Below are 115343 nucleotides of genomic sequence, written 5' to 3' on the forward strand. Positions count from 1 at the left end.
TCCCGATCGTGACAATCTTCCCCGTCGCCGCCGTAAAAATCGCCTCCCGCACCGCATCCCGGAACGCCCCCTCCGGACTGATCACCTGATCCGCGGCAAAGGAACCCATGATGGTCTGCGGGTCCCGTAAAAACAAAATCGCCGCCGCCAACCCGATCGCCGCCCCGGAATCCTTCGGCTCCGTCTCCAACACCAGGTCACCATCAGCCAGCTCCGGCAACTGCCGGCACACCGCCTCCCGATGCGCCTCCCCGGTCACCAACAAAATCCGGTTCCCACTCAACGGCTGCAACCGGTCATACGTCGCCCGGATCAACGTACTCCCACTCCCCGTCAAGTCATGCAAAAACTTCGGTGCCGCCGCCCGCGACAAAGGCCACAGCCTGGTCCCGACACCCCCGGCCGGAATAACGGCTACGAATTTGTCCACTGGGCTGTATCCGGGCGCAGCTGCGCCCCGGAATGCATTGGTGTTCATTCTGGACACTGTACCCATGGACCGCCCCAATCCCTCTTTGTTGTACCTACACCTGGCTGTGATTCCCGCAATAGCGGCATGTCCGTTGGCAGGCATCCACGCGCCGGCGTCCCTGCCGCAGCCCCGCGGAGGTGCATTAGTGAAGCACCGCCAGGAGTGTCCAGGCGACGGCAACGGCAACAGCGGCCACCAGGCCCGTCATCAGGTACTTCCGGGACGCCGGGCGGGCGCCGACGGCGATGCCCTTGTGTCTGCCGCTCATGTGGATGCCTTCCCTCTGCGTTTGGCGAATTTGCCCTACCTTCCACGGTAGGCTGGCGCGACCGGGGCGGACAGAGTGGTGACCACTGGCTTTTTCGCGGGCCGGCACTTGCTTCTCCGCCGCCGTTACTCGGTCCATGTCTCCTTGGTCTTTGCGGACCGATTGACGGGTGCCCTAGGCGCGCCGGACATACCGTTCCAGCAGTGCATCCACCGTTCGCTGCCCGCACCGGCCCAGCGACGGCAGCGCGGCCGTGGCGCCGCCCAGGCAGCCGTTGCGGAGGTTCTTGATCAGGTCCTGGGTGCACTGTTCCAAGCGCTGGGCGCCCACCATGTGGCTGGACGTGCAAAGGCTCAGTGCCGCATCCATGGCGTCATCCAGGTCTTCTGCCGTCACGGCGGAGGCCAGCCGCTGGAACCGCCCGGACCACATGTTCACATAGTTGTTGACGAATCCCTTGCACAAGGCGGTTTCCCCGCCCAGGGAATCCTCCAGCTCGTGCAACTGGGCCAGGCTCACCAAGGGCGGACATGGACGTGACATTGCGTGTATTCCCTTCCCTTTGGTGCCAACTTTCAGTGTTGCCAGCCTAGTTCCCGGGCCCCGCCAAACCCATGTATTTTCGGCGAATTGAGCAGATCCTGCCCAAATATTGAGCTTGCCTGGAGGTCTTGGGGGCTTGGGTAAACCTTTGGCGGACCTTCCGCTGATCTTCCCTAAATTGGCGGCCTTTTCTTGAGGTGCCTGCCGGATGGTTGTACCCATCGGCAGGAAAACCGGCCGGGAACACTTGAACAAGGGGTCTCACAATGAACAAGATGGTCAAAGGCGCAATCGCAACCGGCGTAGGCGTCATCCTTTTGGTAGGCGGCGGCGGCACGCTGGCCACCTGGAACCAGGCACAGCAGGCCAACATGGGCTCCGTGGTTTCCGGTGACCTGAACCTGGCGGCCACCAACGGCAAGTGGACCAACGCCGCCGGCACCGTCATCCCGGACATCACCGCCTACCACGTGGTTCCGGGCGATGTACTGACGTACACGCAGGACGTCACCGTCACGCTCACCGGCGACCTCATGCAGGCCAAGCTGGCCGTCACTGGCGCCGGCCAGGACGGCACCGGCGCCACCGCCTTCGGCGGCGCCGCAACCCTCAGCCCCACCACGCTGACCAAGGGCACCCAGATCCTCCCGGATACCATCCTCACCCCGGCCGATTCCGGAGTGGTCAAGGCGTCCACCACCTTCACCTTCAACACCTCCACCACGGGCCGCACCGCCACCAACGCCACGTACAACCTGGGCGGCATCGGTTACGCGCTGGTCCAGCAGGCGCCCGCCTCCGCGAACAACTCGTAGCCGGGGCGGCCGTTCCCCTGAAGGGGCTGCGGCCAACCCATCCGTTGATGACCCCGGTGGTGTGCCGGCGGACTGCCGGTACACCACCACCCTGTTCGGAGAAGCCATGCGAAGTACGCCCATGCTGAAGGCGGCCGGCCTGGTCCTGGCCGCAGTCCTCCTGGGACTCATGGCCGTCCAGGGCAGCTACGCACTCTGGAACTCGGCCGCCAGCGCCAGCGCCGGCATCATCCAGGCAGCGGACTTCAGGGTCACATTGACTGACACGCAGACCAGCAACACCACGGACATGACACTTCCCAACGGCACCGCCGCCGCCATTGCACTCACCACCACGCCGGCCGGAGCCCTGGTTCCCGGACAGGCCACCTACGCCGGCGTCCAGGTGGGAAACGTCACGAACGCCGGCGGAGCCTTCACCATCCGCGCCGCCGTTGGCTCCACGCCCGTCAAGACGGACACCGGCAGCGGCCTGGCAGGCTACCTGACCGTCAAGGCCGTGGCTGCAGGGTCCCTGGCCCAATGCGCCAGCGCCTCCCTGTACACCTTGGCACTGCCCACCGACCTGCCCTCCATGGCCATCGCCAAGGGGAACACCGGGGTGTTCTGCTTCCAGGTCAGCCTCAACGCCGCCATGCCCGCCAACCTGGCGGGAAGCACCGCCGGGATCTCCATCCCCCTCACCGTCGCCCAGCAATAGACCAACACCAGAGAAGGATCGCCATGACCGCCACCCACACAGCCACTCCGGTGGCCCAGCCCGCAACGCCGGCAAGTACGGGCACGCCCGTACGGCGCTGGCTGCGCCTGGCCGGGCGCGCCGTGGCGTACCTGCTGTTCCTGGTGGCCGCGCTGGCGGCCCTGGTCCTGGTGGTGGCGCCGCTGGCCACCGGCTCCCAGACGTACACGGTCCTGACCAACTCGATGGCCCCGAAATACGCGCCGGGCACGTTCATGGTGGTCAAGCCCACGCCGTTCGCCGACCTCCGCGTGGGTGACATCATCACGTACCAGATCGCCTCCGGAAAGCCGGCCGTGATCAGCCACCGGATCATTTCCGTGGGCACCACCCAGTCCGGCGAACGCGTGTTCACCACCAAGGGGGACAACAACTCCCTGGCCGACGCCGGCCCCGTCCACGCCCAGCAGGTCCGCGGCAAGCTGCTGTACGCCGTGCCCTACGTGGGCTTTGTGGCCAACTCGCTGGGCCAGACAAACCGCGGGGCCGTCCTGCCCATTGCAGCCGTGGGGCTCATCGGCTTCGGCGCCTTCAGCATGGTCCAGGGCGCCTGGGGGAAGAAGCGCACCAAGAAGGAATCCGGACAGGGCGCATGAACCCCGCCCGGTCCGCAGCCCGCCGGAAGCCCCGCCGGGTCCGCGCAGCGGCCGTGGTGGCTGGCGGCCTCCTGGCAGCCGCCGCGTCCGGCCTGGCGGCAGGTCCCGCCAGCGCCGACGGCGGCCCGGCCATGGAACTGAGCAGCGATGGCATCCACTTCAGCAGCAGCCGGGAGCCTGTGGTGTTCCCCAACCTCTCCGGCATGGTGCCCGGCGATTTCCGCCGCGGCACCGTCTGGGTCCGCAATGCAGGTACCGCACCGGCGGAGATCTCCCTGGCCGTGACCTCGGCCCGGGGAAATGCCGTCCTGACGCAAGCCCTTGAACTCGCCGCGGGATCGCACGGCGGGCCCGCGGCCACCGTGCCCCTGGCCGCCCCCGGAGGCTGCCGCAGCGTATTCCACGGCCTGGCGCTGGCACCCGGCCAGACCGCGCGCCTGGAACTGGCCCTTGGCCTGGACGCCTCCGCCACCAACGCCACCCGCCGCGAAAACGCCGCGTTTGGGCTGCTCTTCCTCATGCAGGAAGCCGGTGCCGGCGCCACCATCCAGGCGTGCCACGCGCCGGACGGGACGGCCGCCCGGACCACCCTGCCCCAGCTGGCCGGCACCAGCGGTACTGCCGTGGAGGCGGGCACCGCACCGGCCGCGCACGAAGCGGCCGGTGCGCCGTCCGGCGTCGGGCATCAGGAGGATCCCGCACCTGCCCCGGCGCCGCACAGTAATGTGGTGGGCAACGACCAGCGCCCCGGGCAGCTGCTGCTGCTTGCCGGCGGCCTGTTCTGTGCCGCCGCCCTGGCGAAAAGAAGGAGAAGGAATCCATGAGAAGCCGCCAGCCCCGGCCGGAGGCGGGCCGTGCCGCAGGTGCATGGTCGCGGCTCCGCGCGCTGCCGGGCTTCAAGGCCTCCGTGGTGGCGTTCCTCGTGACGGTCTTCATTGGCGGCGGGACCATTGCCGCCGTGGCCAACTGGCAGCAAAGCAGCACGGCAACCATCGCCATCACGGCCGGCGCGCCCGCCATCACCGCGCCGCCGCCCGTGGGCGGGGTGGTGGCCTCCCCGACGCTCGCCGTGCGGCCGGGGGCCTTCATAGGCGGTTTCAGCTGTACGTCCGCCAAGCAACAGGGGAGTGTGGCCTTCACCTTCACGTGGCCGGCCGTGACGAATGCAACGTCCTACGCGACCACCCTGTCCCTGACCGGGCCGCCTGCGACGCCGGTTGCCACCGAATCCGTCACCGGCACCACCGCGGTGTTTACCTTCCGCGAAGCCGCGGTCTCCAACGGCACGTCCTACCTGCTGCGGATCGAGCCCTTCGACGGCGCCACGGCCGGCGACCCCGTCTACAAGTCGTTCACGTATTCCTCAAACACGTCCGGCCAGTGCGACCAGGTCACACCCGCCGCGGCACCGCCGCTGGGGACCGTCAGCCCGACGGCGCAGCCCGTGGTGCGCGGCGCCACGACGTCCACCATGGCCATCAACTGGACTGCCTCAACGGGGGCCACCAGCTATGTGGTTACCGTGAAGTCCACGACCTCCGGCTACGGCACCGAATTCACCACCGGCAACCTCTCCGCCACGCTCACGTTCCCGCAGGCCGCCACCGATGCCTCCGGAAACCTGGTCAACCCGGCGGACGCAACCGCGCCGTATTACTGCGACTACAGCTTCCGGATCCAGCCGATGAACGGGACCACCGCCGGCGACCCCGTATACCGGACCATCAAGTACTACTCCGGCAGCGCGTCCATGGGCTAGGACGCGCCCGGCGCCTCCACACAGTCCGGCAGGACCAGGCGCATGGTGGTGCCCACGTTGCGTTCGCTGCACACCGAAATGGTGCCGCCGTGCCGGGCAACGATTGACCTGGTGATCATCAGCCCCAGGCCCAGCCCGGGGATGGAGCGCTGCAGGGCGGAATCGGCCCGGAAGAACTTGGTGAAGGCCTCCGCCTGCTCGGCGCTGCTCATGCCCAGCCCGGTGTCCTGGACCTCGCACAGCAGGTCGCGGCCGCTGGCCCACAGGCGCACGGTGACCGTCCCGCCGTCGGGCGAGTACTTCACGGCGTTGGAGACCAGGTTGTCCAGCACCTGGCCGATCCGGACGGGGTCAACCCAGGCGGCCAGGCTGGCCGGCGCCTGGGCCGTGAGCTCCACGCCGTTGATGGCCGCGGCAGGGCGCGCGGAGGCCAGGCTGTCCGCAACCAGGCCGGCGACGTCGGCCAGGGACTTCTCCACCTCCATCGCGTCGGTGGTGAGCAGGTCCGCGACCAGCCCGCTGAGCCGGTCGGCGTTGCGTTCGGCCACCGTCAGGTACTTCGCCACGTCGCCGGGCAGCAGCTCCGGTTCATCGAGGGCCAGGGCCAGATAGCCCTGGATCGAGGTCAGCGGGGTGCGGAATTCGTGGGAGACGTTGGCAACGAAGTCGTCCTTGGCGGCCATGGCGGCCGTCATGTCGGTGATGTCCTGGAAGGCGATGACGGCGCCGTCGTAATCGCCGTCCTCATTGCGGATGGTCCGGGCGGTGGTGGAAAAGGCCCGGGCCCGGTCCCCGGAGCCGATCCAGATGGGGTAGTTGGTGAAGGACTCGCCCTTGACGGCGCGGCGGACGGGGCGGGCCTCGGCCTCCAGCGGGGTGGTCCTGTCCCCGGCAAAGACCAGCAGGTCCTTCTCGGCAGGGTTCACGGCGCCCTCCGGCACGGCCAAGGCGTGGTTGGCCCGCTGCATGGAATTCATCAGCTGGTCATGGCCCCCGCCGTCCACCACCACCAAGCCCACGGCCACCGTGTCCAGGACGGTGGAGAGGAGCTGTTCGCGCTGGCGGCTGGCCTTCAGGGAGGCGCGCAGCTGGGCGTCCTTGGCCACCACCTGCAGGCGCTGGCTGTCCATGCTGCTGGTCATGGTCACGACGGCCACGGCGAAGCCGGCCATCATGAACGGGAAGAGCAGCGGCTTGCCCAGATCCCGCGCCGCCACCGGGGTGGTGGCCAGAAACACCGGGGTCCAGACCAGCAAAAGGGTGGCCACCGCACTGCTGACCACGGCCGTCTTGCGCGCCAGGCCGGACGCCGCGAGCCAAAACACGGGGAAGAGGATCAGCAGTCCGGCCGAGGTGGCATATTCCAGGCTGCCCTCGCGGGTGAATCCGATCGCCACAAAATCCAGGTAGGGAATGGCCAGGAAGCTGGGGTGGGGGAGCCTGTCCCAGGGAACCAGGACACACAGGGCAAGAATGGCGGCGTGCATCCACAGGCCGGCGGTGAAGATGGGCTTCCCAAAGACCTCCGGGTAGATGAGCACGGCGTGGACCACCAGCAACATCACCGTCAGGCTCAGGGGTGCCTGCGTGAGGAGCACCTTGACGCGCAGGGAGCGCTCGTGGAAATAACGGCGGATCAGCCTGGTGGTTCTGGATTCTGTCAAGGGACGTCCCTCTGCGAAAGCGTTGCCCCCAGCAGCTGGAAGTCACGCGGCGTGTCATTGGCGCCGGATGGTTTTGCGGACAACCCTCCTGCGCCCCGACAATGATGATGTCATACTGTTCAGAGGCGTGCATTGGTGGACGCCCATTGCTGCTGTTTGGGGCAGCAGGTCTCTTATGTACCTTCGGGGGTAGTTGTGGACGGGTCGCGGGTTGCTGTCATCATTGAGGACGACCAGGACATTCGTGAACTGATCAAGGTGGTCCTCGCCCAATCCGGGTTTGAGGTGCACACCGCAGGCACCGGCGCGGCCGGGGTGGAGGCCGTGCGCAGCCACCGCCCGGCCGTGGTCACGCTCGACTTGGGCCTGCCGGACATTGACGGCTTTGAAGCGGCCCGGCGCATCAGGCTCTTCAGCGATTGCTACATCATCATGCTTACCGCCCGCGGCGATGAACTGGACACGCTGCTGGGACTGGAAACCGGCGCCGACGACTACCTGACCAAGCCCTTCCGCCCCCGCGAACTGCGGGCACGCGTGGGCGCCCTGCTGCGCCGCCCGCGCCAGGGGGCTGTTGCCGGGCAGGGGACCGCTGCACCGGTGGCCGGTGTCGGGGCCGCAGTGGGGGCCGGCCCGGCGCCGTCGGGCACACCGTCGCCATCGGGAGCTTCGGCGCCGTCGGGAACCCCGGCCGGGCTGGGGGCCGGCACCCCGGCGCCGTCGGCCGCCGTCGAACATCCCCCGGCGCAGGAGGGCCTGCTGGTGCACAGCGGGCTGTGCCTCAACGGGGCCATGCGCACGGCCGAGGTGGACGGGACGGAACTGGAATTGACCCGCACCGAGTTCGACCTGCTGCTGGCCGTCATGGAAGGCGGGAAGCGGGTGCTCTCCAAGGCCGAGCTGGTGCGCCGGCTGCGCGGGGAGGGGTACGACGTGGGCAGCTACATCAGCGACTCGGACGAACGCACCATCGAGGTGCACATGGCCAACCTGCGCCGGAAGCTGGGCGACGACCCGCGCTCGCCGCGCTGGATCAAGACGGTCCGCGGCATCGGGTACCGGCTGGCCGTGTAGCGGGTCTGGCCGGTGGGCTCCAGGGCCGGCCAGACCCGGTCAGGGTGGCGGCGTGCCGGACGCCGTGGTCCACACATCGGGGCCGAACGCCTCCAGGCCCGGCATCCCGGCGTACCCCAGGTAGGGCAGGCCGAACAGGTTTTCAATGGACCGCAGCAGCGAATAGTTGTTGTACGGGACGGTGCTGGTGGCGCCGGCGGCCACATACGGGGAGAGCACCAGTGCGCCGATGCGGCCCCCGCCCTTGCCCGCGCCCTCGTCCTGGCCCAGCGTTGAGTTGTTGGGCGCACCCGGGTAGGCAACATTGGGGCCGGCGGGTTCCTTGCAGCAGGCCCGGGAATCGTTCTTGGCTTCGTCGGCCATGATGACGATGGCGCTGTCCTTGTATGCGGGCGATGCCTGGATGCGCGGGATCCAGGTGGAGAGCCAGGCGTCCGGGGTCCGGGGGGCGGAGCACTCGTTGTGGCCGTCGTCGCACAGGCTGGGCGAGATGAACGCGAAGTTCGGTGTGGTGGCAGCGCTCTTCAGGTCCTCGGTGAGCTGGCCGAGGGGACGGACGTTGGCGGCACAGGCCGGGGTGTCCCGCACCGAGGAGAAGTAGATGAAGGGGTTGTGGCGGGCTGCGTAGTTGTCGCCTTCCGCCGCGCCCTGCGTGGTATCGGCATTGTCCGTGCCGAGGCTGGGGATGCCGCAGGTGGACTGTTCGCGGCTGGGAATGTTGCCCATGTCCTGCATGTAGCCCTTCCACGTCAGCTTTTTGGCGGTGAGCTGGCCGGCCAGGGTGGGGACAAACTGCGGGAAGACGCAGCCGTGCCCGGACTTGACCTGGCCGTTGGCTGCCGGGGTGGCGTCCGTCATGTCCGTGTAGTGCGTGCAGTCACCCTGGATGTCCTTGGTGGGTGCCGTGCCGCCCAGGATGGCCAAATAGTTGCCCAGGCTCCAGTGCGCTATGCCGTAGAACTCGCTCAGCAGCAGGCCTTGGGGGCGCAGCGTGTTGGCCAGGTAAGGGTAGATCGGCTTGGAACCGTAGACGGAATCATAGGAAACGTTCTCCAACATGATCACGAAGACGTGTTTTACGGGCGGCTGGGCCGGCACGGGTTCGGCGGACGCGCCCGCCGCCCCGGAGGTGCCGGTCCCGGATGACCCGCCCGCACCCGGGGTCCCCGCCGTGCCCGGGGCACAGGCGCCCAGGAACAGGGTGGAGAGCAGCGCCGCCACGGCGGCAGCCGTGGTCCACGCGGACCTGCGCCGCGGCGTCGTGAGCCAGCGGCGTGCCGGGGCGGGGGGTTTAGCTGCCTGCATGGGAGACCGCCTTCGCTGGGTCCGGGCCGTGCTTGAGGCCGTCCTGGCCGTACAGGAATTGTGCCATGGTTATCCTGGGCAGCCGCTGTGCGCCCAGCAGGGCGAGCGTGAGCCCTGCCACCACCCACATGCCGGCGGCAGGGTTCCAGAGGCGGAAGTAGACCATGCCCGTGGCCACCAGCAGCGAGGAACCCAGGCTCAGGGCGATGGCCAAGGCAAGGTAGAACGCCGCCCCGGTGGCGAGCCTAGACCGGTGTCCGGGGGCTGTCCGCCAGAACCACAGTGCCGCCGCCCCTCCCGGGCCAATCAGCACCAGGGTCCCCAACACCGACGCCCGCAACGGCACGGACCCGGCCAGGGCCAGGGGAAACGTAGCGGTAGCCAACAAGGCTAGGGCCAGGTCGGGGAGATATCTCAACTTCCGCATGGGGGACTCCGATGATGTGTAGGAGGATGCCGGAGGGGGTTTTGTCGATGACGGTCCAGCCGGGCAGCTTTTGGCAGCTGTCCAGGAATTTCTGCACGCCGTTGGGCGGGCCGATCCCGAGCATCTGCGCCGATTCAATCTGGCTTTGGGTGACCAGCAGGTACGCCCCTGCCTTGCCGGCCACGGACTGGACGTACCCGCAGTTCAGTTGCGGCGTGAAGGCTGTGGGCTTGCCGGGCATCAGGGTGCGGTATTTGTAGGTGGCGTACTTGATGCTGCGCCACGGGGTGTCATGCACGGCCTCGATCACCACGGCGCCGTCGGGGGCGACGTCGTCGAGCCGCTGGACCAGTGCCAGCTCGCCGGGCGTAAAGGTCTCCAGCGCGTCGTTGCCGTACCGGGTCACCAGGAAGGTGCCGGCCAGCACCAGTCCGACGGCGCCCACCACCAGCGTGCGCCACAGCCCGGGCCGCCGCCCGTGCGCAGGAAGCAGGAGGACGGTGGCCAGGCAGGCGGCGAAGGGCAGGCTGTACAGGTACACCCGCAGCAGCAGCTCGCCGCCATAGGGCTGCAATGGCACCAGCAGCAGCGGGATGCCGGCGGCACCGGCCGCGGCCAGCCACGGCCGGTGCCGCCGGGCCAGCAGCCAGGCCCCCGCCGCGCCGGCCGCCCACATGAGGCCCGATTCGGCCAGGCGCGCCGTGATGACGATCCGGTGGTCCGGGTCCCCGGCCACGCGCTGGGTGACGCCAACGGTCTGGCTGACGTCGCCGATGGAACCAAACAGGACATCCATGTGGCCCACCAGGTACGGGGTGGCCACGAACACCAGCCAGGCAATGGGGAGCAGCACGGCCACCACCGGCAGTATGCGCAGCCTGAACTGGCCGGTGAGCATGAGGCCCAGCAGCACGGCGGCCAGGGCGAACGGCGTGAGCTGGTGCGCGGCCGTGAGGGCCACCATCAGCAGCACCAGGCAGAGGCCCAGGACCACCGATACCGGCCGGGAGAGGCCCGGCCCCCGGTGGTATTTCGGGTCCATCCGGGCCGTCAGCCGCTGCCACCACCGGGTGGTTCCCTTCCAGGCGCGGCCGCCAAAGGCCGTCAGCGCGCCGGCGATGATGGTCAGGCCCACAATGTAGGCATACGCCTGGGGTGCCAGGTAGTCCTGGCCCACCCAGCTGGTCAGGTAAAACATCCACACGGCCGCCCATGTGGCGCGCCAGTGCCCGGTCAGGCGCCGGGCGATGGCCAGCAGCACCGGCAGCAGCAGCAGGTTCACGGCCGGGGGCGCCCAGGTGGCGGCCAGCATGAGCGAGTTCATGCCGGTGGAATCGGAAAACATGCCCAGGAAGGCAAAGAACCCGGGCCAGGAAAAGTACGCATCCAGTTTGGTGTCCAGCTGCCCGCCGGCGCCGATGAAGTTGGTGATGCCCAGGTGCCGGTAGCTGGCCTCCAGGCGGGGCGTGCCGTGGATCATCGGGTCCAGGCCGTGCAGCAGGAAAATCAGCACCACCAGCTGCACCACCAGCACCCAGACGTGCTGGCGCCGCCGCGCGAGGGACAGGACCACCCCGGCCACGGCGGCGGCCAGCGCCAGGAAGTAGGGCGCGGGCAGTGCCGTCACGGCGCCGAGCGAGCCAATCTTGCTGACATCGGCATGCAGCATTCCCCACATGCCCACCGCCAGGGCCGCCACGGCCACCGCGGCCAGGCCCGACGACGTCACGCCCCTCCGGCGCGTCCACCCGGGCCGGGCGTGGGCCAGCCAGGTTTCCAGCCAGCCTTCCAGCCGTGTTCCCTGCCTTGTTGCCAGCCGTGTTGCGGCGACGGCGGGCCGGGCGACCAGCCGTGCGGCGGCGACGGTGGGCCGGGCGACGAGCCGTGCCGCGGCGACGGTGGGCCGGGCGACGGCGTGTACGAGCCGTTTCCGGATGGCCACCCAGTGCGAGTGGTGCATCCGCCAGGCAGCGCGCAGGCCGCGCGCCGTGGGCACCGCCGAGCCTTGGTCCGGGGCGAAGTCGTGGGCCGAGGTGTAGCTGAGGCGGCGGATCCGGCGGCGCAGCAGCCCGGTCCGGGGGAGTGACTTGGGGCGGGCGCCGGCCGGTGTTGTCAGCACCCGGAGCCGCCAGCCCGCCAGCCCCGCGGCCACCACCTGGCCTGCCAGCCACACGAGCGAAACCCCCTGAAGGCCCCGCTGCGTGGCCAGGGACGCCGCGGGCGCCACGGCGATCACGGCCGCCACCACGGCCACGGCCGTGGCCTCGGCCAGGCGGTGCCGCGCCCGGCAGATGCCGTAGTACACCTGGGTCACGCAGCCCACGAGCAGGGCGGGGGCCATGATGAGCAGCAGCGGCCAGCCGTTGGCGTACACGGGACCGAGGAACTTCAACAGCACCGGGCCCACCGCCACAAGCACCACGGCGGCGCCCGCCGTGAGCACGATGCTGAGCCCCAGCGCCGGGCGGACCAGCGCGCGCACGGAAGCCCCGGGGCCGGGCCCCTGCCCCGGTGAACCGTCCCCGGGGGTTCCCTGGCCTGGTGCGCCCTGCCCGGCCAGCTTGGCCTGCAGGGAATAGCCGGCGGACTGCGGCACAAAGAACACTGCGGTGGAGAGCATCCAGACCATGTACCAGGACGCCGTGGCGGTGGCGGAAACGGCGGCCGTGACCACCAGCGGGAGGAGGTATCCGGGGGCCCGGTCGGAGAGCATCAGTGCGTGGTTGGGGAGGCCGTGCCGCACCAGCAGGCGCGCCTCCACCCCGCTGAAGCGCACGGGCCGCCAGCCACGGTGCCATTGCTGGGCGGCGCCCAGCGCCACGCTGGCCAGGGCGCCCGCTGCGACGGAGTAGAGCAGCGTCAGCACGCCGCGGTCCCCGGCCCACAGGCCTATTCCCAGGGCGCCCAGCTGGACCACGCCCTGCACAATGCTGCGGGCCAGCGCCTGGTGGGAGCTGGCCTGGGCCACAGCGATGTGGTCAAGCTGGTAGGCCAGGGTGGCCAGGACGGAGGCGGCGAGGAAGACGGCCACGACGGCGGTGCTGTCCCACGCCGCGCCCGTCGCCCCGCCCAGGGCCCGGGTGATAAGCACCACGGCGGCACCCACCACCAGGGAGCTGCCCGCGACGGCAGCCAGGGAGGCGCTGAGAAGCCGGCGGCCGCCGTCGTGCTGGCCGGGAAGGAGGGAAACCGTGGCCGGGCCCACCCCCAGCAGGGCCAGCTGGACGGACAGCAGGACGGCGGAGACCAGCGCGGAACCGAGGCCGAGCCGGGCCGGGGAGAGGGACAGGGCCGCCAACGCCCAAAAGATGAAGCCCACCACCATGGGAGCCACGCGCGCCGCGGCCAGGGCGAGCGTGTTGGCCCCCATGGACTCGGTTTGCAGCGGGCCGGGGCGCAGACGGACCAAAAGGTCGCGGGCGGTCATGTGCGGGCCCGGGTGCCATGCATCCATTCCGAGACCATCGATTGATAGTTGTAGCCAAGGAATCCCGCCCAGTACGGAAGATAGCGCGGGGCGTGGGCCAGGGAGAGGCCCGCCCCGCGGACGGTGGCGAGCAGTGGCAGGGCCACCACCCAGCCGGCGCGTGAGGGGTGCTTGGCGGCCGTGCGGGCCAGGCCCGCCCCGTCCTGCACCCATTGGTCCCGTGCGTTGTCGAAGCCGCCGCTGAAGCGGTGTGCCACGGTGGTGGTCCGCGAGACGCCCAGCCGGGCACCGGCCTCCTTCAGCCGGACGCGCAGCTCAATGTCCTCGCCGGAGCGCAGGTCCTCGTCGAAGCCGAACTCCAGCAGCAGGTCGCGGCGCATCAGGGTTGCGCATACGCAGAACCACTCCCGGACCCGGCTGTGGTTGTGGTGCCAGGCCAGGGCCCGGCCCCAGTAGTCGTCGGAATCGGAGTGGCTCGCCAGGGCGAACTGCAGGCCGTCATAGTGGCCGGAAGTGAACTCGGAGAGCAGGGTTTCCAGCGCGCCGGCCGGAACCAGCACGTCCGCGTCAATCAGGGCGAGCACCTCGGATCTGGCCGCCTGGGCGCCCAGCATGCGGGCTGCTGCGACGCCGCGCCCGCCGTCGGAGAGCACCCGCGCCCCGGCGGCCTGGGCGATGTCCACGGTGGCGTCCGTGGAGCAGCCGTCCACCACGATGACCTCCGCCGGGTGCTGGGCCTTGATGCTGGCCAGGCAGTCCGTCAGCCAGTGGGCCGCGTTGCGGGCGGGGACCACCACGGAGACGGGGAGCTCGGCGCCGGTCACGGCACGGCCTTGATGACGGTGTCGTCGATGTTGATGGACGCCGGCTGCGGGGTGTGCTCCGAACCCATCATCACCGTGGAGGTGCTGGTGGCGGAGGTGGCGACTGCGGCCGAGCTGTACACCTGCGCGCCGTCCAGCCAGACTTCGATGGTGGTGGCGGCGCCGTGCGCTGCCACATGCATCTGGAGGCGGTGCCAGGCATTTGTCGAGACTGAGCCGGCGGTCAGTTGGGTGTAGGTGTCGGTGCCGGTGGGGTTGAGCACCCGCAGCCACAGCTGGCCGTTGGAGTTGTACCGGTAGATGTCCGCGAACCGGGTGGAGCCGGTGAAGAAGCGGAAGTACGGCACGTCGTTGCCGGTGGGCCCGATGGCCGAGATGTCAAACCAGCCGTCGGCGTACACGTCGGTGGAACCGGCCGGAATGGAGTGGGTCATGTTCGCCAGGGACAGGCTGTTGGTGGTGGTGACCAGGCCGGCCGAGTACAGGCCCGTGCGGACGGGGGACTGCTGGGCCGTTGCCGTGCCGTCGCCGCCGGTGTGGACCGTCCATTTGCCCAGGTTGCCGCACTCAAAGCCGTCCGCCACCACGGTGGTGCCGGGGAAGTTGTTGGTGGGCACGGCCGCCGTGCAGTTGGGGACCACGGGGGCCTGGGCCTTGATGACCACGTTGTCCAGGAGCAGGTCGCCCTGGAAGCCGGCGTATTGGTTGCCCATGGAAACCGCGGTGGTGGCACCGGTGAAGCCGTTCACGCCCGTATTGGTGTAGAGGCTGGAGCCGTCCAGCCACACTTCCACCGTGGACGCGGCACCGTTGGGCAGGTAGTGGAACTGGATGTGGTGCCACTGCCCTGTGGTGATGGCCGTGCTGGTCAGCCTGGTGCGGGTCCAGAGGCCCGCGTCGGAGAGCGCCTCAAACCAGAGCTGCCCGTCGTTGGCGTTGCGGTAGAGGGAGGCGATGCGGGTGGTGCCGCTGTTGAAGCGGAAATAGGAGTTCGCGGCCCCGGCCACCGCAGGCGTCTGGATGTTGAAGAAGCCGTCCGCGTAGACCTCGCCCAGCCCGGTCGGGATGGCCTTGGTCATTGTGGCGAGGGAGCCGGTGTTGGTGGTTTCGTGCAGGTAGGCTGCGCAGGCTCCCGTGACGGAGCCGCCGGAGACCACCGATGCCGTGCCGTCGCCGCCTGCGTTGACCGTCCAGTTGTTCAGGTTTCCGGACTCAAAGTTGTCCGCGACCACGGTGGTGCCGGGGAAGGTGTTCGTCGGTGCGGCGGTGACGGGCTGGCAGGTGGGGGCGGGCTCCGCCTGGGCCTTGATGATCAGGTTGTCGAGGTAGAGCACCCCCTGCTGGCTGACAACCGGGTTGCCGACGGTGACCGAGGTGATGTTGCCGTTGCGGCCGTTGAGGATTCCGGTGTGGTAGATGTCGGTGCCGTCGAGCCAAACCCCGATGTAGGAACTTGTGCCGTTGGGCAGGAGGCGCAGTTGGATGCGGTGCCAGCGGCCGGTGGTGACGGCGGTGCTGGTGATCTTGGTGTGGACCACGGTGCCGGCCGAATTGAGGGTGTCAAGCCAGAGCATGCCGTCGTTGGCGTTGCGGTAGACGGAGGCCACCGGCGTGGTGCCCATGTAGAAGCCGAGGTAGGAATTCGCGGAGCCGGCCTGCGCAGGGGTCTGGACGTCGAAGTAGCCGTCTGCGTAGACCTCGCCGAGTCCTGCCGGGATGGCCTTGGTCAGGGTGGCGATGGAGCCGGAGGAGGTGGTGGATTGGATGCGGGCCGAGCAGGCACCCGTGACCCAGGCGTTGGAGACAACGGCTGCCGTCCCGCCGCCGCCGGTGTTGACGGCCCAGTTGTTCAGGTTGCCGGACTCAAAGTTGTCAGCGACCACGGTGGTGCCGGGGAAGGTGTTGGTGGGCTGTGCCGTGGGGGACTTGCAGGCCGGGGCGGTGGGGGCCTGGGCCTTGATGACCAGGTTGTCCAGGTAGAGGACGCCCTGCTGGCCGGCGCCCTGGTTGCCGACGGAGACCGAGGAGACGGCGCCGGTGCGGCCGTCCAGGATTCCGGTGTGGTAGATGTCCGTGCCGTCCAGCCAGACTCCCACATAGGAACTGGTCGCGTTGGGCAGCAGCCGCATTTGGACGCGGTGCCAGCGGCCCGTGGTGACCGCCGTGCTGGTCAGCCTGGTATGGACCACGGTGCCGGCCGAATTGAGGGTGTCAAGCCAGAGCATGCCGTCGTTGGCGTTGCGGTAGACGGAGGCCACCAGCGTGGAGCCGATGTAGTAGCCAAGGTAGCTGTTCGCCGAGCCGGCCTGTGCCGGGGTCTGGACGTCAAAGTAGCCGTCTGCATAGACCTCGCCCAGCCCGGCCGGGATGGTCTTGCTCAGGGTGGCCATTGAGCCGGAGGAGGTGGTGGACTGGATGCGGGCCGAGCAGGCGCCCGTGACCCAGGCCTCGGAAACCACGGCCGCGATGCCGTTCCCGCTGGTGTTGACCGTCCAGTTGTTCAGGTTGCCGGATTCAAAGTCGTCAGCAACAACGGTGGTGCCGGGGAAGGTGTTCGTCGGTGCCGGGGTGGCCGTCTTGCACACCGGAGCCGTGGGTGCCTTGGCCTTGATGAGGAGGTTGTCGAGGTAGAGCACGCCCTGCTGGCTGACAGCCGGGTTGCCGATGGTGACCGAGGAGATGGCGCCGGTGCGGCCGTCAAGGTTGCTGGTGTGGTAGATGTCGGTGCCGTCCAGCCAGATGCCCAGGACGGAGGTGATTCCGTTGGGCAGCAGGTGCATTTGGACGCGGTGCCAGCGTCCGGTGGTGACGGCGGTGCTGGTGAGCCTGACGTGGACCACAGTGCCGGAGGAGTTGAGGGTGTCAAGCCAGAGCTGGCCGCCGGTGGTGTTGCGGTAGATGGAGGCCACCTGCGTGGAGCCGATGTAGAAACCGAGGTAGCTGTTCGCTGCGCCGGCGAGTGCGGGTGTCTGGACGTCGAAGTAGCCGTCCGCGTAGACCTCGCCTTGGCCGGCCGGGATGGCCTTTGTCAGGGTGGCCCTTGAGCCGGAGGAGGTGGTGGACTGGATGCGTGCCGAGCAGGCGCCCGTGACCCAGGCGTTGGAGACCACCGCTGCCGTCCCGTCGCCGCCAGTGTTGACCGTCCAGTTGTTTAGGTTGCCGGACTCAAAGTTGTCCGCGACCACGGTGGTGCCGGGGAACGAATCCGTGGGAGCCGCGGTGGCGGACTTGCACACCGGGGCCGTTGCAGCAAGCGTGGTTGCCTTCGGGGCTGTCGTTGTGGTGGTTGTGGCCGACGGCTTCGGGGCGGGCGCCGTGGTTGCCGTGGTGGCGGGCGCCGACGTGGCCGGGGCGGTGGTTGCGGGTGCCGTGGTGGCTGGTGCGCTGGTTGCGGGTGCCGTGGTTGCCGTTGTGGCCGGAGCCGTGGTTGCCGGGGCCGTTGTGGCGGGCGCGGTGGTTGTGGTGGTGGCAGGTGCAGTGGTGGCCGGGGCAGCGGTTGCCGTGGCCGCCGGGCTGGTGCCGGGGGAATCGCTGGGGGGTGGCGTGGCGGCCGTGACTGCCAGGCCCGCCGTCATGGCGAGCACGGCGGTCATCATTACTGTGCGAATTCCTGCTCCTGGCCTTTTCACAATGGCACCTCCAGATTGCCGGTCCCGCCCTAGGGGGCGTCCACCGTGGCCAGCGGGCACCTTGCCCGCTCCACCGATTTACCGGCGGCGTTTGCCGCCGGGGCGTAAAGAATTGTTGCGCTGGGCGCTGCGGCGGGGTCGCCGTCGCAGGCCAGCAGGTGCGCGGTGGCGCGGACCCGGACGTCTCCTACGGGGGACGTCCGGCGCGCCATGCCGGCGGCGAGGCTAAGCCCATTCATTGAGCAGTGCCTGCACTGTGGCGGTGACGTGGTCGCTGGTCCGGTCTGCGGACCAGGCGGCCGGAATTTTCAGCACATGGCACGGAATGCTTCCGAGTCCACGGCGGACAATCCTGGCTTTGTCGGCGAAGTATGACTCCAGGGGGACCAGCCCCGTGGCGCCCAACGCCTCGATCAGGCTGCGGGACACGCCGGGCAGCTCAGTGTGGAAATTGCCCACGATCCGGGTGGTCATCCACTCGGCGCTGCGCGGTTCCAGGACAGCATCCGCCCCGGAGTGCCGCTCCAGGAACATGGCCACCCGGGTTGGTGCCTCGGTGGCGATGTTTCCCGCGCCGAAAGCCTGCTCCGGCTGGACCATGCGGTGTTCCGGGGACCAGTGCCTGGTGAATGCGGCAGTGCGGGGATACCGGACGATGACCGGGTGGACAATCGTCGACGCCCGTTCCAGCGGCTTCGTCAGCCCCTTGGGCACCAGGGGCTTGCGCGGCCCCTCGAACAGCTGGGGGTAAATGGGCTGGTGGTGTGCCTTGATGAACATCGGCTTCGCATAGCCCAGCACCGTCCCGTCCGCGCGGAGGAAGGCCCAGTCGTCGGCCATGAACTGGACGCCGTCAATCTTCACCAGCTTGGCCACGGTGCTGGTCTTGCCAACGCCGCCCCAAGCCGGCATCAGTACGCCGGAGCCCCGGTAGTTGACGATTGCGGCGTGGACCATGGCCGCATCGTTAAGGACGCACAGGCGGTCCAACAGGGGTATCACGGCGGTCAGCAGCTCACCGCGCCCGGCCACCGTAAACCCGCTGTCCGTGACTGTCACCGTCACCCGGTCCCGGGGGAGGAAGAGGGTATCGTCCGTGTACCGGTAGGCATCCTCCGCGTGCGAGGGGTTCTCCAGCACCACGGCCTCCCCGGTGACCAGGATCCGGAACGGGTCGATCCCCGGGAATCCGGTGTGGAACGGCCGGAGCATGTCCACGAGCTGCGGCGCCCCGGGGGTGCCGGGCGCCACTTCGACGCTGACCAGGCCGTGGATGTCGAAGTGGGCGCCCGTTTGCACGGGTGAGGTTGGAGTCATGGGGTCCGCCGTCACGGGACAACCGCCTTTACGATTACGTCGTCGATGTTGATGGAAGCAGGCTGCGGGTAGTGCTCGGAACCCAGCATCACCGTGGTGACATTGGTGGCCGAGGTGCTGACCGCGGAGGAGTTGTACAGCAGCGCGCCGTCGAACCAGACCTGGATGGTGGAGGCGGTGCCATTGGGCACAACTTCCATTTGCACGCGGTGCCACGAGTCCAGCGGCACCGAGTAGCTGGTCAGCCGCACGTAGGAGTATGTGCCGGCCGGCGTCAGCACGCGCAGCCACAACTGCCCGGTGGAGTTGTACCGGTAGACGTCGGCGAAGCGGGTTGTGCCGGTGAAGAACCGGAAGTACGGCACGTCATTGCCGTCCGGCCCGATTGCGGTGATGTCAAACCAGCCGTCCACATCGGTTTGCGTGGTGCCCGCCGGCAGTGCGGTGGACATGTTGGCCAGGGAGTTGGTGTTGCTGGTGGTCACCAGGCTGGCGGCCAGTGTGCCGTCGTAAACGGTGGAGGACTGGACGCCGGCCGTGCCGTCGCCGGCCATGTGGACCGTCCAGTTGGCCAGGTTGCCACATTCGAAGCCGTCTGCGACCACTGTTTGTCCCGGCATGGTGTTGGCGGGCGGGGTGGCGCTGCAGGACGTTTGGGCGGCGGTGGCGGCCTTGATGATCACGTTATCCAGGTAAAGGTCGCCCTTCTGGTTTTTGCTTTCACTGCCCAGCATCACGGAAGTTACGGGCACGGTGGGTCCGTTTACGCCGGTGCTTGAGTACACCAGTGAGTTGTTCAGCCACACCTGCACGGTGGTTGCGGCGCCGTTGGGAAGGAACGCGGCTTGGACATGGTTCCAGGCAGAGAGTGGGACGGCCGCGGTGGTCAGCCTGGTGCGCACCCAGCCGGCCGTGGGGGAGAGCGTCTCCAGCCACAGCTGCCCGTTGGTTGCGTAGCGGTAGACGGAGGCGATCCGCGTGGTGCCGTTGAAGAAGCGGAAGTACGGGTTCGTGGCGCCTGTGGTGCCGGCCGTTGCCAGGTTGAACTCGCCGTCCGCATACACTTCGGCGGTGCCTGACGGGATGGCCTTCTGAAGGTTGGCCACCGAGCCCTTGGACGAGCTGGTGTGCAGGTATCCGGCACAGCCGCCCGTATAGGTGGGGGTCCCGACAACACTCGCCGTGCCGTCGCCGCCGGTCTTCACAGCCCAGTTGAGCAGCGTCCCGGACTCAAAGTTGTCCGCCACCACGGTGGTGCCGGGGAAGGTGTTGTCCGGCGGTGCCGTCAGGGGCTGGCAAAGAGGGACCGTCAGGGTTGCCGGGGCCGCGGCAACAGCTGCCGTGCCGGCCGCGGTGACGGACAAGCCGGCCGTCAAGGCCAGCGCCGCCGTCATCATGACGCTCCGAATTCCAAATCTTGACCTGGTCATAGCGCCACCTCCATATCGCCGGAATTGCCCCTCGCGGCGTGCGCGGCGGACAGGGGGTGCCTTGCGCGCCCCACAACATAGCCGGCGGCGGTTGCCGCCAGCACGGAAAAAATTGCCCCGCTGCTGACCAGCCCGTCGAACTGGCCGGAAGCCAGGTTGCGGACGATCGCGCGGGGGAGCACCTCGGCGACGTAGCGGCGCTCCGGGCCCAGCCGCCGTCGTGCGCCCGGCAGGGCGGAGATTTGGGCCTTCGAGATCCCCTCGCCCCACGACCGGGCCAGCATGTAGCCCAAGGTGCCCCGGGATTGGGGGACGTGGTGTGAGGCGAGCGACGCCGGCTCGTACACCACGCGCCCGCCGGGGCGCAGGGCGGCCGCCCGCATGCACAGCTCGGTTTCCTCACACCCGTGCAACGCCGTCGTCCGGCCCATGCGTTCATCGAAGAGGCCGGCGTCCTCGAAGACGGAGCGGCGGAAGGACATGCTGGCCCCGATCACGTTGCGGACCTGGGCGGCGACCCGCGGCAGGCCGCGGTAGGAACAGCCCACAATCCAGTCCAGCTCCTGCGGGAAGTGGGCCGGGCGGCCGGTTTCCCACAGCGGTTCGATCCGGCCGCCGACGGCGTAGACCGCCGGGTCGTCGTAGAGTTCCAGCTGGCGTTCCAGCCACTCCGGACCGGCGACGGCGTCGTCGTCCAGGAAGGCGATGATCTCCCCGGTGGCGGCCAGGACGCCGGTGTTCCTGGCCCCGGACAGCCCCTTGGCGCCATTGTTTTCAAGCACATAGGCACCGGTGAGGTGGTGCAGGAGCCGCTTTTGCAGCGGCTGGTTGTGGTCCACGACGATGATGAGTTCGTGGGCGGCGGCGGTCTGCGCCTGGACCGATTCAATGGCCTGCTGCAGCCACGCCCAACGGTCTTCGGTGTACGCACAGATCACGACGCTGGCGGTGGGGAGCTGGTTGGCCGGCATCTCACACCCCCATCGGCGGGGTGAGCAGGGCTGCCAGGTCCTCCGGGGCACGGGAGACCTCGACCGGCGGCTCGTGGTAGTGGACCCGTTGCATCGACTCGGCCATGGCGCCGGCGGTGGGGGAATCCCACAGGGACCATTCCTTCACCAGCGTGTGCAGCACCCGCCAGCCGTCCTTGAAGGTGCGCAGGTTGGACGTGCCGGAAAGCCGGTTCAGCTCGTGGGTGGGCACTTCGGCGATGCGCAGTCCGGCCAAGGCGGCCCGGATGGCCAGTTCGGTTTCAATTTCAAAGCCGTTCGAGGCGAGCTCCAGGAGGGGCAGGCACTGCCGCCGCAGGCCCACGTACCCGTAGCAAAGGTCGGAAAAATGGCGGTGGCATGCGACGTTGGCCAGGCCGGTCAGTGCCCGGTTGCCCTGCCCCCGGAGCCAGGTGAGGTCGTCGGAGGCGCCCCCGGTGAGGTAGCGCGAGCCCTTGACGAAGTCGAAGCCGCTGCTCAGGAGCTCGGTGTACCAGCCGATCTCGGCCGGGTCCATGCTGCCGTCGGCATCGATCATGACGATCAGGTCGCCGGTGCTGGCGGCGAAGCCGGCCCGGATGGCCGCGCCCTTGCCCTTTTCACTTTCCAGGACGATGTCGACGTCGGGGCGGACCGCCTTGGCCACCTTGACGGTGTCATCCACGGAGCGGCCGTCCACGATGACCACCTGGTCCACGAACGGGGGGATGCGCCGCAGCACCCACGGCAGGTTCCGTGCCTCATTGAGTGTGGGAATCACCAGGCTCACCGTTGGATTCCGGTGTACGACTGGAGGGTGGGGAGTTCTCTGGGGCAGATGCGCCGTAGTGGCGCCTCCTGCTTCTGCCGGGCCCGAATAGGTCATTGCTTCCTCCAGATTTGCGGAAGACACGGTGAAACCTATTTAGGCCCCCGTGCCCTTGCCGCGGCTGCCTCCCTCAAGGACGTCCCCAGCAAAACTATTTATTTCAATCCCACAAATGAGACCTAGACCGGCCGCCCATGTGGTTTTTTCCCTGGCGGCTAAAAAAACACTACGTCCGGGGGATGGCCGCCGATAGCGTAGGAACTACTTGAATTGAAAGGGCCTGTACTCGTTTTTGGGGGCCGCTACTTGCGCACGAAAAGGGCCGCCGGACGTCGGTGTGACGTCCGGCGGCCCTGATGCCGCGGTATGAAGGGGTGGTGGGCTACTTGTAGACGCGCACCCAGTCGATCTGCATTTGCGAGGGCTTGGTGGCCGCTCCGCTCGGGAACCAGTCCAGCTGGATCGTCTGGTGCATGCCGACGCCCGGCTGGTGCGCGGGGTTGGTGTCGGTGAACGTCTTCACGCCGTCGATGTAGCCGGTGATGCCGGCCGGTGTCCACTCCACGGCGTAGTTGTGCCATTGGGTGGTGTCGATCGGCGTCGAGCTGGTGGTCTGGAAGTCGGAGCCGCTGCAGGCGTAGTGGAGGAAGAACTTCATCTGCGTGGTCAACTCCGTGCTTTCGGCGTAGTCGATTTCCGCGCACGTGGAGGAGGCGTTGTTGTTGGGCCACAGGATCAGCACCGGGTGGTACTGCGGGTCCCGGTCGTTGGTGCGCATGCGGGCTTCCCACCGGCCATACTCCTGCTGGGCGAACTTGGCAGACATCCCGCCGGTGTTGCCCGAGGAGTCGCCGCTGACGGTGGCCATGCCGTTGGCAACGTTCCAGGCCGCCGGGGTGCGGGTGCCGTTGCCCGCGTGGCCGGCACTGTCGTAGACACTCCACTTGGCCGAATCCGGGGCTCCGGTGTAGTTGAACTCGTCACCGGCAACCACGGACCCCCAGCCGTACTTGACCGCGGCCTGGGTGCCGTCGCCGGTCGGAGCCGCTGCCAAAGGGGCGCTGGTGGCGGTCGGCGTGGACGTGGCAGTCGTGCTGGAGGTGGGGCTGGGGCTGGTCGCGGGGCTGGGGCTGGTGACAGGCGCCGGGCTCGGGGCGGACGCTGTGGTCGGCGAGGGCGACGCCGTGGGGCTGGGGGAGGGCGACGCCGTCGGCTTGGGCTTGTGGGAGTTCGTTGCCTTGGTCGTTTGGGTGCTCCTCTGCGAAAGGGAATGCGAGGCCAACGGCTTGCTGGCGGCGGCCAATTCTGCGCTGGAGCCGGCGGCTGCATTGCCGTGGCCGCCCGGCGCGGCCAAGCCGCAGCCCGTCAGGGACATGACTCCGATGGCCATGAGCAGCACGGCCTTGTGGGCGGCTGCCTTGCGGGGGGCAGCCTTGTGTGCGGCGGCGGTGCGCGGCCTGGCCGCTGCTCCGGCCGTGGGGGCTGTTTTTGCTGCCAGGTGCTGCGCGTTTTGGGCATGGTTGTGCTTAAAAGGCATATATCTCCCGGGTAGGGACGCCCCTGTGGGACGTTCATGTAAGGTGACGGCGACACACCGCCGGGAGAACCCCCAGGCCCTTGGCGGACGCGGCCGCCGTCGGAAAATGCATGGAAAGGCATCCGGCCATGGGACCGGAACCTTTAGGAGACCGGGCACCACATTACCGAAATGGCGCTCAGATAACAAAACGGTAACGACGCCGGCGTGTCGCCGGGCAGCCCGATGGCCCCGGCGCCGTCCGGTTGACGGAGGCGCCGGGGCCGCGGGCTGCCGGCTTACTTCAGGGGGGGCTGCCGGCCGCGTGCTGACCGGGTTACTGCCCGGCTTACTCCCCTGCGGGCCGGCGGCTGCGCCACACGGCGCCCGCGCCGACCACCAGGAAGATGATTGCCAGCGAGACACTCCAGGCCGGGTCATAGCCGGTTGAGGCCAGGGCGGTGGGCTGGGCTGCCGATTGCGGCAGTACGGAAACGGCCTGCGGAACCACTACGGCTGCGGCTTTCGGGAGCACTGGTGTCGCTGCCTTTGGAAGCACGGGCGGGGCCGGGTCCGATACGGGCTTGGCTGGCGGGTCTGTCACGACCGGGGTTGCCGGAGGGTCTGTGACTACCGGGGTCGACGGCGGGTCAACGGGTGTGGTGACGGCCGAGCAGTCCACTGTCCCAAAGGTGACCGTGTAGCTGGCCGTGCCGTCGTTGTTGGCCGTCCAGCCTGCCGCGGCGGCCAGCTTGTGGCTGGCCTGGGGTGTTGCGGTGACGGTGACGGTGCTGCCGGCCGCTGCCGGTCCGGTTACGGTGTAGTCGATTCCGGGTGTGGTGGCGAGCGTCAGTGTGGGTGCGGTGGCGGTTCCGGATGGTGTGCAGACAGCCTGGGTGGCCGTGGGCGCCGTCGGGGTGGCCGCAACAATCGGTGTCGCCGCGGCGCATTCCGGTGCTGCGTCGAAGGTGACCGTGTAGCTGGCCGTGCCGTCGTTGTTGGCCGTCCAGCCTGCTGCCGCGGCCAGCGTGTAGCCGTCGGCCGGGGTGGCAGTGACGGTGACAGTGTGGCCGGCGGCTGCGGTTCCGTTCACGGTGTAGCCGATTCCGGTTGTCGTGGCGGGGGCCAAGGCGGGTGTGGTGGCCGTTCCGGAAGGCGTGCAAACAGCCTGGGTGGCGGTGGGCGCCGTCGGGCTTGCCGAAACAAGAGGGACCACCACGGCGCAGTCGGGTGCGGGGTCGAAGGTGACCGTGTAGCTGGCCGTGCCGTCATTGTTGGCCGTCCAGCCTGCTGCGGCGGCCAACGTGTAGCCGGCCGCCGGGGTGGCCGTGACGGTGACGGTGCTGCCCGGGGCTGCCGTTCCGGCCACGGTGTAGCCGATGCCGGGTGTGCTGGCGAGGGTCAGCATGGGTGCCGTGGATGTTCCGGGTCCGTTGCAGACTGCCTGGACGGCGGCTGGCGCGGCCGGGACCGCTTCCGTGACGCAGCTGGGGGCCGCGTCAAGGACAACGGTGTAGCTCGCCGTGCCGTCCGCATTGGGCATCCACCCATTGGCGGCTGCCAGCGCGTACGTGCCCTGCGGCGCGGGCGTTGCGACCACAGTGACGGTGCTGCCGGCAGCGACGTTGCCAACCACCGTGTAGAAAATCCCCTGGGTGGACGCCACCTCTACTACGGGGACAGTGGCCGCGCCCTGGTCCGTGCAGGTGGCCTGGCTGACGGTGGGGGCCTGGGGCGTAACCGCTGTGGCGGGCGGCGCCGTTGCACAACCATTGTTGAAGATGGCCTGGCCCGCGGCGTCCCAGTTCTGGCCGTTCGGCCGGAGGCTGTTGGGCGGGTAAATGTCATCGACGTGGGTGCCATGGCCCGTCTTGAAGGCATCAAGGCTGACGGTGACTAATAGGTACTGGTCCACGGGGTTGCCTGTGGCATGGCACAGGCTGACCATTTCATCGGTGGGCGCCGCTGAGGTGGTGGCCGCTGTGGCGGTGGCCGCTGTGGCGGGGCCGGCGGCCAGCGCGGCGAGGCCGGCAAACGCCAGGGCGAGTACTGCGGTCGATGCGGTCAGGCCGGACAGCAACCGCCGCCCCCGCGCGCCCCGGGCCGCATGCAATGACTTGCTGGTTTTTCCTAACATGATTCCCCAACTCCTAAAATGCAGTAGTAACTGCGCCAACGGAATCCGCCGAAATTGTGCAGCTTTCCAGGATTTTTTTCGGCGGTGTGGGATGCCTGGTCGCGGGCATCCGATCCGGCGGTGGGGGTGAAGGAAACGCATGGCTGAGGGCCGGCGAGCCATGCTCCAGCCGGTCCTTTCCATACTCCATGAATAAGTAACACTTGCTTCTCCGCCCCAGCGTCGGACCAATACCGCAAGACTAGATTTGCCGGATGGGCAATCAATAGCGTGATGGCCACTCGTATTTTTATGGAGCACCACTTGGGTGATGCGATTTACTACTTGGAATTTCTTATTTTCTGCCGGTATTTTTCGGTCGGTTGGGCCTGGTGTGGGGCGGTTCAGGCTTGGTGTTGGCCCGTTTTGGCGCCACAGTGCTGGGTTCACGCAGGGTCCACGCTGGGTTCACGGGTGGGGGGCTGCTGGTGCCGCGAGCCGGCGGGCGATTTTTGGGCATGGCAAATTCGGGCTGGAATTGAATTTCAGCCCATTTTGTGGTTGCGGAAAAATTTATTTCACAGGGTGCGTTTTATGCGCGCAACGAGGATTTCTTGGTGGCAGGGTCCGCAGGCAAGGAAATGCCTTTCGAATTGCGTCCATGAAATTGAATTGAGACCACGCATGATTGGCGTACCGTTGCCAGCCCATCCTTTCCACAATCTTCTGACTATGAAAAGCGTATGATGCGGGGATGCGTGGCCGATAGGGTGGTTTCCACTCGTTTTTTCCGGCTGGCTACTCTAAAACCGGCCCAAGTACTGGCGTGCGCGCCGCTGCAGCTTGTGCTGGCTGGGCGGGGGTGGGGGTTCGGCGGTGCAGCAAAAGCGGGTTGGCGGGCTGCCAGGTCGCACAAGCTGCACCATCAATTTGGGACCCGACAGGATCTGCACCGCCGAATTGGCAACCCGCGGTTGTCAGTGGGGGCCGTGCCTTTATGCGCCGGACCGGGGCTGGGTTTGGCGGTGCAGCAAAAGCGGGTTGGTGCCGGGTTCGGGGTTCGGCGGTGAAGCAAAAGCGGGTTGGTGCCGGGTTCGGGGTTCGGCGGTGCAGCAAAAGCGGGTAGGTGCCGGGTTCGGGGTTCGGCGGTGCAGCAAAAGCGGGTTGGTTCCGGGTTCGGGGTTCGGCGGTGCAGCAAAAGCGGGTTGGCGGGCTGCCAGGTCGCACAAGCTGCACCATCAATTTGGGACCCGACAGGATCTGCACCGTCGAATTGGCAACCCGCGGTTGTCAGTGGCGGCCGTGCCTTTATGCGCCGGACCGGGGCTGGGTTTGGCGCAGCTCGTTCACTGGCGCCAAACCCGCGACGGGTCCGGAGCATAAGAAAAGTTTCGGGCCCTTATGCGCCGGATTGTGGGGGCAATCCGGCGCATAAGGTCCGGCGGGGTCTCGTCGCGCTCGCAGGGATCGCTGCCCGGCCGGCGGGGACGGGCTCGCTGCCCGGCCAGCGAAAAGGTTACGGGTGTTCGTTCAGCCATTCCTGGGCGAGCGTGGCCTGCAGGTTCAGGGCCTTGCCGATGACGGGCTCGGCCGCGGAGGCGATCTTCGCGCCCAGGAACGGGACTGCCGACTTCACTTCGCCGCTGAGCTCCACCAGGGTTGAATCGCCGGCAGCGGACAGCGTCTGCACAGCCGTGACGTCCAGCGGGGCGCCGGCCACGGTGAGCTTGATGTTGTTGCTGCGCGAACCGTCGGCCGCCGGGGCGCTCCAGTCCTCGAGCTGCGTGACGGTCAGCGTGGCGCCCACCACCTTCCGGGCGATCTCCGGCATCCGCGTGGTGGGCAGCGTGCGCACCGTCTTGGTGGTGAAGGCGCCGGAGGTGGGGCCGCTGATCTCAAAGGACTTCAGCTCCCCGCCCACCGTGAAGCTCACGTGCTTGACGAACTCCTCATTGGCAAAAACGTCGGTGACGCGCTGGGCGGTGGCGGACAGGGTGGTAGAGGCGGTAAGCGCCATGGTTCCTCCGAAGGCATGGGAAAGGGTGCGGGCACAACCTTACCGCGGGCCGCCCGTGCCGGGACTGCCGGCCGCACCTGCCCGGAGTAACCCGGAGTAAGCTGGAGGCGTCCCCGGCGTTCACTTGTGAATTTCGGGCTTTCGTGTTGCCTGCGAAAGTGCCACCCCTGCACCGTCCCAAGGAGAATTTCCGCCCATGAGTCTCAATGGCCTGCGCACCGCCCTCGCCGGGGATCCGATCTTTGCCCGGGTGCGTGCCAACGCGGCCGCGGACCATGCCAGGCGCAGCCCCGACCTGGCCTTCAGCGCACCCTCCGGCATGCGCCCCGTCCTCCTCGCCGAGGTGGCCGACGGCCTGGCCGCAGCCACGGCACCCGGCGCCGGCCCCGGCGTGGTTCTGGCCGTCACCGCCACCGGCCGCGAGGCCGAGGACACCGTGGCCGCGCTGCGCTCCTTCCTGCCCGAGAACGCCGTGGCCGAATTCCCCAGCTGGGAGACACTCCCGCACGAGCGCCTCTCGCCGCGCTCGGACACCGTGGGCCGCCGCCTGGCGGTGCTCCGCCGCCTGGCCCACCCCGAGTACGACGCCGGGGATCACCTGCGCGTTGTGGTGGCACCCATCCGGGCGGTCGTCCAGCCGATTGTGGCCGGCCTGGGCGAACTCGTGCCCGTGCGCGTCAAGGTGGGGGAGGAAGTGCCGTTCACGGACCTCATCAAGCGCCTGGCCGACGCCGCCTACGCCCGCGTGGACATGGTGACCCACCGCGGCGAATTTGCCGTGCGCGGCGGCATCCTGGACGTGTTCCCACCCACCGAAAGCCACCCGATCCGGATTGAGTTCTTCGGCGACGAGGTGGACCAGATGCGGTGGTTCTCCGTGGCCGACCAGCGCTCGCTGACGTCGCGCGTCTCGACCGGCGGGGCAGGCTCGACCGGCGGGGCAGGCTCGACCGACGGGGCAGGCTCGACCGCCGGGCCGGAGGAGCTGTACGCGCCGCCGTGCCGGGAAATCCTCATCACGCCCGCCGTCATGGGCCGCGCCGCGAAGCTCAAGGACAGCATGCCCGCCGCGGCCGGCATGCTGGAAAAGATTGCCGGCGGCATTGCCGTGGAAGGCATGGAATCCCTCGCCCCGGCACTCGTGGACGGCATGGTGGCCCTGACCTCGCTGTTCCCGGCCGGCTCGGTGGCCGTGGTCCTGGAGCCGGAGAAGGTCCGCGCCCGCGCCCACGACCTTGAATCCACCAACGAGGAATTCCTCGAGGCCGCCTGGTCCACCGCGTCCGACGGCGGCACCGCCCCCCTGGACCTCTCCGCCCAGGGGATCGACCTGGCCGCAGCCTCGTTCAAGTCGCTGACCGAAACGCGCGAGGCCGCCCTGGCCCACGGGGTCAGCTGGTGGTCCATCACCTCCCTGGCCCAGGACGACGAGCTGCTGCCGGACGTGGACGTCATCAACCTCCAGGCCCGGGAACCGCGCGGCTACCGCGGCGACGTGGCGGAAATGATGGAGTTCATCGGCTCCCGCATCAAGGACCAGTGGCGGGTGGTGGTGGCCACCGAGGGGCCCGGCCCCGCCCAGCGCCTGGCCGAGCTGTTCCACGAAGCGAACATCCCGGCGTCGCGCGTGGAATCCCTGGACGCCGAGCCCTCGCCCGGCATCATCGAGGTGACGACGGCGGACACGGGCCGCGGCTTTGTCCTCGACTCGCTCAAGCTGGGTCTGTTGACGGAGGCTGACCTGCTGGGCCGGGCCTCCGCCGTCTCCACCCGGGACATGCTGAAGATGCCCTCCAAGCGCAGGAACGCCGTCGACCCCCTCCAGCTGCGCACCGGGGACTACGTGGTGCACGAACAGCACGGCGTGGGCCGGTTCGTGGAACTGATCCAGCGCAAGGTGGCGGGGGCCGGGGCCTCGAGGGGCCCGACCGGCGGGGGAGGCGTGGGGCTGCGCGAGTACCTGGTGCTTGAATACGCGCCGTCCAAGCGCGGGGCACCCGGCGACAAGCTGTTTGTGCCCACCGACCAGCTGGACCAGGTGACGGCGTACGTGGGCGGGGACGCGCCGGCGCTGTCCAAGATGGGCGGCTCGGACTGGGCTGCCACCAAGTCCAAGGCACGCAAGGCCGTCAAGGAGATCGCCGCGGACTTGATCCGGCTGTACTCGGCGCGCATGGCCAGCCGCGGGCACGCCTTCGGCCCGGACACGCCCTGGCAGGCGGAGCTCGAGGAGGCGTTCCCGTACGTGGAGACGCCGGACCAGCTGGTGGCCATCAACGAGGTCAAGGCGGACATGGAGAAGGAAGTGCCCATGGACCGGCTGATCTCCGGCGACGTGGGCTACGGCAAGACCGAAATTGCCGTGCGTGCCGCGTTCAAGGCGGTGCAGGACGGCAAGCAGGTGGCCGTGCTGGTGCCCACCACCTTGCTGGCGCAGCAGCACTACGAGACCTTCAACGAACGCTTTTCCGGCTTCCCGGTCCGGGTGGCGCCGCTTTCGCGGTTCCAGACGGGCAAGGAATCCAAGGAGATCGTCGAGGGCGTGCGTACCGGCGCCGTGGACGTAGTGATCGGCACGCACCGGCTGCTGTCCCCGGAGTTTGCGTTCAAGGACCTGGGCCTGGTCATTGTGGACGAGGAGCAGCGCTTTGGCGTGGAGCACAAGGAGGCGCTGAAAAAGATGCGCACCAACGTGGACGTGCTGGCTATGAGCGCCACACCCATCCCGCGCACGCTGGAGATGTCCATGACGGGCATCCGCGAAACCTCCACCCTGGCCACCCCGCCGGAAGAACGCCACCCGGTGCTGACATACGTGGGCGGGTACACGGACAAGCAGGTGGCCGCCGCCATCCGCCGCGAGCTCATGCGCGAGGGCCAGGTGTTCTACGTGCACAACCGGGTCAAGTCCATCGACCGGACCGCGGCGCACATCCAGCAGCTGGTGCCGGACGCCCGCGTGGCCGTGGCGCACGGGCAGATGTCCGAGGCCCGGCTGGAACAGATCATCGTGGACTTCTGGGAAAAGCGCTTCGACGTGCTGGTGTGCACCACCATCATCGAGACCGGCCTGGACATCTCCAACGCCAACACGCTGATCGTGGAGCAGGCCAACAACTACGGGCTCTCCCAGCTGCACCAGCTGCGCGGGCGCGTGGGCCGCGGGCGCGAACGCGCCTACGCCTACTTCCTGTACCCGGCGGACAAGCCGCTGGGCGAGGTGGCGCTGGAGCGGCTCAAGGCCGTGGCGGCGCACAACGAGCTCGGCGCCGGCATGGCCCTGGCCATGAAGGACCTGGAAATCCGCGGCGCCGGCAACCTGCTGGGCGGCGAGCAGTCCGGCCACATCCAGGGCGTGGGCTTTGACCTGTACATCCGGCTGGTGGGCGAGGCCGTGGCCGAATTCCGCGGCGACGGTGAGGAGCGCGCGGCGGAGATGAAGATCGAGCTGCCCGTCAACGCGCACCTGCCGCACGACTACGTGCCGGGGGAGCGGCTGCGCCTGGAGGCCTACCGCAAGCTGGCCGCCGCCACGACGCTGGAGGGGATCGAGGAAGTGGTGTCCGAGCTGGTGGACCGCTACGGCGAGCTGCCGCCGGCCGCCGAAAACCTGATTGCCGTGGCCCGGTTCAAGGTCCACGCCCGCGCCGCCGGCCTCTCCGACGTGGCGCTGCAGGGCAACTTCATCAAGTTCGCCCCCGCGGACCTGCCGGAGTCCAGGCAGATGCGCCTGAACCGCATGTACCCGGGCGCCCTGGTGAAGCCGGCCCTGGATGCGGTGTTGATCCCCAAGCCCAAGACGGCGCGCATTGGCGGCCGCGACCTGGCCGACGCCGAGGTCCTCACGTGGGCCGAGGGCGTGCTGGAGGCCATCTTCGAGCCCGTCCCGGCCACGGCCTAGACATTGGAGGCAGCCAACACCACGCGCTGAAGTTACTGGAGGGTAACATTGGTGCATGCACCTGCTTCTGAGGACCCTCTACCACCTGCTGCTTTCGGGCCGCCGCAGCCCGCTGTCCATCTGGGACGCCTCCTCGTGGCGCACCCGCGCATGGCCCACGGACGTCGACATGGCCCGGCACATCAACAACGGCATGTACTTCTCGCTCATGGACCTGGGCCGCTTTGACCTCATGCAGCGCAGCGGCATCTGGGCGCGCATGCGCGAGTTGAAGTGGAACCCCGTGGTGGCCGCGGAGACCATCGCGTTCCGCAAGTCCGTGACGCTGTGGCAGCGCTTCACCGTCGAGACCAGGATCATCGGGCTGGATGCGAAGGCCATCTACTTTGAACAGTGCATGGTGGTGGACGGTGAAATCTACGCGCGGGCCTACATCGCCACGCGCCTGCTGTCCGCCGACGGCCCGGTCAGCAACGAACGGATCATGGAGGAATTCGGGACCCCGCCTGCCACCCTGGTGCTCCCCGATTGGATCCACGAGTGGCGTGAAAACAACGCCCTGCCCGGGGCCCGGCGTCCTGCCCCGCACCTCCGCGAAAGGTGACGGTCCCGCCGTCGGGCCTTAAACACAAACTGGGTGGCAGTTGTTGCAGAAATTGCGGGAAAAAACCCGGCAAAACTGCAACAACTGCCACCCAGTTGTGAGGGGCTGCTACTCTCCGGCGGAGTTGGAGCGGCCGATGAACGTCAGGGGGATCATCAGGGCCAGGAACACGCACAGGAACGCGATGCCGCCGGGGATGAAGGCGTGGGCCGCGCTTCCCAGGCTCCAGAAGGACATGGCGAAGATGCCGCCCAGGAACAGGCCAAAGAAGATGATGAACAGGATGATGGACTGCACCAGGTTGTTCTCGGAGCGGTACTTGGCGTTGCTGGACACGGGTCCTCCTAACCCCAAAGCGGGGATCTGGGTGGCTGCACCGGTGCTCCGGCGCTCTGATCTACCCCCGATCTTAGTACGTTTTTAGTACGAGTCCGTGCCTGCACCGCCGGTGACGATGGCAATGCCGGAACTGGTACCGATGCGGGTGGCGCCGGCGTCGATCATCTCCAGCGCCTTCTCCCGGGTGCGGACGCCGCCGGAGGCCTTGACCCCGATGTCCGGGCCCACGGTCTGGCGCATGAGGGCGACGTCGGCCGCCGTGGCACCGCCGCCGTTGAAGCCCGTGGACGTCTTGACGAAGTCGGCGCCGGCCTCCACGGCCGCCTGGCAGGCCAGGACCTTTTCGGCGTCGCTGAGCAGGGATGTTTCGATGATGACCTTCAGGATGGACTCCTCGCCGTGGACCACCTCGGCCACGGCGGAGATGTCGTTGACCAGGCTGTCCTTGTCCAGGGCGCGGGCAGCGGCAATGTTGATGACCATGTCCACCTCGTCGGCCCCGTCCATCGTGGCGCCGCGGGCCTCGAAGACCTTGACGTCGGTGTTGTGGGCGCCGAGCGGGAAGCCGACGACGGCGCAGGTCAGCACGCCGGTGCCCAAGAGGGCGCGGTTCGCGGTCCGGACCCACACCGGGTTCACACACACGGACTTGAAGTGGTGCTCCGCCGCTTCCTTGCACAGGCGCAGGATGTCCGCCTCCGACGCTTCCGGCTTCAGCAGCGTGTGGTCGATGTACTTGGCGAGTCCGGCGGAGGCATCCTGGGGTGCGGATGTGGCGTGCGGCGTCATGGGAACGGCCTTCCTGTGTGGTTCCAGCGTGTTCACTGCGTTTGCAGATGGTGCGTTACCCCCATGGTGCCACAGGCGTCAGCCAAAGATCAGCACGCCGGCCAGCGCCAGGCAGGCCACCCACACGGTGGCCGCCGCGGCCAGGATGAAGGGCCTCAGGCCCACGCCCAGCAGCGACTTCACGTGGACGCCCGTGCCCAGCGCAAACATGGCGGCCGCCAGCAGGAAGCTTTCGCCCGCCTTGGACCAGTCGAGCGCAACGGCCGGCAGCCAGCCGGTGGCGCGCAGGGCCATCATGGCAATGAAGCAGGCCACGAACAGCGGCATGATGGGGGGCTTGCGGGAGGTGGCCGAGGCGCCCATGGCCCGTCGCCGCTGCACGCTGATGACGGCCATGACGGGTGCCAGCATCAGCACGCGGGCCAGCTTCACGATCACGGCCACGCCCAGGGCGGCCCCGCCGATGGTGCCGCCGGCGGCCACCACCTGGGCCACCTCGTGGATGGAGCCGCCGGCCCACAGCCCGGCCTGGTAGTAGCCCAGGCCCAGCAGCGCGGCGGCGGCCGGCAGGATGGGAATCATCAGCGTGCCGAAAATCACCACCAGGGCGACGGCCGTCATGACTTCCCGGCGTTCCCTGGTTTCAATGACGCCGTCGACGGCGGCCACGGCGGCAGCGCCGCAGATGGAAAAGCCGCAGGCGATGAGCAGCCGCTGCGTGGGGCCGACCCCCAGCCAGCGGCCCATCAGCAGCGTGCCGCCGATGCCCAGGCCCACGATGCACACCACCACGAGGATCATGCCGGGGCCCAGGGAGAGCACGTCCGAGACCAGCAGCTGGTAGCCGAGCAGCACCACGCCGGCCCGCAGCAGGGTCTTGGCCGCATAGCCGAATCCGGGCAGCAGCCGGGCCGGGACGGGGACCAGGTTGCGCAGCAGCACGCCGATGACGATGGCAATGAGCAGCGTGCTGGCCCCCGGCAGCAGCGCGGTGAGGCACACGGCCGCAGCGGCGGCAGCGGCGCACACGGCAACGCCGGGCGCCAGCAGTTTCCAGCGCGCCGGGCCCCAAGAGCGCAGGAAGGCCCCGAGCTGCGGTCCGGTGTGGGTGGTGGATGGGGGTCGCGTGGCGGGGCCCGAGGGGAGTTCCTTGGTGGTCATGGCTCCATGCTTTCGTGGCACGGGGCCGCCGGGTAGCCGTCAATTCCGGATATGGCCATATCATTTCGATATGACATGGACGTGGCCGGACCTGGCTTCCCTGGAGCTTTTCACCGCCGTGGCGGAGGAGGGCAGCCTCAGCGCGGGCGCCCGGCGCGTGGGCATGGCGCAGCCCAATGCCAGCCGCGCCATGGCCCGGCTGGAGCAGCAGCTGGGCGTGGCGCTGCTGGACCGGCGCACCGGCGGCTCCCGGCCCACGGCCGCCGGGGCGGAGCTGCTGCGCGACGGCCAGGCCGTGCTGCTGGCCGCGCGCGCCCTCCTGGACCGGGCCGGAGCGCTGGGCACCGAACGGCGCGGGCACCTGCGCGTGGGCGCCAGCCTGACGGTGGCCGAATACCTCATGCCGGGCTGGCTGACGGCCTTCAAGCGCATCCACCCCGACGTCCAGGTGGAACTGGACGTGGAAAACTCGGGCCACATCTTTGGGCAGGTGGCGCAGGGGCACGCCGACGTCGGCTTCGTCGAGTCCCCGAACATCCCGGCCGGACTGCGCCGCCTGGTGGTGGCTGCCGACCGCCTCGCCGTGGTGGTGGCCCCGGACCACGCCTGGGCCCGGCGCGGCACGCCGCTGGCCGCCGCAGACCTGGCCGCCGCGCCCCTGGTGGTCCGGGAACCCGGCTCCGGCACCCGGCTGGCCCTGGAGCGCGCCCTGGACCGGGCCCTGCCGGGTCGCGGGCAGCTCAGGCCCGCCCTGGAGCTGCGCAGCAACGCCGCCGTGCGCATTGCCGTCGCGGCGGGGGCCGGGGCCGCGGTGCTCAGCGACTTCGCGGTCCGCACCGCCGTTGAACGCGGTGAACTCGTGGAGGTGCCCGTGGCCGGGCTGCGGCTGGAGCGGCGCATCCGGGCCGTGTGGAAGGGCGTCCGGGTCCTGGACGGGATGCCGGGCGAGCTCGTGACGCTGGCCGGGGCAGGTTACACGCGGAGCCGGTAGCCGCGCTTGACCACGGTCTCCACCAGGGCCGGGTCCGGCAGGGCGGCGCGCAGGCGGCTGACCGCCATGTGCAGCGCATGCCCGCCCAGGCCGAGCGTGGCGGCCAGCTCGGCCTGGGAGCACACCGAACCGCCTGCCCCGATGAGGGCCTTCAGGAGCTGCAGCGGCGCGGGCGCCAGCGGCACCGGCACGTGGTTGATGAGCAGCGCCTGCCCGCGCACCTCAAGCAGCCCGGAGCTGCTTTCCACCCGCACCGCGCCGGCGTCCTCGAGGTGTTTGACGACCAGGCGGATCAACGCACCCATGCGGAACCGTTCGGGCACGAGCGGCGTGATCCCCGCGGCCAGCAGCGGCGCGGCGGTGACGGGCCCGACGGCGGCACTCGCCACCGCGGCCGTCCCGCCGGCCGAGTGGGGACCGACTGTGTGGGGACCGCCTGCTGCTGGGCGACTGCGCAGCGCGGCAAGGAAGGCGTCGCCCTTTCCGGAGGCGGCAGCCGCGCTCAGCACGGCGTCGGCGGCGGGGGCGCTGGTGAACGTGAGCACGTCCAGCTCACGGTTGGCCACGGCGTCGATCAGCTGGGAGAGCCGGTCGCCGTCCCCGGCGCTGATCCAGCGGTAGGGTGTCACGGTCAGCACGGTGGCCCCGGCGTCGCGCAGCTGGGCCAGGGCGGCGGCGTCCGTGAAGCCGTGGACCTGGACGGCCACAACCCTGCCGCGCACACCGGCGCCAATGGCCAGCCCGGTGAGGGAGGCGGTGGTCTCGTCGGGGCTGATCCCGGCGTCGTCCAGCCCGGCGGCCCGCACGGCACCGCGCGCCTTGGGGCCGCGCACATAAATGTCCGCCCGGCCCAGCACTGCCAGCAGTTCCTCCCCGCGCCCGGCGGCGTCCGCGGCCTCGCACCAGCGGCGCAGGCCGTAGGCAGTGGTCACCAGGACGATGTCCGGGGCCGCCGCAATGACGGCCGCGATTTCCGCCATCAGGGCCTCGTCGCTTTCGACGGGCGCAATTTTCAGTGCGGGGGCGTGCAGCACCTGCGCGCCGCGCCGCTCCAGCGCCTCGATGAGGTCCCCGGCCCGGCGGTGGGCCGTGACGCCGATCCGGAAGCCCTGCAACGGCCCCGCCTGGCCTGTCACTTTGGCGTTGCCCAAGGTGTCCGTCACGCGCGCCGCCGCACTGGGAGAGCGGCGGCTTCGGAGGCGCCGGTGCCGCGGGCGCCGAAGTCCGGCGTGCCGAAGCCGGGGGCGCCGCCGCCGGGGGTGCCGACGCCGGACGTGCCGCCGTCGGACGTGCCGGCGTCGGACGTGCTGGCGGGCAGGAAGTCCGCGGCCGCCTGGTGCGCCCCGCCCGCCACGGACACCACGTCCCCGATGACGATGACCGCGGGGTTGCGGCAGGCCGTGGCGGCGGTGACGATGCTGCCCAGCGTGGCCGCGGTGGTGCGCTGCGTGTGGCTGAACCCGCGTTCGACGACCGCCACGGGGGTCCCGCCCGACAGCCCTGCCAGGCGCAGCCCCGCGACGAGGGACGGCAGGGTGCCGATGCCCATGAGCACCACGATGGTCCCGCCCAGCCCGGCCAGGTGCCGGTATTCGTGCGGCTCCAGGGGTGCGTGGCCGGAGACCACCGTGAACAGGTGGCTCACATTGCGGTGGGTGACCGGGATGCCGGCGGCCCCGGGAACCGCGACGGCGCTGGAGACCCCCGGCACCACCGAAACGGGGATGCCGGCCGCCACGGCCGCGGCCACCTCCTCGCCGCCGCGGCCGAACACGAACGGGTCCCCGCCCTTGAGCCGGACCACATGCAGCCCGGCCCGGGCGCCGTCCACCATCCGCGCCTGGATCTCCTCCTGCGGGACCTTGTGGTGGCCGGGCGTCTTGCCGACGTCGACGAAAGTCGCGTGGGGTGCCAGCTCCGCCAGGTCCCGGGTGGGGCCGAGCCGGTCAAAGTACACGACGTCCGCCGTGGCCAGGGCCTTGACGGCGCGGACGGTGAGGAGGTCGGCCGGGCCCGGGCCGCCGCCGACCAGGGTGATCCGGCCGGTGCGGTTGCGCTTCATCATGGTGTGCCTGCCTTCTGGGTCAATCCGTCCGTGCCATTCCGTCCGTGCCATTCCGTCCGTGCCATTCCGGGCTCAGTTCCGGCCGGGACCGGCGCCCCGGACGGGGATGTGGGTGGCGATCAGCACCGGGCCTTCCGCCTTTTCCGCCACGGTGGCCGGGCGCACCTGGCCGCGCTCGGGCACAAAGGCGATCTCGTCGTCGGCCGCTTCCGGGGCGTTGATGAAGGAGCGGAAGCGCTTGAGCCGTTCGGGGTCCGCGAGGGTGGCGGCCCATTCGTCCTCGTAGCTGTCCACGTGCCGTGCCATGGCCGCCTCGAGGTCCGCCGCGATGCCGAGCGAATCGTTGACCACCACGTCCACCACGTGGGCCAGGCCGCCGTCGAGCTCCTCCTGCCAGCGGGCGGTGCGCTGCAGGCGGTCGGCCGTGCGGATGTAGTACATCAGGTAGCGGTCGATGTAGCTGATGAGCGTGGCGTCGTCCAGGTCCTTGGCGAGCAGCTGCGCGTGGGCCGGGGTGGCGCCGCCGTTGCCGCCCACGTACAGGTTCCAGCCGTCCGCGGTGGCGATGACGCCCACGTCCTTGCCGCGGGCCTCGGCACATTCGCGGGCGCAGCCGGAGACGCCCAGCTTGAGCTTGTGCGGGCTGCGCAGGCCCCGGTAACGCAGCTCGAGCGCGATGGCCATGGCCACCGAATCCTGCACCCCAAAGCGGCACCAGGTGGAACCGACGCACGACTTCACGGTGCGCAGCGACTTCCCGTAGGCCTGCCCGGACTCCATGCCGGCGTCGGTGAGGACCTTCCAGATCGCCGGCAGCTGCTCCAGCCGGGCGCCGAACAGGTCGATCCGCTGCCCGCCGGTGATCTTCGTGTACAGGCCGTACTCCTGGGCGACGGCGGCGATCACGGCCAGCTTGTCCGGGGTGATTTCGCCGCCGGGGATGCGCGGGACCACCGAGTAGCTGCCGTCCTTTTGCATGTTGGCCAGCGCGCGGTCGTTGGTGTCCTGGAGGGTGCCGCGGCCGGCGTCGAGCACGTATTCGCTGTGCTGGCTGGCCAGGACGGAGGCCACGGTGGGCTTGCAGATGTCGCAGCCGCTGCCGGCCCCGTCCACGCCGAACCGGGCCAGGATCTCCGGGAAGCTGCGCAGCTCCAGGGCGCGGACGGCCTCGAAGAGTTCGGCCCGGGACATGTCGAAGTGCTCGCACAACGCCTTCGACACGGCGATGCCGGACTTGGCCAGCTCGCCCTCCATGAGCTTTTTCAGCAGCGGCACGCAGGAGCCGCACTGGGTGCCGGCCCGCGTGCACGCCTTCAGGCCGGGCACATCGCGGACGGGCTCGGCGCCCTCGCAAGTGCCGCAGCCATTGACGGCGTCGCGGATGGCCCCGGCGGAGACGTTGTTGCAGGAGCACAGGATGGCGTCGTCGGGAAGTTCGACGGCGGGCGCGTCCCCTCCGCCGGCTGCCGATAGGAACGCGCCGGGCCCGGCCGGCAGTTCCCGGCCCAGGAGCGGGCGCAGGCTGGTGTAGGGCGACGCGTCCCCGACAAAGATGCCGCCCAGCAGCGTCTTGGCATCGGCGCTCGTGACGATCTTTTGGTACACGCCGCGGGCAGGGTCGGCGTAGACCACTTCCAGGCTGTCTTCCGTGGTGGCAAAGGCGTCGCCGAAGCTGGCCACGTCCACGCCGGAGAGCTTGAGCTTGGTGGCGGTGTCGAAGCCGGGGAAGGTGGCGGTGCCGCCGTGCAGCCGGTCGGCCACGATCTCCGCCATCGTGTTGGCAGGAGCCACGAGGCCCAGGCACATGCCGCCGAAACTGGCCACCTCGCCGATGGCCCAGACGCCGGGGACCGAGGTGGCGCAGGCATCGTCGATCTCGACGCCGCCGCGCGGGCCCAGGGACAGGCCGTGGGCCGCCGCGCCGTCGGCTCCGCGGGCCAGCTCGTCGCGCGGCCGCACGCCGATCGCCACGACCACCAGGTCGGCGGGGACCACGGCGCCGTCGGCCATGAGCACCCCGGTGACCTGCCCGGCGTCGTCCGTTTCAATGGCGGAGGGGAACACGCCGGCGGTGGCGGACATGCCCTTCGCGGCGACCAGGCGGCCCAGGGCCTGGCCGGCGCCCTCGTCGAGCTGGGTGTTCATGAGCCAGTCGGCGCCGTTGATGACGGTGGCGTCGGCGCCGAGGGTGATGAGGCCGGCGGCTGCCTCGAGGCCGAGGAGACCGCCGCCGATGACGGCGGCCCGGACCGGCCGGCCCAGCTGCTGCTTGAGGCGGGCGGTTTCGCGGTTCAGTGCCCAGACGTCGTCGAGGGTGCGGTATACGTGGCTGGCCTCGGCGCCGGGGATGGGGAGCCGGGCGGCGTTGGAGCCGGTGGCCAGGACCAGCTGGTCGTAGGCGTGGGTGGTTTCGGCGCCGTCCTGTGCCCGGGTGGTGACGGTCTGGGCGGCGGGATCGAAGCTGACGGCGCGGCTGCCCGTGGACAGGGTGATGGCGGGGTGCTCCCAGAGTCCGGCATCGCCCAGGGACAGGTCTGTTTCCGTCTCGGTCAGGGCCCGGCTCAGTGCCACGCGGTCGTAGGGGGCGTGGACTTCCTCGGCCAGGACCGTCACGTGCCAGCCGTCCACTCCGCGGGCGTGCATTGCCTCGGCAAAGCGGTGTGCGGCGGGGCCGCCGCCCACGACGACGACGTGCCGGGGTGCTTCTGCGGCGGAAGTGCCTGCCGCCATTGGTGCTGTTGGTGCGCTCATGTGCCAGCCCTTTCAGTCTTTTCCTACGGCCGGGGGGCCTGGACGTGGTCCACGGTGTGGTGCCACGTTGGATACAAGGCTAGGGAACGGGGATTGCCCCGCCGTTTCGCTTATGTTTCGGCGCGTTAACTTTCACCTCACGGCACGGCCCCGGGTCCCGGTGAGGGAAGGTTTACGTGTTTGTCATGCACCGGGAGGGAGGGTGAAACACGGCGTCCGTAGTGTCTTTCCCATCGACTGGATCCCCGGCACCCGTGCCCCGAGCCGCCCGTGCCCCGAGCAATAAGGAAACGCATATGGAAACGCTGATGGAAACCCGCGTGGAAGCCGGCTCCGCCCTGCACTCGGTGCCGGACGGCGGCGCCCGGCACGCTGCGCCGCATTCCGCGCCGCGGGCTGCGGCCACGTGGCACCGGGTCTGCCCGCTCACCGAGCTGGACGATTCCTGGGGCGAGGCCGCTCTCATCGGCGGCCGCCAGGTGGCATTGTTCCGGGTGGGGGAGCGCAGCGTGTTCGCCGTCTCCCACGCCGATCCGGCCACCCGGGCCAACGTCATGGCACGCGGCATTGTCGGCTCGCGCGGCACCACCCACACCATCGCCTCGCCCCTTCACAAGGAGGTCTACAGCCTGGCCACGGGCGAGTGCCTGGGCAACCCCGAACTGCGCCTGGGCACCTACCCGGTGCGCGTCGTCGACGGTGCCGTTGAGGTCGAGCTGTAGCACCGGCCCGGCCCCGCCCGGCCCACGCCCGGCGTCGCCTGCTCCCGCCGTTGCCCTCCCCGGCGGGAGCAGGCACAATCGCTACCATGGCACATCAATTTTCGGTGGGCGACCACGTGCGGTGGAATTCGGAGGCCGGCTGGGTGGAAGGGACCATCACCAAGGTCCACACCCGCGACGTCGACTACAAGGGGCACATGCGCCGCTGCACGCCCGAGGACCCGCAATATGAAATCAAGAGCAGCAAGACAGACCACATCGCCATGCACAAGGGTGGCGCGCTGCAGAAAATCCGGGAGTGACGATGCCTCCCGGGCCGCCCCACTTCGCCGAGGAAGGGGACAACCCGCGAGGAAGGTGATGGCCAACACCGTTCTCGCGAGTTGTCCCCGATGTCAGTGATGCCGCCCGGCCACGCGCCCCCGCCCGGCTACCCCTCCGGCCCCGGCTCCGGCAGCCCCAGCAGCGCATTCTCCACCAACTCGCTCAGGGCCGGGTGGATCCAGTACTGGCCGCGGGCGACATCGTGCGCGGCCTGCCCGAAGCTCATCGCCTGGATCAGCGGCTGGATCACGGTGGCCGCCTCCGGGCCGATGACGTGTGCGCCCAGCAGCAGCCCGGTCGCCGGATCCGCCAGCACCTTCAGGAAGTGGCCCTTGTCCTCCCGTGCCCAGCCGGCCGCGATGTCCGCATAGTCCTGCCTTTTCACCGCGTACGCCACGCCCTGCGCCCGGGCTTCCTCCTCCGTCAGCCCCACGGACGCGATTTGCGGCTCGCTGAACACCGCGGCCGGCACATAGCGGTGGTCTGCCTCCATCATCGCGTCGGGGTGGAGCAGGTTGTGCCTGACCACGCGCGCCTCATGGTTGGCCACATGCTTGAGCTGGTAGTCGGAGCAGAGGTCGCCCAGCGCAAAAATCCCCTCGGCCGTGGTGCGCTGGAAGGCGTCCACCACCACCCTGCCCTCCGAATCCACGTCAACCCCGGCGTTCCCCACGTCCAGGGTGTCCGAGTTGGGCCGCCGCCCCGTGGCCACGAGGAGCAGCTCCGCCGCCACGGAGGATGTCCCGTTGGGCCCCTTGAGCTGAAGTTCGACGCCGGGACCCCCTTGCGCCGCCTTCTCAAGCACCGTCTCCAGCAGGACGGTGTACCGGCCCGAGACCTCCTTCGTAAAGACCTTGGAGATGTCCGCGTCGTGGTGGCGCAGCAGGGCCGGGCCGCGCACAATTTGCGTGACCTGGGAGCCGTACGAGGCAAAGATGTGGGCAAACTCCGCCGCGATATAGCCACCGCCCAGGATCGCCACACTGGCGGGGAGCCGGTCAATGCGCATGACGGTGTCCGAGGTGTGGAACGGGACCGCGTCCAGTCCCTCGACAGGGGGCACCACGGTGCGGGACCCGGCCGCCAGCACAAACCGGGCGCCCGAGATCACCGTGGTGCCGCCGTCGTGCAGGTGGACGGCCAGGGTCCGGGGGCCCGTGAACCTGCCGTGGCCGGCGAACACCGTGACATTGGGGTTCGCCGGCCCCTCCCGGTAGCTGCGGCCGGCCGCCTCAATGGCGTCGATGCGGGTGAAGATGCGGTCGCGGATGCCGGCCCAGTCCACGCCGTGCAGCTCCGTGGTGACGCCGAGGGGCCGGGCGTGGCGCGGGGCGTCGGCGAGTTCGGCGGGATGGACAAACATTTTGGTGGGGATGCAGCCTACGTTCAGGCACGTGCCGCCGAAGAGGTTGTCCTCGACGATGGCGATGCGCAGTGCGTCGAATTCCGGGCCGGGGATGGTGTTGCCCGAGCCGGTGCCGACGATGACGAGGTCAAAATGTTCAACGTCCATTGTGTGCCCTTTCCCGTGCTGTCCTGGCTGCGCCGTTCCGCCGCCGCACCGCTGCCACCAGCACGACGGCGGCGCCCACCCCCGCGGTCCACCACAGGGCGTGCTTTTCCGGGGTTGCGCTGGGAACGGGGTCGGGGGCTGCCTGCCGGCGCAGGGACCTGCCCTCAGCCACGAGCTGCTCCTCCTTTTCGCGCCTTTTGACGCTGGCTGCGGTGTCCCGGGGCGGCAGCTGAAGCCAGGCCTCGGCCTTGATGCCGGCCATGAGCTGGCGGCCGCGCTCCAGTTCCGCGTCCACCTCGGCACCGAAGAGCAGCATCAGGTTCAGGATCCAGATCCACAGCAGCAGCACGATCATCCCGGCAATGGTGCCGTAGGTTTTGTCGTACCGGGAGAAGTTGCCCACGTAGAAACCGAAACCCACCGACGCCACGACCATGGCCACCAGGGCCACGGCCGCCCCGATGCTGATCCAGCGGAACTTGGGCTGGCGGACGTTGGGGGTGAAGTAGTACAGGACCGCGATCAGCACAATGGCCAGGACGGCGACCACCGGCCACTTTGCCAGGTTCCACACCGAAAGGGTTGCATCGCCCACGCCCATGACGCCGCCAATGGCCTTGGCCACCGGCCCGGAGAGGACCAGCATCAGGGCGATTGCCACCGCCAGCAGCACGGCGGCCAGGGTCACCAGCAGCAGGGCGGGCCGCAGCTTCCAGGCCGGGCGGCCCTCCGGGATTCCGTAGACGCGGTTCATGGCCCGGCTGAAGGCGCCCACATAGCCGGACGCCGACCACAGGGCCGTGACCAGGCCGAGCGCGAACGTCCAGCCGGCGGCGGATGATGACGCCAGCGCCCTGATGGGCCCGCCAACGGTGTCCGCCACCTCCTTGTCGGTCAGCCGCCCCACCAGCTCCAGCATCACCGTGGTGGTTTGTTGCGCCTGGCCCACCAGCCCCAGGATGGAGACCAGGGCCAGGATGGCCGGAAAGAGCGAGAAGACCCCGTAGTAGGTCAGCCCGGCGGCCAGGTCCGTGCAGCCGTCGGAGCTGAACTCCCCAACCGCCCGCTTGGCCACGTATTTCCAGGACCGGGCCGGCAGGCTGTGCGGCTCCTCGGGCTTGCGCTCCTCGGGCTTGGGCGGCTCTTCCGGGGACGGTGACCCGGCACGGGCAAGGGCCGTGCCGGCGTTCGCGGCGTGCTGGTTCATCGGACAGTCCCTTCCATGCGGGCCGTGGGCATGGCTTTACCCTAGCGCGTGCCGCGGCGGGGCCGTTTTCCTTCAGCCTGTGTGTTGCGGCCCGTTGGCACCGAGCTATTGGCGCCGGAACAGCCGTGCCATGCGGCTGCCCCGGGCAGGCTCGGGCGCCGGGGCGGGGGTTGCGGGCCGGCGGGCCGCGGCCCGGTCACGCCATGCGGCGAGTTCCGCCTCGATGTCCCGCAGCCGGGTGGTCACAGGCGGGCCGCCCATCAGTTGTCGGCGGGCCTCGATGATCCGGTGGTTGAAGTCGGCCAGGATGGCACGCACCTGCGCCTCGGAGAATTCGGCGTCCAGGGTTTGCTCAAGTTCGGCGTCTTCCTTGCGGAGCATGAGAGCCGGGGGACCGAGCCCGCTGACATGCTCACGTTGCAGCAGGCCCTTGATCCACCAGTCCGGATCGTCGGTGCCGCCCAGGCCTGGAATGGGCTTGCCGGCGTAGGCCAGGTTGTCAAAGTCACCGCGGGCCATGGCCGCCTCAACGGCGTTGTTGGCAACCTCCCACACCTGGTCTGATTCGTGGAAACGCGGCGGTGCGGTGTCCTGCACGGCACCCTCCGCATCCAGCGTGCGGCCCGCCGCCTGGGAATATTCGTCGACCGGGATCGGCGTGGCCGCGGCGTCCCGGACGTCGCGGTACCTGGCCACTTCGAGGGCATGGTCGCGCGCACTCGGCCGCCTGTTGCGGTTTGCCATCGGGCCGCTCCAATCCCGTGCCGCGAATTGCCTGTAATCAAGCCTAGGCAGCGGCGCGGGCAGCGGTCAACGGCCCCGGAACGCCGGCCCACGCAGGCAGCGGCGCGGGCAGCGGTCAACGGCCCTGGAACGCAGTCCCGTTATTGGCCGAGCGCAGCCCTGACATCGGCCGAGACAGCCGCCAACGCACGGGAGACCTCACGCCGCGCCGCCGCCAGCTCCGCGCGCCCGGCCACGGGCACGATGACCTCCAGGTAGCACTTGAGCTTGGGCTCGGTGCCGCTGGGCCGCACGATCACCCGGCTGCCCTTCCCCGTCAGGTACAGCAGGGCATCGGTGGCGGGCAGTTCCGCCGTCGCCACGGACATGTCGGTGAACCCGGACACGGGGGACCCGTCAAAGAATGCGGGCGGCTCAGCGCGCAGCCGGGCCATCATGGCGGTGATTTCGCCAAGGTCCTCCACGCGGATGCTGATTTGGTCGCTGGCGTGCAGCCCGTGCTCCAGGGCGAGGTCGTCCAGCACGTCAAACAGCGTCCGGCCCTCCGCCTTGAGCGCAGCGGCCATCTCGGCGATGAGCAGCCCGGCGGACATGCCGTCCTTGTCCCGCACCACCTCGGGAGCCACGCAGTAGCCCAGCGCCTCCTCATAGCCGTACGCCAGGCCGGGCACCCGCGAGATCCACTTGAAGCCCGTGAGGGTCTGCACGTGCAGGTAGCCCGCGGCGGACGCAATCCGGGCCAGCAGCCTGCTGGAGACAATTGAGTTGGCGAACACGGGCACCCGGGAGGCATCCGGCGTCGCACCTTTTTCGGCACGGCCGCCGCGGGAGGCCAGGTGGGCGCCGAGCAGCGCACCCACCTCGTCGCCGTGGAACTTGCGCCACTGGCCGGTGGCCGGGTCCAGGGCGCCGACGGCGGCGCGGTCGGCGTCGGGGTCGTTGGCCAGCATGACGTCGGCCCCCACCTCGTGTGCCAGGGCGAACGCCAGGTCCAGTGCCCCGGGCTCCTCCGGGTTGGGGAAGGCGACGGTGGGGAAGTCCGGGTCCGGGGCGGACTGCCGGGGGACGGGGTGGATGTCCGTGAAGCCAGCCCCCGCCAGCACGGCCAGGGCGGTCTCGTGGCCCACGCCGTGCATGGACGTGTGGACAATGCGCAGGTCACGGGCGGGGAACTTTTCCGGGTCGGCGAGGGCCGTGACGGCAGCCTTGTAGCTGTCCACAAGGTCCGCGCCGGGCACTGTCCAGCCCTTGTCCGCCAGCGCGATGGCGGACGTGTCGCCGGCCTCCGCGGTGTGCGACACGGCGGCGATGTGGGCGGCTATTTGGGCGTCGTGCGGGGCCACGATCTGCACGCCGCGGGCCTCCGGCGCCACGGCGCGGCCGCCGAGGTAGACCTTGTAGCCGTTGTCCTTGGCCGGGTTGTGGCTGGCCGTGACCATGACGCCGGCCTCGCAGTCCAGGTGGCGGACGGCAAACGCGAGCACCGGCGTGGGCAGGGGAGCCGGCAGCAGGAATGTCTCGATGCCGGCGGCCGTGAAGATGGCGGCCGTGTCCCGGGCGAAGTCCCGCGAGTTGTGCCGGGCGTCGTAGCCCACCACGGCGCGCGGGGTGTATTCCGGCGCGGCCTGCCGGGCCAGGTCCAGCAGGTGGGCGGCCACCCCCGCGGCGGCGCGGCGCACCACTGTCCGGTTCATCCGGTTCGGGCCCGGCCCCATGACGGCGCGGAGCCCGGCCGTGCCAAACTGCAGGTTGCCGTCAAAGCTGTCCGCGAGCTCGGCGGCCGCCTCCGGGGTGTGGGCCGCGCGGCGCGCGAGTGTTGTTAATTGCGCCGCCGTTCCGGGGTCGGCATCGTGGGCGGCCCACTGGGAGGCCGCGGCAGTCAGGGCGGCAGTTTCGAGTGCGGCCGTGGACTCGGAACGGGTCTGCGAAGAATGGGTCACGCAACCAATCTAGCGGCTGCGTGCCGTTCTGCGCTGCGGCCGGGGTGGCGGGCCCGTGCCGTTATGCGCCGGACCCGTTGCCAGTTTGGCGCCAGTGGACAAGTTGCGCCAAACCCGGGCCGGGTCCGGCGCATAAACAAATAAGAGTGTCGTTATGCGCAAAACCCGCGGATGGATTCGGCGCATAAGGTCGCGACGGCGCCCTGCCGGCCCACCACGGCCCGTTCCCCACGGCCGGCACCCAACGAAACCGGCCCTACAGCCGGGCGATGATGTCCGCGAGGAGCCGGGAGATGCGCGGGCCGGCGGCCTGGCCGGCGTCGAGCACTTCGGCGTGGCTGAGCGGGACGGGGCTGATGCCGGCGGCAAGGTTCGTTACCAGGGAGATGCCGAAGACCTCCATTCCGGCGGCGCGGGCGGCAATGGCCTCCAGCGCGGTGGACATGCCCACCAGGTCGGCCCCGATCCGCTTCGAGTACTGCACCTCGGCGGGGGTTTCATAGTGCGGCCCCGTGAACTGGGCGTAGACGCCTTCGTCCAGCGACGGGTCAACCTCGCGGGCCACGGCGCGCAGGCGGGCGGAATAGAGGTCCGTCAGGTCAACGAAGGTGGCGCCTTCAAGTGGCGAGGTGGCGGTGAGGTTGATGTGGTCGCTGATCAGCACCGGCGTGCCCGGCGCCCAGGCCTCGTTCAGGCCGCCGCAGCCGTTGGTCAGCACCACCGTCTTGGCGCCCGCGGCCGCTGCCGTGCGCACCCCGTGCACCACTGCGCGCACGCCCTTGCCCTCGTAAAAGTGCGTCCGCGCGCCCAGGACCAGTACGTTCCGGCCGTCGGGGGTGCGGATCGAGGTGAGGGTGCCCACATGGCCCACGACGGCGGGGGCGGAAAAGCCGGGCACCTCGGCGGCGTTGAGCGTGGCCGTGGTCTCGCCGATGAGACCTGCCGCCTCGCCCCAGCCGGAGCCCAGCACCAGGGCCAGGTCATGCTGTTCGACGCCGGTGGCCTGGGCAATGTGGGCGGCAGCCTGGCGGGCCAGCTCCGCGGGGTCGGTTTCGGGGAAAGTTTCTTGGGTGTTCACCAGACCAACCTACCGGCAACTGCGCGGGCCACGCCAAGGGACGGCCGGCCGCAAAATTCGCCACCTCGTAGAACTTGGTGCCTGTGCCCGAATAGGCGAGAATGTTCAATTGTGACCAGCGATCAAGATGTAAACCAGCCCTTTGCCGTCCCCAGCCTGGCGATCCTCGGAGGCGGGCCCGGAGGCTACGAAGCAGCCATGGTCGCAGCCTCGATGGGCGCCAAGGTGACCATCGTGGAGCGGGCCGGCCTGGGAGGCTCCGCCGTGCTGACCGACGTGGTCCCCTCCAAGACGCTCATTGCCACGGCCGAGTCCATGAACCGCAGCATTGACTCCGCCGAACTGGGTGTGAGCTTCAATGCCGACGACGTGAAGGATGCCCTGCGCGCCGATCTCCAGCAGGTCAACCAGCGCGTGATGAAGCTGGCCAAGGAGCAGTCCACGGACATCCGCGGCGGCCTCGAAGCGCTGGGCGTGACCATCATCATCGGCACCGGCCGCATGCTCGATCCCCACACCATCGAGGTGGACCGCGGGGAAACGAAGGAAATCCTCAAGGCCGACGCCGTGCTGGTCTCCGTCGGCGCCCACCCCCGCGAGCTCCCCTCGGCCCGGCCGGACGGCAAACGCATCCTCAACTGGACCCAGATCTACGACCTCGACGAACTGCCCGAGGAACTCATCGTGGTGGGCTCGGGCGTCACGGGCGCCGAATTCGCCTCCGCGTTCAACGGCCTCGGCTCCAAGGTCACGTTGATTTCCAGCCGCGACCAGGTGCTCCCGGGCGAAGACTCGGACGCCGCCGCCGTGCTGGAGCAGGTGTTTGAGCGCCGCGGCCTGCGTGTGCTGTCGCGCTCCCGCGCCCAGTCCGTGGAGCGCACGGACGACGGCGTCACGGTCACCCTGGGCGACGGCAGCCAGGTCACCGGCACGCACTGCCTGGTGTGCGTCGGCTCCATCCCCAACACCTCCGGCATGGGCCTGGAAGCGGCCGGCGTGGAGCTGACGCCCAGCGGCCACATCAAGGTCGACGGCGTCTCCCGCACCAGTGCGCCGAACGTCTACGCCGCCGGTGACTGCACCGGCGTGCTGGCGCTTGCCTCCGTGGCCGCCATGCAGGGCCGCATCGCCGTGGCGCACCTGCTGGGCGACGGCGTCAGCCCTCTCAAGCTGACCCAGGTCTCCTCGAACATCTTCACCTCCCCGGAAATCGCCTCCGTGGGCGTCTCCGAGGCCGACCTCGAATCCGGCCGCTACCAGGGCGACGTGGTGAAGCTGCCGCTGCAGACGAACGCGCGGGCCAAGATGCGCAACGTCAACGACGGCTTCGTCAAGATCATTGCCCGCAAGGGCTCCGGCACCGTGATCGGCGGCGTGGTGGTGGGTGCGGGAGCCTGTGAGCTGATCTTCCCGATCTCGCTGGCCGTGGCACAAAAGCTGCACGTGGACGACGTCGCCAACACCTTCACCGTCTACCCCTCGCTGTCCGGCTCCATTGCAGAGGCGGCCCGCCGCCTCCACGTCCACATGTAGCAGGGGCAAGCGGCAACCTCCTGGCCGCCTGGTGGACATCTAGGTCGCAGTTATTGCAGAAAAAGGGGCCTTCCGGGGCCGAATTCTGTAATAACTGCGACCTAGTTGAGGTTGGTGGGGTTAAGCCGGGGCGGCTTGGAAATGCTGCTCGATCAGGGCCCGCACGTCGCCGTGGCAGCCGCCACAGCCCGTGCCCGCCCTGGTCGTGGCGGAAACCTCGGCCACCGTGGCGCAGCCCCCGGCGACGGCGGCCGCTATGGCCTGCTGGTCGACGCCGGCGCAGCGGCACACCGTCCGCGCGGGATCATTGCGCGCCGGCAGCCCTGCACCATCCAGGACCAGCAGGGCCGACCTGTCGGCGGGAAGCTCGGCCCGTCGTTCAAACAGCAGCACCAGCTCGGCCGCAGCCCGGGGCATGCCCACGCTGACGAACCCCTCCAACACGCCGTCCCGGGTGGCCATCTTCACGTACTTGCCGTGTTCCGGGTCCGCCCACACGCTGACGCGCAACGGCGCCCCGGCGCTCCCACCCACGGCAGCGGAACTGTCCGGGGAGCCGGCGGGAAAATTGTCAAACGGCCCGGCTGCCACATTTCCGGCGGCCGCCACGTCCACGCCGCGGGCCTTGAGCAGCATGACCGGCGCGTGCTCGGCGGGCAGCGGCGGTGCCGGCTCCCCAAGTCCGGCCGGCTCCGCGGGTCCGGCCGGCTCCGCGGGTCCGGCCAGGAACCCGGCCAGCCAGTCCGCCTGCCGCCAGCCGGGGCCGATCAGGCCCAACGGCCCGGCGCTGCCAGCGCACTCGCGGCAGCCGGCGTCGGGGCAGCGGACCTCGGCGCAGTCGCCGATCGCAAACACGTGGGGATCGTGGTGTGCCCGCAGCGAATGGTCCACCAGGATGCCGCGGCCCGTCCGGAGCCCGGACCCCGCCGCCACCTCCGTACGCGGCCGGACCCCGCAGGAAAGGACCAGCATGTCCCCGGAAACGGTGCCGCCGCCGTCGAGCTCCAGGGCCGAAAACGACGGCCCCGGGGCAACAGGCCGGCCGCCCGTCCCACCGTCCCCGCCAGTCCCACTATCCCCCGCAGAAGCACCACCGACGGCAGTCCCGGCCAGGACCACCGCCGTCGACCGGGCATTGGCCGCCACCTCGATTCCGCGGGCCCGCAACGCGGCGGCCAGGACCTTTCCGGCGTCGGCGTCGATGCTGCGGCCCAGCGTGTGGGCGCCGTGGTGGACCACCGTGACGCGGGCGCCCTCCTCCGCCGCGGCCAGCGCCGCCTCCAGGCCCAGGATCCCGCCGCCGAGCACCACCACGCGACGCCCGCCCAGCACGGCCCGGTGCAGGGCTGCGGCGTCCTTGAGGTCACGCAGGGCCGTGACCCCGGCCGGCAGCCGCACCGGCAGCTCCGGGTCCGGGTTGAGCCCGCGCAGGTTCGGCACCACGGGCCGGGCGCCGGTGGCGAAGACCAGGCGGTCGTAGTGGACGGCGGGGCCGTCGGAAAGGTGCACGAGCCGGCGGGCGCGGTCGACGCGCCGCACGCAGCGGCCCAGGTGGAGCACGACGCCGGCCGCCTCGAGTTCCGCTGTATCCGCCAGCGTGATGGCATCCACCGTGGTCCGGCCCACGCCAAGGTCCGCCACCAGCACGCGGTTGTAGGCGGCGTGCTGCTCATCGCCCACCACCGTCACGGCCAGCGCGCCGGTCCGGACCGCGGCGAGCAGCCCGTCGACGAGCCGGGCGGCGACCGGGCCAAAACCGATGATGACCACGTGCGGCGTGCCTGTTGCCGCTTCCCGTGCAGCCGGCGCGGCTGAATCGATTCGTGTCATGCCTGGCCCCTTCCGGCCGGCGCCACCACGACCGCGCTGGTCTTGAACTCCGGCATTCCCGAGATTGGGTCGGTGGCCTGGGACGTGAGCAGGTTGGCGCTCTGCCGGCCCGAAAAGTGGAACGGCAGGAACACCGTGTCCAGGCGCTGGGCCGTGCTGTATTCGGCCGTGCAGTGCACCGCGCCGCGGGCGTTGGACACCGTCACGGGCCCGCCGTCGGCGATGCCGCGTGCCGTGGCCGTGGCCGGGTGGATGAGCAGCCGCGCCTCCGGGCGGGCCGCCGCGAGTTCGGGCACGCGGCGGGTCTGCGCGCCGGACTGGTAGTGCTCCAGCAGCCGCCCTGTGGCCAGTGCCAGCGTGCCGGGGCCGGCGTCGGCGCCGAACGGCGCGTCCCGGGTTCCCGCGCCCCGGCCCGCGGCGGCGCCCCGGCCCGCGACGGCGCCCCGGCCCGCGACGGCGGGGGAGACGGGCACCAGGGCGGCCCGGCCGCCATCGTGCGCAAAAGCATCCAGGAACAGCCGCGGCGTCCCCGTGCTGCCGGCGGGGTAGGGCCAGTACGCGGCCTCCCCGGCGTCGAGCATGGCATAGTCGATGCCCGAGTAGTCCGCCGGACCGCCGGCCGACGCCGCCCGCAGCTCGGTGAACACGGCCTCGGGATCATCGCTGAAGGTGGACGGCGCATCGAGCCGGGCGGCCAGCTCCGCCATGATCCACAGCTCGGAGCGTGCCCCGGGCGGCGGCGCGGCGGCGGACCGGCGGCGCAGCACGCGGCCCTCGAGGTTGGTCACCGTGCCGTCCTCCTCGGCCCACTGCAGCACGGGCAGCACCACATCCGCCAGGGCCGCCGTCTCGGACAGGAAAAAGTCGCACACCACGAGGGCGTCCAGGCTGCGCAGGCGCTCAATGACCCGCGCCGCGTCGGGCGCCGACACCGCCGGGTTGGCGCCGTGCACAAGGAACGTCCGGACCCCGCCGGGCCGTCCCAGCGAGGCCAGAAGCTCGACGGCGGGAATACCCGGCCCGGGGATCGCCGCTTCCCCGACGCCCCAGACGCGGGCGACATGGGCGCGGGCGGCCGGGTCGGAGATCTTGCGGCAGCCGGGCAGCTGGTCCGCCTTCTGGCCGTGTTCGCGCCCGCCCTGGCCGTTGCCCTGCCCCGTCAGGGTGCCGTAGCCGCTGTATGCCGAGCCGGGAAGGCCCAGCAGCAGGGCCAGGTTGATGGCGGCCGTGGCGGTGTCGGTGCCGTCCACGTGCTGCTCCACGCCGCGGCCGGTCAGGATGTAGCTGCCGCCGCGGCGGGCGCCCTCGGCCAGCAGCCGGGCGGTTTCGCGCAGCTGCGCCACGGGCACGCCGGTGGCGGCGCTGGTGCGTTCGGGCCACCACGGCGCCACGCTGCGGGCCAGCGCGGCGTAGCCGGTGGTCCTTTGGGCGATGTAGGCCGTGTCCGCCAGGCCCTCGTGGATCACGATGTGGCACAGGCCCAGCAGCAAGGCCAGGTCGGTGGCCGGGACGGGCTGGAGGTGGAGGCCGGCGCCGTCGGCCGTGAAGTCGGCGGTGGCGGTGCGGCGCGGGTCCACCACCACCAGGCCGCCGGAGGCCCGGGCGCCCTGCAGGTGCTGCACGAACGGGGGCATGGTCTCGGCAACGTTGGAGCCCAGCAGCAGGACGGTGTGGGCGCCGTCCAAGTCCTGCACGGGGAACGGCAGCCCCCGGTCCAGGCCGAAGGCGCGGGTGCCGGCCGCCGCAGCCGACGCCATGCAGAACCTGCCGTTGTAGTCGATCCGTGACGTTCCCAGCGCCAGCCGGGCGAACTTGCCCAGCTGGTACGCCTTCTCGTTCGTGAGCCCGCCGCCGCCAAACACGCCGACGGCGTCCGCGCCGTGGGCGGCCCGGGTCGCCGTGACCTGGGCGGCCACCCGCGCCAGTGCCGCGTCCCAGCTGGCGGGGCGGAGCACGCCGTCGTCCGCCCTCAGGAGGGGGGTGGTGAGCCGTTCCGGGTGGCCCAGGAGCGCGGCGGACGACCAGCCCTTGCGGCAGAGCCCGCCGCGGTTGGTGGGGAAGTCGCGGCCGGCAACCTCCGGCCCGCCGGCCGCGGGGGTGAGCGTCATGGCGCACTGCAGCGCACAGTACGGGCAGTGCGTGGGGGTGCCCATCAGATCCCGGCCAGGGACGCGGCGGGCGAGCGGCGCAGGTAGGTAAACCAGGTCACGGCCATGAGCAGCAGGTACGCGGCCACGAAGCCGGTGAACGCACCCGCATAGCTGCCCGTGGCCAGGCGGGAGGCGTTGAGGACCTGCGGGACCAGGAAGCCGCCATACGCGCCCAAGGCGGAAATGAGGCCCAGTGCGGCCGCGGCCCGGCGTGCCGGGCCTCCGCCGGGGCCTCCGCCCGGGCTCCCGTCCGGGCCTCCGCCCGGGCCTCCGCCCCGGCTGCGCGAGCGGAGGGCGAAGACGACCGGGATCATGCGGTAGGTGGAGCCGTTGCCCGCCCCGGCGGCCGCGAACAGCACCAGGAACAGGGCGATGAACAGCGGGAAGCTGCCGAGGGGGAGGGTGAGCAGCTGGGCCAGGGCGGTCAGGGCCAGGATGGCGAAGCAGGCCACCGTGACACGGGCGCCGCCCCAGCGGTCGGCCAGCCTGCCGCCGTACGGGCGGGCCAGCGAACCGACCAGGGCGCCCAGGAACGCCAGCGAGATGGTGGCGGTGCCCAGCGTGAACCCCACGTGCGGGCCGAAGCTGTCCACGATCAGCTTCGGGAATACGGCGGAGAAGCCGATGAACGAGCCGAAGGTGCCCACGTAGAGCAGTGCCAGGATCCACAGGTGCGGTTCCTTCAGGCAGGCCAGCGAGCCGGCGATGTCCGACGTGGCGCCGGAGAGGTTGTCCATGTATTTCCACGCACCCCAGGCCGCCAAGGCGATGAGCGGCACCCACACCAGCCCGGCCAGCGGCAGGCCCAGCGTGCCGGCGGCCAGGGCCGTGACGGCCACGGGGACCATGAGTTGTGCGACGGCGGCCCCCAGGTTTCCGCCGGCCGCGTTCAGTCCCAGCGCCCAGCCTTTTTCCCGGGCCGGGAAAAAGTGGGTGATGTTCGCCATGGAACTGGCGAAGTTGCCGCCGCCCAGCCCGGCCAGCGCGGCCACGGCCAGCATCACGCCGAACGGGGTTCCGGGGTTGGCCGTGCAGGCCGCCAGGCCCAGTGTGGGCACCAGCAGCAGGAGCGCGGAGGTGATGGTCCAGTTGCGCCCGCCAAAGCGGGCCACCATGAAGGTGTAGGGGATGCGCAGCGTGGCGCCCGTCAGGGACGGCATGGAGATCAGCCAAAAGAGTTCGGCGGAGCTGAAGTGGAAGCCGGCCGCGGGCAGGTAGACCACCACGATCGACCACAGCTGCCACACCACAAAGCCCAGGAATTCGCAGGCGATGGACCAGCGCAGGTTCCGCGTCGCGATGGCGCGGCCGCCGCCCTCCCACTGCTGCGTGTCCTCGGCGTCCCAGCCGTGGATCCAGCTGCCCTTGGTGCGCGGCCAGCCCACACCCGCAGCCGGGGCTGTGGCAGCGGGGGCCGGCCCCGTTGTTGCGTCGACGTTCACGTGTGACCTCCAGCGTTGACAACAGTTGCTGCCATTGACGCTATGGGTCCGCCGTTTCCGGGGCGGTCACCCGGTGTGAACTCGCTGTGACATCTCCCTCACCGGGCCGCGGCCGGCGCCGTGAGGGCGTGCGCCCCCGTCCGGCGCCCGCGTCAAGGGCCGTCCATATGATGAGATGGATTGTCCATTGCTTGGACAGGATTGGATAGGATCAAGGAACAAGGGTGTGGGTGGGGTCCTTGTGCGGCCCGCAGCGCCCGCACAGGATCCATCCGAAAGTCACTTTTATGAGCACCCCCTCAACCGCGGAAACCATCGCGGTTCCCACGGCCAACTCGCGCGGCCGCGTGATCGTGGCCAGCCTGATCGGCACCACGATCGAGTTTTACGACTTCTATGTTTACGCCACGGCTGCCGTGCTGGTCTTCCCGGCACTGTTCTTCCCCAACGCCGACGCCACGACGCAGCTGCTGAGCTCCTTCGCCATCTTCGGCGTGGCCTTTGTGGCCCGCCCGCTGGGCTCCATCATCTTCGGCCACTTTGGCGACAAGGTGGGCCGCAAGGGCACCCTCGTGGCGTCGCTGCTGACCATGGGCGTCGCGACGTTCCTGATCGGCTGCCTGCCCACCGCACTCGTGCCCGGCTGGACGTTCTGGGCGCCGGCACTGCTGGTGGTCATGCGCTTCATGCAGGGCCTGGCCCTGGGCGGGGAGTGGAGCGGCGCCGCACTGCTGGCCACCGAAAACGCCCCCGCGGGCAAGCGCGCCATCTGGGGCACCTTCCCGCAGATGGGCGCCCCCATCGGCTTTATCCTGGCCAACGCCCTGTTCCTGGGCATGAGCTTCGGGCTGAGCACCGCCCAGTTCACGGCCTGGGGCTGGCGCATCCCGTTCCTGCTCAGCGCCGTGATGGTCATCATCGGACTGTGGGTCCGCCTGAAGCTCGTGGAAACCCCCGCCTTCCAAAAGGTCATCGACCAGGGCGAGATCACCAAGCTCCCCGTGGGACGCGTGTTCAAGACGAGCTGGCGCCCGCTGGTCCTGGGCACCTTCGTCATGCTGGCCACGTACGTGGTCTTCTACCTCATGACCACCTTCACGCTCTCCTACGGGACCGCACCGGCCACGCTGGAGGCTGCCAAGGCCAAGGCCGCTGCCGCCGGGAAGACCATGACGCCGGACGCCATCAACAACTTCGTGGCCGGGCTCGGGTATGGCCGCAACGAGTTCCTGATCATGCTCATCGTCGGCGTGGTGTTCTTTGGCATCTTCACGCTGGTGGCGGGCCCGCTGGCGGAAAAACACGGCCGCCGCAAGATGCTGCTGTGGGTCACCGTGGCGATCATCGTCTTCGGTTTCACGTTTGTGCCGCTGTTCGGCGCGGGCACCGTGGGCGTCATGGCCCTGCTGATCATCGGCTTCACCCTCATGGGTCTCACCTTTGGGCCGATGGGTGCGCTGCTGCCGGAGCTGTTCCCCACGAACGTGCGCTACACCGGCTCGGCCGTCAGCTACAACCTCTCCAGCATCCTCGGCGCGGCGCTGGCACCGTTCGTGTCGGTGGCCCTGTGGCAGTCGGCCGGCGGCAGCACCGTGCTGGTGGGCCTGTACCTTTCGGCCATGGGCGTGCTGACACTGATCGCCCTCCTGGTCATGAAGGAAACCCGCGACCTGGAGTACGTCTCCAACGTCAGCTGACCCCCGCCCTACGCAACTGGGTCGCAGTTGTTACCGTTTTTGCCCGGTTTTCGGGGCGATTTCGGTAACAACTGCGACCCAGTTGGGGGTTAAGGGGGCTAGTCCTCGATGGTGGCCAGGACGGCGCCGGCGGAGACGGTGTCCCCGGCGGCCGCGCTGAGCCCGGTCACGGTGCCGGCGCGGTGTGCGGTGAGCGGCTGCTCCATCTTCATGGCCTCCAGGACCACGATCAAGTCGCCCTCGGCCACCACGTCGCCGTCCGCCACGGCCACCTTGACGATGGTGCCCTGCATGGGCGAGGTCAGGGCGTTGCCGTTGGCGGCGGCCGGGCCGGCGGTGCGGTTGCGGCCGGCCTTCTTGGCCTTCTTGGCCGCGGCTGCGCCCGAGCCGCCCCCCACGGAGAACGACGCCGGCAGCGTCACCTCAAGCCGTTTGCCGCCCACCTCGACGGTCACGCTCTGGCGCGTGCCGGCGTCGTCCGCGGAACCACCGGCGGAGGCGGGGCCAAAGGCGGGGATGTTGTTGCTGAATTCGGACTCGATCCACCGGGTGTGGATGGTGAACGGGGCGCCGCCGGCGGGGGCGAAGGCGGGGTCCACCACCACGGCGCGGTCGAACGGCAGCACGGTGGGCATGCCGCCGATCTCCATTTCGGCAAGGGCGCGGGCGGACCGCTGCAGGGCCTGTTCGCGCGTGGCGCCGGTGACGATCAGCTTGGCGAGCATGGAGTCGAAGTTGCCGCTGACCACCTCGCCCACGGTGATGCCGGAGTCGACGCGCACGCCGGGGCCCGTGGGCAGCGCCATGCTGGTGACCGTGCCCGGTGCCGGCATGAAGCCGCGGCCCGGGTCCTCGCCGTTGATGCGGAATTCAAAGGAGTGGCCGCGGACTTCGGGGTCGCCGTAGCCGAGGTCCTCGCCGCGGGCAATGCGGAACTGCTCGCGCACCAGGTCGATCCCGGAGACTTCCTCGGAGATGGTGTGTTCCACCTGCAGGCGCGTGTTGACCTCCAGGAAGGAGATGGTGCCGTCCGTGCCCACCAGGAACTCACAGGTCCCGGCGCCAATGTAGCCGGCCTCCTTCAGGATCGCCTTGGACGCTTCGTACAGCCGGCGGTTCTGGTCCCCGGACAGGAACGGGGCCGGGGCCTCCTCCACGAGCTTTTGGTTCCGGCGCTGCAGCGAGCAGTCCCTCGTGGACACCACGACGACGTTGCCCGACGCGTCCGCCAGGCACTGGGTCTCCACGTGGCGGGGTGCATCGAGGAAGCGCTCCACAAAGCACTCGCCGCGGCCAAACGCCGCGACGGCCTCGCGCACGGCGGATTCGTACAGTTCGGGGATTTCCTCGCGGTCCCGGACCACCTTGATGCCGCGCCCGCCGCCGCCGTAGGCGGCCTTGATGGCCAGGGGCAGGCCGAATTCGTCGGCGAAGTCGAGGACTTCCTGGGTGGATTCCACGGGATCCTTGGTGCCCGGGACCAGGGGTGCGCCCACCTTTTCGGCGATGTGGCGGGCCTTGACCTTGTCGCCCAGGGAATCGATGGCCGCCGGCGGCGGGCCGATCCAGACCAGGCCGGCGTCGATGACCCTTTGGGCGAACTCGGCGTTTTCGGCCAGGAAGCCGTAGCCGGGGTGGACGGAGTCGGCGCCGGAACGGCGGGCCACGTCCAGGATCTTGTCCATGACGAGGTAGGACTCCGCAGCCGTGGTGCCGCCGAGGGCGAAGGCCTCGTCGGCCATGCGCACGTGCAGGGCCTCCCGGTCCGGGTCAGCGTACACAGCCACGGAGGCGATGCCCTCGTCGCGGGCCGCCCGGATGATGCGGACGGCAATTTCGCCGCGGTTGGCGATCAGGACTTTGCGGAGCAGGCTTGCGCCCGCCGGCTGTGAGTTGGTCACACGAGACTCCTTCTATTCTTCAGTGAGCCTAGCCTGATTGTGAGGGTTTGGCCCATGCACCATGGCGTTTCGGCGTGTGAAGCGGCCGTGTTTTGTGGGGTTCCTACAAAATGGTCATTCCGGGTAGCCGTTCCTGCCCGGTGCGACGGCGGCGCACACGGGAACACTTGGCCGCCGGCAATCCGTCGCCGCGTGTCCAGGTGCTGTGACCAGGCCACCTGCCCGGCTGGAGTGGGCGTGACGGAGGCGCGGGGGAACTTGCCCACGAACGCCTTATTGATCTTGACAAATCCGGCATGCTCCAGGTGGGGCAACTGCTTGCCCGAGACGGAGCCGACCTGGATGGCGATGCGGAGGTCCCTGAAATCCATGGATTCGGTGTGCGCCAGGGCCGCCGCAATGGACAACCTGACGGGCTGGTGCAGGACCCCACTGATCTCGTGGCGGGCGTGCCCAGGCGGCCCCGGGGCACAACCCGCGGCCAGTTGTGCCCCAGGTGCTCCCGGGGCACAACCTGCGGCGAGTTGTGCCCTGCGCGAAAGTGACGGCCGGGCCGGGCGCAGCAATGGGCGGTTCAGGCCCAGAAGTCGGTGATGGACACCCCGGCCTGCGCCATGAGCCGGCGCAGCGTGGAAATGGACAGGCCCACCACGGTGTGCGGATCACCCTCGACGCCGGAAATGAACGCGCCGGCCAGGCCGTCGATCGTGAACGCGCCGGCCACCTGCAGCGGCTCGCCGGTGGCCACGTAGGCCTCGATCTCCGCGTCCGAGATGTCCTCAAACTTGACCACGGCGCTGGTGACCTCCCCGCGCCCGGCCGGGGCGCCGGCGCGGTCCGTGGCGGGCCGGGCCGAAACGAGCCAGTGGCCGGTGTGGAGGATGCCGGAGCGGCCGCGCATCTGCCGCCAGCGCCCGCGGGCCACCTCCGGCTCCCAGGGCTTTCCGTAGGCCGCGCCGTCCAGCTCAAAGACGGAATCACAGCCCAGCACCAGGCCGCCGGGGGCCGCGGCTGCCACGGCTTCGGCCTTCGCCCGGGCCAGCAGCAGCGCCGTCGCGGCAGGGGAGAGCGGCCCTGCGGCGGCCGTCGCAGCGTCCTCGTCGACGTCGGAGACGAGCACGCGGTGGGCAATGCCGGCGTCGGCCAGAAGCTTGGTGCGGGCGGGGGAAGCGGAGGCCAGGATGAGGGAGGAAGTCATGGCTCCAGCCTAAATGGCGCCGCGGGACGGTTTGACGGCACGTGGTGAACGGTGGTTCACTGGATTGGTGAATGCGCGTTCACCAATCCCCCAACCCGTGAAGGAAGCCTGTGCCGTCCCACCTGGCCGTCAGTGAAGAACCCAGCCCCTCCGGAAGGACCGCCGGAAGGACCTCCCGCAAAACCCCGCGCAAGGCGGCCGCCCCCAAGCGCACCTCGCTCGTCATCACCATCCTGTGCCTGGCCGGAACCGTGGTGGCCCTCCAGCAGACCATGGTGGTGCCGCTGCTGCCGGACTTTCCCCAAATCCTGCATACCTCGGCGGACAACGCCTCCTGGCTCGTCACCGTCACCCTGCTCACCAGCGCCATTGCCACGCCCATCATTTCCCGGCTCGCGGACATGTTCGGCAAGCGGCGCATGATGGTGGTGGCCATGGTGACGATGGTGGTTGGTTCGGTCATCGCGGCGGCCGGCGGATCGTTCGTGATGCTGCTGATCGGCCGCGGCTTCCAGGGCCTGGCCGCCTCCCTCATTCCCGTCGGCATCAGCATCATGCGCGACGAACTGCCGCGTGAAAAGGTCGCCTCCGCCGTCGCCCTCATGAGCGCCACGCTCGGGATCGGCAGCGCACTGGGCCTGCCGCTGGCCGGGGTGATCTACGAATCCCTGGGCTGGCAGGCCATCTTCTGGATCTCCGCCGGCATCGGGGTGCTGCTCATCGTGGCCGTGGTGGCCATCGTGCCTGAATCGGCCGTGCGCACACGCGGAAAGTTCGACGCCGTCGGCGCGGCACTGCTGACGGCCGCCCTGACCGCGCTGCTGCTGGCCATCTCCAAGGGCGGGGAATGGGGCTGGACCAGCGAGCCGGTGATCCTGCTGTTCATCGGCACCGTGGTGTTCCTGGCCCTCTGGTTCCCCTACGAACTGCGCGTCAGCCAGCCGATGGTGGACCTGCGCACCTCCGCCCGCAAGCCCGTGCTGCTGACCAACATCGCCTCGATCCTGGTCGGCTTTTCCATGTACGCGAACATGCTCAGCACCACCCAGCAGCTCCAACTGCCGGGCGTGGGCGGCTACGGCTTCGGCCTCAGCGTGGTGGTGGCCGGGCTCTGCATGATCCCCTCCGGCCTGGCCATGGTGGCCCTGGCCCCGGTCTCGGCGGCGATCACCAAGCGGTACGGCGCCAAGATCACGCTGATCGCCGGCTCTTTGGTGCTGGCCGTCTCCTACGTGGCGCGCGTCTTCTTGACCGGCGAGGTGTGGATGGTGATCCTCGGCGCCACGGTGGTCAGCATGGGCACGGCCATTGCCTACGCCGCCATGCCGACCCTGATCATGCGCTCGGTGCCGATCACGGAAACCGCGTCCGCGAACGGACTGAACTCGCTGCTGCGCGCCGTCGGCACCTCCACCATGTCCGCCGTCGTCGGGGCCGTGCTGACCTCGGCCGTGGTCCATGTGGGCCCCCTCGCGCTGCCCACCGAGAACGCGTTCAAGGAAGTGTTCTGGTACGCGGCCATTGCGGCCCTGCTCTCCATCGGCGTCTCCGTGTTCATCCCGCGCGTCCAGACGGCCCCGGGGCTGGCCGGCGGAACGTCCACCGGGATGTACGACGCCGGTGCCCCGGCGGGTGCCGCCGGTGCGGCCCGCGCCGCAGGGCTCCCGGCCGCCGTCGCCCACCCTGTCGCCGCGGCGGACGGACGGGAAGCGGGGGAGAAAAGCGAGATCGTGGTCAGCGGGACCGTGGTGGGCGCCGGGGGCACCCCCATCCGCCAGGCCGTGGTCAACGCCCTGCACACGAACGGCGAACCCGCGGACTGGAGCCGGGCGGACAACGCCGGCCGCTACTCGCTGGTCCTGCCGGCGTCCGGGCGCTACCTGATTGTCTCCAGCGCCGACAGCTGGGCCCCCAGCTCCCGCGTCCTGGACTTTGCCGACTCCTCCAGCACGGAGGACATCGAGCTCACGCTCCGGCTGACGCTGTCCGGCACGGTGGTGGACGGCGGCCTCCCGCTGGACCACGCCCTGGTCACGCTGACCAAGGCGAGCGGGGAATTCGTCATGTCCACGTTCAGCGACGCCCAGGGACGGTACGAGGTCCCGCTGCCCGCCGCCGGCAGGTACATCCTCACGGGCCTGGAGCCTGAAGGCCTGCGCAGCCTGTCCATGCAGCTGTCCCTGTCGTCGCGGTCGGCCGTGGTGGACCTGGACCTGGGCGGCAGCCCGGAACCGGCCATGGCAGCCGGTGCCCGGGCGGGCGCCTGATGGCCCGGCCCAGCACGCGGGAGGCGGTCATCCACGCTGCGCGGCAGCTGTTTGGCGAGCGCGGCTACACGGCGGTTACCGTCAAGGACGTGGCCGCGCTCGCCGGATACTCGCCGGCCATGGTCATGAAGGTCATGGGCAGCAAGGCCAAGCTTTATGCCGCCGCCGCCCCTGAAGTCCCCAGCTCCGACGTCGTGACGGAGTTCGACGAGCCGCTGGGGTTTGCGCTGGTCCGCAGGATCCTGCGCCGGCGCCGGCAGGGCGAACCGGAGCCGTGGTCCATGGTGCCGCTGCTGGTACAGGACGCCCCCGACCAGGAGGCGGCCCGGGCCGAACTCCGGGAGCGGTACACCAGCTGGATGGCCGCGCAGATCGGCGACACCTCGCCGGCACGGCAAAAGTCACAGCTGGTGGTGTGCGTGGTCATGGGCCTGGGCGCCGGCATCCGCGTGTTGGGCCTGCTGGACGGGAGCGACATTGCGGAGGAGGAACTCATCCAGCACTACGGCGCCATCATCCAGGGGATCGTCGACGAGCCTGCGGGGGAGTGATGGCCCGCCGCCGCAGCGGCGTCCGGATCGGAACTATTTTGGTATGAATCGGCGGCGCCGCCCGCCTGCCGCCGGCTCGGGTCATTGGATAGGGTGGGCACATGGATAATTCCGCACGCCTGTACCCTGACTTGTCCCGCCTTGGCCGGGAAACCGAGATGTTCATGGCCACCGTCGAGACGTTGTCCGACGCCGAGATGACGGCCCCGTCCCTCTGCGCCGGGTGGACACGGGCGGATGTCATTGCCCACATCACCTCGAACGGCCACGCCATCGCCAAGCTCATTGACTGGGCCACCTCGGGCGAGCCGCAGCAGCTCTACGCCTCAAGCGAGGCACGGGCGCAGGAGATCGCCGAACTTGCCGCCCTGCCCCGCGTGGAACTGCTGGGCAGGCTGCGCGAGTCCGCCCAATTCTTTGCCGAGCAGGCCAAGCGGCTGGAAGGGGAGCTGGCGGTCGAGGAAGTGGACTTGCACGGCAAAAAGATTCCGGCAACCTCCATCGTTGCGCTGCGCATTGCCGAAGTCGTGGTCCACCACCACGACCTGGACACCGCCTGGACCATCGCCGAGGCCGATCCCGACTCGGTGCTCAACGCCGTCGAGGCCGCCGTCCGCACCATGCGTGCCAAGGGTGCGCCGGGGATGACCCTGACCACGGAAGAAGGCGAGGAATGGGTGGTCGGCGACGGCGCCCTGCGGGTTTCCTCCGACCGCGAAGGAATGCTCGAATGGCTGGCCCGCGGCGCCGCCGGCAACCTGGATGCTGACGGTCCGCTACCCGTGCTCCCCGCCTGGTAGGAGCTGCTGCGCCGGGCCGATCCGCCCCCGAATACGGCCATGGTCCGGAATCCGGCCCCGAATCCGGCCCCGGTACGAAACCGGCGGTGCAGCTAATGCGGGCAGATCAGTTGTCGGCCCGCATTAGCTGCACCATCGATCCGGCTGCACCATCGATCCGGCTCAGCGCGCCGCGGCGGGCTCCGTTTCGGAAACCCGGGCCCCGGCGCCACCGGTTTCAGCCAGCGACACCAGCTTGGCCCCTTCCACATCCACATCCGGCAGGATCCTGTCCAGCCACTTCGGGATCCACCAGGCCGACTTGCCCAAAAGGTGCATCGCGGCGGGGATGATGGTCATGCGGACCACGAACGCATCGACCAGCACACCGAAGGCCAGCGCGAAGCCGAGCGGGCGCACCATGGTCAGGTGGGAGAAGATAAACCCGGAGAACACGCTGGTCATGATGATGGCTGCGGCCGTGACCACGGGCGCCGCATGCCGGAACCCGGTCCGGACGGCCTGCTTGGCGGACTGGCCGTGGACGAAAGCCTCACGCATGCCGGAGGCGATGAACACCTGGTAGTCCATGGCCAGGCCAAACAGGACGCCGATCAGGATGATGGGCAGGAAGCTGAGCACGGCGCTGGGGTTGGCCACGTCAAAGATGCTGCCCAGCCAGCCCCACTGGTAGACCGCCACCACGCCGCCGAAGGCTGCCACGAGGGACAGCAGGAAGCCGGTCGTCGCCAGGACGGGCACCAGGATCGAGCGGAACACCAGGATCAGCAGGATCAGGGACAGTCCGACGACGATGGCCAGGTAGGGCGGCAGCGCCGCGCCCAGCTTGGCCGAGACATCGACGTTTGCCGCCGTCTGGCCCGTCAGCCCGATGCTGACATGGCTGGCGGCCTTGATGGCGGCACCCTCGCTGCGCAGGTCATGGACCACCTGGACCGTGCTGGCGCTGGCCGGTCCCTCGGCGGGGATGACCTGGTAGACGGCCGTGCGCAGGTTCTTGCTCACCGCGACGGGGATGGCGGCCTGGACGTTGGGGACCCTGCGCAGCTGGTCGGCCACGTCCAGGTTCAGCGCGGTGGCGCTTTGCTGGTCCAGGCCGGCCGGCAGCGAGCCGACCACGATGATGGGCCCGTTCATGCCTTCGCCGAAGTTGGCGCCGGTGATGGTGTACGCCTTGTAGGCGCTGGAGTCGACCGGTTCGGACCCGCCGTCGGGCAGGGCCAGGCGCAGGCCGGCCGCCGGGATGGCGACCACGGCCAGGGCCAGCACGGCGGTGACCAGGGAGATGACCGGGTGCCGGGTGACCAGCCCGCCCCAGCCGCGCCCGCTGCGGGACACGTCCACGGCGTCGTCGCGGGCGGCGGCATCGGTGGCGGACAGGCCGTCGGCGGCGCGCAGCTTCTCCGCGGCCGCATGCTTGGCCCAGGTGCGCCGGGAGATCACGCGCCGGCCCATGAGGGAAAGGATGGCGGGGGTGAGGGACAGCGCGATGAGCACCGCGACGGCGACGGTGGCGGCCGCGGCCAGGCCCAGGACGGTCAGGAACGGCAGCCCGGACACGGAGAGGGCTGCCAGGGCGATGACGACGGTCAGGCCGGCGAACAGGACGGCGTTGCCGGAGGTTCCGGTGGCCTTGGCGATCGATTCACGCATTTCCATGCCGGCGAGCAGCTGCTGGCGGTGGCGGTTGACAATGAACAGCGAGTAGTCGATGCCGACGGCCAGGCCCAGCATCAGGGCCAGCATGGGGGAGATGGAGGACATTTCGATGACGCCGGTCAGCGCCATGGTCCCGCCCACGCCGATGCCGACGCCGACCAGTGCCATGACCAGGGGCAGGCCCGCGGCAACCAGGGTGCCGAGCATGATGACCAGCACGGCGGCGGCAACGGCAATGCCCACCACTTCGGCCGTGCCGAACAGGGCCGAGACGTCCTCGGTGATGTCCTTGCTGTAGTCCACGGTCACGCCGCTGGACTTCAGGGTGTTCAGCTTCTCCTGCAACAGCTGCCGGTTGGCCGGCGTGACGGCGTTCATCGACTCGGAAAACTGCACCTGGCCAATCGCGGCCTTGCCGTTGTCGGAGACGAACTTCAGCCCGGAGGCCGCCTCGGCCGAGCGCCGGCCGGTGGCGAGTTCCGTTTTCTTCGCGGCCAGTTCCTTGGCGGAGGCGCCATACTTGGCCTGGCCGGCGGACAGCTGCTCCTGGCCGGCCGTCAGCTGCGCCTTGTTCGCGTCCAGCTGGGCCTGCGCGGCGGCGATCTGGGCGGAGGCGGCGGCGGCCTGCGGGGACCCGGCCGGCAGTGCGGCGGCCTGGGCCTGTTGGGCGTCCAGCTGCGCCTGCCCGGCACTGAGCCGGGCCCGGCCGGCGGCAAGCTGCGCGGCGGACGCGTCAAGCGTCTTTTTCGCGTCGGCCAGCTGGGCCTCGCCGGCGCCAAGCGCCTTGGCGCCCTCGGCCAGTTTCGCCTGCGATTCCTTCAGGGCGGCCATGGTCTGGAACGGGTCGATCACGCCCTTGACGGTGGGTACGGACAGGGCCGTGGCGAGGGTGGTGGAGATGGCCTTTTCCTGGGCGGGCGTGAATGTCCGGCCGTCGGTGCTGGTGAAAACCACCGTGCCGGAGCCGCCGGACGCCTCGGGGAGGTCGGCCTTGAGCTTGTCCGCCATCTGCTGCGTCTCGGTGCCCGGAATTTGGAAGTTGTTGCTCATGGTGCCCATGAACAGCGCCGCGGCGCCGCCCACCAGGGCCGTGATGAGCGCCCACGCGACGATCACCAGCCACGCGCGGTGTGCGGAAAAGCGGCCAAGCCGGTAGAGCCAGAGAGCCATGTTGCGTCCTTCGAGTTGGATGGCCGGCGCGGGCAGGGTGCGGGCCGGGGTGAAAACCTAGTTGTTGAATCCGTTGCGGACCAGGGAAATGGTGGTGCCCAGCAGCTCCCGCAGGTGCGCCAGGGAGGCGGGGGAGATGTCGCTGCCGTGTTCCTGGAACCACACGCCGAACGCCGCCTTGCAGCTGCCGACGACGGCGCCCACGAGGGCCTGGATGTAGAGCTCGTCCGTGGCGGGTGGCAGGCGGTGGCGGGCGACGTCGGCAATCTTGCTGCTGCATTCCTCCCAGGCCTGCAGCTGGAACCTGCCCAGCTGGGGGTCCTGGGTCAGGGCGAACGTTTCGGCCAGCATGGCCAGGTCGGCGGCGCTGTCCACGGCGGAGAGGGCGTGCCCGGCCGATTCCAGGATTGGCTCGTCGGCGGGGCGGGACTCCAGTTCGGCGATCACGGTGTCGAGGTAGTTCTGGGTGAAGCTGGCGACGGCCGCCTCCACGGAGGAGAAGTAGTTGAAGAAGGTGCGCCGGGACACGCCGGCGGCGGCGGCGACGTCGTCCACCGTGAACTCGCTGAGCGACTTGGCGCGCAGGAAGGCCAGGGTGGCGCCGGCAATGGCCTCGCGCGTGGCGGCCTTGTTCAGTTCGCGGCGGGAGGTGGGGGCAGGCACGGTGGCCTGGGCGGGGACTGCAGCGGAATGTGTCACGTTCCTACACTAAGTGCAAGTTTGCACTGAATGCAAGTTAAGGTTTCCGGTCCGGGCCCTCCCGTCCGGCAGCCCGCCGCGACCCACGCAAAAAAGCCCCCGGGCGAACCGAAATGGTTCGCGCCGGGGGCTATTGTGGCAGCCTGGGCCGTGGGCGGCCTTAGGCGTTGGCGAGCTCGCGCGGGGAGCCGGGAAGACCGGCGTCGGACGCCTCGGAGCTGTCGTCGGCAAACGGGGTGCCATTGCGGGGCGCGTTGTACAGCCCCTCGTCGAGGATGCCCTGGCGCCTGGCGACGATGGTGGGCACGAGTGCCTGCCCCGCCACGTTGACGGCGGTGCGGCCCATGTCCAGGATCGGGTCAACGGCCAGCAGGAGCCCGACGCCGGCCAGCGGCAGTCCCAGCGTGGACAGCGTCAGGGTGAGCATCACGACGGCGCCCGTGGTGCCTGCCGTCGCGGCCGAGCCCAGCACGGAAACCAGCACGATGAGCAGGTACTGGCCGAAGTCCAGGTGGATGCCGAAGAACTGGGCCACGAAGATGGCGGCAACGGCCGGGTAGACCGCGGCGCAGCCGTCCATCTTGGTGGTGGCCCCCAGCGGCACGGCGAAGGAGGCATAGGCCCGCGGCACACCCAGGTTGCGCTCGGTCACGCGCTCCGTCAGCGGCAGCGTGCCGATCGAGGAGCGGGAAACGAAACCCAGCGAGATGGCGGGCCAGGCGCCGGAGTAGTACTGCTTGATGGACAGCTCGTGGGACTTGACCAGGATCGGGTAGACCACGAACAGGACCAGGGCCAGGCCCACGTAGATGGCAATGGAGAACTTGCCGAGGGCGCCGATGGTGGTCCAGCCGTAGGTGGAGACGGCCTTGCCGATCAGGCCCACCGTGCCCAGCGGGGCCAGGCGGATGATCCACCACAGCACCTTCTGGATCACGGCGAGGGCGGAGCCGTTCAGCTTCAGGAACGGCTCGGCGGCCTTGCCGACCTTCAGCGCCGCAATGCCGATGGCAATGGCGATGACCAGCACCTGCAGGACGTTGAAGTTCACGCTCGTGGCGAGGTCTCCGCCGTCGCCGGCCTTGGTGGAGGCCGCCAGGCCCATGAAGTTCGACGGAATCAGGCCGGTGAGGAACGCCCACCAGTCGCCGGTCTTGCCGTCGTAGCCCTTCGGCGCGGCCTGGCCGGTGCCGGCGCCGGGCTGGAAGACCAGGCCCAGCACAATCCCGATGCTCACGGCGATCAGCGAGGTGATGGCAAACCAAAGCAGCGTGTTCCATGCCAGGCGGGCCGCGTTGGTCACCTGGCGCAGGTTCGCGATCGAGGAGACGACGGCGGTGAACACGAGGGGGACCACGGCCGCCTTGAGCAGCGAGACGTAGCTGGAGCCGATGACGGTCAGCGTGGCGGTGAGGGCGTTGGGGCTGGTCTCGGGGTCGCCGCCCAGGTTGCGGGCCACGAGGCCCAGGATGAGGCCGGCGATGAGGCCCGCAATGATTTGGATGCCGAAGTTGCCGGCCCAGCGGGGCAGGCGGGACACCTTCGGGGTGCTGGCGGTGGAAGTCATGGGTCAACGGTAGGCGCGGCACAATAGCACCCGATAATTTGTGTTTCCCTGTGTTACACCTGTGAATTCGCCTTTGTTACGCCCTCGGCACGTTGTTTGCGCGCGACGGGCGGGCCGCCGGGGCGGCGCCGTCGTGCAGCCGAGTCCCGGTGCGCCTCCGTGTCCAGGCCGCTGCCCCTGGCCAGCAGGGTGGGCAGGCGGGCCGGTTCGTCGCGCTGGGCTGCCGTCAGGGGTGCGGTCAGCCGCGCCTCGTGGTCCTTTGCCACGGTGCGCAGCCTGGCCGGCAACTCCCGTCCGGCATCGGTCAGGTGCAGTTCGCAGTTGCGGCGGTCCGTGCTGCTGCCCGTGAACAGCGCCGCGGCCGGCTCGACGCCGCCGTCAACAACTTGTCCGACGGCGGCAGGCCCCCACCCCGCCCACTGGGACGCGGCCGAGTTTGACAGCGCCCTCGACGTGGATCTCCGGGGCGTGTTCCTGTGCCTGAAGCATCAGCTGCGGCTCATGCAGCACAACGCCGACGGCGGCGCCATCGTCAACATGTCCTCCACCGCCGGTGAGCAGGGCGTCAGCGGGCTCGCCGGCAACGTGGCGGCGAAGTTCGGCGGCCGTGTGGTTGTGCTCGGCGCAGTCCGGCTTTGTCACCGGCACCGTCCTGCCCGTCGACCGCGGCCGGCGTTCGCGATCCACGGAGTCCGCCGTAGCTAAAAGCACCACCGCAATGCGCGCATCGGCAGTACCGGGCATCGGGCCCGATGCGGGTTTTGCGCAAAGGTTGCTGGGGCACAACCCGGGCTCGGTTGTGCCCCCGGTACCCCCGGGGCACAACTTGACCCGGGTCTTGCCCCATGGACAAGTCCACCGCCAGCGCCCACGCCCTAGCCCAGCAGCGCGGCCTTGAGCGTGTCGAGCCCCACGGAGCCCACGTTCAGCGCCTGGGTGTGGAAGCCACGCAGCGAAAAGGCGGCGCCGTCCCGTTCGGCGCGGACGTCGCGGATCTCCTCCCACAGCCGCTGGCCGATCTTGTACGACGGCGCCTGCCCCGGCCAGCCGAGGTAGCGGTTGAATTCAAAGTCGAGCTGGCCGGCGGAGATGTCCAGGTTCTTGCGCAGGAACTCCAGCCCGGCGTCCGCGGTCCAGGTGCCGGAGCCCCACCGCTCCGGGACCGCCAGTTCCAGGTGCACGCCAATGTCAAAGACCACCCGCGCCGCCCGCATGCGCTGGGCGTCCAGCATGCCCATCCTGTCGCCCGGATCGGCCAGGAAACCCAGCTGGTCCATGAGCCGTTCGGCGTACAGCGCCCAGCCCTCGCCGTGCCCGGACACCCAGCAGACGTTGCGCCGCCAGTCGTTGAGCAGCCCGCTCTGGTAGGTGGCCGTGGCGATCTGCAGGTGGTGCCCGGGCACGCCCTCGTGGTAGACCGTGGTGGTTTCGGCCCAGGTGGTGAACGTGTCCTCGCCCTCGGGCACCGACCACCACATGCGCCCCGGCCGGGAGAAGTCCTCGGACGGGCCGGTGTAATAGATGCCGCCGTCCTGCGTGGGCGCGATCCGGCATTCAAGGGTGCGCATGATCTCCGGGATGTCGAAGTGCGTTCCGGCCAGGGCGGCCACGGCGGCGTCGGACTTTTGCTGCATCCACCCGGTCAGCGCCGCAGTCCCCTGGATCCGGCGGGCCGGGTCGGCATTGAGCAGCGCCTTGGCCTCCCCGATGGAGGCGCCGGGGCGGATCCGGTCCGCAACGGCCTCCTGCTCGGCGATGATCCGGTCCAGTTCCGCCACGCCCCAGGCATACGTTTCCTCCAGGTCGACGGCGGAGCCCAGGAATTCCCGCGACGCCAATGCATAACGTTCCCGGCCCACGGCGTCCCGTGCCGGGGCCTGGGGGAGGAGCTCCTGGCGCAGAAAGGCGACCAGGGTGCCGTAGGCGCCCCGGGCCAGCGCGGCGTTGGCGGCCAGCGCCGCGGCGAGGTCCTCCGGGAGGGAGGTGCCGGCGTCGCCCGTGCCGGCCTCCACCGCGTCCGGGGAAAGCGACGCATCGGCGGCCAGCCTGGTGAAAAAGCCGTCCGCGGCGGCGTGGCGTTCGCACTGCCCGATGACGGCGGCCACCTGCCGGCGTGCGGAGACCAGGCCCCGCGCGGCGCCGGCCCTCAGCGAGGCGATGTAGCCGTCCACGGCGGCCGGGACGTTGGCGAGCCGGCCGGAAATGTGCTCCCAGTGGGCCGTGGTGGCCGTGGGCATGAGGTCGAAGGTGGCGCGGATGCCCTGGGCCGGGGAGGCGATGTTGTTCAGCTCCGCCAGCGGCCAGCCGGTCTCCAGGGTTTCCAAGGCCAGGCCCAGGCGTTCGCGCATGGCGTGCAGGGTCACGGCGTCGACGCCGTCCACCGGTGCCAGGGCGGAAAGGCTGTCCAGGGCGTCGCGTGCGGCGGCGGCCTGCGCGTCGAACCCGGCCGGGGAAAAGTCCCGGTACTCGGTCTCCCGGCCGGCCATCCCCAGCTCCGTGGCGAAGCCCGGATCGAGTTCCAGCAGCTTCGCGGTGTAGGCGTTGGCGGCGTCGTCAATGGCGCTGGCCGGTCGGGCCAGGCGGGTCGGATCAGGTGTCATGCCCCGAGCCTACAGGCCCGTTTCGGCGGGCCTGCCGTCCAGCCGCCACCGGTGCTGACATACTGGGTTTCGTGTCCGGCCTCCAGGCAGTGGCAGTGATGTTCAGGAAGTCGCTGCGGCTCGATTTTTCCCAGTCCGACCCCGTGGTTGCGGCGCGCAACGCCTTCGGGGTCGCCATTCCGCTGCTCCTGGGCGTGGCGCTCGGCAACGTCCCGATGGCCGTGTTTGGCGCTGTCGGCGCCCTCTTTGCCTCCTTCGCCGACCGTCCGGGCAGCTACCGACTCCGGCTGGCCAGGATGGGCGGGACGTCCGCGGCCGTGGGGATCGGCGGCGGGCTGTCGGTGCTGTGCGGCCGTTCGGTGCCCCTGTCGCTGCTGCTGGTGGCCGTGTTTGCCTTCACCACCGGGATGCTGCTTTCGCTCGGCATCAACGTGGCGCAGGTGGGGATCGCGGCCACGGCCGTGGCGATTGTGCTCAACCGCTTTCCGCTGCCACCGGCCGCCGCCCTGCAGGTCGCCGCCGTGGTGGCCGCGGCCGGGCTGGTGCAGAGCCTGCTGGCGCTCGCCGGCTGGCCGCTGCACCGCCATGCCCCCGAACGGGCCGTCCTGGCCGACCTCTACGCCGGGCTGGCCGGGCGCACCCGTTCGGAACATCCCAAGATGACGGCCCCCGGCGCCGGCGTGCTGCTGGAGAAGGCCCGGGCCACCATCACCGGGTTCGGCCACGGGCACGGCCCCAGCATGATGTCCTACCGCGGACTGCTGGATGAAGGTGAGCGGATCCGGCTGGAGGTCATGGCGCTGGGCTACTGCCTGGAGCGCTTTGACCGCGCCGGGAAGGCAGGGCCGTACGACGCCGTCCGCCGCCTCCTGCGCGAAGCCGGCCTGGCGCTGGAAGGGGTGTCCGCCGCGCTGCGCAAGGGCGCCGTGTTCGAGGATGGCTCCCTGGCCAAGGTGGCGGAGGCGGCAGCCCGGCTGCGGGACGTCATGGACCGGCACCCGGACTCACCCACGGGCCGCTTTGCCTCGCTGCATGCCCGGGCGCTGGCCGGGCAGCTGCGTGCCTGCGCCCGCATGGTCACGCCCGGCGCGGTGGAGGGCCGGGTGGAAGAAAGGGCCAGCCGGGTGGGCGGGGTGCGGATCTCGCTGCAGGCGCCGCTGCACATCCTGCGGGCCAACCTGCGGCTGGACTCCGCCGTGGCGCGGCACGCCATCCGGCTGACGGTGCTCGTGACGGCCACGGACTGGCTGGCGCGGATGCTGCCCGGCAGCGACCGGGGGTACTGGATTCCGCTGATGGTGCTGTTGCTGCTGCGCCCGGACTTTGCCGCCACCCTGCACCGCACCAGCTCCCGGCTGGCCGGCACGTTCGTGGGGCTGGGCGTCGGCACCGCCGCCACGTATTTGCTGGGCCACGGAAACCTGTACGCCATCGTGGCCCTGATTGTCCTCTTTGTCTTCGGGGTCCGGCTCTCCGGGGCGCCCAACGCGTTCTTCATGGGCATCTGGACCGCGGCGTACCTGGTGGCGCTGCTGGACCTGGCCGGGATTCCGGCGGCCTCGGTGGCCGTGCCGCGCCTGCTGGACACGGCCGTGGCCGGCATCCTGGCGGTGGCCGCCACCGTGGTGTGGCCGGCCTGGGAGAGGGGTTATTTGCCGGCCCGGATCGCCGAGCTGCTGTCGGCCTACCGGCGCTACCTCGTGGCCATCACGGACCCTGCGCCCAACAAGGAACGGATCGACGCCGCCCGCGTCAGCGCACGCCTGGCCCGGTCCAACGCGCAGGCGTCGCTGGAGCGCACGCAGGCCGAACCCGTGGCGGGGCAGGCCGCGCTTTTCACGGGCGAGGGCGTCCTGGTCCAAAGCCACCTGCTGGTCCAGGCCGCCATGGTGGTCGACGCCGCCCGGCTCTCGCTCCGGGCCGGCCGGCAGCCGGTGGAGGGGCTGATGCGCCAGCTGGCGCCCTTCATCGCCGACTGCGCCACCACGCTGGAAGCCTGCGAGGCGGCGGTGGCCTCGGGAGGCCCTGCCCGCGGCGCCGTGGCCCTGCGCAATTCCTACCTGGCGTTGCGGGACACCATGGAACGGGACCCGGTCCAGGCCGAAACGGTGCAGCTGGCCGTGCTGGACGCGGCGGACAGGATCGCCAACTCCCTGGACACGATGGTCCACCTGCTCAAGGAGCGCGGCGCCCGCCAAAAGGCCCCGGCCGCCTGACATTTAGCGGGCCGAACGCCGCCAGGAACCGGCCCCGGGGCGCGGCGGCAGGTGCAGCTGGGCGCGCCGGGCCCAGGGCTGGGTGGCGGGCTTGGCCTTTTCGCGCACGGCGCTTCCCTGCAGGGCCAGGACGACGGCGGTCACCGCCGCCAGTTCCTCGGCCGTCGGCTCGCCGCGGGTCACCGTGAGCAGCGGCTCCGCCGCCGGTCGGGCGTTGGCCGCCGCCGGTCGAGCCTGTCGAGCCTGTCGAGACCCGGCCGCCGCCTGGATTTCGGCAAGCCCAATCACCGGGGGCTCAGCCGGCTTGCCTGCTTCGTTCGTCACAGCGGGATGTTCCCATGCTTCTTGGCGGGCAGGCTGGCCCGCTTGTCGCGGAGGGCGCGCAGGCCCTTGATGAGCTGGATGCGGGTGTCGGACGGGGCGATGACGGCGTCAACATAGCCCAGCTCGGCAGCCTGGTAGGGGTTGAGCAGCTCTTCCTCGTAGCCGCGCACAATCTCCGCGCGGCGGGCCTCGACGTCGCCGCCGTCGGCCGCCACGGCGGCCAGGTCGCGGCGGTAGAGGATGTTCACGGCGCCCTGGGCTCCCATGACGCCGATCTGGGCGGTGGGCCAGGCCAGGTTCAGGTCGGCGCCGAGTTTCTTGGAGCCCATGACGATGTACGCGCCGCCGTAGGCCTTGCGCGTGATGACCGTCAGCTTCGGCACGGTGGCCTCGGCGTAGGCGTAGAGCAGCTTGGCGCCGCGGCGGATGATGCCCTGGAATTCCTGGTCCTTGCCCGGCAGGAAGCCGGGCACGTCCACGAGGGTGATGATGGGGACGTTGAACGCGTCGCAGTGGCGCACAAAGCGTGCGGCCTTTTCCGAGGCGGCAATGTCCAGGGTGCCGGCGAACTGCAGCGGCTGGTTCGCCACGATGCCCACCGTGTGCCCCTCGATCCGGCCGTAGCCGATCATCACGTTTGGCGCGTAGAGGGCCTGCATCTCCAGGAAATGGCCGTCGTCCAGGATCTGCTCGATCACGGCGTGCATGTCGTAGGGGTGGTTGGCGGAGTCCGGGACCAGCGCATCCAGGGCGAGGTCGCCGTCGTCGGGCTCCAACTCCTGGTCGTGCTCGGTGACGGGGGCCTCGGCCAGGTTGTTCGAGGGCAGGAAGTCCAGCAGCTCGCGGACAAACTCAATGGCATCGGCCTCGTCGGTGGCCAGGTAGGTGGAGGTGCCGGTGTTGGCGTTGTGCTGGCGCGCGCCGCCGAGGGTCTCCATGTCCACGTCCTCGCCCGTGACCGCCTTGATGACGTCCGGGCCGGTGATGAACATGTGGGAGGTCTTGTCCACCATGACCACGTAGTCGGTCAGCGCGGGGGAGTAGGCCGCACCGCCGGCGCAGGGGCCCATGATGAGGGAGATCTGGGGCACGACGCCGGATGCGTGCACGTTGTTGCGGAAGATGTCCGCGAACATGGCCAGGGAGGCCACGCCTTCCTGGATGCGGGCGCCGCCGCCGTCGTTGATGCCCACCACCGGGCAGCCGTTGCGCAGCGCGAATTCCTGGACCTTGACGATCTTTTCGCCGTTGACCTGGCTCAGCGAGCCGCCGTAGACGCTGAAGTCCTGGCTGTACACGGCCACCAGGCGCCCGTCCACGGTGCCGTAGCCGGAGACCACGCCGTCGCCGAGGGGCTTCTTCTTTTCCATGCCAAAGGCGTGCGAGCGGTGCACGGCGAGGGCGTCGAATTCCACAAAGGAGTCCGGGTCCAGGAGCAGGTCGATGCGCTCACGGGCCGTGTGCTTGCCCTTGGCGTGCTGCTTCTCCACCGCCGCCTCGCCGGACGGCACCGCGGCCTGGGCCAGCCGGTCACGGAAATCGGCAATTTTGCCTGCTGTTGTCGAAAGGTCGTGGCTCATGTGTACTCCGGCTCGATAGGTGGCAGCTTGCTCTCCCTTAAGTAGGAACTGCACAAAAGGGCAAACACTACTGTCAGTCTAGTGACGGATACAGCCGGTGCCTGTGTAGAGATCCTACAAAGTCGGCCGTGGCGAATGCCGGTTCCCCTACCGCCGGGGCGCCGCGGGCCATGGGGCGCGCTGCGGCGCCGGTGTGGCCGCCGTGCCGGATAGGATTGTTTTCATGAGCCGCACCTTTCCCACCCTGGACGACGTTGCGCTCATTTCTGCACTGACGGCCCCCCGCGGCCCGTTCCGCCGGGCCGACGTGGTGGCCGAAACCGGCTCCACCAACGTTGACCTCGCCGCCGCGGCCGTGGCAGACCCTGCCGCCTGGCCGGACCTGAGCGTCCTGGCCGCCAATTCGCAGGTGGCCGGCAAGGGCCGCCTGGACCGTACGTGGGAAGTTCCGGCCGGGGCGGCCATGATCTCCAGCGTGCTGTTCCGCCCCTCCGACGCCGCCGCGCACCCGGGCGCCCCCGCCTTCGATCCGGCCGGCCACGCCTGGCTGTCGGTGGTGGCCGGGATTGCCCTGTGCCAGGCCGTGGCCGCCGAGACGGGCGCCAGCGCCGTCCTCAAGTGGCCCAACGACGTCCTGCTCAACGGCCGCAAGCTGGCCGGCATCCTCGCCCAGCTCGTGGCGCCCGGCGCCGGCCGGGCGGGCGCCGCCGTCGTGGTGGGGGTGGGCGTGAACATCAGCCAGCAGCGGGCGGAGCTGCCGGTGGAGACGGCCACGTCGCTGGAACTGGAAACCGGGGCCGTGGTGGACCGCAACGTCCTGCTGCCCGCCTACCTCGTGCGCCTGGCCGGGCTGTACCGCGGGCTGGTGGCCGTGGGCGGCGACGTGCTGCGCCCCCTGGCCGGCGGCGAATCCATCCATGCCATGGCATCGGCCCTGATGTCGACGCTGGGCACGGACGTGCGGGCGGAGCTTCCCGGGGGACGGATGCTCTACGGCACGGCCGTGGGGATCGGCGCGGCCGGGGAATTGCAGCTGCGCGACGCCGGCGGGGTGCTGCATGCCGTCAGTGCCGGTGACGTGGTGCACCTGCGCCGCACCGGGCACGACGGCGGTGTGGGCTATGCGTAAATGGCTGGCGGACGGGGAACAGGTCCAGCTCGTGTGCCGGCCCCATTCGCGGATCCTGGTCTGGCCCATAACGGTCGGGCTGGTGCTGGTCATGGCGGCTTCCGCGGGACTGGCAAAGTTGCAGCCTGCGCAGTTTTACGCCTGGGCGCCCGATGTGCCCCAGCTTCGCCAGCCGGCCATCGTGCTGCTGCTGACGGCCGCGGTGCTGCTGCTGGTGGGCTACCCGCTGCGCCGCGTGGTCCGGTGGGCGAACACCAGCTATGTGCTGACCAGCCAGCGGGTGGTGGTGCGGCGTGGCCGGCTGCGGCGCCAGCAGGAAGACTACTACCTGGCCCGGGTGGAGAGCCTGGACATGCGCCAAAGGCTGCGCCAGCGCGTGGTCGGCGCGGGGGACCTGCAGTTCCACCTCGTGGCCGGGGGCGTGCGGACCGTGCACGACGTGCCGCACATCCAGGAATTCCGCAACCACACGCACCGGGTCTGGACACAATTGCTCCGGGCGTCCTTTCAGCAAGCTCCGGGTGCGGGGTACTACGCTGATGAAGTTGGCTCCGATGAGGACGGCATGAGAAGACACTTGACTGGGAAGGAGCTGCGCAGGCTTGGAAGAGACAATTGACCCGCCCGTGCCGCTGCTCGCGCCCGCCTCACGGAGTCAGACGAAGGCCCTTGAAACGCAGCTTTTGGGTGGCGAACGCACGCTTAAGCGGCGTGCCGTGGCCGCCGGCGCGGGCGTGTCGCTGCTGTCCGCACGCAAGATCTGGCGTGCCATGGGCTTTCCCAACCTGGGGGACGACGACGTCGCCTTCACCCAGCGCGACCAGGAAGCCCTGAACACGGTGGTCAACATGGTCCGTGAGGGCCTGCTGACCGAGGAAACCGCCATCTCGGTCACCCGTTCCATCGGGCAGATGACGGACCGCATGGCCGTGTGGCAGATCGAGGCCCTCGTGGAGGACCTGGTGGCCGAACATGGCGTCAGTGATGCCGAGGCCCGGCGTGCCGTGGTGTCCGAGCTGCCGAACCTGATCGAGCCGCTGGAGAAGCTGCTGGTGTATTCGTACCGGCGCCAGCTCAATGCCGGCATCCAGCGGCTGGCCGTCCGTGCCGCGGAAGGGCTGGCGGAAAGTGCGCTCGGCCGCGAAGGCGACGAGGACGACACCCCGCTGCCGCTGGCCCGTGCCGTGGGCTTCGCCGACCTGGTCAGCTACACCTCCCTGTCCCGGCGCATGAACGAAAAGACGCTGGCCAAGCTGGTCCAGCGCTTTGAGAACATCTGTGCGGAAATCATCAGCGTGGGCGGCGGCCGGCTGGTGAAAACCATCGGTGACGAAGTGCTGTTCAACTGCGAGACCCCCGTGGCCGGTGCCCAGATCTCGCTCGCGCTGGCCGAGGCCATGGCCGCGGACGACTTCCTGCCGGAGGCACGCGTGGCCATGGTGTGGGGGCGCGTGCTTTCCCGGCTGGGCGACATCTACGGCCCCACGGTGAACCTGGCGGCCCGGCTCACGTCACTGGCCGAGCCCGGCACCGTGCTGATCGACTCGGTCACGGCCACGGCGCTCGCCGGCGACGACCGCTTCATTCTCACCGAACTGCCCATGGAACATGTCCGCGGCTTTGGCGAGATTTCCCCGGTGCTGCTCCAGCGCGGACTGGGCCAGGGGATCGTGGTCGACTAGACCCGCCCTGGGGTTCGCTGGGGTTCGATGGTGCAGATAAGGCGGGCTGGAATCCGCCCCGCGGCGGGCTTCGGGATCGGCGGTGCAGCTTCGGTGGCCTGGACCCCCGTCAACCCGCCTCAGCTGCACCGCCGAATCCGGGCACGGGGCCCAACCCGCCTCAGCTGCACCGCCGAATCCGGGCGGGGGAACCGGCAGGCCCGGTGGCGTTTCTTCGGCAAACGCCAAGGTGGCCCGCATAGGCTGGGGTCCGGCCGGCCTTCGTGCCGGTGCGGACCATGACCCGCCGGACAACCGGGGCAAGCGCAGGCAGAAGGGCGGCAGGGATGCATGGACGTGTGATGGACCGCAGGCGGTGGGTGCGTTGGGGCGTGCTGCCCTGGCTGGCCCTGGCGGCCATCCTGGCGCTCGCCGGCTGCGAAGGCGTTGCGGACCCGGGAAATGCCGCCGCCGCGAACCCCGCCGCCACGGCGTCCAGGCCCCACAAGGTGGTGGTGGTCGGCGATTCCTTCAGCACCGGCTACGGGTCGTCGGCCGAGGACGCCTGGCCGAGCCTGATCAGCGCCGCACCCTTGGATCCGGACGACAACTTTGACGTCGTCAACGTCTCCCACAACGGCAGCGGCTACGTGACGGTCGGGGACAACAACTCAACCTTTGGCGCCCAGGTGCAGCAGGCCGTCACGGCAGACACGCAGCTGGTGGTGTTCTTCGGCTCCGAAAATGACATGGGCCATTCCAAGGCGGGCATTGCCGCGGCCGCGAGTGCCGCCTACGCCGCCGTCAAGGCCAAGTCCCCGCACGCCGTGGAACTCGTGGTGGGGCCGCCCACGTACACCAGCGCGCCGGAGGCCGCACGCCTTGACGTCAGGGATGCGCTGGAACAGGCCGCCTCGGACTCCGGTGCGTTGTTTGTGGACCCGATCCAGCAGGGCTGGTTCATCGGCAAGGTGGCCGAACTGGTGGGGCCGGACGGCGACCACCCGACGGCGGCCGGGCAGCGGTACCTCCAGGCGCAGCTGGAAAAGCTCATCAAGGAGGCAGTGGAAACGCTGCCCGCCCCCACGGTCAAGGCCAGGTAGGCCGCCGTGGGAGCGAAGGCACAGGCCCGGCCTGACACGCGCATCACCAGCCGGCAGATCACCGTCGACGGCCGGGAGCGCACGTTCTGGACGACGACGGCGGCCGGCCAGGAAACGCCGGGTGCGCCGTCGGCGGTGCTGCTGGTGCTGCACGGCTCAAGCCAGACGGGACTGCAGGTGCGGTCCTTCAGCGGCAAGAGCTTTGACACGCTCGCGGCGGGCGGCCACGTTGCCGTGGTCTACCCGGACGGGCTGAAGAAGGCGTGGAACCATGCCACCCGCGACGCCCACACGGTGGACGACGTCGCCTTCATCACCGCGCTGGCCGACCACTTCCACGCACTCTACGGGCCCGTCCCGGTGATCGCCGCCGGCTACTCCAACGGCGGGCAGATGGTGATCCGGCTGATCCATGAAATTCCGGACAGGCTCCACGGCGCCGCGATCGTCAGCGCCACCCTGCCGCGTCCCGGCGGGCTGGCCTTTGCAGACAAGGCACAGCCACTGCCAGTGCTGCTGATCCACGGCACCCGCGACCTCGTGGTGCCGTACCGCGGGGAAGGCACCCTGTGGGGCCGCTGGGCACGCAACCCCGGGCCGTCGGCGCTGGAGACGGCCGAATACTTTGCCCGCCGCAACGGCATTACGGAGGCTCCCGTGCAAACCGCCCTGCCGCACCGCCCGGAGAGCGGGCGCACCTGGGTCCGGGGCCTGGCCTTTGCACAGGCAGGGCGCGCACCCGTCACGCTCTACACCGTGGTGGGCGGCGGGCATGTGGTGCCCAACCGCCGCAAGCGCGCCATCTTCGTGCTGGGCCGCACCACCCAGGACCTGAGCGCCGTGGAGGCCGTGGCGGACTTTTTCCCCGTGCTGAGGACGCCCGACGGCGTTGCGCCCGGACCGTCCCCCGCCCCCGGCACCCCAACGGACCCCTGAGCCGCACCCGCCACTGCCCGGCAAACAATCCACCGCGATAAACCCACCGAGTGGAGCAATCCGGTAGCATGAGAGTGCACCGAACCGCCGCGCCCTCCACCAACCCCGGGCCGGCACCGCCGGGAACAGGCTGCGGCACGGCGGATCCGTGCCGGGCGTGACATCCCGGGAACGCTGCACGGCAGGTCGGGGGACCGGGGGCAGCAGCCCGCCAGGCACGGCAGTCAACCATTGGTTTACCTCCGGCCGCCATCAGCCGGAACAGCAAGGGTCTCTCATGGCATTTAACAGGTTGCTCCCCACCTCAACCAATAGACGGCAGGTTTTCACGGCGTCGGCCGCCCTGGCCGTCTGCGCCGCAGTGGTTGCCGGCGCCATGGCCTACCCGGGGTTCACCACCGCCGACGTGGCCCTGAACGACGGCAGCGTGTGGGTGACCAACCATTCGGACGGGCTGGTGGGCCACCTCAACGACCAGTCCCAGGTGCTCGACGGCGGCTTCACGGCCACGGCGGCCGGCTTTGACGTGGTCCAAAACGCCGGCAACGTCTTCATGTCCGATTCCGGGGGCACCGTGCTGAATCCCGTGGACCTGCCCCTCATGGACCAGGCGGCGGAAACCCGGCTCGGCGGCGGGATGCAGGCCTCCGCGGGCACCAACACGGTGGCCCTGACCAACCCCGGGCAGGGCAAGGTGTGGGCCGTCGCCGCCCAAAACGTGCCCTCGTTCAACGCCAGGTCCACCACGCCCATCGCCACCGGCCTGACCCACCCGGTGTCCGTCACGGCGCCGGACGACACCATCTACACGGTCGACGCGAAGACCGGCGTGCTCCTCACCACCAGCCTGAACAGCGACGGCACCGTCGCCTCCCAGGACCGGACGACGGTGGCGGGCCTGGCGGGCCTGCAGGATGTCCAATTGACCCTGGCCGGCAACCAGCCGGTGGAGTTTTCGCCGTCGGCCGGGAAACTGTTCCTGCCCGGCGGCAGGCAGGCGGCCGTGGCCGATGCCGTGGGCGCCGTGGTCCAGCAGCCTTCCGCTGACGGCACCTTTGTGGCGGTTGAGACCGGCCGGGGCCTGGCCACCCAGCCGCTGGACGGCTCGGCCGCCACGGTCCTGCCCCTGCCGTCCACGGGCAAGGCCATCGCCCCCGTGGTGCAGGGCAGCTGCGTCCACGCAGCATGGTCGGGGGCCAACAAGTATGTGCGGGCCTGCGGCGGGCAGGGCACGCTGGTGGACATTCCACACGCCGGCGGACAGGCGCAGTTCGTGTTCCGCAAGAACCGCGACGTGGTGGTCCTCAACGACGTCAACGGCGGCAACGTGTGGCTGGTCAACCAAAACATGGTGCTCGTCAACAACTGGAACGACTTGAAGGTGAACCTGCGGCAGGCCCAGGACGCGAACAGGGATTCCGCCGACCCCAACGTCGTGAACACCCTGCCGGACCGGACCAAGCCGAACCGCCCGCCGATCGCGAAGCCGGACGACTTCGGCGTCCGCGCCGGCGCCACCACGCTGCTGCCGGTCCTGTACAACGACTCCGACCCCGACGGAGACGTCCTCACGGTCCAGGGCGAACCGGAGAAGACCGCGCTCGGCACCGTCCAGCCCGTCTACGGCGGCACCGGTCTGCAGGTCACGGTGCCGCCCGGCGCCACCGGCACCCAAACCTTCAACTACACCGCCGACGACGGCCGGGGCGGCACCGCGTCCGCGCCGGTCACGGTCCACGTGGTGCCGGCGTCGGCCAACAACGCCCCGGTGTCGCGGCGCGCCACGTCCATCGTGGTCTCGCAGGGCGCGTCCATCACCCAAAATGTGCTCTCGGACATGATCGACCCCGACGGTGACGAGTTTTTCCTTGTCGGCGCCAAGGCCGGGGACGCCACCGCCCAGGTGAAGACCACCCCGGACGGCCAGCTGACCTACGCCGACAACGGCCAAGGCTCCGGGGCCAGGTCGGTCACCATCACCGTGTCCGACGGCCGCGCCACCACGGAGAAGAAGATCTCCGTCAACGTCAAGCCCGCCGGTTCCGTGCCGCCGGTGGCGAATGCCGACCATGTGCGCGTGGTGGCCGGGGAGTCCGTCAAGGTGGCCCCGCTCGCCAACGACCAGGACCCCGCGGGCGGGCAGCTGCGGCTGGCCAGCGTGGGCAGGGCGGCCACGGCCACCACCTCGGCCCCGGCCGACGACGGCACCTTCACCTTCAACTCCTCCACCCCGGGCGCCGTGTACCTGACGTACCAGGTGACCAACGGCCCGCAGAGCGCCACGGGCCTGATCCGGGTGGACGTGGTGTCCGCCGACGCCTCCAAGGCCCCCATTGCCGTGAAGGACACGGCGATGCTGCCGGCCGGCGGCACGGCCGTGGTGGACGTCCTGGGCAATGACACGGACCCCTCCGGCGGCGTGCTGGTGGCCCGGTCCGTTGACGCGCCGGCCACGGCCGGCGTGTCCGCTGCCGTGGTGGACCACCACCTCGTGAAGATTTCCGATGTCAACGACCCCGGCCGGCCCGTGCAGCTGCACTACACCGTGGCCAACGCCTTCGGCACGTCCACGGGCATCATTGACGTCGTCCGCATACCCTCCCCGGCAACCCTGCAGCCGCCCGTCGCCAAGCCGGACACCGCCGTCGTCCGGGCCGGGGACGTGGTGCGCATCCCCGTCCTGGCCAATGATTCCGACCCCAACGGCAACACCCTCAAGAACCCTGCCATCACCCAGGCTCCCGACGCCTCCCGGGGCAGGCTGTGGGTGGACCAGGACTCCCTGCGCTTCCTGGCCGGTGCCAAGCCCGGACCCATCACGGCGGTCTACAAGGTCACCAACAGCTCCGGGCAGTCCGACTCGGCAACCGTCACCATCAACATCATTGCCCCCGACCCCGCCCACAACCTCCCGCCCGCCCCGAAGGATGTCGAGGGACGGGTCATCGCCGGAGGGCAGGAACGCATCGTGGTCCCGCTGGACGGGATCGACCCCGACGGCGACTCCGTCCAGCTCACCGGAATTGACAAGGCACCCGTGCTGGGGACAGCCGTCGCCGGCAACGGCTACATCAACTATGTCGCGGCGGGCAATTCCGCGGGCACGGACACCTTCACGTACACGGTGCGGGACCGGCTGGGCGCCTCGGCCACGGGCACCGTCCGCGTGGGCATCGCGCCCCAGGGCAGCACCAACCACCCGCCCCAGGCGCAGGACGACTACCTGACCGTCCGCCCCAACCGGCAGGTGGCCGTCAACGTAACGGCCAACGACACCGACCCCGACGGCGACCCGCTCGCGGTCGTGAAAAACGGCTTCCACGGCCCGTCCGCCATGAAGCCGCGCGTGGGGGACCAGGGCGGCGTGGTGGTGACCTCGCCCGCGGAATCCGGCATTGCCACAATGGGCTACACCGTGGCCGATCCCTCCGGTGCCACGGCCCAGGCCAACATCCGCATGACGGTCAGCCCCACCGCCCCGCTCAAGGCGCCGATCGCCCGGGACGACTTCGTTACGGCCGCCCAGGCCCTAGGCAAAAACACGGTGGACGTACCGGTGCTGCGCAACGACGAGGACCCCGACGGCGTGGCCTCGGACCTGTCCGTCGCCGTCGATCCCGCGCATGCCAAGACCGCCACAGTGACTGCCTCGGGCACGGTGCGGGTCACGCTGGCACAGGCGCCGCAAATGATCCCGTACACCGTCACCGACCCGGACAGGCTCAGCTCCACGGCCATCATCTGGGTGCCCGGGCTGGGCAGCCAGTACCCCGTGCTCGCCAAGACCACACCCATCACGGTCCAGGCCGGCCAAAGCGCCAGCCTCAAGCTCAGCGATTACGTCAAGGTGCGGGCCGGGCACACGCCGAGGCTGACGCAGGCGGACAAGATCACCCTGATCGGTGCCCCGTCAACCAACGCCGCCACCGGGAACGGCGACGGCATCATCTACCGGGCCGACCAGGACTTTTACGGCCCCGGCTCCATCACCTTCGAGGTCACGGACGGCACCGGGCCGGACGATCCCGCCGGGCTGAAGTCGACCCTGACGGTCATGACCACCGTGACGCCGGCGCCGTCAAAGAACCTGCCGCCAAGGTTCAACGGCACGCAGCTGGACGTGGCGCAGGACGAATCCGCCGTCCAGGACCTGGCCCGCCTGGCGAAAGACCCGGAAAACGACCCGCTGCAGTTCAAGCTGGCGGGGGCGGCGCCGCCGGGCTTCAAGGCCGCGCTTTCGGGCAGCCGGCTGACGGTGACGGCCTCGGCGGACGCCAGGCCGGGGGTCAGCGGCAGCATCGCCGTGTCCGCCAGCGACGGCCACAACCCGCCCGTCACCGCCAACATCGTGGTGACAGCAACGTCGTCGACCCGGCCCAAGGCCGTGGCGAACGACGACGTGGTGCCCGACGCCCAGGCCGGCCGCCCGGCAACCGCCAACGTCCTGGCCAATGACGTCAACCCGTTCCCGGACACACCGCTGAAGGTCATCGGCACGCAGCTGGAAAGCGGCGGCGCCGGGATCACGGTCTCCCACACGGACTCCACCGTCACCGTCAATTCCGGCCCGGACTTCAAGGGCACCGTGGTGGTCCGCTACAGCGTCCAGGACAAGACGAAGGACGCCGCCCGGGTGGTCAACGGCCGGCTCACCGTCACCATCAAGGGCCGGCCCGACACGCCACAGGCGCCGCGCATCCTGGAAGAAAAGGACAAGGCCGTGTCACTGGGCTGGCCCACGCCGGCGGACAACGGTTCACCCATCACCTCCTACACCGTGGCCTGGGCCGGCGGCAGCCAGCAGTGCGGCGCCAACACCTGCGTCATCACCGGGCTGAAAAACGCCCAAAGCTACACCTTCACCGCGTCCGCCACCAACGCCGTCGGCACCTCGGCGCCGTCGGGCCCCTCCGCCACGGCCGTGCCCGATGCCGCCCCGGACGCGCCCGGCGCGCCCATGGTGACGTTTGGGGACCAATCCGTGGCGTTGTCCTGGAACACGCCCGTCGGCGACTACTCGGCCGTCACCCACTACACCGTGGAGATCTCCCCGGCGCCGGCCGGGCAGAACCCCCAGCGGAGCGACGTGAAGGGCAACACGTTGACGTGGACGGGGCTGGCCAACGGCACCACCTACCAGTTCCGGGTCCAGGCCTGGAACAAGGCCAGGAAGCCGTCCGGCTTCAGCCCCTACTCGGCCGGCGTGGTGCCGGCCGGCAAACCCGGCAGGCCCGCGGCGCCGCAGATCAACGGTGCCACCGCCCTGGGGTCGCAGAGCCAGCTGCAGGTGGGCTGGAACCCGCCGGACAGCAACGGTGCACCGATCGCGCACTACACCCTGCGGGTGCTGCGCGGCGGCACCGTGGTCAACACCATCCAGACCGCGGAAACCATGCAGACCGTGAACGTTGACAACTCACAGACGCCCTACAGCTTCGACGTCTCCGCCACCAACAAGGCCGGCACCGGCACCCGCAGCGCCGCGTCCACCGCACAACGGGCGGTGGGCAAGCCCGCCATGATGAACGCGCCGAGGCTGACCGCCACCAACACCAGTGGTGCCGGCGGGCAGGTCCGGGTGGACTTCACGCCGCTGTCAGCCAACCAGATGAACGGGTACTCACCCGGCGAGATCAGCTACTGCGTCAACCTGGGCGGCACGGACCACTGCGGCGTGTCCTCCGGCGTGCTGCTGCCGGCGTCCAACGGCCAGTCCATCCGCGCAACGGTCTACGCCGTCGGCTCCACCGGGTCCAGCTCCACGGCCGGCGACGCGTCCGCCCCGTCCAACGCCGTCACCCCTTACGGTGTGCCGTCCCAGGTGTCGGTCAACGGCGGCACCAGCAGCCGCGGTGACACCGCGGTGCACTGGAGCTGGCAGGCGCCGGCAAGCAACGGCCGTGCCATCTCCGGCTACCAGGTCAACACCGGCAGCGGCTGGAACGGGGTGGGGATGGCCACGTCCTACAGCGAGCAGACGGGCAAGAACGGGCAAAGCCGGACCCTGTCGGTGCGGGCCTGCAACCTCGGCGGCTGCGGCGCGGCCGGCTCCGCCACCTCCACGAGCGGCCCGCCCGCACAGTGGGAGACGTCGCTGAATCCCGGCGTGGTGTCGCGCAGCTGCACCGAATCCTCGCCCACCAGCCGCGACTGGAGTGCAGACCACTACTGCCAAGGAACGGGCGGCAACTGGGCCCCTTATTGGGAGTACCCGGGACAGAACATGGTGGTCAGGTGCTACATCAACCGCGTCGACCCGTCGGGCGCCACGCCCTATTCAAACGGCAACGTGGTCCCGTACTTCCTCATTGAGCCCGGCTCCTACCAGAACGTGGGCCGCTACGTGGAGGCCTCACACACCTATCTGGGCGGACCGCCGTCCGGGATGGGGCCCTGCTGACCCGCTCCCGGGCCCTGGCCGGACCGGACTGACCCCGGCTCCGGCGCCCTGCCACATTGACGGTGCAGCTTCGGCGGCCTGGCGGGGTTGCAGCCCGCCGAAGCTGCACCGCCGAATCCCGGACCCCGGTGCCTGCCATGGGGAGAAGTGTCCATTGCACGCCGAATGGAATTATGGGCACACTAAACTGGTGAGCCGTGCATCCGGCCCCGCAGCGGCGGGTCCGGATTCGCGCGGCGGGTCTTTTTCGGCAGTATTTGCATACCCGGTCCTGGGGACCGGGCGGGGGTAAGGGTTTTCATGGCTTTGCAGCGCCTGGCGGGCAAAAGTGGCAGGAGGCAGCTCTTTTCGGCCTCTGCCGCCGTGGCGGTCTCGGCGGCAGTGGTGGCGGGTGCCATCATTTACCCGGGGTTCAACACCGCGGACGTGGACCTCAACGATGGCAGCGTCTGGGTCACCAACCGTGGCATGAACATGGTGGGCCATCTCAACGCCCAGTCCAAGGTGCTGGACGGCGGCTTCACGGCCACCACGTCCGGCTTCGATGTGCTCCAGCAGGGCGGCACGGTGTTCATGGACAACGATTCCGGCACGCTGCTGAACCAGGTGGACGTGCCCGCCATGGCGCTGGGGGACGACACCGCCCTGGCCGGCTCCAAGCACGTTTCACTTGGCACGGACCTGGCCGTCATCGCCGATCCCGCCGCCGGCAAGGTGTGGGCGCTGCCGCAGGCCGGGGTGTCCTCGTTCAATGACAAGACCAGCAAGCCCCTGGCGGCGAAGAAGACCCACGTGCAGGCCGCCGTCGGGCTTAAGGACGACGGCGGCAACAGCGACGTCTTTGTCCTCGATGCGAAGTCGGCCGTCCTGACCACCTCCCGGGTGTCGGCCGACGGCACGGTCCTGGAGTCAAGGGATGCCACGATCGACGGCCTCCCCGACTCCGGCACCCTGCAGCTGACCGTGGTGGGCAACAAGCCGGTGGTGTTTGACCCCGCCGGCGGCACGCTGTTCCTGCCGGGAAACAAAAAGGCCACGGTGCCCGGCGGCGCCGACGGCAAGGTCCAGCAGCGCAGCGCGGCCGGGAACTTCGTCGCCGTGGAGACGGGCCACGGGCTGGCCGTCCAGCCGCTCGACGGCGGCCAGGGCACCACCGTCCCGTCCGGCGCCACGGGCCGGGCCATCGCCCCCGTGCAACAGGACGGGTGTGTGCACGCGGCGTGGAACGGCGCCAACAAATACCTGCTGTACTGCCAGGGCCAGGACCCCAAGCCCGTGTCCATCCCCAAGGCGTCGGGGCAGTCCGACCTGGTGTTCCGGCAAAACCGGGACGTGGTGGTGCTCAACGACATGGCCGGCGGCAACGTCTGGCTCGTCAACCAAAACCTCATGCTGGTGAACAACTGGAAGGACCTCACCGCCGCCCAAAAGACCACGGACAACGCCGAGAAGGAATCCTCGGACCCGAACGTGGTGAACACACTGCCGGACCGCACCAAGCCGAACCGCCCGCCCGTGGCCATGCCGGACAGCTACGGCGTACGGGCCGGCAGCACCACGCTGCTGCCCGTGCTGTACAACGACTCCGACCCGGACGGGGACGTCCTGACGGTCAGCGACAGTGCGACGGCCACCAGCCTTGGCACGGTGCAAACGGTCTACGGCGGCACGGGGCTGCAAATGGCCACCGACGCCAACGCCGCCGGCACCGAATCGTTTGCCTACACCGCCGACGACGGCCGCGGCGGCACGGCGAAGGGCTCCGTTTCGGTCCGAGTGGTGCCGGACAGCGAAAACTCCGCGCCCGTCTCGCTGCGCGCCACCACGATGGTGGTGGCCCAGGGCCAGTCGATCACCCAGAATGTGCTGGCGGACATGATCGACCCCGACGGCGATGACATCTTCCTGGTCGGGGCCAAGCCCGGCGACGCCACCGGCCAGGTGAAGTTCACCCCCGACGGCGAGTTGAGCTACCTGGACAACGGCCAGGACACCGGCCCCAAGACCGTCACGATCAAGGTCTCCGACAACCGGGCGGTCACGGAAAAAACCATCAAGGTCAGTGTCAAGCCTGCCGGCGCCGTCCCACCGGTCGCCAATGCCGATTACCTGCGGGTGACGGCCGGCCAGAAGGGGACCGTGGCCCCCCTGAAGAACGACCAGGACCCGTCCGGCGGCGAACTGCGGCTGGCCAGTGTGGACAAGCCCGCCACGGGCACCGTCGGCCCCATCGCCGACAACGGCACGTTTACCTTTTCCTCCGACACCGTCGGCGCCGCCTACCTCACCTACCAGGTGACCAACGGCCCGCAAAGCGCCACCGGCCTGATCCGGGTGGACGTGGTGCCGTCACAGGAGGATTCGGCCCCGATCGCGGTGAAGGACACCGCCCTGCTGCCGGTGGGCGGCTCCACCCTGGTGGACGTCCTTGGCAATGACACAGACCCGGCCGGGGGAGTCCTCGTGGTCACGTCGGTGGACGCCCCGGCGGAGGCCGGCGTCAGCGCGAGCGTCCTGGACCACCACATCGTGAAGGTCAGCGACCTCAACGACCCCGGCCGGCCCGTGACCATCCACTACACCGTCGCCAACGGGCAGGGCACCTCAACCGGCGCCATCTCCGTGCTCCGCATCCCGGCGGCGTCAACCCTGCAGCCCCCCGTGGCGCACCCCGACGCCGTCAACGTCCGTGTGGGCGACGTGGTGCGCATCCCGGTGCTCGCCAACGACACCGACCCCAACGGCGACGTGCTCAAGCACCCCGAAATCACCCAGGCCCCGGACACGGCTGCCGGCCGGCTCTGGGTGGACCAGGACACCCTGCGCTTCCTCGCCGGCCCGACGGCGGGCAGCGTCTCCGCCGTGTACAAGGTCACCAATGATTCCGGCCAGTCGGACTCTGCGGACGTGACCATCAACGTCATCGCCGCCGACCCCGCCCACAACCTGCCGCCCGATCCCCAGGACGTCAAGGGCCGGGTCATCGCCGGCGGGGCGGTCCGGATCCAGATCCCGCTCGACGGGACCGACCCCGACGGCGACTCCGTCCAGCTGGCCGGCATCGACACCGCGCCCTCCCTGGGCACCGCCGTTCCGGGCAACGGGTTCATCCTGTACACCGCGGCCGGCAATGCCGCCGGGACGGACACCTTCACCTACAAGGTCCGTGACCGCCTCGGTGCCCAGGCCGTGGGCACCGTGGAAGTGGGCGTGGCCAAGGCCGGCTCCACGAACCGCCCGCCGCAGGCCGAGGACGACTTCATCTCGATGCGCCCGGGCCGCCCGGTGGCCCTGGACGTGCTGCTGAACGATTCAGATCCCGACGGCGACCGGCTCGCGGTCGTCAAAAACGGCTTCAACGGGCCCAAGGACATGGCGCCGCACGTCAGCGCGCAGGGCAGGGTCATTGTCACCGCACCCGAGGCCGTGGGCACCGCCACCATGGGATACACCGTGACCGATCCCGCCGGGGCCACGGACCGGGCCAACATCCGCATGGACGTCACCGCCAACGCCCCGCTGCGCGCCCCGATAGCCCGGGACGACACCGTCACCACCCAGGAGGCGCTGGGCCGCAACACGGTCAACGTGCCCGTGCTGAAAAATGACGAAGACCCGGACGGCGTCGCCGATGCCCTGAAGGTCTCGCTGGCCCGGCCCACCGACACCGCTTCGGTCAACGCCGGGGGCAGCATCCAGGTCCGCCTCACGCAGGCCCCGCAGATGGTGCCGTACACCGTGACGGACCGGGACAGGCTCAGTTCCACGGCCATCATCTGGGTGCCGGGCCTGGGGCAGCAGTACCCGGTGCTGGCCAAGTCGGACGTCATCCAAGTCCAGGCCGGCAAGACGGCCACCCTGAACATCTTGGAATACGTCAAGGTGCGCGAGGGCCACACGCCGCGCATCACGCAGGCGGACAAGGTCAAGCTGGTGGGTGCGGCCGGGACGGACGTGCTGGACAAGGACGGCAGCGCCATCATCTACCGGGCCAACCCGGACTTTTACGGGCCCGGCTCCATCACCTTTGAAGTCACCGACGGCACCGGCCCGGACGACCCCTCCGGCCTGAAGTCCACGCTCACGGTCATGACCGACGTGCTGCCGGCACCGGCCAGGAACCTCGCACCAAAGCTCTCCGGCACGGCACTGGACGTGGCCCAACTTGATGCCACCGAAACCAACCTGGCCCTGCTGGCCAGCGACCCGGAAAAGGACCCGCTGAAGTTCAGCCTGTCCGGCGATGTGCCGGGCGGCCTCAAGGCAAAGCTCGACGGAACCACACTGTCCATCTCGGCGGGGAAGGGCGCACCCCTGGGCTCCGTGCAAACGGTGGGCATAGAGGTCTCCGACGGGCACAACCCGGCCGTGAAGGCCGCAGTCACTGTGACCGTGACGTCGTCGAACAAGCCCAAGGCGGTGGCCAACGCCGATTCCGTGCCGGACGCCCATGCCGGGCGCCTGGAAAGCGTGCCGGTACTGGCCAATGACGTCAACCCCTTCCCGGACACGCCGCTGAAGATTGTGGATGCGCGGCTGCTGACCGGGCCGGCGGACACCGCCGTGGCCGTGTCCGGGGACAAGGTCAACGTCACCGCCCCCGCGAGCTTTACCGGCAACGTGGCAGTCAGCTACACCGTCCAGGACAAGACTGGAGACCATGCGCGCTGGGTGGAAGGCCGCCTCACGCTCAACGTCAAGGGCAAGCCCGGCACCCCGGCGGCCCCGCGGATCGTGGAGGTCAAGAGCAGGGCGGTCATGCTCAAATGGGCCACGCCCGTGGACAACGGCTCACCCATCACCGGCTATACGGTGCTGCGCAGCGACGGTGCCAGGCAGGCATGCGCCACCAACACCTGCCTCATCACCGGCCTGGGGAACAACACGCCATACACGTTCACCGTCAGCGCCACGAATGCGGTGGGGGAGTCCAAATACTCGCCCGCTTCGGCCAAGGCCGTGCCGGACCAGCAGCCGGACGCCCCGGCAGCGCCGAAGATCGTCCGCGGGGACACCACGCTGGACGTCAGCTGGACCACCCCCGTGGGCGAATATTCGCCGGTGAAGACGTTCAACGTCCAGATCTCACCGACCCCGGCCGGGCAGAACCCGCAAAAAACGGGGGTCAAGGGCAACAAACTCACGTGGACCGGCCTGAGCAACGGGGTGGCCTACACCTTCCGCGTGCAGGCCGTGAACAGTGCGCCCAAACCCTCCAACTGGAGCCCGTACACCGCCACCCCGGTCAAGCCTGCCGGCAAGCCGTTCACCCCCGCCGCCCCCACCACCACGCTGGTGGACACGGTGGGCACCCAAAACCAGGTCCGCGTGGACTGGCGGCAGCCGAACCTGAACGGGGGCATGCTGAAGGACTACACCCTGACCACCTACCTCAACGGCGCCGCCCAGGGATCGCTCACGACCACTTCGCCCACGGCCACGGTCCACCTGCCCAACGGCACCGGGAACTACACCTTCCGCGTGGTGGCCACCACCGAGGTGGCGGCATCCAACCCCAGTGCAGCGTCGGCGCCCCGGCGCTCGGTCAGCAGGCCGGGCCAGGTCCAGAACGTGAAGATCGCCGCTGCCAACACCGGAGGCGCGGGCGGGCGCATCACCGTCAACTTCTCCCGCCTCAGCGGCACCGCCACCGGCGGTTCCTCCGCCGGGGAGCTGACGTACCATGCCAAGGTCACCTCCACCGGCGCCGACTACGTGGTCAACCCGGGCAGCCAGGTGCCCGCCCCCAACGGCGCATCCACCAGGGTCACCGTGTACGCGAAGTCGTCGGCATTTGCCACGGCCGGCAACGCCTCCGCACCGTCCAATGCCGTCACCCCCTACGGCACACCCGGCACGCCCGGACTGAGCCCGAAGAGCAGCTCCAAGGGCGACCAGTCCGCGTACTACAGCTGGACTGCACCGTCCGGCGCCGTTGACTCCACGGGTGTCCGGATCAAGGAAGGCAACAATGCCTGGAGCGGCTGGAAGACTGCGTCGTCAGGCAGCGGCTCCGTGGGCACCGGAGGATACTCCCGGGGCGTGGTCATCCAGGCCCAGTCCCGGAACTCCGCCGGCACGCTCGGGCCGATCAGGAAAGTGACGGCCTACAGCGGCGTCAAGCCCGATCCGCCTCAACCGAAGAACACCGTGCGCGTCTTGAAGTCCACCAACAACTCCTGCACCGAGGGCACCGGCCAGGGTGACATTTTCAGCTATGGCCCGCCCAAGACCTGCGGCGGCGTGCCCGGAGGATCAACCAATCCGGGCTACCCCTGGCTGTCCTATTCCAACGGCTCCGTCGCCATCGACAAATGCGGCAGCCCGTGGGGCACCACCGGCTGGTACCACATGACCAGCGGGCCGACGTCGAACCGGTGGGTGCGGGCGGACACGGTGTTCTTCACCTCCGGGAGCAAGCCGTGCTGACGGCGGCGCCGCCGGGCGCAAATGGCGTGTTACACCAATGGCTGGATAAACTAACGCAGGTTCTAGCGCAGTGGGGCTGCACCGCTGCGACACGATCGAAAGAGGGAACAGCATGTCCATGACGCCGGAACAGGCCACCTGGTTCGCCGGAACCTTTGAAAAGCTGGTTGCCAACGTGGGCCAGGCAGTCCTGGGCAAGGCGCACGTGGTCAGCCTGACACTCTCCGCCATGCTGGCCGAAGGGCACGTATTGTTCGAGGACGCGCCCGGCACCGGCAAGACCATGCTGGCCCGCGCCCTTTCGGCCACGGTGAAGGGCACGCATTCACGCATCCAGTTCACCCCCGACCTGCTGCCCTCGGACGTCACCGGCGTCACCATCTATGACCAAAAGACGCAGGTCTTCGAGTTCCACAAGGGACCGATCTTCGCCACGATCGTGCTGGCCGATGAAATCAACCGGGCCTCCCCGAAAACGCAGTCCGCGCTGTTGGAGGTCATGGAGGAATCCCGGGTGACCGTGGATGGGGCCGGCTATGAGACCGGCCGGCCGTTCATGGTGCTGGCCACCCAGAACCCCATTGAACAGGCGGGCACGTACCGCCTGCCCGAGGCCCAGCTGGACCGCTTCCTCATCAAGACCTCCATCGGCTACCCGGACCACGCCTCCACGGTGCAACTGCTCTCCGGCTCCAGCCAGCGGGACAGGACGGCCACGCTGCAGGCCATCATCACCCCGCAGGCGGTGGCGGAGATGGCCGACCTCGCGTCCACCACGCACACCGACGCCGCCGTGCTCGAGTACGTCTCGCGCCTGTGCGAGGAGACCCGCAACGCCCCGGAAACCCGCCTGGGCGTATCCGTCCGCGGCGCGATCGCCATGGTGCGCATGGCCAAGGTCTGGGCCGCAGCCAAGGGCCGCAACTACGTGCTGCCGGATGACATCAAGGAACTGGCACCCTACGTCTGGACCCACCGCTTCGTCATGGACCCGGAAGCCGAGTTTGCCGGTGCCACCCCCGAGGTGGTGCTCGGGCGGGTCCTGGCCGAGGTGGCCGCGCCGCAGCAGCGCGCCACGGCCTGACCGCCACAAGGGAGAGCATGAGCATCAAATCCAGCGTAGGACGGGCGGGGTCCGTCCTGGCCCGGCCGTTCCACCGCGACGGGGCACCCACGCGCCTCCACCCCACGTCGGTGTGGGCGGAAGCGGTCAAGGTGGGCGAACTGTATGCGGCCCCCGCCTGGGGGAAGGCCCGCGCCTGGCTGGTCCGCCGGGTGGTCCCCGTCCTGGCGATGGTCAGCGCGTTGGGCGCGGTGGTGATTTCCGCCGTCGTGCTGCTTTGGGTTGTGGGGGCCGCCCTCGGCTGGCAGGAGGCCAAGGTTGCGGCGCTGCTGGGCTCGCTTCTGTTGCTGATCGCCATCGGGTTCATCGTGGGCAACTCCCTGTACACCGTGAAGCTGGACCTCGCCCGCACCCGCGTGGCCGTGGGGGACAGCGCCGTGGGCAGCATCGCGGTGACCAATGCGTCCACGCGGCACGTGCTGCCGTCGACGGTGGAGCTGCCCGTCGGTGCCGCCACGGCACTGTTCCACCTGCCGCGGATGAAGCCGGGCCAGGTGCATGGGGACCTGTTCACCATCCCCACCACGCGCCGCGCCGTGATCACGGTGGGGCCGGTCCGCTCGGTCCGCGCCGACCCCCTGCACCTGTTGCGCCGCGCGCTGCTGTGGACGGATCCCACAGAGCTGTTTGTCCATCCCCGCACCACCGCGCTGGAGGGTCCGGCCGCCGGCTTCCTGAAGGACCTGGAAGGCCTGCCGACCACCGAGCTGTCCAGCGCCGACGTCTCCTTCCACGCCCTGCGCGACTACGTGCCGGGCGACGACCGCCGCCACATCCACTGGAAGACCACGGCCCGCACGGGCAAGCTGATGGTGCGCCAGTTCGAGGAAACGCGCCGCGCCCACATGGCCGTGGCCCTGTCCGTGAACACGGACGAATACACGGCCGAGGCGGACTTTGAGCTGGCCATCTCGGCGGCCGCCTCCCTGGGGAGGCAGGCCATCAAGGAGGCCCGCGAGCTGAGCGTGGTGACCCAGCGCGGCCCCATCCGCTGTGAAACCGGAAAAAACATGCTCGACGACATGACCCGGCTCGCCGGGAACAACCGCAGCGGCACCGCCGTGGACCTGGCCCGCTCGCTTTCCGACTCCGTGCCCAACGCCTCCGTCGTGTTCTTCGTGGTCGGCTCCAAGGTCACCCCGACGCAGCTGCGCAGCGCCGCGGCCTCCGTGCCCCCGGGCGTGCGGGCCTTCGCCGTGCGCTGCCATGACGGTGCACAGTCCGCCCGGGCCAACATCGCGGACCTGACGGTGCTCACCCTCGGCGAGCTTTCCGACCTCCCGGCAGTCCTGCGAAAGGCCGTGGCATGAGCGGGCGCAGAAGCGCAGCCGCCGGGCAGGGCACCGGCGGATCCCGCAGGGCGGCCGCCGCGCCGGGATCCGGAACGCCCACGGCGCGCCCCCTGGAACCGCGACTCCCGTCGGCGTTCTCCGGCGGCAGGGCGTGGTGGCACTTTGCCATCGACGCCGCGGTCCTGGCCGTGCTGCTGGGGATCGCGGTCCTGGGTTTTGGCCCCACCTTTGGCCATGACCCCCGCTACCTGCTGGCCGGGCTCGGCGGCATTGTCCTGGGAATCGCCGTGGCGGCCGCCGGCGCGCACTGGCGGCTGGGCCTGGTGACGATGACCGGGCTGGCCCTGGGCGTGTACCTGGTCTTCGGCAGCGCGCTGGCGGCCACGGGGGAGGCCATTGCAGGGTTCATTCCCAGCCTGGCATCCCTGCGCGGGCTCCTGCTGGGCATCATGCTTTCCTGGAAGCAGCTGTTGACGCTCGCCCCGCCGGTGGGCGCCAGCGTCGAGGTCATGGTGGTCCCGTACCTCTCCGCGTTTGTGGCGGCGATTGTGGCGGGCACGCTGGCGTGGCGCCTGCGCAGGGCCGCCTGGGCAGTGGTGCCGGCCATGGCCCTGTTCGTCGCCGCGATTGCCCTGGGGACGGCCCAGACATTCTTTCCCGTGCTGCGCGGGGCACTGTTCGCCGCGGGAGCCATCGCCTGGCTGGCCTACCGGCACGAGATGCTCCGCCGAAGTTCCGCACGTGCCATTTCCGCCAACCAGCCCGTCCACGACGCGGCCGCAGCCCGCACCTCGGTGCTGCGCCGCCTCGGCCTGGCCGCCGGCATGGTTCTCGTGGCCGGGGCGGTCACGATGGCCGCCGCACCGGCCCTGACCACCAGTGCCAGCCGCGACGTGCTGCGCGAAACCGTGGTGCCGCCGCCGGACCTGCACAACCTGCCGTCGCCGCTCATGCGGTTCAGGGACTACGTCAAGAATGAAAAGGACAAGGTCCTGTTTACGGTGGACGGGCTGCCCAAGAACGGCCGCATCCGCCTGGCCGCCCTGGACAGCTACGACGGCGTGGTGTTCAACGTGGACCCCAACAGTTCGGCGTCGTTTTCCCCGGTGGGGGACCCCCGCGCACTCCACCAGCCCGCGGGCGGTGACGCGCTCGTCGTCGGCGTGAAGATCGGGGACTACACGGGTCCCTGGATCCCCGGCATGTCCGTGGCGCAGAGCCTGAGCTACCACAGCGCCGCCGGCCCCACCCCCACCCTGTACCTGAACAGGGATTCCGGCACGGCCCTGGACCTGGCCGGGGTGCGCCAGGGCGACAGCTACACCATGGACGTGGAGGTCCCGCAGGTGGACACGAAGAAGCTGGCCACGGCCGACTTTGGCTCGGTGCGCCTGCCCAAGCTGGAAAACGTGCCGCAGGTGGTCACCACCAAGGCCAACGACATCGTGGGTGAGGCGGACACCCCCCTGAAGAAGGTGCTGGCACTGGAAGGGGCGCTGCAACGCGAAGGCAAGTTCAGCAACGGCCTGGAAGGGCAGGTGCCCAGCACCTCCGGGCACAGCGCCGCCCGTATCACCAAGCTCCTCTCCGGCAAGCAAATGGTGGGCGACGACGAACAGTACGCCACCGCCATGGTCCTCATGGCCCGCCAGCTGGGCATCCCGGCGCGTGTGGTCATGGGCTTCCACCTGGATGAGAAGGACCCGGCCAACGGCGCCGGCACCGTCCAGATCAAGGGCGACGACGTCCACGCCTGGGTTGAGGTGAACTTCGCCGGGGTGGGCTGGGTGCCGTTCAACCCCACCCCGGACAAGAACCACGTGCCGAACCCGCCGGAACCCCAGAACGCCTCCAAGCCCAAGCCGCAGGTCCTCCAGCCGCCGCCCCCGCCGCAGGAGCCGGCGGACCTGCCGCCGGACACCGCCCCGGACGCCCTGGACACCAACGGCAAGAAGAACAACCCGGCCGGGATCCTGGGCGCCATCCTGATGGTCCTGGGCGTCGCGGCGATCCCCGTGGTGGTCCTGGTGCTGCCGCTGCTTCTGGTGGTGCTGCTGAAGACCCGGCGCCGCAATAGGCGCTTTTCCACCGGGCTCCCCGCGGACCGGGTGAGCGGCGGCTGGTCTGAAGTGGCAAGCCTGGCCACCGACCTCGGCGCGGGGCTGGACGCCAACGGCACGCGGCGGGAGCATGCCCAGGCCCTGTACAGCGACTTCCCGGACAGCCGGGCCGCGACGGCGGTCCTGGCCGCGCGTGCAGACGCGGCCATCTTCGGGCCGGGCCAGCCCAGCGAGGAAGAAGTGGCCGACTACTGGGCGCACGTGGACCATTCCGTACGGGACATGAAAGGCTCGGTAGGATTTTTCAAGCGGCAGCGGGCAAGGTTTTCGCCGCGGTCGCTGCTGGTCGATGCCCGGGCACGGGCCAAGGGCGGGACGGCGCAAAACGTCCCTGCCGACGGTGCTGCCGTGGGGCCGGGGCGGACATCCTGGCTGGCAAAGTTGATGGACAAGACCCGAAGGGGTGCAAGGTAAATGGCGCGGAAAGTGGCCGAGAGCTGCCGAAATTGCGGGGCGGAGCTGGCACCCGGCTCGGCCTATTGCACGCTGTGTGGGGCGGCGGTGGCCAACCGGGCTGCCTCGCCGGCCGCGGATTCCGTCCCGCTGGGCCGCCCCTCGCAGGGCTCCCGCGCCGCAGTGCCGGGCGTCATCCCGGTCGGCATGCAGCCGGCCGGACCGCTCGTGGAACCCGTCCAGGTGGCCGGCAACGCGCAGTTCGCCGCCACCTCCGAGCCGGCCGCGGGCGGCGCGGGCCGCCGCCTGGCGGCGAAGGTCATCGATGCCCTCCTTCCCGCCATCCTGTTGGGCACTGCCCTGGTCGTGGGGACCGCCCTGCTGTCCGTCAGGGAATCCGGCGGCTACCGGACCATCGACTTTTCGTGGCTGGCCATCCTGACCGGCACCGCCGCGGTGCTCTCGCTGGTGTACGGGCTGTGGCTGTGGTTCTGGGAGGCCGGGACGGGCAAGACCCCCGGCAACATCATGCTGGGACTGCGCACCACCGGCATGGACGGCCTGCCGGCGGGCGTGCTTGCCATCTTCCTGCGCAACCTGATCATAGCCGTGGGTTCGGTGGCGTTTTATGTGGGCACGGTGGTGGTGGTCATCTCCAACGCCTGGGACCGCAACGGCAAGCGGCAGGGCTGGCACGACAAGGTGGCCCACACCCTCGTCTTCAACGTCAGGACCGGCCGGAACCCCCTGGAGACCGGTGGCATCGCCGGGCATGAACCGTACGTGCCGGCGGCCATGCCCGGCATTGCGCCGGTGGGTTCGCCCCTGCCCGGCGTGCCTGCCCGGCCTGCCGCCCCGTCCTGGCCCGGCAGCCAGGCCTGGCCCGGCAGCCAGGCCTGGCCCGGCAGCCAAGCCTGGCCCGGCAGCCAGGCCCCCGCGCCGGCACAAACTCTGGTGCCGGGGAAGTCCGAGCCCACAGCACAGGACGGGCTGACCGGCCAGGGCGGACAGACAGGCCCGGGCGGACAGACGGGTCCGACGGCGCCGCTCCCGGACCCCGGATTCGCCGGGCAGGCCCGGCAGGACGGCACCCCGGCCCGGGACAGTGCCCCGGCCCGGGCTTTCGGCGCCGCACCCGCACCGGCCAGCCCCTTTGCCCCGCCCGCCGCCCCGGCCTCGGACGGGGCGGCGTTCGGCGCGCCGCCGGAAGGCTTCGCGGTGCCCGAATCCGGCCCCATCACGGGCGTGCCGTTTGCCAGGCCGGCCGGCAGCAACCCTGCCCGGGGCAACCCTGCCGGCGGTGCCTCAGCGGCCGCAGAGGAGACGGGGGAGCAGGGGAGTCTGGGCGCAACCCGGGTCCGCCCCGTCGCGTCCGGGTCCGCGCTGCGCCTGGAATTTGACGATGGCAGCACCGAGGAGGTCCGGTCGGTGGCACTCATTGGCCGCAACCCCGCCGGATACGATGGGGAGATGATTGAACACCTTGTCCCGGTCCGGGACTCCAGCAGGTCCGTCTCCAAGACACACCTGCACGTCAGCGTCTCCGGCGAGGGCCTGTGGGTGACGGACCGGAATTCCACCAACGGCAGCGCCATCACGGACGCCTCCGGGCGGAAATCCGTATTGCAGGGCGGCACGGCCGCACTGGCCGAAGTGGGCGCCACCGTCCACTTCGGCGACCGCTCCTTCCAAGTGGGCCGCGCGTGAGCATGGCGGCCGGGGCGCCGGACGGACAGCCGGAGGAGGCGCCGGACATCCGGCACGGCGTCACCCTCAGCTTTGGCTTCGGCAGCGACCGGGGGCTGCGGCGCGAACTGAACGAGGACGCATTCCTCGCCGCGGACCCCATCTTCGCGGTGGCCGACGGCATGGGCGGGCACGAGGCCGGCGAGGTGGCCAGCCGTGAATGCATCAGCGTGCTCAGCCAGCAGGCGGTCCTGGCGGCGGGCTCCCGCAGCGCCACGGCCGTGGACCTGCAGCAGGCGCTGCGCCAGGCCGACGCGAGGATCCGCGAGATTTCCCACGCCCGCGCAGGCACCACTGTCACGGGGGTGGCCGTCGTGGAGGAACGCGGCGTGCCCTACTGGCTCGTGTTCAACGTCGGGGATTCGCGCACCTACCGGCTGAGCCAGGGCAGCTTCGGCCAGGTCAGTGTTGACCACTCCGAGGTCCAGGAACTGGTCGACGGCGGATTCATCACCCCTGCCGAGGCACTGGTCCACCCGCGGCGCCACGTGGTGACCCGCGCGCTGGGCACCGGCACGGACACCGAGGCCGACTACTGGCTGATCCCGGTCGAGGACGGGGACCGGATCCTGGTCTGCTCCGACGGCCTCACCGGCGAGGTCAGCGACGAAGGCATCCACCGGGCCCTGAGCACGCTGGAACACCCGCAGGATGTGGTGGATTCGCTCATCCAGGCCGCGCTGCGCTCCGGTGGCAGGGACAACGTCACGGTGGTGGTGGTCGACGCCGCCCGCGTGGACGGGACCGGCCCGGAAACCCTGACCCAGCCGTCGGCGCCGGCCGAGGAAGACACCCTGCCGCGCCTGCCGGAGGAAGCACCCGGGGCGAATTCCGTCCCGCCTGAGGAGAACCATGCCTGAGACCACCTACCGCCCCGGCCCCTGGCTTGGCATTGTGCGCTCCGGCGCCGTCATCGTCCTGGAGGCCGGAACCGGCCCCGGCACCGTCGCCGCCCTGTGGGAGAGCCTGGGCCGCGACACGCCCACCATCGACGGCGTGCTCAACGCCGTGACGTCCGGCTTCGGCACGGACCTCACCGGCATGCCGGCGTTTGGGATCCTGGTCGCCGGAGACCGCCTGCACGCCATCCTGCGCGGCGGGATGACCCTGTCCGTGCAGGGCGGGGGGACCGTGGAGACCGTATCCGGCCGCGACGTCACCACCTGGAGCGAACGGTCGCTGGCGCTGCCGGAGTCCATGGTCCTGACGCTCGACGCCGTCCTGCCGGAGCCGGGTGCCACGCCCGGACTGCCCGTGGGCGAGGCCGTGGTCCTGCTTTCGGAGCTGCGCCGCGGTATGCCCGCCGCTGATGTGCCCAGCCTTGCCGCCGGCACGGGGCAGGCGGCTGCCGCCCCGGCGCCCGCGCACGCGGCGGAGGGACCAGCCATGGAGGGCCTGGCTGCGCCTGCCTCCCCTGCACCAGGCAGCGGATCCGGAGCGGCGCACGGCACTGCCGGGGACGGCGGCGGCGACGATGTGTACGCCGGCTTTGCCTTGGCCGCCGATGCCGAGTGGAACGCCGAGCTGGACGAGCCCTCCCGCTCCGAGCAGGACGCCCACCACCCCGAGGCATCGGCTGCTGCCAGCCCTGACGCCCCGCCACCTGAAAACCCGGCACCTGAAAACCCGGCAGCCGTCGCCACGGACCACGGCGACGTTGAGGAAGACCTGGGCCGGACCATCTACCCCGGCCTGGGCCACGAGGATTCAGCGGCCGACGAACCCGCCGGCGATGCGGGCGGACCCGGCGCTGAAGCGGCCGACGTCAGCAACACCACGAACTACGACCACCTCTTCGGTGCCACCGAACTGCGCTCGGTGGAGGACGCCGCCGTGCGCCTGGACGAGGACGGCCGGGAGGTCCACGACGCCGCGCCGGGGCCCGCCCCTGCCGTCATTCCACCGCAGCCGCAGCTGCCGCCGTCGTCCGGACAGCCGCCGGCAGGGGAGGCTCCCGCCGCGGCGCCGGCACCCGCGTGGCAGCCGCCGTCGGGCCTGCTGATTGATTCGGTGCCGTGGGGCAACAGCCGCGCCGGGGGATCCCCCGCCGGGGCGCCGGCTGCCCCGGGGAATGTTGTGGACACGGACCATGACGGCCACACGGTCATGCGCAGCGAGGTGGCCGGAAACGATGCGGCCGGCGGCCCGGCCACCACGCAGCTGGAATCGCGCCCGCCCACCGGGCCGATGGTGCTGGCGCGGCTGTGCCCGTCCGGGCACGCCAACCCGCCGAGCCGTTCACAGTGTTCGGAGTGCGGTGCGGCCATCAGCTCCGAGCCGCGCGAAGTGGGACGGCCGCGGCTGGGACGCATGCACATTTCCACCGGCGAGGTCCTGGACTTGGACCATTCGCTGGTCGTTGGCCGGCAGCCGTCCGTCTCCCGGGTCATGGGCGGGGTGATGCCGCGGCTGGTCCAGGTGCACAGTTCCAGCGGCGACATCTCCCGCTCCCACGTGGAGGTGCGCCTGGACGGCTGGGACGTGCTGCTGGTCGACCTCAAGGCCACCAACGGCACCGTGCTGGTCCGTGAAGGGCAGGCCCCGCGCCGCCTGGGCCAGGGCGAACAGGCCATCCTGCTCAACGGCGACATTGCCGAGCTGGGCGACGGCGTCTCGCTGCTGTTCGAAGGTCTTTTGTGAGCAGCAAACGCCCGCCGGCACCCCCTCCGCCCATCCCCGGATTCAGGTTCCTTTCGGTCCTGGGGTCCGGCGGCTTCTCCGACGTCTACCTCTACGAACAGGACCGGCCGCGCCGCAAGGTGGCCGTCAAGGTGCTCGTTGCCGACCTGAAGACGGACGGCGCCCGCCGCCGCTTCGAGTCAGAGGCGAACCTGATGGCGCAGCTGTCCACGCACCCCTACATCGTCACCATCTACGAGGCCGAGATCACCGACGCCGGGCATTCGTACCTGGCCATGGAATACTGCTCCCGGCCCAGCCTGGACGTGCGCTACCGGCGTGCCCGCTTCAGCGTTGACGAGGCACTCCGCGTGGGCATCCAGGTGGCCTCCGCCGTGGAAACGGCACACCGGGCCGGCATTGCCCACCGGGACATCAAGCCGGCGAACATCCTGGTGACCGACTACAACCGGCCAGCGCTGACGGACTTCGGCATCTCCGGCACCATGGATGCGGCCCAGGATGACGACGCCGGCATGTCCATTCCCTGGTCCCCGCCGGAATCCTTCGCCGCCGGTGCCACGGACGGGGTCAAGGTGGACATCTGGGCGCTCGGCGCCACGCTGTACACGCTGCTGGCGGGACATTCCCCGTTTGTCATCCCGGGCGGCGACAATTCCCAGCGCGAGCTCATCTCACGCATCAACTCCGGCCCGCTGCCGCGCCTGGGCCGCGCCGATGTGCCCGAGGCACTGGACCTGGTGCTGGCCACCGCCATGTCCAAGTCGCCGTCCTCCCGCTACGCCTCCGCCAAGGCCCTGGCCCGCGCCCTGATGCGAATCCAGGCGGACCTGAACCTCTCCATCACCCCCTTCGAGGTCCAGGAAGAAGCCCCCCAGGAGGAGTCCGACCCCGATGAAGGGTTCGAGGCCACCCGGGTGCGCAGCGTGGTGTCCATCGACCCGGACTCGCACCCGTCCGGCCCCACCTTTCCGTCCGCCTTCCGCCCCGGCACGCCGGGGGCCGGCCCGTTTACGCAGCACCCGCAAATCCACAGCGTCCCCGGCGTCACGGGCAGGACCCACGGCGCCACCACCGGATTGACGCAGAACGGATCCACGGTGCCCGGCAGCGCAGGCACCGCGCCCGGGGCGGGTGGGCCCGCGGCAGGTACGCACGGGCCGGCCGGGGCGCCTGCCGGGCCGGACAACGGCGACACCGCTGCGGCGCCGACGTCGCCGGGCGTCCGGCCCTATTCGTCCATGGTCTCGCCCACCCAGTGGGCCGATCCGCTCCCGCGCACCGGCAGCCAGGCCGCCGAGGAGGCCCATCTGGCCTCGACCGTGCACCGCAGCTCCGTGGCGCCGCAGGCACAGGGGCCGCAGGACGGGACCGGGCAGGAACCGGGGGGCCGGCGTCAGCCGTCCGCCGGACGCCGGTGGCTGGGACTGGGGGCGGGCGCGGTCCTGGCGGCCGCCGTCGTGGTCGGTATCGTGGTTTACGCCAACTCCGGTTCCCCGGCCCCCGTCGACCCCGGGGAGGGGCGGAACTCCACGCCCCCGCCGGCCCTCATTGTCGGGGCCGACGTCCCGCCGGTCACCAAGCTCAAGGCGGTGCCAAGCAACGGCGGGGCCGTGTGGACCTGGACCAACCCGGATCCCCAGCCCGGGGACATGTACGTGTGGGCCGCGGTCAGCGCCGTCAACTCCGGCATCTTCAAGCCGGTCGGGGAGGCCAGGGTGTTCGTCACCAACAACTCGGCCAACGGCCAATCATGCATATCGGTGAAACTGGTCCGCAAGAACGGCAGCACCTCGCCGGAGACCAGGAAATGCTTCCCGTAGGGAAGTGCGCAACACGACTGTGAACGAGGGACCGCACGAAAGGAATGAACGCACCATGGGGGAATTGGCCATCGATTTTTGTGGCGAGTGGTACGAGCCGTCGCCGGACGCCGTCTTTAGCATCGGGCGCGAGGGGGACCTGGAAATTGACGACAACCCGTACCTGCACCGCAAGTTCCTGGAAGTCAGCCGCTACGACGGCATCTGGTGGCTGACCAACGCCGGCACCATGCTCTCGGCCACCATTGCCGACGCCGCCGGCGGCATGCAGGCCTGGATGGCGCCGGGCTCCCGCATCCCGCTGGTGTTTGCGCACACGAACGTCATTTTCACGGCAGGGCCCACCACCTATGAATTCTCGGTGCACCTGAAGTCGCCGTCATTCATGGCGCAAAGCCGCGGGGAGGACTCCGCGGGGTCCACCACCATCGGCCCGGTGGTTTTCACCGACTCCCAAAAAGCCCTGATCGTGGCGCTGGCCGAGCCCATGCTGCGCCGCGACGGCACCGGCTTCAGCTCCATCCCGTCCTCCGCGGAAGCGGCAAGGCGGCTGGGCTGGGCCCTGACCCGGTTCAACCGCAAGCTGGACAACGTGTGCGACAAGCTGGACCGCGTGGGCGTGGTGGGACTGCGCGGCGGCGGCGGCAAGCTGGCCACCAACCGCCGCTCCCGGCTCGTTGAACACGCCGTCACCTCGCACCTGGTCACCCCGGACGATCTTCCGCTGCTGGACGCCATGCGCGGAAAGGACGATGAGTGAAGATCCGGCTCACCCTCCGCCGGACGCCCCTGGCGGACAAGAACCTCTCCGTCACCGTGGACGGCCTGGCCACGGTGGGGGACATTGCCACCGAGCTCTACCTCTCGGACCCCTCCCGCAAGGGCGCGGAGGCGCCGCCCAAGCTCTCGCTCACCGTTGAGGAATCCGTGGTGGGCGGCGTCCGCGGGCGCACCCTGCCCCCGGAGTCGAACCTGCTCGAGTCCGGCCTGCGCCCCGGCGCCACCGTGTCCCTGACCCAGGTCAGCGACACCTTCCGGATGCCCGGGCATGACCGGGGCCCGGCCGCCGCGACCCTGCGCGTGCTGTCCGGTCCGGACCAGGGCAGGGAGTTCGCGCTGCCCCTGGGTACCAGCTACGTGGGCCGCGATTTCAACGCCGACGTCCGCCTCAGCGACCCCATGACGTCCAAGCGCCACGCCCGCATCACGGTGGCCGGGGCCGTGGAAATTGTGGACACCGGCTCCGCCAACGGCCTCATGATGGACGGGACCGCCATCTCCCGCGCCGTGCTGGGCTCCTCCGACGAGGTGACGCTGGGCGAGACCACCATCTCCGTGGTGGGACTGGGCCGGGGGGCCCAGTCCGGGCCCACCAGCCCGCTGGTGGAATTCAACCGTTCACCCCGCGTGGTGCCGCGTTTCAAAATTGAGGAGCAGAGCGTCCCGAGCGGGCCGCAGCGGCCCAAGCGGGAACGCTTCCCCATCGTGATGATGGTGGCCCCCGTCGTCATGGGCGCCGTCATGTTTGCGGTGACCAAAAGCCTGTTCAGCATCATGTTCATGGCCATGATGCCGCTGATGATGCTGGGCAGCTACATGGACCAAAAATCCCAGCTGAAGAAGGACCTGCAGGAAAGCATCGAGCACTTCCGGGCCGCCGTCACCGAGTTCCGGCGCCAGATGACGGCGCGCCAACAGGTGGAGCGGGCCGTCCGGCTCGCCGAAAGCCCGTCCGCCAGCGAGACGGTGGATGCCATCTACAAGCTCGGCCCGCTGCTGTGGACGCACCGGCCCGAGCACCAGGCCTTCCTGTCGCTGCGCATGGGGGTGGGCCGGCAGCCGTCGCGCACGCCGGTCAGGACTTCGAATGAAAACAACACGCTGCCGGAATTCATGGCCGAGATCGATGACCTGAAAACCGAATTCAGCGAGATTGACGCCGTGCCCGTGGTGGCGCAGCTGCGCCTCAGCGGTGCCCTGGGCGTGGCCGGCCCGCGCGGCGTGGTGGACGACGTGGCACGCGCCCTGGTGCTGCAGGCCGTGGGCCTGCATTCGCCGGCCGAACTGGCCGTGGCCGCCATGACCTCCATGGAGTCCAGGGAACGCTGGGAATGGCTGCAGTGGCTGCCCCACACCGGCTCCGTGCATTCCCCGCTGGCCGCCGACCACCTCGCGGCCGGCACCGGCGCGGCCGGCGTCCTGCTGGCCGCCCTGGAAGACCTGATCGTCACGCGGGGGGCCAACCTGGCCGCCAACTCCGCCGCGCACCGCGGGGGACTGGACGCGGACAAGCGTGAGCTGCCGCCGCCGGCCGTCCCGGCACTGCTGGTCGTGGTCGAGGACGACGTCAAGGCGGACCGCGGCCGGCTGAACAGGCTGGCCGAGCACGGTGCCGACGTCGGCGTCCACGTGCTCTGGGTCGCATCCTCCATCGAGGCACTCCCGGCGTCGTGCCGCGACTTCATGCACGTGGCGGAGACCGCCACCACCGGGCAGGTCCGGCTGGGCGGGCTGAGCTACCCGGTCAGCTGCGAAAGCGTCGACGCGGATCTTGCGGGCACCCTGGCCCGCATGCTGGCACCCGTGGTGGACACCGCCAAGCCGGTCGACGACGACTCCGACCTGCCGCGCGCCGTCTCCTATGTGGCCCTCGCCGGGCACGACCTCATCGAGGGGACCTCCGGGATCGCCGACCGCTGGCTGGAAAACAACTCGGTGTCCTCCCGGGCCGTGAAGAACCGCAAGTTCCAGGGCTCCCTGCGTGCCCTGGTCGGGTCCAAGGGCGTGGAGCCAATGTACCTTGACCTGAAGACGGAAGGCCCGCACGCACTCGTGGGCGGCACCACCGGGGCCGGCAAGAGCGAGTTCCTGCAGGCCTGGGTGCTTGGCATGGCAGCCGCCTACAGCCCCGACCGGCTCACGTTCCTGTTCGTCGACTACAAGGGCGGTGCCGCCTTCGCCGATTGTGTGAAGCTGCCGCACACGGTGGGCCTGGTGACGGACCTGTCCCCGCACCTGGTGCGCCGTGCGCTGACGTCGCTGCGGGCCGAGCTGCACTACCGCGAGCACCTGCTCAACCGGAAGAAGGCCAAGGACCTGCTTGCCCTGGAGCGGGAAGCGGACCCGGAGGCGCCGCCGTCGCTGGTCATCGTGGTGGACGAGTTTGCCGCCCTGGCCAAGGAAGTGCCGGAATTCGTGGACGGCGTGGTGGACGTGGCCGCGCGCGGGCGCTCGCTGGGACTGCACCTGATCCTGGCCACCCAGCGGCCTTCGGGCGTCATCAAGGACAACCTGCGCGCCAACACGAACATGCGCATCGCCTTGCGCATGGCCGACGTCGACGACTCCCAGGACATCCTGGGCGAGCCGACGGCCGCCTACTTCAGCCCCTCCATCCCGGGCCGCGGCGCAGCCAAGACCGGGCCCGGCCGCATCCAGGGGTTCCAGACCGGCTATGCCGGCGGCTGGACCACCAGGACCCCGCAGCGCCCGCGCATTGACATTGTGGAGATGGACTTTGGCTCCGGCGCGGCCTGGGAACAGGAAGCGGTGGCGGCACCCGTCGAGGAGTCCGCCGGGCCCAATGACATCTCCCGCGTGGTCGCCAACGTCTCGCTGGCCGCCGTCGAACTCGGGGTCAGGCCGCCGCGCAAACCGTGGCTGGGCGAACTGCCGGACACCTACGACTTCTCGAAACTGCCCAACCCGCGCACCGACGCGAAACTGCTGCTGGGCGTCATGGACGACCCCGAACACCAGGCCCAGCCCACTGTTTTTTTTGAACCGGACAGGGACGGCAACATGGCCATCCTGGGCGCCAGCGGCTCGGGGAAGTCCGCTGCGCTGCGCACCATCGCCATCGCCGCCGCCATCACCCCGCGCGGCGGCCCCGTGCAGGTGTACGGCATTGACGCCGCCTCCAACGGCCTGGCCATGCTGGAGATGCTCCCGCACGTGGGCGGCATCATCAACGCCGAGGACAATGAGCGCGTGGGCCGGCTCCTGCGCTACGTGCGCGGCGTCATCGAGGAGAGGGCGGAGACGTTTGCCGCGGTCAAGGCCGGCACCATCGCCGAATACCGGCGGCTGGCCAACAGGCCGGAAGAGCCTCGCATCATCGTCATGGTGGACGGACTGGCGGCGTTCCGGGAAATTTACGAGTACCGCGTGGGCATGACGCAGTTTGAAACGCTGCAGCAGATCGCCACGGACGGCCGCCCCATGGGCGTGCACGTTGTCATCGCCGGTGACAGCACCAAGTCGCTGCCGGCGTCGCTCGCAGCCTCCATGCAGCGCATGCTGGTGCTGCGCATGGCCACGATGGACGACTATGTGAACCTGGGGCTTCCCCGCGACGTGCTTTCGGCCGCTTCGCCGCCCGGCCGGGGACTCATGGACGAGGGCGAGGTGCAGCTGGCCATCTTCGGCGGCAACGCCAACCTGGCCCTGCAGTCGCGCCAGGTGGAAAAGCTGGCCGAGGCCATGCGCCGCCAGGGAGTGCCGGACGCGCCGCGGGTCGAGTCGCTGCCGGAGACCCTGGACCTGAACGTGCTCCCCGCCGCCGCCCCGGGCCACGCCATCATCGGGGTGGACGACTACAACCTCGAACCCGCCGGCCTGGCCGCCAACGGCGCGCTCATGCTCACCGGCCCGCCCGGCTCCGGACGCACCACGGCCCTGGTCACCCTGGCCGAGGCCCTGAAGCGTTCGACGCCGGGCACCCGGCGCGTCTACCTCGGCTCACGGAAGTCGGCGGTGGCCGGCATGCCGGTCTGGGACGAGGCATTCACCACCAACAACGGGGTGGAGCCGGAGCTGGCACGGCTGATCGAGCTGGTGGAGTCCGAGACGCAGCCGGTGGCGCTGTTCCTTGAGGGCGTCACCGAATTTGCCGACTCCATGCTGGAAATGGACCTGGTCAACCTCATCAAGGCAGCCATCAAGCTCAACCACTTTGTCGTGGGCGAGGCGGAATCCTCCACCTGGTCCGGGGCCTGGAACTTCTCCGGCCTGTTCAAGGCCGGCCGGCGCGGCCTGCTCATGAACCCGGGGGACCTGGAGGGCGACACCCTCATGAACACGCCGCTGGGGCGACTGACTAACAACAAGTTCATCCCGGGCCGGGGGTACGTTGTGGGCCGGGGCAAGGCGTTCAAGCTTCAGGTGGCCACCACCATGGACCACGAGCGGTAGCCCTGGCGCCGGTCGGGACCCCCGCTGGTCGAGCCTGTCGAGACGCCAACAAATGGGGACCGGTCCCCATCGACCCCGGCCGCCGCGGCTTGTTAGCTTTGAGTTAGTCAATCGGATGGACAAGCCGTCCGGGACAAATAATTCCAACAAAGGATGTGCATTGTGGCTGGTTTGATTGGTAACAACCCGGAGGACATGGCGGACCTGGCGGGCAAGCTGGGGCATGCGGTGGACCAGATCCAGCAGCTGACCAGTTCGCTGGATGGCAAGGCGAATTCCGTGCAGTGGCAGGGTCCGGATGCTGACCGTTTCAAGCACACGGACTGGCCGACGTACAAGACGCAGCTGACCAAGGTGGCCCACAGCCTGCAGGAAGTGCAGCAGAATGTGAACAAGCAGCGCCAGCAGCAGATCCAGACCTCCGCACACTGATACGAGCGGTGGTGTGCAGGCCCGGTGCATCCCGCACCGGGCCTGCTGCCTGCCCGGCCGCACGGGGGAGGCCGGCAGGAAAACCGTCTCAGGGCACGAAGCGGGAACGCAGTGTCTCGACGCCGGGCCCGGTGAGCTCTGCCAGGTAGGCTGCGCGCCCGGCCATGGCCATCGTCAAGGCGAGGGTGGTTCCTGTCACGAGCGGGCCGGTGCCTGCCGCAAAGGGTCCGTCGACGGCCTCGAGGCGGAGCCCTTCAACCATGGTCCGGCTGGGCACGGCGAGGTTCCGCCGCGCATAAAAGCCGGCCACGGCGGTGACCGTGTCCAGCGGTACGTCGCGCACAATCCCCAGCGGGCGGCGGATGTCCTCGCTGTGCACCACCACCTCGCCCAGCCAGGCCTCGGTGGGGCCCGGGGCGGAGGCGGAGCTGTTGATGATGGTGCGGAACTGCGCCAGCGTCTCGGCGGGCGTGGCCCCGCGGTGCTCAGCCATGCGCCGGTCATTGTGCAGGTCGAAGTCGAACCTGGCGCCGATGACGCTGGAGAACCAGCGCACGGAGCCGAGGCTTGCGGCCGCGGTGAGATGCGCCGTGACGTCCTGGACCGTCCACCGCCCGCACAGGGATTGCCGGGCCCACTGGCCGCCGTCGAGCAGGGCAAGGTCGTCGGCCAGGGCGGCGCGCTCGGCGTGGGCGGCCTCCCAAAGGAGGCTGCGTGGGCGGTTTTGGAACACGGGGCCTCCGGTGCCGGGTGAAAAGGGAGGGGGAACCACCTTCCCTTTCTTTAAATCTACCGCGTGCAGGGGGCCTTGCCGCAAGGCCCCGGTCGGGCTGCATAATGGGTAGCCGGCGCCGGCATGCGCGGAACCCGGCCGCCCGCCGGTCCCTCGATCCGCGCCTTGGACCCGGCAGGAAGGAGCCGACGCCGTGCCCCCTGACACCAGCGCATTCAACCTTCCCGGCACCCTCGCGGCCAAGGCGGATCCGGCCCTGATTGCTGCCGACGAGCAACATTTCGCGGCCATCGCCGAAACGCTCGAGCTCACCCTCCAAGGGCTGGGCCGCCAGCTCGACGCTGCGCGGCGGGCGCCGGTCCGCCTGGGCCAGGAGGCCGTGGAGCGGGATGTTGAGGTGCGCCGCCTGGCCGCCCGCCTGCGCACCTTGGGCCGCTTTGGCCTGGACCTGTGCCTGGGCCGCATCGACGCTGGTGGGGGAGCGGAACCCGTGTACATCGGCCGCCTTGGCCTGACGGGCAGCGGCGGGCGGCGGCTGCTCATCGACTGGCGTTCACCCGCGGCCGAACCGTTCTTCGGGGCCACCCACGCCAATCCGATGGGGCTGGCCGCCCGGCGCCGCTACCGTTGGATGCAAGGGCGCATCATCGACTACTGGGACGAGGTGTTCGCCGTCGACGGCGTTCCGGGCACGGCCGCCCTCGAGGACCTCTCCGCCTTCATCGCCAGCCTCGGCAGCAGCCGCACCGCCCGGATGCGCGACGTGCTGGCCACCATTGCCGCCGACCAGGACGCCATCATCCGTGCTCCCGCCCGCGGCGCCCTGGTGGTCGACGGCGGCCCGGGAACCGGCAAGACCGTCGTTGCCCTGCACCGCGCCGCGTACCTCATCTACTCCGATCCGCGCATCGGCCACCACCGGGGCGGCGTGCTGTTCGTGGGCCCGCACCAGCCGTTCCTGCACTATGTGGCGGACGTGCTGCCCAGCCTGGGGGAGGAAGGCGTGCAGACGTGCACGCTGCGTGACCTGGTCCCGGAAGGTGCGGCCGCAGGCGTGGAAGCGGATCCGGACGTGGCCCGGCTGAAGTCAACCGCGGCCATGGTCAAGGCGATCGGGCCCGCCGTCGCGTTCTACGAGCGGGCACCCACCAAGGGAATGGCCGTGGACACCCCCTATGGCGGGCTCTGGCTGGACGCCGCCGATTGGGCCCAGGCATTCGACGCACCGGTCCCCGGCACGCCGCACAATGAGGCCCGCGGGGAGGTGTGGGAGGAACTGATCAGCATCCTGGCGGACAAGTGCCGCGGCGGTGACGTCCCGGCCGGGCTGCTGCGCCGCGCCCTGGCACGGAACCGGGAACTGGTCGAAACGTTCAGCAGGGCGTGGCCGTTGCTGGACTACGCCGACCTGGTGGGCGACCTCTGGCGGGTGCCTGCCTACCTGCGCCTGTGCGCCCCCTGGCTCCTGCCCGGGGAGGTGGACCGGCTGCAGCGCCCGGTGCCGGAGGCCTGGACGGTGTCCGACCTGCCGCTGCTGGATGCGGCCCGGGAGCGCCTCGGCGACCCGGAGGAATCGCGGCGGAAGCAGCGGCAGGACGCCGTCGTGCGTGCCGGGCGGGACGTCATGGACCGGGTGGTCGATGACCTGGTGGCGGCGGACGACTCCGAGCTTCAGGTGACGAAGATGCTTCGCGGACAGGACATGGCGGAGAAGCTCGACGGCGTGGAGGACGCGCCGGCTGCCGACCCGGACGTGCTGGCGGGTCCGTTTGCGCACGTGATGGTGGACGAGGCCCAGGAGCTGACCGACGCGCAATGGCAGATGCTGCTGCAGCGCTGCCCATCGGGAAGCTTCACGATCGTGGGGGACCGCGCGCAGGCCGGGCACGGGTTTGGGGAGCCGTGGGCCGCGCGGCTCGGGCGGATTGGCCTGGAGAGGGCGGCGTTGGCGTCCCTGTCCATCAACTACCGCACGCCGGAGGAGGTCATGGCGGAGGCCGGGCCGGTCATCCGTGCCGTGCTGCCGGAGGCCAACGTGCCCGAATCCATCCGGCGCAGCGGCCTCCCCGTGCTCCATGGTTCGACGGCAGAGCTTGGCCCCGTCCTCGATGCCTGGCTGGCCGCGCACGACGACGGGACGGCCTGCGTCGTGGGCGCCCGGCCCCCGGCTGCAGGGCATCTTCCGGCGTCGCCACGCGTGCGGTGGCTGGTGCCGGAGCTGGTGAAGGGGCTTGAGTTTGACCTGGTGGTGTTGGTGGACCCGGTGTCATTCGGACCACGGATCGAGCGCGCCGTGGACCGGTACGTGGCGATGAGCCGGGCCACGCAGCAGCTCGTTGTGCTGGCCGCGCCGCCCTGGCCCCGGCAGCCCGACGTCCGGGGCCGGGTTCCGCGTTTACGGGAGGGCGGGCCGGCGCCATAGGATGTGCAGCATGATGCACCTTCCGGGCCGGCTGCGGTCCGTCCCCCTGAGCCGGCAGGAACTGGCCCTCATCGCCATCACCACGGTCTGGGGAGGCACGTTCCTGGCAGTGCACATTGCCATGCGGCACAGCGGGCCCATGTTCTTTGTGGGGCTGCGATTCCTGGTGGCAGGGCTCCTGGCGTGCGTCCTGTTCCGCCGGGTCCTGCGCGGCATGACCTGCGCGGATGCCGGTGCCGGGGCTGCCATCGGCGTCATGATCTTTTTAGGGTACGGTCTGCAGACCTTTGGCCTGCAGACGGTCAGCAGCAGCACGTCGGCATTCCTGACCGCCCTCTATGTGCCCATGGTGCCGTTTCTGCAATGGGCCGTTTTCCGCAAGCGGCCCGGTGCCATGATGTTCGCCGGCGCGGCCCTGGCCTTCGTCGGACTGGTGCTGCTGGCCGGACCGTCGGCAGTGCGTGTTGGGGTGGGCCCGGGCGAGATTGCCACCTTGGTGAGCACGGTCCCGATCGCCGGGGAGATCATCCTGATCAGCGTCTTTGCCGGCCGGGTCAACCTGGGACGCGTCACGGTGGTGCAGCTGCTCACGTGCAGCGTCCTGGGGTTTATCGCCGTTCCGGTGGTGCGGGAAGGCATCCCGGCCTTCTCGTGGGTGTGGGTTGCCACGGCGGCCGGACTGGGGGCGGCAAGCTGCGTCATCCAGGCGACGATGAACTGGGCCCAAAAGTCCGTCACGCCCACCCGTGCCACCATCATCTACACCGGCGAGCCCGTGTGGGCCGGAATCTTCGGGCGCATCGCGGGGGACAGGCTTCCGGGCGTCGCCATTGCGGGTGCGGTCCTCATTGTGGCCAGCGTCCTGGTGAGCGAGATCAGGCCGCGGCCGCGTCCCCGTCAGCGGACTCCAGGGGACAGCCGGGCGGTGGCCCTGCCGCCACGGGACCGGGACCGGACACAACGCGATTGAGCAGTCGTCCTGTGGACCGGGTGCCTGATGAAGGGCGGGGGCGAAGCGTGTTGAACCTGTGCGTTCCCCGTGAATTTGTCAAAGGGACTTTACTGAATTGACTATGGGGGGCAAGGCTGGAAAGCGAGCTTCGGTGACGAGCCGGGCCATACTATGTGAGGAGAAAAGCTATGGGAATCGGCGACATGGCGAAGGATTTCTTGAACAGCAGTGAGGGCCAGAACCTGGAGAACGACGCTCTGAACAAGGCCAGCGAAGAAGCCAACAACCTGACCGGAGGGCAGTTTCAGGACCAGATCAACCAGGGCCGCGACGCCCTGAGCGGCCAGTTCGGCGACCAGCAGCAGGGTCAGCAGGACCAGCAGGGCCAGGATTTCCAGCAGCAGGACCAGCAGGGACAGGGCGACCAGCAGTACTGACATGAGCCGCGTTGCCTGCGGAACCGGCAAAACGCTGACGTTTTGTCCGTACCGGACTAAGAGCAAGGTTCTACAGCGGCTTGCTTGACTGGCGGGACCCCGTGGACGCACGGGGTCCCGCCAGTCATTTGCGGCACAGCCGGTTGACCGGCCTGGCTGTAATCCACACATCCGCTTTCGGGACCGGAAAGATTCCCGGATTCGGGGGTGGATTGGTTTTGGGTGCATTACCGCTGCTGGTCCCTTTCCGCAGCGGAGCGGCACTGTCCGCTCCCCGATTGTGGGGCGGCCCGACGCCGGACGACGTGGACCGGGCGGTCGGGGAAATTCATGCTCAGAGGCCCAAGCCGGACGGAGCATCGTTGCTCCGGATGCAACCAGTCGCGCATGAGGGACGCCGTGCGATTGATGGTGCTCGAGTCCAGGACAGCAACTACTATCCCAACGGGGACCGGGACGACAATCGTGTGTTAAGGAGGCTCACCGGCCGCAACGCCATCGACCCCTCAACGCGGGTTCGCCACTCCTCGCCAGGAAAGGAACCCGTCCCGTGGGCAGCGGATCTGTCCGTTAAAAGGAGCAACCCCCATCTGCCGCAGCCAAGTCCGGGGGGCCAACCGGTCATCGGCCATGTTTCCGATCGTAATCGGGCGGGGAACCAGTTGTTGCTTCAGGTTCGGGTTTAGTATTTGGATGTGGCGGAAAGCGAGCAGTTGGCGCGCATACGCGCCGTCGCGGCCCGCACCGGCCGGACGGTGGAACAGGAAATCGTGCTCGCGGTTGGCACAGGTGTCCCGAAACGGCTCATTGGCGCCGCCAACGCTTAGCCTCGACAGGCCACCGCCCCCGAACAGGGCAAGGACACCCAGGCACAAACAACTAGACCGCCACCAGGGCTGCTGACACTACTGGGGTCTGGGCGCCTCGCCGGCGCGTTTAATGGCATGGTAGGGGGTTGAACGGCTGGAAAGAAAAAGTTCGGCAATTTCACCTGTCGTGTATGTTCCCGCCGGGTGCACAGAAACCAAGTGTGCTTCCTATGCCTTCGAGAGCTTGGGCTGCTTTCCGTTCGACTTGCCCTTTGCAGTGGCGACAGCCATGCCTTCGCGGGTTCGTGCCCGGATCATGGCCGCCTCAAATTCTGCAACCACGGCAAGACCATTGAAGAGGAATCCAGCCATGGTTGTGGGTGTGGCGTTTAGCCCCCGCGGTGTCGCCGGGGATGACTTTGACCGGCCATGATCTCGCCGCCAGTGCGGACAGGGCGCGGCCCGGACGTGGGCAAGCGCCGGCGGCCTGCCGGGCCGGGGCATCCTGGTCATGACCAGGCC

At 69.8% G+C, this 115343-nt stretch carries 81 protein-coding genes and 1 pseudogene; 39 read left to right on the plus strand and 43 right to left on the minus strand.

The window, feature by feature from the left end; all coding sequences use genetic code 11:
• The 3 genes from MMF96_RS04570 to MMF96_RS04580 all read right to left on the minus strand — a co-directional run.
• A partial coding sequence (locus MMF96_RS04570; protein ID WP_256882698.1) for a sugar phosphate nucleotidyltransferase occupies positions 1 to 478 on the minus strand: 478 nt, incomplete at its 3' end.
• Between the two features lie 136 nt (positions 479 to 614).
• On the minus strand, positions 615 to 740 hold the full coding sequence (locus MMF96_RS04575; protein WP_256128017.1) for a hypothetical protein: 126 nt from the start codon (positions 738 to 740) through the stop codon (positions 615 to 617).
• A gap of 174 nt (positions 741 to 914) precedes the next feature.
• On the minus strand, positions 915 to 1283 hold the full coding sequence (locus MMF96_RS04580) for an Hpt domain-containing protein (RefSeq protein ID WP_256882699.1): 369 nt from the start codon (positions 1281 to 1283) through the stop codon (positions 915 to 917).
• A gap of 266 nt (positions 1284 to 1549) precedes the next feature.
• Between MMF96_RS04580 and MMF96_RS04585 the strand changes: the two genes are divergently transcribed.
• The 5 genes from MMF96_RS04585 (at position 1550) to MMF96_RS04605 (ending at position 5192) form a co-directional block, all read left to right on the plus strand.
• Positions 1550 to 2098, plus strand: coding sequence for an alternate-type signal peptide domain-containing protein (locus MMF96_RS04585; RefSeq protein ID WP_176617880.1), 549 nt, complete (start codon positions 1550 to 1552; stop codon positions 2096 to 2098).
• Between the two features lie 106 nt (positions 2099 to 2204).
• Positions 2205 to 2798, plus strand: coding sequence for a hypothetical protein (locus tag MMF96_RS04590; protein WP_256882700.1), 594 nt, complete (start codon positions 2205 to 2207; stop codon positions 2796 to 2798).
• A gap of 23 nt (positions 2799 to 2821) precedes the next feature.
• Positions 2822 to 3433, plus strand: coding sequence for a signal peptidase I (locus MMF96_RS04595; protein WP_256882701.1), 612 nt, complete (start codon positions 2822 to 2824; stop codon positions 3431 to 3433).
• The gene (locus MMF96_RS04600; protein ID WP_256882702.1) at positions 3430 to 4257 is read left to right on the plus strand and encodes a hypothetical protein; all 828 of its coding nucleotides are present in this window, start codon (positions 3430 to 3432) and stop codon (positions 4255 to 4257) included. Before MMF96_RS04595 ends, MMF96_RS04600 begins: the two co-directional genes overlap by 4 nt.
• Positions 4254 to 5192: an NADH dehydrogenase [ubiquinone] 1 beta subcomplex subunit 3 gene (locus tag MMF96_RS04605; RefSeq protein ID WP_256882703.1), complete on the plus strand. Its 939-nt coding sequence runs from the start codon at positions 4254 to 4256 to the stop codon at positions 5190 to 5192. Before MMF96_RS04600 ends, MMF96_RS04605 begins: the two co-directional genes overlap by 4 nt.
• Here the strand turns inward: MMF96_RS04605 and MMF96_RS04610 are convergent.
• The gene (locus MMF96_RS04610; protein ID WP_256882704.1) at positions 5189 to 6856 is read right to left on the minus strand and encodes a cell wall metabolism sensor histidine kinase WalK; all 1668 of its coding nucleotides are present in this window, start codon (positions 6854 to 6856) and stop codon (positions 5189 to 5191) included. The two genes, MMF96_RS04605 and MMF96_RS04610, sit on opposite strands and share 4 nt — an antisense overlap.
• A 195-nt stretch (positions 6857 to 7051) precedes the next feature.
• On the opposite strand from MMF96_RS04610, the gene MMF96_RS04615 reads away from it, so the two are divergent.
• On the plus strand, positions 7052 to 7930 hold the full coding sequence (locus MMF96_RS04615) for a response regulator transcription factor (protein ID WP_256882705.1): 879 nt from the start codon (positions 7052 to 7054) through the stop codon (positions 7928 to 7930).
• Between the two features lie 39 nt (positions 7931 to 7969).
• Here MMF96_RS04615 and MMF96_RS04620 read toward each other — a convergent pair whose 3' ends face one another.
• The 13 genes from MMF96_RS04620 to MMF96_RS04680 all read right to left on the minus strand — a co-directional run bounded on the left by MMF96_RS04620 (position 7970) and on the right by MMF96_RS04680 (position 27735).
• Positions 7970 to 9235, minus strand: a complete 1266-nt coding sequence (locus MMF96_RS04620; protein WP_256882706.1) for an alkaline phosphatase family protein — start codon at positions 9233 to 9235, stop codon at positions 7970 to 7972.
• Positions 9222 to 9449, minus strand: coding sequence for a hypothetical protein (locus MMF96_RS04625; protein WP_256882707.1), 228 nt, complete (start codon positions 9447 to 9449; stop codon positions 9222 to 9224). The genes MMF96_RS04620 and MMF96_RS04625 overlap by 14 nt, the downstream gene beginning before the upstream one ends.
• A gap of 31 nt (positions 9450 to 9480) precedes the next feature.
• Entirely contained in the window at positions 9481 to 13116 is a 3636-nt protein-coding gene (locus tag MMF96_RS04630; protein WP_256882823.1) for a hypothetical protein, read from the minus strand.
• Positions 13086 to 13913, minus strand: coding sequence for a glycosyltransferase (locus tag MMF96_RS04635; RefSeq protein WP_176617870.1), 828 nt, complete (start codon positions 13911 to 13913; stop codon positions 13086 to 13088). Before MMF96_RS04635 ends, MMF96_RS04630 begins: the two co-directional genes overlap by 31 nt.
• Positions 13910 to 17509, minus strand: a complete 3600-nt coding sequence (locus tag MMF96_RS04640) for a polysaccharide lyase (protein WP_256882708.1) — start codon at positions 17507 to 17509, stop codon at positions 13910 to 13912. The genes MMF96_RS04635 and MMF96_RS04640 overlap by 4 nt, the downstream gene beginning before the upstream one ends.
• A gap of 62 nt (positions 17510 to 17571) precedes the next feature.
• Entirely contained in the window at positions 17572 to 17781 is a 210-nt protein-coding gene (locus MMF96_RS04645) for a hypothetical protein (RefSeq protein WP_256882709.1), read from the minus strand.
• The gene (locus tag MMF96_RS04650) at positions 17768 to 18859 is read right to left on the minus strand and encodes a hypothetical protein (protein ID WP_176617868.1); all 1092 of its coding nucleotides are present in this window, start codon (positions 18857 to 18859) and stop codon (positions 17768 to 17770) included. Before MMF96_RS04650 ends, MMF96_RS04645 begins: the two co-directional genes overlap by 14 nt.
• 11 nt (positions 18860 to 18870) lie before the next feature.
• Complete coding sequence (locus tag MMF96_RS04655) at positions 18871 to 20289, minus strand: hypothetical protein (protein ID WP_256882710.1); 1419 nt, start codon at positions 20287 to 20289, stop codon at positions 18871 to 18873.
• Positions 20286 to 21260 carry a glycosyltransferase family 2 protein gene (locus MMF96_RS04660; protein ID WP_256882711.1) on the minus strand — a complete coding sequence of 325 codons (975 nt, stop codon included), beginning with the start codon at positions 21258 to 21260 and terminating at the stop codon, positions 20286 to 20288. The genes MMF96_RS04655 and MMF96_RS04660 overlap by 4 nt, the downstream gene beginning before the upstream one ends.
• A gap of 1 nt (position 21261) precedes the next feature.
• Positions 21262 to 22047, minus strand: a complete 786-nt coding sequence (locus MMF96_RS04665) for a glycosyltransferase family 2 protein (protein ID WP_256882712.1) — start codon at positions 22045 to 22047, stop codon at positions 21262 to 21264.
• Positions 22048 to 22468: 421 nt separating this feature from the next.
• Positions 22469 to 23623 (minus strand): glycoside hydrolase family 16 protein, encoded by a 1155-nt coding sequence (locus tag MMF96_RS04670; protein ID WP_256882713.1) that lies wholly within the window; start codon positions 23621 to 23623, stop codon positions 22469 to 22471.
• A gap of 328 nt (positions 23624 to 23951) precedes the next feature.
• A complete protein-coding gene (locus MMF96_RS04675; protein ID WP_256882714.1) occupies positions 23952 to 25739 on the minus strand; it encodes a hypothetical protein in 1788 nt (595 codons plus the stop codon).
• A gap of 1495 nt (positions 25740 to 27234) precedes the next feature.
• The gene (locus MMF96_RS04680) at positions 27235 to 27735 is read right to left on the minus strand and encodes a DUF2505 domain-containing protein (protein WP_256882715.1); all 501 of its coding nucleotides are present in this window, start codon (positions 27733 to 27735) and stop codon (positions 27235 to 27237) included.
• Positions 27736 to 27931: 196 nt separating this feature from the next.
• On the opposite strand from MMF96_RS04680, the gene mfd reads away from it, so the two are divergent.
• Both mfd and MMF96_RS04690 read left to right on the plus strand, forming a co-directional pair.
• Positions 27932 to 31636, plus strand: coding sequence for a transcription-repair coupling factor (gene mfd / locus MMF96_RS04685; protein WP_256882716.1), 3705 nt, complete (start codon positions 27932 to 27934; stop codon positions 31634 to 31636).
• A 55-nt stretch (positions 31637 to 31691) separates the two neighbouring features.
• Positions 31692 to 32240: an acyl-CoA thioesterase gene (locus MMF96_RS04690; protein ID WP_256882717.1), complete on the plus strand. Its 549-nt coding sequence runs from the start codon at positions 31692 to 31694 to the stop codon at positions 32238 to 32240.
• A gap of 108 nt (positions 32241 to 32348) precedes the next feature.
• Here MMF96_RS04690 and MMF96_RS04695 read toward each other — a convergent pair whose 3' ends face one another.
• From MMF96_RS04695 to MMF96_RS04705, 3 genes are all read right to left on the minus strand, one after another.
• Positions 32349 to 32576, minus strand: coding sequence for a hypothetical protein (locus MMF96_RS04695; RefSeq protein ID WP_176617861.1), 228 nt, complete (start codon positions 32574 to 32576; stop codon positions 32349 to 32351).
• A gap of 84 nt (positions 32577 to 32660) precedes the next feature.
• A complete protein-coding gene (gene deoC, locus MMF96_RS04700) occupies positions 32661 to 33368 on the minus strand; it encodes a deoxyribose-phosphate aldolase (protein ID WP_256882718.1) in 708 nt (235 codons plus the stop codon).
• A 78-nt stretch (positions 33369 to 33446) separates the two neighbouring features.
• Positions 33447 to 34529, minus strand: a complete 1083-nt coding sequence (locus MMF96_RS04705; RefSeq protein WP_256882719.1) for a YeiH family protein — start codon at positions 34527 to 34529, stop codon at positions 33447 to 33449.
• Between the two features lie 70 nt (positions 34530 to 34599).
• On the opposite strand from MMF96_RS04705, the gene MMF96_RS04710 reads away from it, so the two are divergent.
• Positions 34600 to 35520 carry a LysR substrate-binding domain-containing protein gene (locus MMF96_RS04710; RefSeq protein ID WP_256882720.1) on the plus strand — a complete coding sequence of 307 codons (921 nt, stop codon included), beginning with the start codon at positions 34600 to 34602 and terminating at the stop codon, positions 35518 to 35520.
• On the opposite strand, the gene MMF96_RS04715 is transcribed toward MMF96_RS04710, so the two are convergent.
• From MMF96_RS04715 to nirB, 3 genes are all read right to left on the minus strand, one after another.
• Positions 35502 to 36683 carry a uroporphyrinogen-III synthase gene (locus tag MMF96_RS04715; RefSeq protein WP_256882721.1) on the minus strand — a complete coding sequence of 394 codons (1182 nt, stop codon included), beginning with the start codon at positions 36681 to 36683 and terminating at the stop codon, positions 35502 to 35504. The genes MMF96_RS04710 and MMF96_RS04715 overlap by 19 nt on opposite strands.
• Positions 36680 to 37585: a uroporphyrinogen-III C-methyltransferase gene (cobA, locus tag MMF96_RS04720; protein WP_256882722.1), complete on the minus strand. Its 906-nt coding sequence runs from the start codon at positions 37583 to 37585 to the stop codon at positions 36680 to 36682. The genes MMF96_RS04715 and cobA overlap by 4 nt, the downstream gene beginning before the upstream one ends.
• A gap of 72 nt (positions 37586 to 37657) precedes the next feature.
• A complete protein-coding gene (nirB, locus tag MMF96_RS04725; protein WP_375141400.1) occupies positions 37658 to 40336 on the minus strand; it encodes a nitrite reductase large subunit NirB in 2679 nt (892 codons plus the stop codon).
• Positions 40337 to 40632: 296 nt separating this feature from the next.
• Here nirB and nirD point away from each other — a divergent pair, with 296 nt between their 5' ends.
• Both nirD and MMF96_RS04735 read left to right on the plus strand, forming a co-directional pair.
• A complete protein-coding gene (gene nirD / locus MMF96_RS04730) occupies positions 40633 to 41058 on the plus strand; it encodes a nitrite reductase small subunit NirD (protein WP_256882723.1) in 426 nt (141 codons plus the stop codon).
• 86 nt (positions 41059 to 41144) lie between these two features.
• A complete protein-coding gene (locus MMF96_RS04735) occupies positions 41145 to 41360 on the plus strand; it encodes a DUF2945 domain-containing protein (RefSeq protein WP_176617855.1) in 216 nt (71 codons plus the stop codon).
• Positions 41361 to 41488: 128 nt separating this feature from the next.
• Here MMF96_RS04735 and MMF96_RS04740 read toward each other — a convergent pair whose 3' ends face one another.
• The 5 genes from MMF96_RS04740 to MMF96_RS04760 form a co-directional block, all read right to left on the minus strand.
• Complete coding sequence (locus MMF96_RS04740; RefSeq protein WP_256882724.1) at positions 41489 to 42895, minus strand: mycothione reductase; 1407 nt, start codon at positions 42893 to 42895, stop codon at positions 41489 to 41491.
• Positions 42885 to 44102: a YihY/virulence factor BrkB family protein gene (locus MMF96_RS04745; protein ID WP_256882725.1), complete on the minus strand. Its 1218-nt coding sequence runs from the start codon at positions 44100 to 44102 to the stop codon at positions 42885 to 42887. The genes MMF96_RS04740 and MMF96_RS04745 overlap by 11 nt, the downstream gene beginning before the upstream one ends.
• 105 nt (positions 44103 to 44207) lie before the next feature.
• Complete coding sequence (locus MMF96_RS04750; RefSeq protein WP_256882726.1) at positions 44208 to 44846, minus strand: DUF1992 domain-containing protein; 639 nt, start codon at positions 44844 to 44846, stop codon at positions 44208 to 44210.
• 140 nt (positions 44847 to 44986) lie between these two features.
• Positions 44987 to 46786 (minus strand): phospho-sugar mutase, encoded by a 1800-nt coding sequence (locus tag MMF96_RS04755; RefSeq protein ID WP_375141401.1) that lies wholly within the window; start codon positions 46784 to 46786, stop codon positions 44987 to 44989.
• 256 nt (positions 46787 to 47042) lie between these two features.
• Complete coding sequence (locus MMF96_RS04760; protein WP_256882727.1) at positions 47043 to 47864, minus strand: purine-nucleoside phosphorylase; 822 nt, start codon at positions 47862 to 47864, stop codon at positions 47043 to 47045.
• Between the two features lie 156 nt (positions 47865 to 48020).
• Here MMF96_RS04760 and MMF96_RS04765 point away from each other — a divergent pair, with 156 nt between their 5' ends.
• On the plus strand, positions 48021 to 49397 hold the full coding sequence (locus MMF96_RS04765; protein ID WP_256128018.1) for an NAD(P)H-quinone dehydrogenase: 1377 nt from the start codon (positions 48021 to 48023) through the stop codon (positions 49395 to 49397).
• Positions 49398 to 49517: 120 nt separating this feature from the next.
• On the opposite strand, the gene MMF96_RS04770 is transcribed toward MMF96_RS04765, so the two are convergent.
• The 3 genes from MMF96_RS04770 to MMF96_RS04780 are packed head-to-tail and all read right to left on the minus strand — an operon-like array spanning position 49518 to position 54819.
• Positions 49518 to 51227 (minus strand): FAD-dependent oxidoreductase, encoded by a 1710-nt coding sequence (locus MMF96_RS04770; RefSeq protein WP_256882729.1) that lies wholly within the window; start codon positions 51225 to 51227, stop codon positions 49518 to 49520.
• Positions 51224 to 53380 (minus strand): molybdopterin oxidoreductase family protein, encoded by a 2157-nt coding sequence (locus MMF96_RS04775; protein WP_256882730.1) that lies wholly within the window; start codon positions 53378 to 53380, stop codon positions 51224 to 51226. Before MMF96_RS04775 ends, MMF96_RS04770 begins: the two co-directional genes overlap by 4 nt.
• A complete protein-coding gene (locus tag MMF96_RS04780) occupies positions 53380 to 54819 on the minus strand; it encodes an MFS transporter (protein WP_375141402.1) in 1440 nt (479 codons plus the stop codon). Before MMF96_RS04780 ends, MMF96_RS04775 begins: the two co-directional genes overlap by 1 nt.
• A gap of 287 nt (positions 54820 to 55106) precedes the next feature.
• Here MMF96_RS04780 and MMF96_RS04785 point away from each other — a divergent pair, with 287 nt between their 5' ends.
• Positions 55107 to 56516 carry an MFS transporter gene (locus MMF96_RS04785; RefSeq protein ID WP_256882731.1) on the plus strand — a complete coding sequence of 470 codons (1410 nt, stop codon included), beginning with the start codon at positions 55107 to 55109 and terminating at the stop codon, positions 56514 to 56516.
• A gap of 98 nt (positions 56517 to 56614) precedes the next feature.
• Here the strand turns inward: MMF96_RS04785 and MMF96_RS04790 are convergent, their stop codons facing one another.
• Genes MMF96_RS04790 through MMF96_RS04800 form a run of 3 tightly spaced genes read right to left on the minus strand, consistent with a single transcriptional unit; the run spans position 56615 to position 59615 of the window.
• Positions 56615 to 58417 carry a biotin carboxylase N-terminal domain-containing protein gene (locus tag MMF96_RS04790; protein ID WP_256882732.1) on the minus strand — a complete coding sequence of 601 codons (1803 nt, stop codon included), beginning with the start codon at positions 58415 to 58417 and terminating at the stop codon, positions 56615 to 56617.
• Positions 58414 to 58983 carry a transcriptional regulator gene (locus MMF96_RS04795; protein ID WP_306295706.1) on the minus strand — a complete coding sequence of 190 codons (570 nt, stop codon included), beginning with the start codon at positions 58981 to 58983 and terminating at the stop codon, positions 58414 to 58416. The genes MMF96_RS04790 and MMF96_RS04795 overlap by 4 nt, the downstream gene beginning before the upstream one ends.
• Positions 58984 to 58991: 8 nt before the next feature.
• Entirely contained in the window at positions 58992 to 59615 is a 624-nt protein-coding gene (locus MMF96_RS04800; RefSeq protein WP_256882734.1) for a nucleoside triphosphate pyrophosphatase, read from the minus strand.
• Between the two features lie 110 nt (positions 59616 to 59725).
• Here MMF96_RS04800 and MMF96_RS04805 point away from each other — a divergent pair, with 110 nt between their 5' ends.
• The 3 genes from MMF96_RS04805 (at position 59726) to MMF96_RS04815 (ending at position 63233) form a co-directional block, all read left to right on the plus strand.
• Entirely contained in the window at positions 59726 to 61882 is a 2157-nt protein-coding gene (locus tag MMF96_RS04805) for an MFS transporter (RefSeq protein WP_256882735.1), read from the plus strand.
• Positions 61882 to 62433: a TetR/AcrR family transcriptional regulator gene (locus MMF96_RS04810; RefSeq protein ID WP_176615548.1), complete on the plus strand. Its 552-nt coding sequence runs from the start codon at positions 61882 to 61884 to the stop codon at positions 62431 to 62433. Before MMF96_RS04805 ends, MMF96_RS04810 begins: the two co-directional genes overlap by 1 nt.
• Before the next feature lie 101 nt (positions 62434 to 62534).
• Entirely contained in the window at positions 62535 to 63233 is a 699-nt protein-coding gene (locus MMF96_RS04815) for a maleylpyruvate isomerase family mycothiol-dependent enzyme (protein WP_256882736.1), read from the plus strand.
• Positions 63234 to 63395: 162 nt separating this feature from the next.
• On the opposite strand, the gene MMF96_RS04820 is transcribed toward MMF96_RS04815, so the two are convergent.
• The 4 genes from MMF96_RS04820 to MMF96_RS04835 all read right to left on the minus strand — a co-directional run bounded on the left by MMF96_RS04820 (position 63396) and on the right by MMF96_RS04835 (position 68594).
• Complete coding sequence (locus tag MMF96_RS04820; protein WP_256882737.1) at positions 63396 to 66062, minus strand: MMPL family transporter; 2667 nt, start codon at positions 66060 to 66062, stop codon at positions 63396 to 63398.
• A 57-nt stretch (positions 66063 to 66119) separates the two neighbouring features.
• Positions 66120 to 66761 carry a TetR family transcriptional regulator gene (locus MMF96_RS04825; protein ID WP_256882738.1) on the minus strand — a complete coding sequence of 214 codons (642 nt, stop codon included), beginning with the start codon at positions 66759 to 66761 and terminating at the stop codon, positions 66120 to 66122.
• A gap of 160 nt (positions 66762 to 66921) precedes the next feature.
• Positions 66922 to 68328: a dicarboxylate/amino acid:cation symporter gene (locus tag MMF96_RS04830; RefSeq protein ID WP_256882739.1), complete on the minus strand. Its 1407-nt coding sequence runs from the start codon at positions 68326 to 68328 to the stop codon at positions 66922 to 66924.
• A 53-nt stretch (positions 68329 to 68381) separates the two neighbouring features.
• Positions 68382 to 68594, minus strand: a complete 213-nt coding sequence (locus tag MMF96_RS04835; protein ID WP_256882740.1) for a hypothetical protein — start codon at positions 68592 to 68594, stop codon at positions 68382 to 68384.
• 55 nt (positions 68595 to 68649) lie between these two features.
• Between MMF96_RS04835 and MMF96_RS04840 the strand changes: the two genes are divergently transcribed.
• Positions 68650 to 69033, plus strand: a complete 384-nt coding sequence (locus tag MMF96_RS04840; RefSeq protein ID WP_256882741.1) for an SDR family NAD(P)-dependent oxidoreductase — start codon at positions 68650 to 68652, stop codon at positions 69031 to 69033.
• A 170-nt stretch (positions 69034 to 69203) separates the two neighbouring features.
• On the opposite strand, the gene MMF96_RS04845 is transcribed toward MMF96_RS04840, so the two are convergent.
• A complete protein-coding gene (locus tag MMF96_RS04845) occupies positions 69204 to 70928 on the minus strand; it encodes a DUF885 domain-containing protein (protein ID WP_256882742.1) in 1725 nt (574 codons plus the stop codon).
• A 71-nt stretch (positions 70929 to 70999) separates the two neighbouring features.
• Here MMF96_RS04845 and MMF96_RS19745 point away from each other — a divergent pair, with 71 nt between their 5' ends.
• Positions 71000 to 73144: an FUSC family protein gene (locus MMF96_RS19745; protein WP_309145215.1), complete on the plus strand. Its 2145-nt coding sequence runs from the start codon at positions 71000 to 71002 to the stop codon at positions 73142 to 73144.
• A 3-nt stretch (positions 73145 to 73147) separates the two neighbouring features.
• Here the strand turns inward: MMF96_RS19745 and MMF96_RS19750 are convergent, their stop codons facing one another.
• On the minus strand, positions 73148 to 73468 hold the full coding sequence (locus MMF96_RS19750; protein ID WP_309145216.1) for an acyl-CoA carboxylase subunit epsilon: 321 nt from the start codon (positions 73466 to 73468) through the stop codon (positions 73148 to 73150).
• Positions 73465 to 75048 carry an acyl-CoA carboxylase subunit beta gene (locus MMF96_RS04860; RefSeq protein WP_176615557.1) on the minus strand — a complete coding sequence of 528 codons (1584 nt, stop codon included), beginning with the start codon at positions 75046 to 75048 and terminating at the stop codon, positions 73465 to 73467. The genes MMF96_RS19750 and MMF96_RS04860 overlap by 4 nt, the downstream gene beginning before the upstream one ends.
• 223 nt (positions 75049 to 75271) lie before the next feature.
• Here MMF96_RS04860 and MMF96_RS04865 point away from each other — a divergent pair, with 223 nt between their 5' ends.
• The 17 genes from MMF96_RS04865 to MMF96_RS04945 all read left to right on the plus strand — a co-directional run bounded on the left by MMF96_RS04865 (position 75272) and on the right by MMF96_RS04945 (position 109468).
• Positions 75272 to 76177, plus strand: a complete 906-nt coding sequence (locus MMF96_RS04865) for a biotin--[acetyl-CoA-carboxylase] ligase (RefSeq protein WP_256882743.1) — start codon at positions 75272 to 75274, stop codon at positions 76175 to 76177.
• The gene (locus MMF96_RS04870) at positions 76170 to 76796 is read left to right on the plus strand and encodes a PH domain-containing protein (protein WP_176615559.1); all 627 of its coding nucleotides are present in this window, start codon (positions 76170 to 76172) and stop codon (positions 76794 to 76796) included. Before MMF96_RS04865 ends, MMF96_RS04870 begins: the two co-directional genes overlap by 8 nt.
• Positions 76780 to 77859 carry an adenylate/guanylate cyclase domain-containing protein gene (locus MMF96_RS04875; RefSeq protein WP_256127694.1) on the plus strand — a complete coding sequence of 360 codons (1080 nt, stop codon included), beginning with the start codon at positions 76780 to 76782 and terminating at the stop codon, positions 77857 to 77859. Before MMF96_RS04870 ends, MMF96_RS04875 begins: the two co-directional genes overlap by 17 nt.
• Positions 77860 to 78200: 341 nt before the next feature.
• A complete protein-coding gene (locus MMF96_RS04880) occupies positions 78201 to 78941 on the plus strand; it encodes an SGNH/GDSL hydrolase family protein (protein WP_256882744.1) in 741 nt (246 codons plus the stop codon).
• Between the two features lie 6 nt (positions 78942 to 78947).
• Complete coding sequence (locus tag MMF96_RS04885; RefSeq protein ID WP_256882745.1) at positions 78948 to 79877, plus strand: hypothetical protein; 930 nt, start codon at positions 78948 to 78950, stop codon at positions 79875 to 79877.
• Positions 79878 to 80154: 277 nt separating this feature from the next.
• On the plus strand, positions 80155 to 86277 hold the full coding sequence (locus tag MMF96_RS04890; protein WP_256882746.1) for an Ig-like domain-containing protein: 6123 nt from the start codon (positions 80155 to 80157) through the stop codon (positions 86275 to 86277).
• Between the two features lie 300 nt (positions 86278 to 86577).
• Positions 86578 to 92706, plus strand: a complete 6129-nt coding sequence (locus MMF96_RS04895) for an Ig-like domain-containing protein (protein WP_256882747.1) — start codon at positions 86578 to 86580, stop codon at positions 92704 to 92706.
• A 112-nt stretch (positions 92707 to 92818) separates the two neighbouring features.
• Positions 92819 to 93790, plus strand: a complete 972-nt coding sequence (locus MMF96_RS04900; protein ID WP_176615564.1) for a MoxR family ATPase — start codon at positions 92819 to 92821, stop codon at positions 93788 to 93790.
• Positions 93791 to 93807: 17 nt separating this feature from the next.
• On the plus strand, positions 93808 to 95139 hold the full coding sequence (locus tag MMF96_RS04905; protein WP_256882748.1) for a DUF58 domain-containing protein: 1332 nt from the start codon (positions 93808 to 93810) through the stop codon (positions 95137 to 95139).
• Positions 95136 to 97655: a DUF3488 and transglutaminase-like domain-containing protein gene (locus tag MMF96_RS04910; RefSeq protein WP_256882749.1), complete on the plus strand. Its 2520-nt coding sequence runs from the start codon at positions 95136 to 95138 to the stop codon at positions 97653 to 97655. Before MMF96_RS04905 ends, MMF96_RS04910 begins: the two co-directional genes overlap by 4 nt.
• Positions 97656 to 99341 (plus strand): RDD family protein, encoded by a 1686-nt coding sequence (locus MMF96_RS04915; RefSeq protein WP_256882750.1) that lies wholly within the window; start codon positions 97656 to 97658, stop codon positions 99339 to 99341.
• Between the two features lie 2 nt (positions 99342 to 99343).
• Positions 99344 to 100240 (plus strand): PP2C family serine/threonine-protein phosphatase, encoded by an 897-nt coding sequence (locus MMF96_RS04920; protein ID WP_176615681.1) that lies wholly within the window; start codon positions 99344 to 99346, stop codon positions 100238 to 100240.
• Positions 100233 to 102020, plus strand: coding sequence for an FHA domain-containing protein (locus MMF96_RS19755; RefSeq protein WP_256882751.1), 1788 nt, complete (start codon positions 100233 to 100235; stop codon positions 102018 to 102020). Before MMF96_RS04920 ends, MMF96_RS19755 begins: the two co-directional genes overlap by 8 nt.
• A complete protein-coding gene (locus tag MMF96_RS04930) occupies positions 102017 to 103843 on the plus strand; it encodes a serine/threonine-protein kinase (RefSeq protein ID WP_256882752.1) in 1827 nt (608 codons plus the stop codon). Before MMF96_RS19755 ends, MMF96_RS04930 begins: the two co-directional genes overlap by 4 nt.
• Before the next feature lie 55 nt (positions 103844 to 103898).
• The gene (locus MMF96_RS04935) at positions 103899 to 104603 is read left to right on the plus strand and encodes a hypothetical protein (protein ID WP_176615569.1); all 705 of its coding nucleotides are present in this window, start codon (positions 103899 to 103901) and stop codon (positions 104601 to 104603) included.
• Positions 104600 to 109036, plus strand: coding sequence for an FtsK/SpoIIIE domain-containing protein (locus MMF96_RS04940; protein WP_256882753.1), 4437 nt, complete (start codon positions 104600 to 104602; stop codon positions 109034 to 109036). The genes MMF96_RS04935 and MMF96_RS04940 overlap by 4 nt, the downstream gene beginning before the upstream one ends.
• Positions 109037 to 109198: 162 nt before the next feature.
• On the plus strand, positions 109199 to 109468 hold the full coding sequence (locus tag MMF96_RS04945) for a WXG100 family type VII secretion target (protein WP_176615571.1): 270 nt from the start codon (positions 109199 to 109201) through the stop codon (positions 109466 to 109468).
• Between the two features lie 88 nt (positions 109469 to 109556).
• On the opposite strand, the gene MMF96_RS04950 is transcribed toward MMF96_RS04945, so the two are convergent.
• Positions 109557 to 110201, minus strand: coding sequence for a maleylpyruvate isomerase family mycothiol-dependent enzyme (locus tag MMF96_RS04950; RefSeq protein ID WP_256882754.1), 645 nt, complete (start codon positions 110199 to 110201; stop codon positions 109557 to 109559).
• A gap of 193 nt (positions 110202 to 110394) precedes the next feature.
• On the opposite strand from MMF96_RS04950, the gene helR reads away from it, so the two are divergent.
• The 4 genes from helR (at position 110395) to MMF96_RS04970 (ending at position 114839) form a co-directional block, all read left to right on the plus strand.
• Positions 110395 to 112623: an RNA polymerase recycling motor ATPase HelR gene (gene helR, locus MMF96_RS04955; protein ID WP_256882755.1), complete on the plus strand. Its 2229-nt coding sequence runs from the start codon at positions 110395 to 110397 to the stop codon at positions 112621 to 112623.
• 10 nt (positions 112624 to 112633) lie between these two features.
• Complete coding sequence (locus MMF96_RS04960; RefSeq protein WP_256882756.1) at positions 112634 to 113593, plus strand: DMT family transporter; 960 nt, start codon at positions 112634 to 112636, stop codon at positions 113591 to 113593.
• Between the two features lie 170 nt (positions 113594 to 113763).
• Positions 113764 to 114012, plus strand: a complete 249-nt coding sequence (locus MMF96_RS04965; protein ID WP_256882757.1) for an antitoxin — start codon at positions 113764 to 113766, stop codon at positions 114010 to 114012.
• A gap of 695 nt (positions 114013 to 114707) precedes the next feature.
• Positions 114708 to 114839 (plus strand): hypothetical protein, encoded by a 132-nt coding sequence (locus tag MMF96_RS04970; protein WP_256127695.1) that lies wholly within the window; start codon positions 114708 to 114710, stop codon positions 114837 to 114839.
• A gap of 78 nt (positions 114840 to 114917) precedes the next feature.
• Here the strand turns inward: MMF96_RS04970 and MMF96_RS04975 are convergent.
• Positions 114918 to 115193, minus strand: a pseudogene (locus tag MMF96_RS04975) (recombinase family protein); the annotation flags it as partial.
• Positions 115194 to 115343 lie beyond the last annotated feature (150 nt).

It is taken from the genome of Arthrobacter sp. STN4, assembly GCF_024539665.1.
GTDB lineage: Bacteria > Actinomycetota > Actinomycetes > Actinomycetales > Micrococcaceae > Specibacter.

Excerpts from the sequence above, each read along its gene's own strand:
- MMF96_RS04575 (WP_256128017.1), bottom strand. The coding sequence starts at position 740 with ATGAGCGGCAGACACAAGGGCATCGCCGTCGGCGCCCGCCCGGCGTCC.
- MMF96_RS04580 (WP_256882699.1), bottom strand. The coding sequence starts at position 1,283 with ATGTCACGTCCATGTCCGCCCTTGGTGAGCCTGGCCCAGTTGCACGAG.
- MMF96_RS04585 (WP_176617880.1), top strand. The coding sequence starts at position 1,550 with ATGAACAAGATGGTCAAAGGCGCAATCGCAACCGGCGTAGGCGTCATC.
- MMF96_RS04590 (WP_256882700.1), top strand. The coding sequence starts at position 2,205 with ATGCGAAGTACGCCCATGCTGAAGGCGGCCGGCCTGGTCCTGGCCGCA.
- MMF96_RS04595 (WP_256882701.1), top strand. The coding sequence starts at position 2,822 with ATGACCGCCACCCACACAGCCACTCCGGTGGCCCAGCCCGCAACGCCG.
- MMF96_RS04600 (WP_256882702.1), top strand. The coding sequence starts at position 3,430 with ATGAACCCCGCCCGGTCCGCAGCCCGCCGGAAGCCCCGCCGGGTCCGC.
- MMF96_RS04605 (WP_256882703.1), top strand. The coding sequence starts at position 4,254 with ATGAGAAGCCGCCAGCCCCGGCCGGAGGCGGGCCGTGCCGCAGGTGCA.
- MMF96_RS04620 (WP_256882706.1), bottom strand. The coding sequence starts at position 9,235 with ATGCAGGCAGCTAAACCCCCCGCCCCGGCACGCCGCTGGCTCACGACG.
- MMF96_RS04630 (WP_256882823.1), bottom strand. The coding sequence starts at position 13,116 with ATGGATGCATGGCACCCGGGCCCGCACATGACCGCCCGCGACCTTTTG.
- MMF96_RS04640 (WP_256882708.1), bottom strand. The coding sequence starts at position 17,509 with ATGATGACCGCCGTGCTCGCCATGACGGCGGGCCTGGCAGTCACGGCC.
- MMF96_RS04645 (WP_256882709.1), bottom strand. The coding sequence starts at position 17,781 with ATGAATGGGCTTAGCCTCGCCGCCGGCATGGCGCGCCGGACGTCCCCC.
- MMF96_RS04650 (WP_176617868.1), bottom strand. The coding sequence starts at position 18,859 with ATGACTCCAACCTCACCCGTGCAAACGGGCGCCCACTTCGACATCCAC.
- MMF96_RS04655 (WP_256882710.1), bottom strand. The coding sequence starts at position 20,289 with ATGACCAGGTCAAGATTTGGAATTCGGAGCGTCATGATGACGGCGGCG.
- MMF96_RS04660 (WP_256882711.1), bottom strand. The coding sequence starts at position 21,260 with ATGCCGGCCAACCAGCTCCCCACCGCCAGCGTCGTGATCTGTGCGTAC.
- MMF96_RS04670 (WP_256882713.1), bottom strand. The coding sequence starts at position 23,623 with ATGCCTTTTAAGCACAACCATGCCCAAAACGCGCAGCACCTGGCAGCA.
- MMF96_RS04675 (WP_256882714.1), bottom strand. The coding sequence starts at position 25,739 with ATGTTAGGAAAAACCAGCAAGTCATTGCATGCGGCCCGGGGCGCGCGG.
- MMF96_RS04680 (WP_256882715.1), bottom strand. The coding sequence starts at position 27,735 with ATGGCGCTTACCGCCTCTACCACCCTGTCCGCCACCGCCCAGCGCGTC.
- mfd (WP_256882716.1), top strand. The coding sequence starts at position 27,932 with ATGAGTCTCAATGGCCTGCGCACCGCCCTCGCCGGGGATCCGATCTTT.
- MMF96_RS04690 (WP_256882717.1), top strand. The coding sequence starts at position 31,692 with ATGCACCTGCTTCTGAGGACCCTCTACCACCTGCTGCTTTCGGGCCGC.
- deoC (WP_256882718.1), bottom strand. The coding sequence starts at position 33,368 with ATGACGCCGCACGCCACATCCGCACCCCAGGATGCCTCCGCCGGACTC.
- MMF96_RS04705 (WP_256882719.1), bottom strand. The coding sequence starts at position 34,529 with ATGACCACCAAGGAACTCCCCTCGGGCCCCGCCACGCGACCCCCATCC.
- MMF96_RS04710 (WP_256882720.1), top strand. The coding sequence starts at position 34,600 with ATGACATGGACGTGGCCGGACCTGGCTTCCCTGGAGCTTTTCACCGCC.
- cobA (WP_256882722.1), bottom strand. The coding sequence starts at position 37,585 with ATGATGAAGCGCAACCGCACCGGCCGGATCACCCTGGTCGGCGGCGGC.
- nirB (WP_375141400.1), bottom strand. The coding sequence starts at position 40,336 with ATGAGCGCACCAACAGCACCAATGGCGGCAGGCACTTCCGCCGCAGAA.
- nirD (WP_256882723.1), top strand. The coding sequence starts at position 40,633 with ATGGAAACGCTGATGGAAACCCGCGTGGAAGCCGGCTCCGCCCTGCAC.
- MMF96_RS04735 (WP_176617855.1), top strand. The coding sequence starts at position 41,145 with ATGGCACATCAATTTTCGGTGGGCGACCACGTGCGGTGGAATTCGGAG.
- MMF96_RS04740 (WP_256882724.1), bottom strand. The coding sequence starts at position 42,895 with ATGGACGTTGAACATTTTGACCTCGTCATCGTCGGCACCGGCTCGGGC.
- MMF96_RS04745 (WP_256882725.1), bottom strand. The coding sequence starts at position 44,102 with ATGAACCAGCACGCCGCGAACGCCGGCACGGCCCTTGCCCGTGCCGGG.
- MMF96_RS04750 (WP_256882726.1), bottom strand. The coding sequence starts at position 44,846 with ATGGCAAACCGCAACAGGCGGCCGAGTGCGCGCGACCATGCCCTCGAA.
- MMF96_RS04770 (WP_256882729.1), bottom strand. The coding sequence starts at position 51,227 with ATGACACGAATCGATTCAGCCGCGCCGGCTGCACGGGAAGCGGCAACA.
- MMF96_RS04775 (WP_256882730.1), bottom strand. The coding sequence starts at position 53,380 with ATGGGCACCCCCACGCACTGCCCGTACTGTGCGCTGCAGTGCGCCATG.
- MMF96_RS04785 (WP_256882731.1), top strand. The coding sequence starts at position 55,107 with ATGAGCACCCCCTCAACCGCGGAAACCATCGCGGTTCCCACGGCCAAC.
- MMF96_RS04800 (WP_256882734.1), bottom strand. The coding sequence starts at position 59,615 with ATGACTTCCTCCCTCATCCTGGCCTCCGCTTCCCCCGCCCGCACCAAG.
- MMF96_RS04810 (WP_176615548.1), top strand. The coding sequence starts at position 61,882 with ATGGCCCGGCCCAGCACGCGGGAGGCGGTCATCCACGCTGCGCGGCAG.
- MMF96_RS04815 (WP_256882736.1), top strand. The coding sequence starts at position 62,535 with ATGGATAATTCCGCACGCCTGTACCCTGACTTGTCCCGCCTTGGCCGG.
- MMF96_RS04820 (WP_256882737.1), bottom strand. The coding sequence starts at position 66,062 with ATGGCTCTCTGGCTCTACCGGCTTGGCCGCTTTTCCGCACACCGCGCG.
- MMF96_RS04830 (WP_256882739.1), bottom strand. The coding sequence starts at position 68,328 with ATGACTTCCACCGCCAGCACCCCGAAGGTGTCCCGCCTGCCCCGCTGG.
- MMF96_RS04845 (WP_256882742.1), bottom strand. The coding sequence starts at position 70,928 with ATGACACCTGATCCGACCCGCCTGGCCCGACCGGCCAGCGCCATTGAC.
- MMF96_RS04860 (WP_176615557.1), bottom strand. The coding sequence starts at position 75,048 with ATGAGCCACGACCTTTCGACAACAGCAGGCAAAATTGCCGATTTCCGT.
- MMF96_RS04865 (WP_256882743.1), top strand. The coding sequence starts at position 75,272 with ATGAGCCGCACCTTTCCCACCCTGGACGACGTTGCGCTCATTTCTGCA.
- MMF96_RS04870 (WP_176615559.1), top strand. The coding sequence starts at position 76,170 with ATGCGTAAATGGCTGGCGGACGGGGAACAGGTCCAGCTCGTGTGCCGG.
- MMF96_RS04880 (WP_256882744.1), top strand. The coding sequence starts at position 78,201 with ATGGACCGCAGGCGGTGGGTGCGTTGGGGCGTGCTGCCCTGGCTGGCC.
- MMF96_RS04890 (WP_256882746.1), top strand. The coding sequence starts at position 80,155 with ATGGCATTTAACAGGTTGCTCCCCACCTCAACCAATAGACGGCAGGTT.
- MMF96_RS04895 (WP_256882747.1), top strand. The coding sequence starts at position 86,578 with ATGGCTTTGCAGCGCCTGGCGGGCAAAAGTGGCAGGAGGCAGCTCTTT.
- MMF96_RS04900 (WP_176615564.1), top strand. The coding sequence starts at position 92,819 with ATGTCCATGACGCCGGAACAGGCCACCTGGTTCGCCGGAACCTTTGAA.
- MMF96_RS04905 (WP_256882748.1), top strand. The coding sequence starts at position 93,808 with ATGAGCATCAAATCCAGCGTAGGACGGGCGGGGTCCGTCCTGGCCCGG.
- MMF96_RS04910 (WP_256882749.1), top strand. The coding sequence starts at position 95,136 with ATGAGCGGGCGCAGAAGCGCAGCCGCCGGGCAGGGCACCGGCGGATCC.
- MMF96_RS04915 (WP_256882750.1), top strand. The coding sequence starts at position 97,656 with ATGGCGCGGAAAGTGGCCGAGAGCTGCCGAAATTGCGGGGCGGAGCTG.
- MMF96_RS04920 (WP_176615681.1), top strand. The coding sequence starts at position 99,344 with ATGGCGGCCGGGGCGCCGGACGGACAGCCGGAGGAGGCGCCGGACATC.
- MMF96_RS19755 (WP_256882751.1), top strand. The coding sequence starts at position 100,233 with ATGCCTGAGACCACCTACCGCCCCGGCCCCTGGCTTGGCATTGTGCGC.
- MMF96_RS04935 (WP_176615569.1), top strand. The coding sequence starts at position 103,899 with ATGGGGGAATTGGCCATCGATTTTTGTGGCGAGTGGTACGAGCCGTCG.
- MMF96_RS04960 (WP_256882756.1), top strand. The coding sequence starts at position 112,634 with ATGATGCACCTTCCGGGCCGGCTGCGGTCCGTCCCCCTGAGCCGGCAG.
- MMF96_RS04965 (WP_256882757.1), top strand. The coding sequence starts at position 113,764 with ATGGGAATCGGCGACATGGCGAAGGATTTCTTGAACAGCAGTGAGGGC.